The following is a 112,286-nucleotide window of genomic DNA, read 5'->3' as shown; positions in this document are numbered from 1 at the left end:
GCGGCCTGGACGAGCTGAAGCAGGACCCGGCGTACGCGAACCTGCATGCATTCGCGTCGGGCAAGGTGTTCGAGCTTCCGGCGACGAGCTACCGGCCGGACTACGACGGAGTGATCTCGACGCTGGACCAGGTCCAGACCATGTTCGCCAAGTAAGAAGACTGTTTCAGTCCCCGAAAGACAAGGACTCACCACTGTGCTCACCCGCGAGACCGTCATCGGCGACATCGCCACCGCACTCGACCGGTCACCCGAGAGGATCGACGACGAGCTGAACCTGCTCGACGAAGGGTTGGACTCGATCCGCATCATGGGCCTTGTGGAACGATGGCGGTCCGCGGGCGCTGCGGACGTCGATTTCCCGACGCTCGCAGCTGATCCGACCGTGTCCCACTGGGTCGCGGTTGCGCTCGGCGAGTACTGAGAACACACGAGAGGAAGTTCGATGGCGGGGACCGTACGCGAGGTCGAGATCTTTCCGATCTGCATGCGAGAGTTCGATGTTCTGACGGTGGAGGACGTCACGCCCGGGATGCGTCGCGTCGTTCTCGGAGGTCCGTCGTTGGATCGTCATGTGCGAGACGGTGTCGAGCTTCCTCCGGTGCGGAGCAACGGGTTCGACGACGACATCAAGCTCCTGCCGGTCGACCCTTCCACGGGTGCATTGCCTTTCGAGGTTCCGCGCAACCTCGACAACGGAACCGTCGACTGGCCTGCCGGGTCGTTCCAGTACAGCCGCACCTACACGGTTCGCCGGTTCGACGAGGCGGCAGGTGAACTGGTCGTCGACTTCGCCGCGCACAAGGGAGGTCTTGCATCGGACTGGGCGTACAGCGTCCAGCCGGGGGAGAAAATTCTCGTTGCGGGACCGAAGCATTCGTCGTCGTTGCCCATCGGTGCGGACTGGATGCTCGTGGCCGGGGACGAGACGGCATTGCCGGCCATCGCGCACTGTCTGGAAGAACTTCCTGCCGACATGCCGGCGACCGTCGTCGTCGAGGTTGCCGAGCCGTCGCACCGGCAGGAGCTGAAGTCTGCTGCGGACGTGGACATCACGTGGTTGTACCGGTCGGATGCCGACGGTCGGTCGCGCCTCGTCGAGACCGTGCAGGGCGCGCAGTGGCGGCCCGGTCAGCCGTATCTGTGGGTTGCCGGGGAGGCGTCGACGATCAAGCCGTTGCGACGCTGGGCCAAGCAGGATCGCGAGATCGACAAGCAGTTCGTCGAGATCGCCGGGTACTGGCGGTATCGCGAACCGCTCGCGGTGGAATCCGATCCGGCGGACGCCGTACACGAGATGTCGGAACTGCTTCCGCCGCTTGCGCTTCGCACTGCCGTGACCGTCGGTGTGTTCGCTGCGGTAGACGCAGGTGCGGACTCTGCGGAGGCGATCGCTGCCGAATGTTCCACCGACGAACGCGCGACGGCGAAGTTGCTCCGGCACCTCGCGGTGATGGGGTTGATGACCGTCGACAACGGTCGGTACGCGTTGACGGACACGGGTGCCGTTCTCGCGGATCAGGACACGTTCCTGAGCCAGGCATTGCACTTCGACAAGATCCACACCCGCCTCGACATGGCGTTTCTCGGATTGCTCGAGTCGGTGCGCACGGGATCGGCCGCCGTCGGGCACGGTTTCGCCGACAAGCAGCGCGAGCCGGGCTTTCTCGACGACTTCCACGAGGAGGCAGCATTCGGCGCCGTGTACCGTGCGCCGGCCTTGCCGGATGCCGTCGACTTCGACGGGGTCGAGGTCGTCGCGATCTACGGTGAAGGTGCAGGGGTCTACGCCGACACGCTCGCGCGGCTACGGCCCGACCTGCGCATCAGCCTGGTCGGACTGCCCGCGATGAATGCGCGAAACTACGCCGACGTGTCCGAGGCCCGTCGCGACGGCGTCGTCCGTATCGACGCCAGCGAGTTCACCGTCCTGGGTGACCGAGTGGATCTGGCCATCGTCGTCGACGTTCTCGACCTGCATCCCGACGCCGACGCGCAGGTGCTGCTACGCGCGATCGGCGCGTCGGCGATGCGGGTCGTCGTCATCACCGACCTGCTGGATCCGGCGACGACCGACGATCACGACACCGAAAGCGATCTGCTGCAGCTGTGTCTGCACGGCACAGGCCGACGTACCGAAAGCGAACTTCGGGCGCTGGTCTCCGAGAGTGGTTACGGAGAGCCGCGATTCGGCTCGCTCGGTTGGGGATCGACGGTGGTGGAATTCGCTACGCGTGGCTGATGGGTAGGTGTTCGACCGCACCCCGCAGCTCGAATTCCTTGCGCGAGGACAAGATCGACATCACCTCGTCGCGCGTCGCGTCGTTCGGAAGCCACACGGCGTCGGCGACCTCGGCCAGAACCGTCGAGTCGTCGGCGGCGTCACGGGCGCGGCGGCCGATCAGACCGAGAATTCGGGTTGCCGGATCGGTATGGGGCAGGTCGGCTCTGACGACGTCGAAGGTCCCGTCGTCGCCGAACTCGAGGAAGATCTCCTCGCCCTCGGTGAGATCCAGATCGTCGACGAAACGCTTGATCGTCCCCGATCGGGCCTGCACCGACACCCACATGACCGACTGACTACCGAGCCGAGAGTCGAAGGAACGGGGCGTGCCGGGCCCGACGTTCAGCAGTGCCGCGAGTGCCGACGGCAGATTGAACGCCGATCCTTTGCGATGGATTGCCGTGACGGTGGTACGCCATCGCACGACGCCGTGACCGCGGTACAGGTGTTTGGTTTTCGACGGCGATTTGCGCGGCTTGTAGGAATGTCGACGCCGGGTGACGATCTCGTTCTCGGTCACGAAATCGCCTGTGGACGCATAGGTTCGGATGCTCTGTTCCTTGACGTCGTACGAACCCGTGATCTCCGCGACGAGGCGGTCGATCTCGATGCTGCCGCGGTCGTCGACGATGCTCGCGATCTGGCGGTGGATGGGTACGTACGGCGGAATACCCCAGCGTGTCAGCGCCCACAGGGTGCGGTCGGTCTTGGCGAATCGTGCATCGGTCACGAGGGCGTTGCGGACACTGGAGGCCGACCGTGTCGGTTGCATACGGTCCATCAGGTCCGGCATGGACGTCGGCGTGCCCGTCGACGCCAGGATCGACGCCAGCTGACCGGCGACCGGCAGGTCGAGCGGGACGAGATGGCCGTCGAGCACGCGGTACCCGGCTGCGAAGTCCTCCAATTCCGCTGCGGGCATACCCAAGTGCTCGGCGACGGCGCGGAGAGGCGTGATGCCGTCGATCGTCGAGTTGCGGGCGACGACGGCGGAGAGTTCGTCGCGGGCGGCGTCGCGCGTGGGTGAGAAGACCCAGCCGGATTCGACGGACAGGCGATCGTCGATCCGAGAGATCAACGACCACATCGGAATACGCAATGAGGGAATCGTGCGATTCGTGTCGGGAATCTTGTGGGTGACGCGAGACAGGGAGGCGACGGGACGGGCGACCTCCAGGATGCGGTCACCGAGCGCTCGCAGGCTCGGGAGCCGTCGAAGCGCGTCGAATGCCCGGGTGCGTGAGCGGTGTTCGATCCGAACAGCGTGTTCCGGGGCGACACGAAGGCGCGCTGCCATGTCGTGGACGGGCACGGGATCGGTCGCAAAGATTCTGTCGCGCAACGTGATCGATTCGATCTCGGAACAGGTGGCGAGAAAGGACTCGACCTCGTCGACCGGCGGCAGGGGAGTGGACACTGGGGTGGATCCTCGAATGCGTCGTGACAGGTCGGTGCGAAATGCAACACCTCGACTATACGCTCCAAGCTTCAACCTCGATGGCGTTCGCGAGCGTCGCGATGACGCCGGAAGTTAAGGTTGCCTTTCCTATGTGTCACACTCGGATGCGTCGACAGCGGCTCATCGAGTGTGAGGACGAGGAGTGAACGATCCCGGCGGTGCACCGACGACGGCCGTTCGTCGCTCGCTGACACAGTGTCTCGACGACGCACCGGACGACGTCGTCGCTCTGATTGCCGACGGCAACGCCGTCGACTACGGCTCGTTGTCGGACTCGGCTCACTATCTCGCCGCCTGTCTGCACCGCTCGGGCGTCGACCACGGAACTCGAGTGGGTGTCCTGGTAGCCGGTGCCGTCGACTTCGCCGTCGCGTTCTGTGCGCTGGAACGGCTGGGCGCAAGCATCGTGCTCCTCGATCACTCGGGCATGCCGGATGTGCTGGTCGACCGGCTCCGTCGAGGCGACGTCGAACGCGTGCTGGGTCACGTCGGCACGGAACACGTCCTCGACGACGTACTGGTCGAAGCGGACGTGACGGAACTGCCGACGATCGTCGCGGGCGACTATTCCCTCACTGTGGTGGTCGACGTCGTCGAGAGTCGTCCGGTACGGGAGATCGTGTTCTTCGAGGACGACCAGGGTCGCGCGGCTGTCACGGCGTTGGTGGCGGGTCTGTATGCCGGCGCGACCGTGGCTCGTGTACCGAGCATCGATAGTGAGCGTAGGCTAACCATGCACACGCGCAGATCTAGCGAAGACGAGGTTCGATGACGGGCAAGGGTTACTACTTCGCCGAAGTGGTCGCGGTCGAGCAGTTGACCACGCACATGGTCCGGGTGACGTTCGGCGGCGACGACGTCGCGCAGTACGTCTCCAACGGCAAGCCCGACGAATGCGTCACCATCTTCTTCCCGCGAGACGGTGAGGACCGCCCACCTGCGATGACCGAGGTCGACGGTCAATGGTGGTACCACGACGTCGAACCCGTGCCCGACGGCCGCAACTACACGGTGCGTCGAATCGATTCGGCGACAGGCACTCTCGTGATCGACTTCGTTGCACACGAGGGAGGCGTCGCAGCCACGTGGGCGTTGAATGCCACCGTCGGTCAGGTCGTGCTGTGGACGCGCCCCCGCTGCTGGTACGACCTCCCCGAGACCGCGGAGTGGCAGTTGCTCGTGGCCGACATGACGGGACTGCCCGCGCTGGGTCGGATCGTCGAGGAACTGCCCAGTGGGGCGAAGGCGCACGCCATCGTCGAGGTGCTCGAACGCGGCGACATCCAGGAGTTCGAGACCAAGGGCGACGTCACGTACGACTGGCGGATCGGTTCCGGCAACGGCGATTGCGCGAGCGTGCTCGAGGGCGCCGTCCGTGACTACGCCCTACCCGACGGCGAAGGCTACGTCTGGTTCGCGGGCGAGGCGTCGTCGTCACGCGTCGTGCGCAAGTACTTCCGCAAGGAACTCGGTTATCCCGTGCGGCAATTCGAGATCATCGGCTACTGGCGCGTGAATTCCGAACAGTGGCTCGAGAAGTACAAGAAGTATCAGGAGGAGGCGTTGGCCGTGTACAACGGCGCCCTCGAAGCCGGCCGCAGTCAGGCCGAGGCAAGCGAGGAATTCGACGCGATGCTGGAGCGCGTCGGGCTGTAGGCGACTTCCACGCACGAGGGACAATTGCCCGCGTGAGTTCTTCGCTGGCCGAACCCGGTCTCCCCCTTGCCGTTCTGTGCGTCGTCATGGTGCTGCTCGCGGCATCGGTGTACTGGTGGTCGTCGATCGGGCGGATATCCACGGTTCCGACGGCTGCGCTGCGTGGATTCGTACAACTGGCAGCGATCTCGCTGATTCTTGCTGCAGCACTGGCACACCTGTGGTCGTCGCTGCTCGTACTGCTGGTGATGTTCGGGGCCGCAGCGTTCACGTCGATCCGGCGCTCGGAAGCAGGTCGCTCCGGCCTGTGGCTCACGATTCCACTCGCGGTGGGCATAGGCGTCGTCGTCCCGCTGTGCCTCCTGACCGGCGTGGTCCCGGCCGAGGGTATCGCGATCGTTCCCGTCGGCGGAATCATCCTCGGCGGCACGATGACTGCGACGTCGCTGTCTGCGCGACGCTCGCTCGACGCGTTGACCGATCGTCACGGTGAAGTCGAGGCCGCGCTCAGCCTCGGCCTGTCCGAACGAGAATCACGGCTCGAGGTCGTCCGGCCGACGGCTGGCGACGCGCTGCTGCCCGGCCTGGACCAGACGCGAACCGTCGGACTCGTGACACTGCCCGGCGCGTTCGTCGGTGTGCTGCTGGCCAGTGGTTCGGCGATTCAAGCAGGTGCGGTGCAGATCCTCGTACTGACGGGGTTGCTGCTGGCCCAGACGTTGGCCGTCGTGCTGACGGTCGAATTCGTGTCGCACGGGTACGTGCACCGGTCGTGAGTAGAAATGTATAGCGGGCGGGAGTGGAGCCTGCGGAATGACCCGAAGGCACTATACATTCGCGCGCACGTGCGGCGAAGCCGCCTTGGGCATCAGCGCTGCTGCGGCGAGCATGACGACCGCCGTCACGAAGACACCCACGAAGACCAGATGAACGGCGTCGGACAGCTGCGCCGGGTCCGGGTCGCCAGACACTCGCGAATTCACGACGGCACCGAAAATCGCGACTCCGACGGCACTTCCGATCGAACGCGCGAACATGTTCGTCGACGTCGCAACGCCGCGCTCTTCCCACTCGACGCTCGTCTGGGCGGCGATGAGCGTCGGGCTGGCGATGAGACCCATGCCGAGGCCGACGACGAAGCAGACCGCCGCGATCATCCAGATCGGGGAATCGGAGCCGACCAGCGTGGTCGCCCCTGCGCCGACGACCGCGATCGTTCCACCCGTCATGGCGGTCGCGCGAAACCCGAAGCGCAGATAGAACCTGCCCGACAGCGACGCTGCGATCGGCCATCCCAGCGTCAGCGTCGCCACTGCGAAACCCGCCACGATGGCACCGGTACCGAGGACGCCTTGGACGAACGTCGGAACGTACGAGGTCAGACCCAGCACGATGGCACCCACCAGCAGCGAGATGAGACTGCTGACGACGAGTACGCGACGCGTGAAGACCCAGAGCGGCAGGATCGGCTCGGCGGCGCGCGTCTGCTGCCACGTGAACAACGCCAGCGCGACGACGCCACCGACGAAGATGGAAATGCTGATCGGTGACGCCCACGCCCACGACTGGCCGCCTTCGAGAAGGCCGAGCAACACCGCGGCGGCGCCGATCGTCAGCAGGGCGGCACCCGCGTAGTCGATCTTCGGCTTCGTTCTGTCGAGTGCGCCCTCGTGGAAGCGCCGAATCAGCACCCACCCTGCCAGCAGGCACAGCGGAATGTTGACGAAGAAGATCCACCTCCAGGACAGGAACTCGGAGAAGATTCCGCCGAGTGCGGGCCCCAGGACCGCGCTCATCGCCCAGACGCTGGCCAGATAGCCCTGCGCTTTGGCGCGTTCCTGCAACGTGTAGATGTCACCCGCGATCGTCACGGACATCGGCTGCACCGCGCCTGCGCCGAGTCCCTGCACGGCGCGGAACGCGATGAGGGCGGGCATCGACCACGCGAGGCCGCACAGGATCGATCCGAGAAGGAACACCCCGATGCCCCACAGCATGACCTTCTTCCGCCCGAACAGGTCGGCCAGCTTGCCGTAGATCGGGACGGACACGGCCTGGGCCAGCAGATAGATCGAGAACAGCCACGGGAACTGACCGAACCCACCGAGATCGCCGACGATCGTCAGCACCGCCGTCGCGATGATCGTCGAGTCGAGCGCGACGAGTGACGTGCTGAGCATCAGGGCGATCAGAATCGGCCCTCGCTCGGACCGGAAACCGACATCGGGCACTTCTTGGTTCGTTGCCATCACCAACCATTGTTCCTCGACACGGGCAGACCGTGCGAGCACACCCAGATAGGGTTGGTCTCGTGCGTCCACAACTCAGCAGCTATGAACACCTCGCCGGGGGTAAGGTCCGCGATCTCCACGTCATCGACGACGACCATCTTCTCCTCGTCGCCAGCGATCGAATCTCTGCCTACGACCACGTTCTCGAGACACCCATCCCGGACAAGGGCCGCGTCCTGACGGCAATGAGCGTGTTCTTCTTCGAGGAGTTGGGTGGCGTCAACCATCTTGCCGGGGACCCTCGCGACGAACGCATCCCGGAGGAACTTCTCGGACGGGCTCTCGTCGTCAAGCGGCTCGAGATGGTGCCGATCGAGTGCGTCGCCCGCGGATATCTGACCGGATCGGGACTGTCGGACTACCAGCGCACCGGCGCGGTGTGTGGCGTCGAGCTTCCCGCAGGGCTCGTCGAGTCGAGCAAGCTCGACGAACCGATCTTCACTCCGGCGGCGAAGGCTGCCCTCGGTGAGCACGACGAGAACGTGGACTTCGCGGCCGTCGTCGACAAGGTCGGGGAAGAACTCGCGTTCAAGCTGCGTGAGGACACCCTCGAGATCTACACGCGTGCAGCGAATTTCGCATTGGACCGCGGCGTGATTCTCGCGGACACCAAGTTCGAGTTCGGTCTCGATGCGGACCGCAATCTCGTTCTGGCCGACGAGGTTCTGACTCCGGACTCCTCACGTTACTGGCCCGCCGACGGTTACGAGGAGGGCAAGGTGCAGCCGAGCTTCGACAAGCAGTTCGTCCGCGACTGGCTGACGGGTGAGTCCGGATGGGACCGCCACGGCGACACTCCGCCTCCGGCCCTGCCGGACGACGTCGTCACGGCGACCCGCGCACGATACATCGAGGCCTACGAACGCATCTCGGGCCTGAACTTCGACGATTGGGTACACCCGTGACACTCGTTCCTCCCGTCGCCAAGAAGGTTCCGCACGAGCGGACGCACCACGGTGACACTTTCGTCGACAACTACGAATGGTTGCGCGACAAGGACGATCCCGAAGTGATCGCCTACCTCGAAGCCGAGAACGCGTACACCGAGCAGCAGACCGCCGGTCTGGAACCGTTGCGCCAGGCGATCTTCGACGAGATCAAGTCACGCACCCAGGAGACCGACCTGTCCGTGCCGACGCGCATGGGGGACTGGTGGTACTACTCCCGCACGCAGGAGGGCAAGTCGTACGGCCTCCAATGCCGTTGTCCCGTCGACTCTCCCGACGACTGGACGCCGCCTTCACTGTCCGACAACGTGCCAGGCGAGCAGGTCCTGCTCGACGCCAACGTCGAAGCCGAAGGGCACTCGTTCTTCGCGCTCGGCGCGTTCTCCATCAGCCGCGACGGCAACCTGCTGGCCTTCTCGGTGGACGTCGAGGGCGACGAGCGCTACACGATGCGGTTCAAGGATCTTCGTACCGGCGAGATGCTGCCCGACGTCATCGAGAAGACAGCACCCGGCGCGACCTGGTCGTTCGACCACAGCTACGTCTTCTATCAGACCGTCGACGAGTCGTGGCGGCCCGACACGGTGTGGCGCCACAAGCTCGGGACGTCGACCGACGAGGACGTCACGGTCTTCCACGAGCCGGACGAGAGCTACTGGGTCGGCTTCGGATCGACGCGCAGCGAGAAGTACCTGATGATCTGGGTCGGCTCGAAGATCACGTCCGAATGCCTCGTCCTCGAATCCGACAACCCCGAGGGTGAATTCCGCGTCGTGCTCCCGCGCGTCGACGGCGTCGAGTACAGCATCGAGCACGCCGTCGTGAAGGGCGAGGATCGATTCCTCGTCCTGCACAACGGATCCGTGAACGGGTGGGGCACCGACGGAGCCAAAGCCGAGAACTTCATCCTCGCCGACGCACCCGTCGACGACCCGACGCAGCAGACGACGCTCGTTGCGCACCGCGCCGACGTCCGGCTCGAGGACGTCGACGCCTACGCCGATCATCTCGTACTCGGTTACCGCCGGGAAGCGCTGACGCGTCTGGCTGTCTGGCCGCTCGACTCCACCGGCTACGGCACGTACCACGAGCTCGAATTCGACGAGGAGCTCTACGCCGTCGGATCGGGATCGAACCCGGAATGGACGCAGCCTCTGCTGCGATTGGCGTACACGTCGTTCATCACGCCCGGACAGGTGTACGACTACGACTTGTCGACAAAGGAGCTGTTGCTCCGCAAGTCGCAGCCAGTACTCGGTGACTTCGACGCGTCGAACTATGTGCAGCAACGGGATTGGGCGGTCGCGTCGGACGGCACGCGGATACCGCTGTCGATCGTGCGCCGCAAGGACGTGCCCGACGGCCCCGCGCCGACGCTGCTGTACGGCTACGGCTCGTACGAGGCGTCGATGGATCCGGCGTTCTCGGTGGCGCGGCTGTCGCTACTGGACCGCGGCATCGTGTTCGTCGTCGCGCATGTCCGAGGCGGCGGCGAGATGGGCCGGCACTGGTACGACAACGGCAAGACGCTGACGAAGAAGAACACGTTCACCGATTTCGTCTCCGCGGCACAGCATTTGATCTCCACCGGACGTACGTCGCCGGAACATCTGGTCGCCGACGGCGGGAGCGCGGGAGGACTGCTGATGGGTGCCGTCGCCAACCTCGCTCCCGAGTTGTTCAACGGCATCCTGGCGAACGTGCCGTTCGTCGATCCGCTGACGTCGATCCTCGACCCGTCGCTGCCGCTGACGGTCATCGAATGGGACGAGTGGGGAAATCCGTTGGCGGACAAGGAGGTGTACGAGTACATGAAGTCGTACAGCCCCTACGAGAACGTCGAAGCCAAGGACTACCCGTCGATTCTCGCGATCACGTCGATCAACGACACCCGTGTGCTGTACGTCGAGCCGGCGAAATGGGTTGCGGCGCTGCGCGCGACGAAGACCGGTGACTCGGAGCTGCTACTGAAGACCGAGATGAGCGCGGGTCACGGCGGCGTCAGCGGGCGTTACGAGAAGTGGAAGGAAGCGGCGTTCGAGTACGCCTGGATCGTAAGCGCCTCCGGCGCACGTGCATAGAAACGCATAGCCCTCTATGTATTTTCGTGCACGTGCGGCGAAGCCGCCTACCGCCAGACGTACCGCACCTGCGGGCGTCCGGCGCGGCCGTATTCCGTGTTGCGCGTGACGAGGCCGTCGTCGGCGAGGCGTTCGAGATAGCGCCACGCCGTGACGCGTGAGACGCCGACGAGCTTGGCGGCCTCGGACGCGTTCAAGCCACCCGGCGCGTCACGGACGATGGCGGTGACGCCGTCCATTGTCTGTGGCGCAATGCCTTTCGGTGACGACGCCCGCTCGTCTGCCGTGCGGAGACGGGACATCGCGCGGTCGATGTCGCGCTGGCTCGCCGCGTTCTCACCCGCAGGCAACGCGTCGTGGAACTCGCGATAGCGTTCGAGCTTGTCGCGAAACGCCGCGAACGTGAACGGCTTCAGTAGATACAGCACGACGCCGTGCGCGACGGCCGACCGCACCACGGACAGATCTCGCTCCGACGTGATCGCGATGACGTCGGGGCTCGGCCGCAGACCACCCAGAGCGGCGGCGACGTCGATGCCGTTGGAATCGGGCAGGCCGATGTCCAGGAGCACGAGGTCGACGGGCTCCTCGGCCTCGGTGGCGGCTTTCAAGGCCGCCTGTCCGGTATGCGCCATGCCGACGACCGTGAACCCGGGCACGCGTTCGACGTAGTTCTTGTGTGCCTCGGCAATCAGAACCTCGTCCTCGACGATCAGCACCCGGATCATGCGGGCCGGTCCAGTGGAATACGCGCCGTCAGCACCGACCCGTACGTGATTTCGGACGTCAGCGCGCCGTGATAGCGACGCACGACCTGGGTGACGAGCGCGAGGCCGAGACCGCGCGACCCGGACTTGGTGGAATAGCCTCGCGTCAGCGCTCTTTCGAGAACGTCGGCGGGCATTCCCGGCCCGCTGTCGGAGACTCGCACGAGTAGTTCGGACGCCGAATCGCGCACGGTCACTTCGACCCACGGTTGTTCGGCTTCCTTCGACGCATCGATTGCATTGTCTATCAGATTGCCCACCAGCGTGACCAATTCGCGAGGCGTCACCGAACCCGCGTGATCGAGCGCCGTGTCCTCGGTGATCGACAGCTCCACGCCCTGCTCGGCGGCTTGGCTCACCTTGCCGAGGAGTAACGCCGCGAGGGCGGGTTCGCTCACTGCCGTCATCAGCCGGTCGATCAGATGCTGCGAGAGTTCGAGATCGGCCGTCGCGAATTCGACGGCTTCCTGCGGCCGCCCGAGTTCGACCATCGTGATGACGGTGTGCAGGCGGTTCGCCGACTCGTGCGCCTGCGAGCGCAACGACTCCGCGAAACTGCGCACCGAGTCGAGCTCACCCATGACGCCCTGCAGTTCGGTGCGATCTCGGACGGTCAGGACGTCTCCGAGACGATGACCCTCCCACATCACGGGGTCCTGGTTGACGACGAGTATCCGGTTCTCGGTGACGTGGAGCTCGCCGTGCACGGTTCCGGACTTCATCTGCTGCAACGATTCCGGGAGATCGGTTCGGTGGACCGGGCCGTCGGGAAGATCGAGGAGCCGTCGCGCCTCGTCGTTGACGATCTCTGCGCTGTTCTTGCGGCCGAACACGACGAGGCCCTCGCTGATCGAGTGCAGCACGGCGTCGTGATGCTCGTACATCGAGCGCAGTTCGTCGGGAGCGAGCCCGAGGGTCTGGCGTCGTAACCTTCTCGCGAGCAGAACGGACCCGACAGTCGCGACGACGAACGCAGCGACGACGACCCCGACGATCAGCGGTAGGCCCTGGAAGAACTGGTCGCTGATCTTGGCCCGTGTGACTCCGGCCGACACCAGTCCGACGATCGTGCCCGCGGAGTCGGTCACCGGCGTCACCGCCCGGATCGACGGGCCGAGCGAACCCACGTAGGTCTCGGTGAACGTCTCGCCCTGCAGCGCCCGGTCGATGTTCCCGCTGAACGGTTTGCCGATCAGGTCGACGGTGGTGTGCGTGAACCGCGTGCGGTCCGGCGCCATGACGACGATGAAGTCCACGCCGGTGACGCCGCGGATCTTCTCGGTCTCGGGCTGCAATCGGCCGGTCGGGTCGTTCGACAAGATGGCCTCCGCCGTCGACGGCTCGTTCGCGATGCTCGCGGCGATCGCGACGACCTCGCGCCGGGTCGCGTCGTCGCTGTTCGAGCGCTCGTGGACGACCGTCAGCACGCCGCCCGCGAGAACGACGACGGCCATGACGACCAATTGCAGGACCAGAACCTGCCCTGCGACGCTCGTCGGGCGCTTGGCCACGTGCGGTGCCTTCTTTCGTAACTCGAACCTGTGAACAGAATGAACGTATTCGTGACATCGGTCACGGCTTCGACCACCATCGTCCTCTAGCAAGGCGTGATCCAACTCACTCCATTAGTCACAAAGGACATACCCATGACTACCAGCATCGATGCTGACGGAAGCCGCAACCCGGTTCCCGAACCCAAGAAGAAGCGCGACAAGACGCATTGGCTCTACATCGCGGTCATCATCGCCGTCGTCGGCGGCGTCATCGTCGGCCTGACTGCGAAGGACTTCGCGGTCGAGCTCGCAGTACTCGGAACTCTGTTCGTCAGCTTGATCAAGATGATGATCAGCCCGGTCATCTTCTGCACCATCGTCCTCGGCATCGGATCGGTGCGTGCCGCGGCCAGCGTCGGCAAGGTCGGTGGCCTCGCCCTCGGTTACTTCATCGCGATGTCCACGATCGCCCTCGCGGTCGGCATGGTCGTCGGGAACCTGATTCAGCCGGGTACCGGCCTCGATATCCCCAGCAGCGGTTCCGGTGACCAGTACGCGAACGCTGCGCACGAGGCCGGCGGCACGATGGACTTCATCGCAGGCATCATTCCGGAGACGCTGCTGTCGTCGCTGACGTCGGGCAGTGTGCTGCAGACCCTGTTCGTCGCCATCCTCGTCGGCTTCGCGCTGCAGGCCATGGGCAAGTCGGGCGAAGGCATTCTCAAGGGCATCGGCGCGGTGCAGAAGCTGGTCTTCCGTGTCCTGACGATGATCCTGTGGGTCGCCCCGATCGGTGCTTTCGGAGCCATCGCCGGCGTCGTCGGCAAGACCGGATTCGACGCGGTCATCCAGCTCGGCACGCTCATGCTCGCCTTCTACATCACGTGCTTCATCTTCGTGTTCGGGTTCCTCGGCCTTATCCTGCGCTTCGTCTCCGGCTTCTCGATCTTCAAGCTGGTCAAGTACCTGGCTCGCGAATACCTGCTGATCGTTGCGACGTCGTCGTCCGAGTCGGCTCTGCCGCGTCTGATTGCCAAGATGGAGCACGTCGGCGTCGAGCGCACCACCGTGGGCATCGTGGTTCCGACCGGCTACTCGTTCAACCTCGACGGCACGGCGATCTACCTGACGATGGCGTCGATCTTCATCGCCGACGCCATGAACATGCCGCTGTCGATCCCGGAGCAGTTCTCGCTGCTGCTGTTCATGATCATCGCGTCGAAGGGTGCGGCCGGAGTCTCCGGTGCCGGTCTGGCCACGCTGGCAGGCGGCCTGCAGAGCCACCGCCCCGAGCTGCTCGACGGCGTCGGCCTCATCGTCGGCATCGACCGGTTCATGTCCGAGGCCCGCGCGGTCACGAACTTCTCCGGAAACGCCGTCGCGACCCTGCTCATCGGCACCTGGACCAAGACCGTCGACGCCTCCCGCGTCAAGACCGTCCTCGACGGCGGCCTGCCGTTCGACGAGGCAACGATGGTCGACGACCATCTGCCCGAGGACGACCGTCCGTCCCTCCAGAAGGAGCCTGCGAAGGCGTGAGAGCTGCCGGGTGCTGCCGAATCCCCCCGGCGCCCGGTTCGGTAGAACAGGAGAACGACCCCGCTTACAAGCGGGGTCGTTCTCCTTTTGCGGTAACGCACAGGTAGGTTCGGGGCATGACTGAAGTCCAGAACATCGGCATCAACACGTTGGGCGGAGCGCCCACCTCGCTCGATGAATATGCAGGAAGAGCAGTCCTCGTGGTCAACGTCGCGTCGAAGTGCGGCCTGACCCCCCAGTACTCCACCCTCGAAAAGCTGGCCTCCGAGTACTCGTCGAAGGGACTCACGGTCATCGGCGTGCCGTGCAACCAGTTCGGCGGCCAGGAGCCCGGCACCGCCGAGGAGATCGAAAGTTTCTGCTCCACCACCTACGGCGTCACCTTCCCGATGATGGAGAAGATCGAGGTCAACGGCGAGAACCGGCACCCGCTGTACGCCGAGCTCACCAAGACTGCCGACGCCGACGGTGAAGCGGGCGACATCCAGTGGAACTTCGAGAAGTTCCTGATCTCGCCCGACGGCGTCGTCACCAACCGTTTCCGTCCTCGCACCGAACCCGATGCGCCCGAGGTGCTGGCCGCGATCGACAAGATCCTGCCGAAGGAAACGATCGCCGTTTAGCCTGTCGCCACGCGACTGTCGAGCCTCGTTCACCCTGGTGTGCGAGGCTCGAGCCATGTCTGGACGACTGATCGTGTCGGTGAGCGGAATCAGGGACGACACCTGCGAGAACGTTGTCGAGTTCGCGCAGGAACTCGACAAACGCGGTGTCGCGATGTCGCTTCTCGTCGCACCACGACTGAAGGACAAATACCGTCTGACGCAGGACGAGCTGACGCAGGATTGGCTGCGCAGCCGTCGCGACCGGGGTGATGCCATCGTGCTGCACGGCTACGACCAGGCTGCGACGAAGCGTCGGCGAGCGGAGTTCGCGGCGCTGCCGCGTCACGAGGCGCGGTTGCGTCTGATGGCCGCCGATCGCGTCATGGAAGAGATCGGACTGCGCACGCGTGTCTTCGCTCCGCCGCGGTGGGTTGCCTCGCCCGGAGCTGTGGCCGCGTTGCCCGACGCCGGGTTCCGCATGATCGCCGGTGTGAGCGCAATCCACGACCTCGAGACCGGGGCCGTGCAGCGCGGGCGTGTTCTCGGCATCGGCGAGGGGTTCAAGACCGAACCGTGGTGGTGCCGCGCCCTCGTCATCGGGGCCGGCCGCACCGCGCGACGTGACGGCCTGATCCGCTTGTCGGTCAGCGCAAAGCAATTGGGCCGTAGTGGGCCGCATCAGGCGATGCTCGACGCGGTCGATCTCGCGTTGTACAGCGGCGCCGAGCCTGCCGTGTACGAGCACGTGCGCCGGATTCGCCGGGCGGCCTGACGGCCCCGTGCGCGCGAATGTACAGAGGGCTGTACATTCGCGCGCACGTGGGCTAGATCTCGACGCTGGTCTCGGCGTCGAACGTACGAAACTCGGTGGCGTCGTCGGCCATATCCGTGAACCGTCCGTAGTAGATGCCGCGTGCCTGCTCGGCGACGACCGCCTGATGGATCGGGAATGCCGCCCGCGGCGCGACCGCACGCAGGAACTCGACGTTCTCCGAGAGCTTCGACCATGGCGCTGCCGTCGGGAGCGCCAGCACGTCGACCTTCTGTTCCGGCACGAACAACGAGTCGCCCGGATGCAGAAGCTGACCGGGATTCTCGGGTGTGCCGAGGAGATAGCCCGTGTTGTCGATCACGGGAAGCTCGGGATGAATCACCGCGTGCGTGCCGCCGACGCCGGTGACCTGGATGCCGCCGATCGAGAAGACGTCGCCCGCGTGCGCGGCCGTCCAGCGCTCACCGAGCTGAGACGTCGTCATCGGATCGGCGTACAGCGCGGCACCCGGATTGTCTTGCAGCAGAGCAGGAAGCCGCTCGAGATCGACGTGGTCCGGATGCTGGTGGGTGACGAGGATGGCGTCGAGACCCGTGATGCCCTCGAACCCGTGGGAGAAGTTACCGGGGTCGAAGAGCACGGTCGTGCCGTTCAGTTCGACGAGTACACAGGAATGCCCGAAGTGTGTCAGTCGCATGTACTCAACATATGCGCAGTTTCGCGACTGTCGCAGTGCCTGCGTAAACTCTCTTCCGCCGGTAAACATCTTTTCCTAGGAGCTTCCTCGTGGCCCGAGTAGTTGTCGATGTCATGCCCAAGGCCGAAATTCTCGATCCGCAAGGTCAGGCCATCGCGGGTGCGCTGGGTCGGCTGGGCGTCGCCGGAGTGTCCGACGTGCGTCAGGGCAAGCGTTTCGAGCTCGAGGTCGACGACAGCGTCGACGACGCCGAGCTCGAGAAGATCGCCGAGTCGCTTCTCGCGAACACGGTGATCGAGGACTGGAAGGTCACCCGTCTCGCATGAGCGCTCGCATCGGTGTAATCACGTTCCCCGGAACCCTCGACGACGTCGACGCATCGCGCGCAGTCTCGCTCGCCGGCGGTGAGCCCGTCAGCCTGTGGCATGCCGACGCCGACCTGAAGGGTGTCGACGCCATCGTCGTGCCCGGCGGCTTCTCCTACGGTGACTACCTGCGCGCGGGTGCCATCGCTCGATTCGCGCCGGTCATGGAATCGGTCGTCACCGCAGCTCAGGGCGGTATGCCCGTGCTCGGCATCTGCAACGGTTTCCAGGTCCTGTGCGAGGTCGGTCTCCTTCCCGGCGCGCTCACCCGCAACGAAGCGCTGCATTTCGTGTGCCGCGACCAGTGGCTGAAGGTGGAGAACACCGACACCGCGTGGTCGTCGCGCTACGACGTCGGCGCCGAGATCCTGATCCCGGTCAAGAACGCCGAGGGCCGCTACCAGGCGCCGCAGAACGTGCTCGACGAGCTCGAGGGCGAAGGCCGAGTCGTGTTCCGCTACAGCGGATCCAACCCGAACGGTTCGCAGCGCGAGATCGCGGGCATCTGCTCGCCCAACGGCCGCGTCGTCGGACTGATGCCGCACCCCGAGCACGCCACCGAGCCCCTGACGGGCCCGAGCGACGACGGTCTCGGCATCTTCTACTCGGCTCTCGACGCGGTCGTCAACGCCTGACAAACATGGTGTCGGTGGCCGGAGATAGTCTCCGGCCATGACACTGACTCCGGCGATGATCACGCTCGACTCCTCGAACCCCGGCCCGCTCGCGCGCTGGTGGGCTGAGCAGACGGGAGGGAACATCGAGCAGGAGAACGACGGCTGGTTCTACATCGTCGCGCTCCCGGCCGTGCCGTATCGACTGGCTTTCCAGAAGGTCGACGACCCGACACCGGGCAAGAACCGGATGCACCTCGATCTGACGACGTCCGATCTCGACGGTGAGTTGGTCAGGCTCGTCGAGGCGGGTGCGTCCGAGGTGGAACAGCACACGATGGGCGACTTCCGGTGGGTCACCCTGGCAGATCCCGACGGCAACCTGTTCTGCGTGTCCGGAACGCACTAGCCGTCGGCAAGTTCACGCAGCGTGTCGTCGAAATGCCCGGTCGGCTCGAGGACGCCGTTGCGGGACACCTGGCAGTACTCGTCGTCGCGCCAGAAGAACACCTCGCTCGAAAGCTGGCTCGGGGTGTCGGTCGACAGCATGACCGCGAGCTCGAGCAGCAGGTCCGCGGCGCGTTGTGCTTCGTCGTGCGAGCGTAGGCGGTGGCAGTCGATCTCGTATGCGCTCGGTACGGCGAACAGAACGCCGAACGGGGCGTCACCCAGTTCGTCAGCGAGGAAGCGCGGCATGTTCGCCACCTTGGACGCCAGATAGATCGAATCGCCACGCCGAACCTCGACGGCGACGTCGTCTTTCAGCATGCTCTCGTACGTCTCGAACTTCACGGCCGCGGTGTTCTCGCGGCCGAACGCCCACGCGGCAGACAGATCTCGGTTGGCGAGATACCGGTCTGCCACGTTCAGGGCCAGGTTCGGAAACGACAGGTTGAGTACCCGCCGTGGCGAACCGGGCGCGTCGACCAACGGGCTGGAGTACGAGTACTCGTTCATGATCGACAAGATCTCGGGTGGAACCACTCGTTCACGAAGACGCATGTAGAACTCGTCGTCGGGCATGTTGAGAAGGTATTCGGGGTTCGAAAGACGTTGCGTCTCGAGCGTCGTCGTCACGTGGAACTCGATCATGTCGTCCCAATGTCGGCGATCGTTGACACTGCACCGCTGCACCAGGTTGTGCAGTCCCATCGTGAATCCCGATTCCATTCTCAACGTCATCCCGTCGATCGTCGTCACCTCGACCCCGCGGCTCTTGCACGCGGCGATCACCTTCATTCGGATGATCGCGACAGATGTAGCGGTAAAAGGTTGTTGCGCAAGGTAATTCATGTCATCCCCCGACTGTCGATGTGGTCTTGTCCTGTTCGACGCAGTGGCTGACACAATGGTTCCCATGTCCTCCAACGCCACTGCTGCCGGTCTGTGCAATTTCGTCGACGTCTCTCCGTCGCCTTTCCATGTGTGCCGGACGGTGTCGGTACAGCTCGAGGAGGTCGGATTCGTCCGTGTCGAGGAGACCGAGGCATGGCCGACGGAACCGGGGAAGTACTACCTGATCCGCGGTGGGTCCCTCGTGGCCTGGAGTACTCACGCTGACGGCCCGTTCAGGATCGTCGGCGGACACACCGACAGCCCCAACCTCCGTGTGAAGCAGAACCCGGACCTCGAGTCGGCGGGGTGGCAGATGGTCGGGCTCGAACCGTACGGCGGCGCCTGGCTGAACTCGTGGCTCGATCGGGATCTCGGAATCTCCGGCCGACTCAGCGTGCGCGACGGCAACAGTCTGCGTGAAGTGCTCGTCAAGGTCGACGAACCGATTCTGCGCGTGCCGCAGCTGGCCATTCACCTGTCCGAGGACCGCAAAGGTGTCACGCTCGACCCACAGCGACACGTCAACGCGATCTGGGGCGTCGGGAACTCACCTCGCTCGTTCGTGGACTACGTGGCCGCACTGGAAGGCGTCGAACCGACCGACGTCCTCGGGTGGGAGTTGATGACGCACGATCTGGCCCCGAGCGCGATCGTCGGCGTCGGATCCGAGCTGGTCAGCGCGCCCCGGCTCGACAATCAGGGCACCTGCTACGCCGGGACGCAGGCGCTGATCGCAGCGGTCGCCGCGCCGACGGACGTCACGCCGGTGCTTGCGCTGTTCGACCACGAGGAGGTCGGCAGCATGTCCGACCGCGGTGCATTCTCGGATCTGCTGAACACGGTGCTCGAACGAATCGTGCTCGGACGCGGCGGCGGGCGTGAGGAGTTCCTGCGCACGATGGCGGGCTCGATCTGCGCGTCGGGCGACATGGCACACGCGACGCATCCCAACTATCCGGATCGCCACGAGCCGGCGCACCGCATCGAACTCGGCGGTGGCCCGGTTCTGAAGGTCAACCAAAATCTCAGGTACGCAACGGATTCCGCGGGTGCAGGCGCGTTCGCGCTGGCGTGCGATCAGGCGGGCGTGCCACTGCAGCGGTACGTCCACCGCGCCGATCTGCCGTGCGGCTCGACGATCGGGCCGATCACCGCGTCGCGCACCGGGCTGTCGACCGTCGACGTCGGCGCTGCGCAACTCGCGATGCACAGCTCACGTGAGCTCATGGGCGCGTCGGACATCACGGCGTACGCTGATGCACTGGCGGCGTTCCTGGCGCCTGCGGCGTAGCAATCTCGGGGAGCTGACACCCTTTTTGCACTGCCAACACCCCACATGAGCCGCGAATTCGGGGGCTAGCTCGGCAAGAAGGGTGCTCGCTCGACAAGCCAGGTGCCAGCGGAATCAGAAGCGCACGCAGGCATCGGCCGCGAGCCAGAACAACTGCTCGCGGACGGTGCCCGCTTTGGTCCAGCCGCGGTGCTCCCAGTCGGCCGCCAGCGAGTCACCGGCGTACAGCAACTGCGCGAAGCGCACCCCGCGATACTTCGCGACGGCACAGAACGCCGACGCTTCCATGTCGACCGTCAGACACCCCTCGTCGACGCGCCTCGACACCCGGCTTCGGGTCTCGCGGTACAGCGCGTCGGTGGTCCACGACCGACCGGTGACGTGATCGATGCCCGCCTCGGTCAGCACCTGCTGCAGCAGCGCGACGCCGTCGGGATCCGCATCGACGACGCGACCCGGCGGGAGGTAGTGGAAGGACGTGCCCTCGTCGCGCACGGCGCTGTCGACGACCATGACGTGTCCCATCCCGAGCTGATCGGTCAGCGCGCCCGCCCCGCCGACGGCGACGAACTCCTCGCACCCGAGTGCGATCGCTTCTTCGAGAAACAGGGCGGCGAGCGGCGCACCGACGCCCGGATGGAACACCGCGAGACGCTCACCTGCGCGTTCGATCTCGTAGACCGGGTGTTCGCCGTGCTCGGACCGCAGGATCGACAGCACCCGAGCCTTGCCTTCGCCTGCTATGGACTCGATCACCTCGGCGAAGAAGCAGACGACGGCCTTCTTCGGGACGTCCACCCCCTTGACCACCATCTGCGGCGTGATGACGCCTGTTTCGTCCAGATCGTTCTCGGTCAAAGGGATGTCCACCAGGCCATGTTCGCACAAACGACGAACACTGATTAGAGCCTGTCGGCCTGCACGGATAGACTGACCTCGGCAATTCGCTCCAGGGAAGGACTCACTCCTCGTGTCCGTCGATACAGTGTCAACCGCAGTCGCCACACCGGACGTGGCGCAGCCGTACAAGGAACTCGGACTCAAGGACGACGAGTACGCCCGAATCAAAGAGATTCTCGGCCGTCGCCCCACCGACGCCGAGCTGGCGATGTACTCCGTCATGTGGAGCGAGCACTGCTCGTACAAGTCCTCCAAGGTGCACCTGAAGTACTTCGGCGAGACCACCACCGACGAGATGCGTGAGTCGATGCTCGCCGGTATCGGTGAGAACGCAGGCGTCGTCGACGTCGGTGACGGCTGGGCCGTCACGTTCAAGGTCGAGAGCCACAATCACCCGTCGTACGTCGAGCCCTACCAGGGTGCCGCGACGGGCGTCGGCGGCATCGTCCGCGACATCATGGCCATGGGCGCACGTCCCATCGCCGTCATGGATCAGCTGCGTTTCGGTGCTGCAGATGCGCCCGACACGCGCCGCGTGCTGTCCGGCATCGTCTCCGGCGTCGGCGGCTACGGCAACTCCCTCGGTCTTCCCAACGTGGGCGGCGAGACGGTGTTCGACGCGTCCTACGCCGGCAACCCGCTGCTCAACGCGCTGTGCGCAGGCGTCATGCGCGTCGAGGACATGCACCTCGCATTCGCGTCGGGTGTCGGCAACAAGATCATCCTGTTCGGTGCGCGCACCGGCCTCGACGGCATCGGCGGCGTGTCCGTCCTCGCGTCGGAGACGTTCGACGGCGACGAAACCGGAGGCGGCAGAAAGAAGCTTCCTGCCGTCCAGGTCGGCGACCCGTTCACCGAGAAGGTCCTCATCGAGGCCTGCCTGGAGCTGTACGCGAACAAGCTCGTCGTCGGTATCCAGGACCTCGGCGGTGCCGGATTGTCCTGTGCTACTTCAGAACTCGCGTCCGCAGGTAGCGGTGGCATGCACATCGCGCTCGAGCAGGTGCCGATGCGCGCCACCGGAATGACTCCGGCAGAGGTGCTGTCGAGCGAGTCGCAGGAGCGCATGTGCGCCGTCGTCACGCCCGAGAACGTCGAGAAGTTCATGGCCGTCTGCAAGAAGTGGGACGTGCTCGCGACGGTCATCGGTGAGGTCACCGACGGCGATCACCTCGAAATCACGTGGCACGGTGAGACCGTCGTCGACGTTCCGCCGAAGACCGTTGCGCACGAAGGCCCGGTCTACACCCGCCCGGTGCAGCGTCCCGACACCCAGGACGCACTCGTCGCGAATTCGACTGCATCGCTGACACGTCCGCAGACGCCGGACGAGTTGAAGGCCACGCTCCTGAAGATGATCGGTTCGCCGCAGCTGTGCAGCCGCAAGTTCATCACCGAGCAGTACGACCGCTACGTCCGCGGGAATACCGTCCTCGCCGAGAACGCTGACGCCGGTGTGATTCGCATCGACGAGAAGTCCGGCCGCGGCATCGCGCTGGCCACCGATGCGTCGGGCCGCTACACCGCGCTCGATCCCTACCAGGGTGCTCAGCTCGCACTGGCCGAAGCCTTCCGCAACGTCGCCGTCACCGGTGCGACCCCGAAGGCCGTCACCAACTGCCTCAACTTCGGATCCCCCGAGGACCCGGGTGTCATGTGGCAGTTCCAGCAGGCCGTCCGCGGTCTGGCCGACGGCTGTGCCACCCTCGGCATCCCGGTCACCGGCGGCAACGTCAGCTTCTACAACCAGACCGGCTCGGAAGCCATCCTCCCGACCCCGGTCGTCGGCGTTCTCGGTGTCATCGACGACGTCCACCGCCGGATCCCGACCGGCCTCGGCCTCGAGCCCGGCGAGACGCTGATCCTGCTCGGCGACACCCACGACGAGTTCGACGGTTCCATCTGGGCGCAGGTCGAGCACGATCACCTCGGTGGCGTGCCGCCGAAGGTCGACCTCGCACGCGAGCAGCTCCTCGCGGACATTCTGCTCGCCGGATCGCGCGACGGCCTGATCAGCGCCGCGCACGATCTGTCCGAGGGTGGACTCGCGCAGACCGTCGTCGAAGCCGCGTTGGCCGGTGAAACCGGTTGCCGCATCCTGCTTCCCGAGGGCGCGGATCCGTTCGTCACGCTGTTCTCCGAGTCCTCCGGCCGCGTGCTCGTCGCCGTGCCGCGCACCGAGGAGACCCGTTTCACCGGCATGTGCAGCGCCCGTGGTCTGCCGTGGACACGCATCGGCGTCGTCGACGAAGGCTCGGACGACATCGAAGTTCAGGGTCAGTTCTCGGTCTCCATGACCGAGCTCCGTGAAACCTTCGAGGGCACCCTTCCCAGACTCTTCGGGTAGGCCATGTCCGGGGGAGAGGCATCGGAGGGGACAGTCGACACGGTAGAGCGCGAACACTCGCACTACCGTCTCCCGATCGAACTGTCGGTGCCCTCCCCGGACAAGCACCCCTTCGTCATGTGGCTGTGGGGGCTGCTGAAACTCGACTTCACCGGAATCGCGTTCGGCGCGTTGTTCTTCTGCTGGTCGCTGACGCCATCGCTGCTGCCGCGCGACTGGCTGTTTCAGGGGCTGATCGGTGGTATCAACGCCGCCATCGGCTACGGCTTCGGCGTCGTCGTCGGGTGGGCGGTACGTCGGTGGTTCCTGGGCAGCAAGTCCTGGTGGCCGCTGCCGCGCAAGGTCGAGCTGTACGTCAAGTTCGCGATCGTTCCGATCGCGGTTCTCGCCTCGCTGTACATGCTGTATCTCTCGGCCGGCTGGCAGCGTGAGCTCGCCGCACTGATGGATGCCGAAGGCACGACGACAACCGGCTACTTCCGCACCGGCGCGTTGAGCATCGGCGTCGCCGCGCTGTTCATCTCCGGTATGCGCGTGCTCCGCGATTTGGTGCGCTTCGTGGCGCGTCAGGTCAACAAGATCGTCAAGATGCCGCGCGAGGTCGCCAACGTCATCGGCGTCGTCCTCGTCGTGGTTCTCGTCATCGCTCTCGTGCAGGGCGTACTGCTGCGGGCGGTGTCCGACGTCACCAATTCCGTGTTCAGCCTGCAGAACAACGAAACTCGCGACGGCGCTGTCCAGCCCCTGCGGCCGGAACGGTCGGGTAGCCCGGTGTCGTTGGCGCCGTGGGACACCCTCGGTTTCGAGGGCCGGAACTTCGTGTCCAGCGGACTGAGCGCGGACGAGATCTCCGACGGTCTCGGCCGGCCCGCGCTCGAGCCCATTCGTGCGTACGCGGGCCTCGAGACCGCGGACACCCAGGACGAACGTCTCGACATCGTCGTCCGCGAGCTCGAACGGACCGGCGCGTTCCAGCGGCAGGCGCTGGTCGTCGTGCCGACGACCGGGACGGGCTGGGTCAACCCGACGGCGATCGAAGCCGAGGAGCTCATGTTCGCCGGCGACGTCGCTACCGTCGCCGCGCAGTACTCGTATCTGCCGAGTTGGATCTCGTTCCTCGCCGAGCGCGACAAGGCCGCCGAGGCCGGCAAGGCCTTGATCGACAGGGTTCGCCAGCGCTGGCTGCAAGAGCCCGAAGCGACGCGTCCCCGGTTGTACGTCTACGGCGAGAGCCTCGGCACGCAGGCGGGCGAAGGTGCGTTCGACGGCCTCGCCGAGATCCGCGACAGCGTCGACGGCGTGTTGTGGGTCGGCCCGCCCAACGCGAACCGGTTGTGGTCGCAATTCGTGACGCGACGCGATCCCGGCACGCCCGAAGTGCGCCCGGTCTACGCCGACGGCCTCGTCGTGCGGTTCGCCGACAACTCCAGCGGCATCCCGCCGGAATCGGAACCGTGGCTCAGTCCGCGGGTCCTCTACGTGCAGCACGCGTCCGATCCGGTGGTGTGGTGGTCGCCCGACCTGCTGTTCGAACGCCCGGACTGGCTCGCCGAAGCGCCGGGGCCGGACCGTCTACCCGACATGCGGTGGTTCCCGATCGTCACGTTCTGGCAGGTCGCGGCCGACCTCACCAATGCGGCAGGCGTGCCGGACGGACACGGCCACAACTACGGAACCCTCGTCCTCGACGGCTGGGTATCGGTCGCCGCGCCCGAGGGCTGGACGGCCGAGGACACCGAGAAGGTCCGCGCGGTCATGGACAAGTTCGCCGGCCGCGACGGTCCGGAGAAGTGAGGGCCGGCCTCTTGGGGGCCGCGACGACGGCCTGGAGCACGGTCGTCGTGCCTGCGCTGGGTCTGTCGCCCCGCCGTCGGGCCGTGGTGAACGCAGCGTTCGGGGTGTCGCTGGCTGCCGTCACCCGATCACCCCTCGGGCCGTGGCGCGGGGGACTGCGATGGGGGCTCGCGGCTGCTGCCGTTCCTGTCGCCGGTGCTGCGGTCGTCGCGGCGGTACCCGCCCTCGCCGCGAACGTCAGGCCGTCGGACGACGACCTCGCCGAGTGGATCCTCTTTCGCATCCCCGTCGGAACCGTCGTCGCCGAGGAGTTGATCTTTCGCGGAGTGTTCGACGCGGTGGCGCCGCGATGGTCGCCGATCTTCTTCGGCCTCTGGCACATTCATCCGGCCCGTGCGGCGGGCGACTCCGTTCTCGGAACCATTGCCGCCACCTCTGCCGCGGGCGTGCTGTTCTCGTGGCTGCGCCGTCGTAGTGGCAGTGTGCTCGCGCCGGCGTTGCTGCACTACGCGATCAACGCGTCGGGAGCGGTGTCGGCCGTGCGCGCGCGTCGCTATGACACGGAATTAGGCTGAACGACGTGGCTCCGACGAAAACCGTGACTCCCGAACAGGTCCGCACCGCCGTGCTGGCCGTCGCCGACTGGGTGCGCGACGGGTCCCTGGACAAGCCCCCGCGGGCAGCGTTGGCCGACGCCGTCCGTACCACCGCGAGGACGCTGGCCCAGGTGGCGCCGGGATCGAGCGTCGAGGTGCGGGTGCCGCCCTTCGTCGCGGTGCAGTGCATCACCGGCCCGCGGCACACGCGGGGGACGCCGCCCAACGTCGTCGAGACCGACGCACGGACCTGGCTCGAGATCGCGCTGGGAGTCCGGTCGTTCGACGACGCACTCCGCGACGGGGCGATCAGCGCGTCGGGAAGTAGGGCGTCCGAGGTAGGGCACTGGTTGCCGATTCTGCGTGCCTGAACGCCCCCGAGGTGGACAGCGGGTGACGAGAAAGTGCTCGGTTCGGGAATGGCGCAGGGCCGTCGATGCGTTGACATGTCTCGCGTGCCCGTAGACTGGGCACGGCCCCCCGCCCCATCCCCCAAGGGAGCAGTGCTGTGACCTCTGCCGATTTGTCGGTCGACAGTCCAAATCTTCTGGTAGGCAAGCCCCTCGACGAACCCGAGAACGAGCCGCGAGAAGAGTGCGGCGTATTCGGAGTCTGGGCTCCGGGGGAGGATGTGGCCAAGCTCTCGTATTACGGGCTCTATGCGCTGCAGCACCGCGGCCAGGAAGCTGCGGGCATCGCGGTCTCCGACGGTTCCCAGGTCCTGGTGTTCAAGGATCTCGGTCTCGTCAGCCAGGTCTTCGACGAGCAGACCCTCGGCGCCATGCCGGGGCATGTCGCCGTCGGACACTGCCGCTACTCGACCAGTGGCTCGGTCACCTGGGAGAACGCGCAGCCGATCTTCCGCACCACGACCGCGGGCACGGGCATCGCGCTCGGCCACAACGGCAACCTCGTCAACTTCGCGGACCTCGCCTCGCGGGCTCGCGAGGAAGGCCTCATCAGCGATCGACTGCAGGGCAACGGTACGTCGGACTCCGACGTCGTGACCGCGCTGCTCGCGCACAAGGCAGCCGACCGTACGATCGAGCAGGCCGCGATGGAACTGCTGCCCACGCTGAAGGGCGCGTTCTGTCTCACGTTCATGGACGAGCACACGCTGTACGCGGCTCGTGACCCGCACGGAATCCGCCCGCTGTCGCTCGGACGTCTCGATCGCGGTTGGGTCGTGGCCAGCGAGACGGCCGCGCTCGACATCGTCGGTGCCGCGTTCGTGCGTGACATCGAGCCGGGCGAGCTGCTGGCGATCGACGCCGACGGTGTCCGCTCGTCGCGGTTCGCGGCCCCCGAGCCCAAGGGCTGCGTGTTCGAGTACGTCTACCTCGCGCGTCCCGACAGCGTCATCGGCGGGCGTTCGGTCCACTCGACGCGCGTCGAGATCGGGCGTCGCCTGGCACAGGAACATCCCGCGGAGGGCGACCTGGTGATCCCGGTACCCGAGTCGGGTACACCTGCCGCGGTCGGCTTCGCGCAGGGCTCGGGCATCCCGTACGGCCAGGGTCTGATGAAGAACGCGTATGTCGGGCGCACCTTCATTCAGCCGTCGCAGACCATCCGTCAGCTCGGTATTCGCCTCAAACTGAATCCTCTCAAAGAGGTCATTCGGGGCAAAAGGCTTGTCGTGGTGGACGATTCGATCGTTCGCGGCAACACCCAGCGTGCGCTCATCCGCATGCTGCGAGAAGCGGGGGCACTCGAGATCCACGTCCGCATCGCGTCGCCGCCGGTTCGCTGGCCATGCTTCTACGGCATCGACTTCGCGTCGCCCGCCGAGTTGATCGCGAACGGCGTCGACGCCGAGGACGGCATTCTCGAAGGCGTGCGCCAGGCCATCGGCGCCGACTCCCTCGGATACATCTCGACCGAGGGCATGATCGCGGCATCCGAGCAGCCGGAGTCGCGTCTGTGCACGGCATGCTTCACCGGCAAGTACCCGATCAAGCTGCCCGCCGACAACGCGCTGGGCAAGCATGTTCTGGAGGGTCTGCTGGCGACGGCAGCCGGTCAGCCCGTCGACGGCGACAACGCGAACGTGAGTGCACTGAGCAGGCCCTGACACCTGCCGTGCGTGGGAATACGTAGAGGGCTATACATTCCCACGCACGGGCGGCGGAGCCGCTTACAGGCTGATCGTATGGTCGGCCAACCAGGAATTGATGCCGACGACTCGCTCCGCCGCGTGACGGGCATGCACATCGTCCTGCGCCCCGAGGAGCTTCTCGACCTCCGTCCGGTCCAGAAGGGCGCTGACGGGTGCGTTCGAATCGTCCAGCACCGCACCGAGTTCCTGAAGAATCGTCTTCGCGTAGTGCGGATCCTGCGTGCTCGGATACGGGCTCTTGACGCGCTGCACCACCGACTGCGGCAACAGATCCGCCGTCGCTGCCCGCAACAGGCTCTTCTCTCGACCGTCGAACGTCTTGAAGGACCATGGCGTCCCGAACACGTACTGCACCAGTCGGTGATCGCAGAACGGCACGCGAACCTCGAGGCCGACGGCCATGCTCATCCGGTCCTTGCGTTCGAGGAGCAACGGCAGGAAACGCGTCAGGTACAGGTAGGAGATCTGCCGCATCCGCGCCTCCAACCCCACATCGCCCGTGCGCGTGGGCACCTCGGCGAGTGCGCGACGGTACTGCGCCTCGTAGTAGGAGTCCATGTCCAGTTGCGCGCGAACATCGGGCGCGAACGCGGCCATAGTGTCGCGTCCCTGGGCCATACCGCCTGCGAGCCACGGGAACGTATCGGCGGCAACGACTTTCGGATCGTGGAAGTCGGCGTAACCGCCGAAGACCTCGTCGGCGGACTCACCCGAGAGTGCGACCGTCGACTGCTCCCGCACCGCTCGGAACAGCAGGTACAGCGATGTGTCCATGTCGCCGAGACCGGGGTAGTCACGGGCGGCCAACACCGCGGCGCGGTGCGCGGGATCGAGCAGGTCGTCGTTGCCGAGAACGATGTCGCGGTGATCGGCGGCCACATGGTCGGCGACATCGCGGACGAACTGCGTGTCGGGCGCGTCGCGAAGTCCGTCGGCGACGAAATTGTCTGCGTAGCCGACGAAATCGACGGCGAACGACCGCACCGCTCCCTTGTCCGCCGCAGCCAACTGCTGTGCGGCGAGAGCCGTCAGCGCCGACGAGTCGAGTCCGCCCGACAGCAACGTGCACAGCGGTACGTCGGCGATCAACTGGCGAGAGGCTGTGTCGTCCAACAACTCTCGAACGGTGGCGATCGTCGTGTCGAGGTCGTCGGTGTGCTCGTGGTCGTCGAGGCCCCAGTACCGTACTTCCCGAAGCCCGTGCGCGGACACGCGGACGACGTGGCCCGGCGGTACCTCCTTCATGCCGTCGAACACCGCGTTCGACGGGTCGGCCACGAAGCCGAGCAGCCGGCGGAGGCCGTCGACACCGACGTTCTTCGATGCGAGGGGATTGGCGAGAATCGCCTTCGGTTCGGAGCCGAACAGGACGCCGTCCTCGGTTTCCAGGTAGTAGAGCGGTTTGACGCCGAGGCGGTCACGAACGAGGAGAAGTTCCTGCGTGCGCGAGTCCCACAGCGCGTACGCGAACATCCCGTTGAGATGTTCGACGGCGCCCTGGCCCCATTCCTCGTGTGCGTGCAGAACGACCTCGGTGTCGCTGTTCGTGGTGAAGGTGTCGGGGAGCGACCGACGCAGTTCCCGGAAGTTGTAGGTTTCGCCGCTGTAGACGATGACGGCCTCGGAGCCGTCCGGTCGCGTCAGCGTCATGGGTTGGTGACCGCCGGGGATGTCGATGATCGCGAGGCGTCGGTGGCCGAGCGCGGCATGTTCGGCCGTCCACAGGCCCTCGTCGTCGGGGCCCCTCCGGCTCATCGTGTCCGTCATCGCACGCAGTGTCCCGGTTTCGTTCCGTAGGTCGCGTCCGTAGGACACCCACCCCGTGATTCCGCACATGTTCTGCCTCCCAGTTCGTGGTCCGAAGACCGCTCGGACGATGCAGCATGAACGTTACGCCCGCTAACTAAGTTTTTCGAGGACCAGCGAGTGCGCCCACCGAAGACCGGCTCCGGTACCGTTAGTGCGCAACTGTGCGCGTCACCGCGCAACCGAATTACGAATACAAGGCTGGAGCCGCATGACCGAGGATTCCCGACCACCCCACGCAGCATCTTCGGGCGGTGCTTCCTACGCCGCGGCAGGCGTCGACATCGAAGCAGGTGACCGCGCGGTCGAACTCTTCGCACCACTTGCCAAGAAGGCTTCGCGACCCGAGGTCATGGGTGGCCTCGGTGGATTCGCGGGCCTCTTCTCGCTGAAGGGCGACTACCGCGAGCCGATCCTCGCCGCCTCGACCGACGGCGTCGGCACCAAGATCGCCGTCGCGCAGGCGCTCGGAAAGCACGACACCGTCGGCCTGGACCTCGTGGCGATGGTCGTCGACGACCTGGTCGTCTGTGGCGCGGAACCGCTGTTCCTGCAGGACTACATCGCGGTCGGCCGCGTCGTGCCCGAGATGGTCGCGGAACTCGTCAAGGGCATCGCAGAAGGCTGCGTCATCGCCGGCTGCGCCCTGCTCGGCGGCGAGACGGCCGAGCACCCGGGACTGATGGCCGACGGCGACTACGACCTGTCCGCGACAGGCGTCGGCGTCGTCGAGGCCGATGCGGTGCTCGGACCCGATCGTGTGCGTCCCGGTGACGTCGTCATCGCGATGGGATCGTCCGGTCTGCACTCCAACGGTTACTCGCTGGCCCGCAAGGTCCTGCTCGAGATCAACCACATGGACCTGGGTGGACACGTCGAGGAATTCGGTCGCACGCTCGGTGAGGAACTGCTCGAGCCGACGAAGATCTACGCCAAGGACTGCCTCGCGCTCGCCGCGGAGACCGACGTGCGCACGTTCTGCCACGTCACCGGTGGCGGACTGGCCAACAACCTCGCCCGCGTCATGCCTGCCGGTCTCGTCGCCGAACTGGACCGCGCGACGTGGAGCCCGGCGCCGGTGTTCTCGCTCATCGCGCAGCGCGGACGAGTCGAGCGTGCAGAGATGGAACAGACGTTCAACATGGGCGTCGGAATGGTCGCCATCGTCGCACCCGAGGACGTGGACCGTGCTCTTGCCGTGCTGACGGCACGCCACATCGACTGCTGGACTCTGGGAACCGTCAAGAAGTCGACGGACAAGTCGGAGACCGTCGAGCGTGCGCACCTGGTGGGCAACCACCCGCGTTTCTGAGAAACGACGAGAACAAGTGAGGGGGAGCCGCAGTGCGGCTCCCCCTCACTTGTCATGTATCGCTGTTCAGCGTCGCCAGTCCTCGTACTCGTCTTCCTCGACTCGGGAATATCCATCCGAGTCCGAGGTGATGCCGCCACGATGGGAGTTGGACGAATGACCGGAGAGCTCTCTTTGCAGACTCTCCAAGTCGGTTGTCGGCGAGCTGTACTTCAGCTCACGAGCGACCTTTGTCTGCTTTGCCTTAGCCCTGCCTCGGCCCATGGCGTTGCCCCCTCGCGGACTTGCGGGGCGGCCTGGGGAAATTTGGGCGCCCCGTTAGATTTGGTATTTCTTCCTGGCACACACTCTAGCGCGCGAATGGCTCAGATGCTCATACGGACTCCGTATGGCGCCTGTTCGCTTCATCTCAGAATGTGTCTGCACGGTAACTACCAGCATAAACGTCGTGAGGCCGGGTAAGGATCACGATTTGGATCCGACGCCCAATGCCGCTCTGACGTCGCGTTCGACCTTCGTCGCAAGGTTCGGCGACTCCAGAAGTCGCGTCAGGCCGTCGACATCGGTGCCCTCGAAGAGGTGTCTCACCGTGACGCCGTGTGCAGGCACGTCCTCGACGACGACCGCGTCACCTGCAGTCAACACGCCGGTCTCGATCACCCTCAGATACGCGCCGACGTCACCGCGTTCGGTGAACCGTCGGACCCAACGGGGCTCGTCGACCCACCGGGCGAAGGTGCCGCACGGGCGCCTGGGAATGGTCACTTCGAGCAGCGTCGTGCCGACCCGCCACCGCGATCCGATCACGGCGTCGGTGACGGCCACGCCCGACGTCCGCAGGTTCTCGCCGAACCAGCCGGCCGGGACGTCGCGATTCAGTTCCGACGCCCAGCGCGCGGCCTCGCTCTCGTCGTACGCGTAGAGGGCCTGATCGCCGCCACCGTGGAACTTCGTGTCACGGCTGTAGTCACCCGACAGACCGTGCTCCCCGACGTCGACGGGGCCGACTGCGGGCCGTTTGTCGATCGCCGAATCCACGACTGCGCGACGCCCGAAGGGAACGTCCGCGTGCACGACGCAGACGGCTTCGATCCGGCCGGTCATCGGCCGCGAAGGCGATCGACGGCCGCACGGCCTGCCTGTACGTCGTCGTAACTGGGCACCGAGTCGGGATCGATCGACGCGGCACACGGGCCCGCGACGAGTTCGGTGTCCACGGGAATGGTGCGCTTGAGAAGCGCGAGAGCGATCGGGCCCAATTCGAAGTGATCGACGACGGTACCCAGACGTCCGACGGCTCGCCCTCCGGCAGTGACGTCGTCGCCGGTGACGGGACGCCCGTCGGCGGACCCGTCGAGATGCAGCAACACGAGATGGCGAGGTGGCCGGCCGAGATTGTGGACGCGCGCGACGGTCTCCTGCCCGCGATAGCAGCCCTTGTCCAGATGCACCGCGCCGTGCTCGGTGACACCGCCGATCCAGCGCACCTCGTGCGGGATCGTCTTCTCGTCGGTGTCCATCCCGATCCTGGGGCGTAGCGATTCGACGCGCAGCGCGTCGAACGTCCACGTGCCGGCCGGGGTGGCACCCGCGTCGCGCAACGACGTGAACCAGGTCGTCGACGAGGCCCGGGGGACCAGCAGGTCGAACGCGTTCTCGCCCGGCCACGGCATGCGGCGCACGAACCCGCCGCCGTCGAGGGCGACCGCGTCGTAGATGCCGTCCGGGACAGGTGCACCGACGGCCTCGAGCACCGTGGCGGCAGTAGGACCCAGGAGGCTCAGGACGGCCAGTTCGCTGCCGTCGCGTGGTTCGGCCTTGGACCAGAACACCATCTTCTTCAAGAACGCGAGCAACGCCGGTCCCGAGGCGGCCTCGGTGTCGATCCAGGTGACGCCGTCCAGGTCGGTCTGCACGAAGTGATGCTCGACGCGGCCGTTGACGTCGAGAGACAGATTTTCGGCGGAGGTGCCGTCGGCCAGGGTCTTCACGAGCTGACTGGAGATGGTGTCGAGCCAGGTCAACCGTTCGTCGCCCGCGATGGCGATGACGAAGCGGTGTGATCGATCGACGACGGCCGCGCCTGTCGCCGCGTCGCGTTGCTCGCCGAACGGGTTGCCGTAGTGCCACGCCACAGCATGGTCGGGCGAATCTTCGGGAGAAGGCACTGCGTCGGGGAGAGTGAGCAGAGGGCTCGGTGGGATCGCGACGGTATCGGACACGTTCTCCATAGTAGGAGCACGACCCGCGTGGCTAAGCTGCCTCCATGTCGGAACGCGTAGTAGTCACCCTCGACGGGCAAGTTCACGACGCGGACGCTCCGCTTCTGTGTGCCGACGACCTCGCGGTCGTTCGAGGGGACGGAATATTCGAAACACTCCTCGTGCGCGGCGGGGCGCCCTGTGGCGTCGAAGCCCATCTGGCCAGGTTGACGGCGTCGGCAGCGGCACTCGACCTGCCCGCACCCGACCTCGACGAGTGGCGTCTGCTCGTCGCGCAGGCCGTAGACGAATGGTCGTCGCTGTCCACGGACGAAGGTGCGCTGCGGCTGGTGCTGAGCCGTGGCCGCGAGAGCGGCGGCGACCCGACAGGTTTCGCGACTGTCGGCCCCGTGCACGCGCGGGTGGCGAAAGCTCGCTCGGAGGGGGTGTCCGCGATCACCCTCGCGCGCGGCTATTCGGTGGATTTCGCGGCCGACGCCCCGTGGCAGTTGATGGGCGCCAAGACGCTGTCGTACGCGACGAACATGGCGGCTCTACGGCACGCGGCCCGCATGGGTGCCGACGACGTCGTCTACACGAGCAGCGAAGGACGCGTTCTCGAGGGCCCGCGGTCGACCGTCGTGCTCGCGCGCGGTAAGACTCTCGTCACACCGCCGGCCGAGCACGGCATCCTCGCGGGTACCACCGTCGACGCGTTGTTTCGGGTCGCGGAGGGCAAGGGGTTCACCTGCGAGCGGGCGGATGTCTACCCCGCGGATCTCGTTGCGGCCGATGGTGTTTGGCTCGTCTCGTCCATCACGCTCGCGGCTCGTGTCGTGACGCTGAACGGAGTGAAACTGGGTGTCCCGGAGATCGCCGAGGACGTCCGTTCCATGGTCGACACGGCCGTCGAAACGGCCGACGCCGAGGCCGCCGACTCTTGAGCTACTACTACGCGTAGTAGTACATTCGAACTCGCTGCGGCAAGCCTCTTGTGCAGCGGCAACAGCGTTGTTGCCCTCCCGCGAGTTCGGAGTTGCTCATGGACGCCTTGGACGTCTCGAGGTGGCAGTTCGGAATCACGACTGTCTACCACTTCATCCTTGTTCCGCTGACCATCGGTCTGGCGCCCATCGTTGCCGCGATGCAGACGATGTGGGTCGTCACCAAGAAGGATTCCTGGTATCGGCTCACCAAGTTCTTCGGCAAGCTGTTCCTGATCAACTTCGCGCTGGGCGTCGCTACCGGCATCGTCCAGGAGTTCCAGTTCGGAATGAACTGGAGTGAGTACTCTCGCTTCGTCGGCGACGTGTTCGGTGCGCCACTCGCGCTCGAAGGTCTGGTCGCGTTCTTCCTCGAATCCACGTTCCTCGGACTGTGGATCTTCGGCTGGGGCAGGTTGCCCAAAGTGGTTCACCTGGCGACGATCTGGCTCGTCGCGATCGGTGTCAACGCTTCGGCCTTCTTCATCATCGCCGCGAACTCGTGGATGCAGCATCCCGTCGGGGCGATCTACAACCCCGAGACCGGTCGCGCCGAACTGACGAGTATCTGGGAGCTGCTGACCAACAGCACGGCGCTCGCCGCATTCCCGCACGCGGTGGCAGGCGCATTCCTGACCGCGGCGACGTTCGTCGCAGGCATCTCGGGGTGGTGGATGGTCCGCGAGGCGCGTAGGAATCGAGACGTCGACTCGCGGAACATGTTCCGTCCTGCAGCGCGGATGTCGTTCGTCGTCATGATCATTGCGGGCGTTGCGCTCGCCGTCACCGGCGACGTCCAGGGCAAGCTCATGTTCGAGCAGCAGCCGATGAAGATGGCGTCGGCGGAATCGTTGTGCAACACCGAAACCGGTGCATCGTTCTCGTTGCTGACCGTCGGCACGCACAACAACTGCGAATCCGTCGAGCATCTTATCTCGATCCCCGGCCTGACCTCGTTCCTCGCCGAAAACGACTTCGGCGCAACAGTTCAGGGTGTCAACCAGTTGCAGGAGCAGTACGAGCAACAATTCGGACCGGGCAACTACCGTCCGAATCTGTTCGTCACGTACTGGGCGTTCCGCATGATGATCGGCCTGGCGGCCGGGTCTGCGCTCCTCGCGCTGGCGGGCCTGTGGGTCACCCGGGGTGGGCGGATACCTGATCAACGGTGGTTCTCGTGGCTGTCGTTGGCGGCGATCCCGACGCCGTTCCTCGCCAACAGCGCAGGGTGGATCTTCACCGAGATGGGACGCCAACCCTGGGTCGTCGCACCGAATCTGAACGGGATCGACCAGATCAGACTCACCGTCGACCAGGGTGTGTCGGATCATCCGGTCTCGCTGGTGATCGCGTCGCTCACCACCTTCACACTGCTGTACGCCGCGCTCGGCTGCGTGTGGTTCTTCCTGATCAGGCGTTACGTTCTCGAAGGCCCGCTCGAACACGACGCCCACCCACACGCCGTCGACGAGTCCGACGCCGACGACGACACCGCCCAGCTTTCGTTCGCGTACTAGGGAGACGATCATGGGACTTCAGGAATTCTGGTTCGTCGCAATCGCAGTACTGTTCGTCGGCTACTTCGTCCTCGAAGGCTTCGACTTCGGAGTGGGAATGCTCATGCCGATTTTCGGCCGACATGCCGATCCCGAGGTGGGGGAGAAGCGGCGACGCGCGGTCCTGAACACCATCGGACCGGTGTGGGACGGCAACGAGGTCTGGCTCATCACGGCAGGCGGAGCGTTGTTCGCGGCGTTCCCCGAGTGGTACGCAACGCTGTTCAGCGGCTTCTACCTTCCGCTGCTGCTCATCCTCGTCGCGTTGATTCTGCGAATCTGCGCGATCGAGTACCGCGGCAAGATCGACGACCCGGTGTGGCGACGTCGGTGCGACCTCGGCATCGGAATCGGTTCGTGGGTGCCGTCGATCCTGTGGGGCGTCGCGTTCGCGAACATCGTCGACGGGGTGGCCATCGACGAGAACAAGAAGGTCACGGCCGGGTTCTTCGACCTGCTGTCGCCGTACGCACTTCTCGGTGGGGCGACGATGGCCCTGGTGTTCGCGCTGCACGGTGCCGTCTTCATCGCTCTGAAGACGTCGGGTGACGTCCGCGAGGACGCAGTGAAGATGGCTGTGCGACTGTCGGTTCCGGCCGTCGTCGTCGGCGGCGGATTCGCTCTGTGGACACAGCTGGCTCACGGCAAGAGTTGGACGTGGATCATGGTCGCGATCGCCGCGGTCTCGCTGATCGCCGTCGTCGCACTCACCGCCCGCGTCCGAGAGGGCTGGGCCTTCGTCTTCACGACGGTGGCCGTCGTCGCCGTGGTGGTCCTGCTGTTCGGGTCGCTGTTCCCGAACGTGATGCCCTCGACGACGGACCCGAGCTTCAGCTTGACCATCGCCAACGCGTCGTCGAGCCCGTACACGTTGAAGGTGATGACCTGGGCGGCCGCATTCGTGGCTCCCGTCGTCATCGGCTACCAGGCGTGGACGTACTGGGTCTTCCGCAAGCGCATCTCCACCGCGCACATCCCGGAGTCGATCGGACTGACGGTCAGGCCGCGATGACCACCACCGAGAAGCCGTCGCGCGGCCCGATCGACCCGCGGTTGTGGCGATACTCGAAGTCTGCGCGACGGTATCTCGTTCTGACGGTTCTGTTCTCGATCGTCGACACCGCAGGCATCATCGTGTCGGCGGTGATGATCGGTGAGGTTCTCGCAGGCGTCATCACCACCGATGCGCGGTCCATTGCGGAGTGGTCGACCCGGTTGTGGATCCTGTTCGGCGCCATCGTCGTTCGCGTCGCGGCGACCTGGTTGCAGTCGCGCTACGGGCACCGGGCGGCGTCGCGCGTCGTCGAGGAGCTCGAGAACGACGTCGTCCGCACCGCGTCTCTCGGCGATCCCCGCGTGCTCGCATCGGAGCGCAACGATGTCGCGACGGTCGCGACGCGGGCGCTCGGCGGCCTCGCGCCGTACCTGACGGGCTACGTGCCGTCCTTGATCCTGGCGGGAACGTTGACACCGGCGACGTTGCTGGTCATCCTGTTTCAGGATCTGACATCGGCCCTGATCATCGTGTTCACGCTTCCTCTCATCCCGATCTTCATGATCCTGATCGGGCTGCTGACGAAGGGACGGGCGGAGAAGACGCTCGTGTCGATGACGCGTCTGTCCTCGCAATTGCTGGATCTGATCGCCGGACTTCCCACGCTGCGAGCGCTCGGCCGTGAGCGTGGACCGGCTGCACGCATCAGGGCACTCGGCGACGCACACCGTCGGGCGACGATGCGAGCGCTACGTATCGCGTTCCTGTCCTCGATGGTGCTGGAACTTCTTGCGACACTGTGTGTTGCGCTCGTCGCCGTCAGCATCGGACTGCGGCTGGTGTTCGGTGACATGGCGCTCGAAGCAGGCATCATCGCACTCGTGTTGGCCCCCGAGGTGTACGTGCCGCTGCGACGGGTCGGCGCGCAGTTCCACGCCGCGGAAGACGGTGTGGCGGCATCGGTGAAGGCGTTCGCCGTGCTCGATCGGGCACCTGCGCGGCAGGCAGGAACGCGTGCGATCGATGCGGCAGGCGCGACGATCACCCTGACCGGCATCTCGGCCGACGCGCGGGATCGGTCGGCGCCGCACGACCTGAACGCGTCGTTCCGTCCCGGGGCCGTGACGGTGCTCGCCGGCCCGAACGGATCCGGCAAATCGACTGCGTTGCACGTGATTCTGGGTCTCACGACGCCGTCGTCCGGTCACGTCACGATCGGCGACGTCGATCTCGCGGAGTTGGACAGCCCCTCGTGGTGGAGTCAGGTCGCGTGGCTGCCGCAGCATCCGGTGATCCTGCCGGGGACACTGGACGACAATCTCGCTCTCACCGGTGCGCGTCCGGATCCGGAAGTGCTCCGACTGGCATGCATCGCAACGGGATTCGACACGGTGCTGGGCGAACTGCCGTCGGGATGGGACACGGTCGTCGGGACCGGTGGCCTCGGTCTGTCGCTGGGGCAGCGCCAACGGCTGGCCCTGACACGGGTACTGACGTCGTCGGCGCCCGTCGTTCTGCTCGACGAGCCGACCGCGCACCTCGACGCCGACAGCGAACGAACAGTGCTCGCGTCGGTGCGCCGGCTCGCGGCACAGGGAAGAACCGTCGTGATGGTGGGACACCGGCGCGCAGTGCTGGACTCCGCCGACGTCGTGGTGGAGGTGACGTCCGATGAGCTTCCGTGACCTGCGTCGGGCAACGTCGTTGCTCGAACTCGAGCCGAAGCGCGTTGCACTGTCGGTGGCGGCAGGCGTCGCCACCCTCGGCAGCGCCCTGACGCTCGCGGCGGTCTCCGCGTGGCTCATCACCCGCGCCTGGCAGATGCCGCCGGTACTGGACCTGACCGTCGCCGTCGTCGCGGTGCGAGCCCTCGGCATCTCGCGAGGGGTGTTCCGCTACCTCGAACGGCTCGCGACGCACGACACGGCCCTGCGGGGCACGACGGCGGCGCGCACACGGCTCTACGAGCGTCTGGCGTCCGGGCAGCCCGCAGCTGCGGCAGGGCTTCGCCGTGGAGATCTGATGACGCGTACCGGCGCCGACGTGGACGTGCTCGGTGACGTCGTCGTCAAGGCCGTCGTTCCGATTCTGGTGTCGACGATCCTGATGGTGGCGGCCGTCGTACTGCTCGGGTTCGTGTCGATCGGCGCCGCAGCGATCCTGTTCGGGGCGTTGGTGATCGCCGGAGTGCTGGCGCCGATCCTGGCTGCGAGATCGGCCTCGATCCACGAATCCGAGGGCGTCCGTTCGCGTTCGGAATTCGCCGAAGCCGCCGTGCGTGCGCTCGACCACGGTGCCGAGCTCCGAGTCGCGGGACGCCTGACCGAGACGCTCGACGAGATGTCGGCCGCCAACCGGCGTGCGGTACGCGCGAAGGACCGCGCGGCGACGTCCGGAGCATTCGCCGACGCGGCGCTCCCGCTGTCGATCGGCGCGTCCGTGCTGGGGTCTCTGCTCGTCGGTATCGGACTGTACGGTCCCAGCGGCGGCGCCCCGGGCGGGATGACGCCGATGGCCCTCGCGATCATCGTGCTGGTCCCGCTGGCGGCGTTCGAGGCGACGTCGGCGCTGCCTGCCGCGGCGACGGCGCTGACCCGAGCACGGCTGTCGGCGTCGCGCATCGTGGCGCTGCTCGACGAGGCAGGCCGACCTGCCGGGCCAATCGGGTCGTTCCTGCAGGCTCCACTCCCGCCAATCGGGTCGTTTCTACATACTCCACTGCAGCAGCTCGATGGGCTTCAGAACCGCGTCGGTGCCGTCGGGCTGCACTGCGGCTGGCCAGGATCGACCGTCGTCACGCGACAGATCGATCTCGACCTTCCCGCGGGCAGCCGCGTCGCCGTCGTCGGTCCGAGCGGCTCGGGTAAGACGACGCTGCTGATGACGCTGGCGGGACTCCTCCCACCCGTCGCGGGAAGCGTCGACGCCGCGGGTGCCGTGTTCTTCGCCGAGGACGCGCACTTGTTCGAGACGACGATCCTGGAGAATCTGAGGGTCGTCAGAGGGGACGTCGACGCGGACACTGCACGTGCGGTGCTGGACAAGGTCGGACTGGGACAGTGGATCGACAGCGTGCCCAACGGCGTCGATACCGTGCTCGCCGGAGGTGCCGACGCAGTCTCCGGTGGCCAGCGTCGTCGCATCCTGCTGGCGAGGCCTCTATTGTCCGAGGCCCCGATCCTGCTGCTCGACGAGCCCACCGAACACCTCGACGACGAAGGCGGGGCACAGCTGCTGCGGGCATTGCTGGACGCGCGGTCCGGGCTCGTCGATCCGGGACGTACCGTGGTGCTGGTCACGCACCAGTTGCCCGAGAGAACCGGCGCTGACCTGGTCGTCGACCTGTCCGACGCTGCGCAGCATCCGGCGCTCGAATAATCCTTTGCCGAGCAACGAATCTCCGCGTACTTTGTTGAGTACACGAGAGAGGAGGTGGTCTGAAGTTGAAGAACTCTAGGACGCGTGAGGTGGCTGCCAGCTAGCCGCTGTCGCTGACGGATTCACCCCCGCGCACGCGGCGAGCGAATCCACGGCAGTTACCCGGCCCCCGAGCCCCCGGTCCGTCCGACCGGGACCTGCACCAGCAGGTACGGCTCGGGGGCTGTTCCGTTTCAAGGCCGACATACGACACTGCCGCGCGCTCACAACCGGCATTTTCGGTGTGAACGCGCGGCAGTGTTGTACGAAGTCAGCCGATGTAACGAGAGAGGCGAGCGGAGAGGCGCGGCGTGAGTTCGCCGTCGGCGCCGATGCGCTCTTCGACGTAGGCGAGATCTGCACCCTCGACGATGCCGTACAGACGCTTGGCGCCGCCGACGAGTGCGCCGGACGTCGAGCGAATGACCACATCGGTGGCCAGTTCCCACGACGACTGGTTGAGTGCGTGGCCGTAGTACAGCTCGACGACGCCGGTGCTGTGCGTCAGCAGCAGTTCGAGAACTTCCTCGTTCTCGCTGCCCTTGACGCCGTCGCCGCCGCTCACGCGCCAGAATCCGGCCTCACGAAGGTCGGGATGGGCGTAGTTGCCGTCGGAGTCGAGTCGCCAGGAGCGTGATTCCCAGCCCAGGTACGGACCACCGTCGTGCGAGACGACGATCTGCTGACCGAACGCGTACTCGACGCCGGATTCCGGATCACGACCCTCGCCTTCGCCGCGCCACACACCGACGAGCGGGAGCAGCGCGAGCAGCGCAGAGTTCAGATCCGGGCCCAACCGCAGATTTGCGGTGTCGTCCGGGTGCGGCAGATCGGGCAGCGTCGGGATGTTGCGCGTCGACGTCGACGCGAACTTCTCGGCTGCCTCGGCGATCGCCTCGTCGCCCGACCGAGTCTCGTCCGGCTGGTCGGCGGCGCGATCACTCACGATTCGTCGGTGACCAAGCGGTAGACGACGTACAGCGAGAACGCGATGATGGCGACTGCGGCGAGCGCCAGGAGGACCTCGAAGAAGATGACCACGACGCCAGTTTAGACCCAGGGTTCTTCTCGGTCGCAGAGCGGTCCCTGTGCGGTCACACGCAATAGTGTCTTTTCCCAACGATCGGCCACGCGATTTATTGGTTGGCCCTCGGTTGACTCGCTTTATCGTTCGGCACGGTACCTTTCCCTCGTGGCGTCGGGCCCGGGGTGTGAAATGCCCGGCGCTACTGGTGTGTTCGAGTGTTTCGAATTCTGGGGAAGGACCTGAATCCATGCGTCGCCGATTACGTGCCGGCTCGTTGCTGCCTGCGTCCGTGGCACTGGCCGCGGTTGTGCTTCTAGTGGCCCCACCCGCAGTTTCAGCTGCTCCGGACGCAGGTTCGTCCGGTAACGGTTCGTCCGGTAGCGGTTCGTCCGACGAACCGAACATCGATCCGAACAACTACGCGCAGGATTGCCCGGACGTGATGTTGCTCGCGGTCTCCGGCGCGACGGACTCCGACGCGGACCGCGATCCGCTCAACGAGGAGCCGCGGTCCATTGCCTCGAACTGGGTGGGAAACGTCACACTTCCGGTCGGCCAGGTGAATGCGGGCAGTCCGGGCACCGTCGGTTGGCTCTATGTTCCGTACCCGTCGACGTACGGAGTCGGAGTACTGAACGACGTGGAGACGTACCAGCAATCGGTCGCCGATGGGGTGGCGTCGACCAACCGCCTGCTCGACGAATACAAGACCAAGTGTGGTGACGCGACGAAGTTCGTGCTGCTCGGCTACAGCGTCGGCGGCGAGGTCGTCGAACGGGTGGCCGTCGAACTCGGACACCGTGACCCGAATGCCGTGGTGACCGGCGACGACATCGCGGGCGTCATGATGATCGGTGCTCCCTACCGTCCGGCCGGCGTTCCCAACTTCGACGAGCCAGGCCCGTCGGGTGGCGGCTTTCAGGGGCAGGCTCCGAGGGACTACGGCACGTTGCACGACAAGGTGACGTGGTCATGCCGCCCGTACGACCTCGCTTGCGATGCGCCCGACAACATCGTCGCGCTGCAGTTGGCGCTCGGTGTGCTGGGGCAGATGCGTCTGACGGTCCTGAACCCGCTGCAGACCGTGGCGGACTTCGGACGGACCGTCGCGTCCATCGCCACCCGAGCGATCATCGACATTGCGACGAACAAGAACTGGCTCGAATCCGACGAGACACTTCTCGAGGTTCTGCTCAAAGTCTCCGATCGGACTTACCGCGTCGACGACGCTGCCGCTGTCGACGCGCTCAGCCCGGATCAGCTTCTCGCGGACCTGAATTGGGCCATGGGGCCCGGAGCAGAGACGATCGAAAACAAGCTGCGGGCAGAAGGCGAAGGCCTCATCGAGAACAACAAGGGAATTGTCGACGTCGTCGTCGAGCCGTACATCTTCATCGGCTTCCTCCAGCACCTCTTCTACTGGAACAACAATCCGAACGACGGACGCGAGTGGGAGAGCGAAAAAATCGTCGCGTGGGTGACGGATCTGGCCAAGACCGAGCGGGATCGGAAGGCAGCAGAGAGCGCTGCACCGGCCGAGGCGGTCACCGAACCGCAGCCGAAGGTTGCTCCCGCGCCTGCGCCTGCGCTCGTTCCCGAGCCCGGCACGGTCACACGAGACAGCGACCTCGGAGCGTTCCTGGAATCGCTCGGCGTCGTGCCCGAGGGAACCTTTCCGCCCAAGTACAGCGAGGTCCCTGCCCCGACGGCCGTGACTCCGCAGCCGGTTCGGGGCTGAGTGTCGAGCTAGGCATACGCAAGAGCCCCACACCTTTCGAGAAGGTGTGGGGCTCTTGTAGTTTCGAGAATCAGACTCCGACGGTCACGTTCGCCGAGTGGATGCCTGCGCCCTCGGGGGCGATGTCTGCCTGTCCGTTGCCGGACGAGGACAGCGCACGCAGCGTCCAGTTGCCGGGAGCCGCGAAGAAGCGGAAGTCGCCGGTTCCGGAAGCTACGACCTCAGCCGTGAACTCTCCGGTGCCGTCGAGCAGACGCACGAACGCGCCGCCCACGGGCTCACCGTCGGACGCGAGAACGCGGCCGGTGATGACCGTCTCCTTCTCGACGTCGACGCCTGCAGGAATGGTCTGGCCCTGTACGGGTGCTCCACACATGATCAGTGAACCTCCAACTCGATGGGTGCTCCGACGAGCGAGCCGTATTCGACCCAGCTTCCGTCGTAGTTCTTGACGTCCGACTTTCCGAGCAGCTCCTTGAGCACGAACCAGGTGTGGCTCGAACGCTCGCCGATGCGGCAGTAGGCGATGGTCGCCTTGTCCTCGTCGTAGCCCTTTTCCTTGTAGAGGGCTTCGAGGGCGTCGTCGTCCTTGAAGGTGCCGTCCTCGTTCGCGGTGGTGCTCCACGGGATGTTGATGGCACCGGGGACGTGTCCACGCTGCTGCGCCTGCTCCTGCGGAAGGTGTGCGGGAGCGAGGATCTTGCCGGAGAACTCGTCGGGCGAACGCACGTCGACGAGGTTCTTGTTGCCGATGGCGTCGATGACCTCGTCGCGGAACGCGCGGATCGACAGGTCGGGAGCCTCGGCGCGGTACTGCGTGGTCTCGCGGGTGACGACGTCCTTCGACAGGGGACGGCCGTCGAGTTCCCACTTCTTGCGACCGCCGTCGATCAGCTTGACGTCCTTGTGGCCGTACAGCTTGAAGTACCAGTAGGCGTAGGCAGCGAACCAGTTGTTGTTGCCGCCGTACAGAACGACGGTGTCGTCGTTCGAGATGCCCTTGGCCGACAGCAGGTCGGAGAACTGGTCCTGATTCAGGAAGTCGCGGCGAACGGCATCCTGGAGGTCCTTGCGCCAGTCGAGCTTCACTGCGCCCTCGATGTGACCGCCGTCGTAGGCGCTTGCGTCTTCGTCGACCTCGACGAAAACGGTCTTCGGGGCGTTCAGGTTCTGCTCGGCCCAGTCGGCAGAGACCAGGACGTCGGAGCGAGCCATGGGTTTCCTTTCGATCTTTCTTTACTTCGGTCGGTGGGGGTCGAGCGGTCAGGCACTGGAGGATTGTGTCCGCAGTCGTGCCACGAAGGGATAGATCTGACAGCCGAGGCAGATCGCGAACGCCGCGTTCAACAAGGCGGCGACGAGAGCGAATCCGGTTGCGACGGTACCGAGTACGGGCAAGCCGGCAACGAACCCGACGACGCCGACGGCTGCGAAGACGAAGCCGACGAGCTGTGCGAACTTCAACGGCGCAACGGGCTCGCGCTCGGTGGTGGGTGAGAGGCGTGGCGCGATCGCAGCGGCGAACACGCGGCCGTACGGACTACGGCGCGGGCCGACGGTGGCCCCGATCGCGAAGACGACGGCTTGCGCTGCGAGCAGGATTGCAGCGACCGTCACGTCGACGGTGGACAGGACGAGGACAGCGGCGAGAACCACCGTGGTGATCCAGGCGGCGAACCGTGGACCACGAACGTCGACCTGGTCGACGGTGGAACGGGTATCGGAAGACATGGTGTGTGCGTGCTCCAGCGTTCGTTGACAAACGGACGATCTGCAGGACCCGCGAACGACGGTTCGCAGTGGTCATCTCGAACTTCGGGCCAGGGCGCGACAGCGCCCCAGGGTTCGGACGATCAGCGGCAGCGACAGCAACAACCGCCCAGTCGGCACAGATCTACCGTGCGTCGACTGGTGAGCAACAGCTCCTGGCGGTGGGACACAGGAGAGGATTCTAGCGGAGAACGCGACCGGTCGAAACTACAGGTCGAGCAGGGCGGATCGCAGCGATGCCGCCGTCGGGACGCCGGGAATGCGGGCGCGTTGCGCCAGTTCGCGATCCAGCACGAACGTCGTGGGCAGCGACAGCACCCCGAGCTCTCGCGCGAGCTCGGGGTGCTCGTCGATATCGACCTCGAGATCCACCGGCCCGTTCGTGTCCGCGAGAACCTGTCCGACGACGCGGCGCACCGCGGCGCACGGCCCGCACCACTCCGCGGAGAAGTGCAGGACCGTCGGTGCGCCCGGCCGAGCGCCCGCGCTCTCGAGGAGAGTGCGCAGCTCCCGAGGGGCCGTGGAGCCGGACGTGTCGATCACGCGACCGGATCGGTGACGGATTGCCAGTCCGAGCGACACCGCAGCGATCACCGCGATGACGAGGACTGTGATTCCCGTCATGGTGCGTCGATCTGGTCGAGGTCGATCGTCGTGTTCTCCGCGGTTCCTTCGATGACGATCTGCGAGCCTTCGGCGTACACGTCGGTCGGCAGCACCCCGAACGGCAGAGTCTGCCGATCGATGGTCTTGGTGAACAGCCCGAGCACGGCAGGCTTCACGACATCGGGGATGGAGAAGTCGGCGCTGCCTTCGGGCCCGAAGTAGAAGTCGCTGGCGACGATGTCGACGCTGTCGCCGTCGAGGATCAGGTCCGCCTGGACGCTGACCTCCGTCTCGATCGGCCCGACGGGCACGGTGCCGGTCAGAACGACACCGCCGTTGGTCGTCATACCGGAGCCGCCCGAACCGCCCGTTCCGTCCGACTTGTCGGCCGGGGGAGCGGATACCTGCAGGTCGACGATGCCGAGGAACCGGCCGAGGTCGGTCGCCTCGATGCGGACTCGCCCGTCCAGTTCGTCGACCGGGACGGTGCGGACCGAGCCGTCGACCAGGTCCGACAGCGGGATCGAGACGCCGCGCAGGTTCGCCTCGATGGTCGTCGCGCGGACGTAGTCGTTCGGTACGTCCTGTGCCCTGATCTCGACGTTTCGATAGTGGCCGTCGACGGCCTGCGTCAAGAACGGGAATCCGTGCACGGTCACCTGTGGATCCGACGGCAGGTCGCCGCCCTGGCGGATGGCACGCGAGACTCGATACTCCGAATAGGCGGCCACCCCGAAGTCGACGACGAGGGCGAGCGCCACGAGGCTCACGAGACCGATGATGAGTTTCCGCATTCGACCATTGTGACCGACGAATCGGTCGGTGCGTGGAACGGAGGTAGCCGCGGGCACGCTAGTCTGAACCCCTGAACAAGCAGCTCACTCCGTCTTGGGTGAGCTGGTGACCTGACACGTCGACTCGATGCGATCTCGGCACGACAGCGGCAAGAATGGAGGCGGTGTGGAGCTTCTGCTTCTGACCTCCGATCCCAATCCGGAGGCTGTTCTACCGTCGCTCGCGCTTCTGGCGCATCACGTGCGGCCCGCCCCCACCGAGGTGTCGTCGCTTCTCGAGGCAGGCTCGGCAGACATCGCGGTCGTCGATGCGCGGACCGATCTCGCGGCGGCGCGCGGGCTGTGCAGGCTGCTCGGCAGCACCGGCTCCGCGATCCCCGTCGTCGCGGTGCTGACCGAAGGCGGCCTCGTCGCGGTCAATTCGGAATGGGGTCTGGACGACATCCTGCTCCCCGGTACGGGACCGGCGGAACTCGACGCCCGGCTCCGGCTGCTGGCCGGTCGATCCGGTGGCGTCGCGAGTCCGGAGGCGTCGGGCAAGATCACACTCGGTGAGCTCGTCATCGACGAGGGCACCTACACCGCCCGCCTGCGCGGGCGTCCGCTCGATCTCACGTACAAGGAGTTCGAGTTGCTCAAGTACCTCGCGCAACATGCGGGCCGCGTCTTCACGCGCGCGCAGCTGCTGCAGGAGGTCTGGGGCTACGACTTCTTCGGCGGCACCCGAACCGTCGACGTGCATGTGCGACGCCTCCGCGCCAAACTCGGCAGCGAGTACGAGTCGCTTATCGGGACCGTCCGGAACGTGGGATACAAGGCCGTCCGGCCGAGCAGGAAAGGCGGGCCGGTCGCGCCGGACGCCGACACCACCGGCGACGATTTCGCCGACGGTGACGACATCGAATTCAGCTCCACCAACGGAAGTACTGCGTAGAGAACATGACTGTGTCGTTCGACATCGCCAAGGCCGAGTTCGCGTCGATCACCGAGGCCATGGCCGAGGACATCCTTGCGATCGTCTCCCGCGCAACGGTGGCCGACGGCACCGCTCCGATCTCGGAGCAGGCGGTCAAAGCCGTCACGGCCGACGGCGATTCCGTCCACCTCGTCGCGACGGACGGAGCGACGGTCGTCGGTTACGCGGGTGTCGTCCCGTCGAACGAGAATGCGCCTGCGATGGCGGAGGTCGTCGTCGACCCGGCGTTCCGAGGTCGGGGGATCGGTCGCGTGCTCGTCGAACGTGCCCTCACCGAAGGTGGCGGCGATGCACGGGTCTGGGCGCACGGCAATCTGGCGCCCGCGCGCGCCGTCGCGTCGCACCTCGGGCTGGAGGTGGCGAGAGAGCTGCTGCAGATGCGTCGCCCGCTCGACGCGCCGGAATTGCCCGATGTCGTTGTGCCCGAAGGGGTTTCGCTGCGAACCTATCGTGGCCATCAGGACGACGCGGAGCTCCTTCGCGTCAACAATGCGGCGTTCTCGTGGCACCCCGAACAAGGTGGCTGGACCGACAAGGACATCGCCGAGCGCCGTGACGAGGCGTGGTTCGATCCGGCCGGCGTGTTTCTTGCGTTCGAGGAAGGTACCGACACCCTCCTCGGATTCCACTGGACCAAGGTTCATCCCGCCGAGGGTGACGAGGCCGAGATCGGCGAGGTCTACGTCGTCGGCATCGACCCCGCCGCGCAGGGTCGTGGTCTCGGACGCGTCCTGACGCTCGCCGGACTGCACTATCTGAAGAATCGGAAGCTCGACGACGTGTTGCTGTACGTCGAAGCGGACAACGCGGCGGCCGTGCACACCTACGAGCGCCTCGGTTTCGACCGATTTCACGTCGACGCGGCTTACGCACGCGGGTAGAACCGGACATTCAGCCCAGCTGTTCATCTTCCATTCACCGAGCTGGGGGTAACCGTCCACCGTCTCCCCCTACCTTCTCATCTGGGCGGCCCCAGAGCGGCCCGGTGCGAGGTTCCACGTGGCCGGCACCTTCCCCATCACGTAGAGGTCGGCCCGACCTCTGGCGTGGAACGGCTCGAGATCCTCGGAGGAAACAGGTGAAGCTCAAGCGCAGCGCGTCTCTCGTAGGCGCAGTCGCAGTCGGCGCCATGCTGCTGACTGCATGCGGCAGCGACGCGAACGTCGAATCGGCCGCAGGCACGGATTCGGCAGCAACGTGCGAGGGCAAGTCCCCGCTGACGGGCGAAGGCTCGTCCGCTCAGCAGAACGCAATGTCCAACTTCACGTCGATCTACTCCGGCGTCTGCTCCGGACAGGCCGTCGAGTACACGACCAGCGGCTCCGGTAACGGCCGCACCCAGTTCGTCGCTGGCCTCGTCGACTTCGCCGGCTCCGACTCGACCATCAAGGACGAGCAGGCCGCTCAGGCTGCCGAGCGTTGCGAAGGCAACCCGGCGTGGAACCTCCCGCTGGTCTTCGGCCCCATCGCCGTCGCCTACAACCTCGACGGCGTCGACAACCTGGTCGTCACCCCGGAGATCGCGGCTCGCATCTTCAACGGCCAGATCACCACGTGGAACGACCCGGCCATCGCCGCGGCGAACGAGGGCGCGACCCTGCCGTCCACCCCGATCACGCCGATCTACCGCTCCGACTCGTCGGGCACCAGCGACAACTTCCAGCGATTCCTGTCCGCTGCTGCTCCCGAGGCATGGACCCTCGACCACAGCTCCGACTGGGCCGGTGGCGTCGGTGAGGGCGCGAACGGTTCGTCGGGCGTCGCACAGGCCGTCGCGGCAACCCCCGGCTCGATCACCTACGTCGAGAAGGGCTTCGCCGAGCAGGAGAGCCTGGGAATGGCGTCGGTCGACTTCGGCAACGGACCGGTCGAGCTGAGCAGTGAGACCGCAGGCGCGGCCATCGACACCGCCACCTTCTCCGGTGAGGGCAACGACCTCGCCATCGACATCGACGCTCTGTACGCGAGTGATGCTGCCGACAGCTACCCGCTGGTTCTGGCCACCTACGAGATCGTCTGCTCGGCGGGCTACGACGCCGACACCTCGGCAGCCGTCAAGTCCTTCCTGCTCAGCGCGGCCAACGAAGGACAGGAAGGCCTCGAAGCCGCCGGATACGTTCCGCTGCCCGAGTCCTTCAAGGAGCGTCTGGTCACTGCGATCAACGCCATCGCCTGATTCAATGAGACGAGAGCCTGCTTCGACGCCACGGCACATCACGTGCCGTGGCGTCGGGTAGGACCCCGTCGTCCGGCCACTACACGAGAGACGTGAGCGGTATGAGCGACACCCAATCGATCACCGGCGGTCCGTCTGCGGCGAGCATTTCTGCAGGCGGTGCGCCGCGGAATACGGAAGAACCCAAGCAATTGTCGGACAAGAAAGCCAAGGGCGCCGTCGTTCGCCCGGGTGACAGAATCTTCTCCACCCTCGCCACGGGCTCGGGTGTCTTCATCATCGCGCTCATCGCCGCTATCGGCGTGTTCCTGCTGTGGCGTGCCATACCGGCGTTGTCGAACAACACCGTCAACTTCCTCACCTACAACGGTCAATGGAACACCTCCGACACGTCGGCGATGGTCTTCGGTATTCGCGACCTGTTCCTGGTGACAGCGACGGTGTCGATCTTCGCGCTGATCCTCGCCATGCCCGTCGCACTGGGCATCGCGATCTACCTGACTCACTACGCACCGAAGAAGGTCGCGGGCCCGCTGGGCTACGTCATCGACCTCCTCGCGGCGGTGCCGTCGATCGTGTTCGGTCTCTGGGGCCTCTACGTTCTGGCGCCTGCCATCAGCCCGTTCGCCGAATGGCTCAACGAGAACCTGAGCTGGTTCCCTCTCTTCGCGACCGGCTCGGTCTCGATCGCAGGCGGCGGCACCATCTTCACGGGCGGCATCGTGCTCGCCGTCATGATTCTTCCGATCATCGCCGCGGTCACCCGCGAGGTGTTCGTGCAGACCCCCCGTGGCCAGATCGAAGCGGCGCTCGCCCTCGGCGCCACGCGCTGGGAGGTCGTGCGCACGACCGTCATTCCGTTCGGTAAGTCCGGCTTCGTCAGCGGCTCGATGCTGGGTCTCGGTCGCGCACTCGGTGAGACCATCGCGCTGTACATCATCATTCGCAGCACGCAGTCCACGTTCGGGTGGACCCTCTTCGACGGTGGCAGCACGTTCGCGACCAAGATCGCGCTCGCGGCAGGCGAGTTCAACAACCAGCTGCAGGCAGGTGCCTACATCGCTGCCGGCCTGGTGCTGTTCGTGCTCACCTTCGTGGTCAACGCAGGCGCCCGCGCCGCGATCGCAGGAAAGAAGGACTAGGCCATGACCGCAACCATGGATCGCCCGGTCAAGGAACCGACCTTCAAGGGTGTCAGTGCGCGTCGAAAGTTCTCGAACGTTTCGGCGACCGTCTTGGTCAGCCTGGCCGTTCTGATCGCCCTCGTGCCCCTGGTGTGGGTGCTGTACACGGTGGTTTCCCGCGGTCTGTCGGCCGTCGTGAACCCGAACTGGTGGCAGAGGTCGCAGGCCGGTATCACCCAGTTCATCGAGGGTGGCGGTGCGTATCACGCCATCGTCGGCACGCTCACGCAAGGACTGTTCTGCGCGCTGATCTCGATCCCGATCGGCATCTTCGTCGCGATCTACCTGGTCGAGTACGGCGCAGGAACCCGCCTGGCCCGCGCCACGACGTTCATGGTCGACATTCTGACCGGTGTCCCGTCCATCGTCGCCGCGCTGTTCATCTACGCGCTCTGGATCGCCACGTTCGGCTTCGAACGCTCTGGCCTGGCGGTGGCCTTCGCTCTCGTGCTGCTGATGATTCCCGTCATCGTTCGATCCGCGGAAGAGATGCTGCGCATCGTTCCGCAGGATCTGCGTGAGGCGTCCTACGCGCTCGGTGTGCCGAAGTGGAAGACGATTGCCAAGATCGTCGTTCCGACGGCCCTGTCCGGCATCGTCACCGGCATCATGCTCGCCCTCGCCCGCGTCATGGGTGAGACGGCGCCGGTCCTGATCCTCGTCGGGTCCGCGACGGCGATCAACTTCAACTTGTTCTCGGGACCGCAGACGTCGCTGCCGCTCATGATGGTCGACCTGCAGAAGGCAGGAACCGGCGCGCTCACTTCCGAGCGCATGTGGGGAGCAGCGCTGACGCTGATCCTGATCATTGCACTGCTCAACATCGGCGCGAAGCTGGTCTCCAAGTTCTTCTCGCCCAAGAACGTCTGACCGCGAGCCTCACAGAAACTTCAGGAGCCGACCATGGCAAAACGTCTCGACCTCAAAGACGTCAACATCTACTACGGCAAGTTCCACGCCGTCCAGAACGTCACGCTCGCAGTTCCGCCTCGCGGCGTCACCGCGTTCATCGGACCGTCCGGCTGCGGCAAGTCGACCGTGCTCCGCTCGCTCAACCGCATGCACGAGGTCACCCCGGGTGCACGCGTCGAAGGTTCGGTTCTGCTCGACGGTGAGGACATCTACGGTGCGGGCGTCGACCCCGTCGGTGTGCGACGGACCATCGGCATGGTCTTCCAGCGTCCGAACCCGTTCCCGACGATGTCCATCCGCGACAACGTCGTCGCAGGCCTCAAGCTGCAGGGCGGCAAGAGCAAGAAGGAGCTCGACGAGGTCGCCGAGCGGTCCCTCAAGGGCGCCAACCTCTGGAACGAGGTCAAGGATCGTCTCGACAAGCCGGGCGGTGGATTGTCCGGTGGTCAGCAGCAGCGTCTCTGCATCGCACGCGCCATCGCCGTGCAGCCCGACGTTCTGCTCATGGACGAGCCCTGCTCGGCACTCGACCCGATCTCGACCCTCGCGATCGAGGACCTGATCAGCGAGCTGAAGAAGGACTTCACGATCGTCATCGTGACGCACAACATGCAGCAGGCCGCTCGCGTCAGCGATCAGACCGGGTTCTTCAACCTCGAGGCCACCGGCAAGCCGGGCAAGCTCATCGAGCTCGACGACACCGAGAAGATCTTCTCCAACCCGTCGCAGAAGGCAACCGAGGACTACATCTCGGGCCGCTTCGGATAGAACCGCCCGGTCGTTCCTGCAGGCTCCACTTCCGCCGAGCGACCGCACTCGAACACGAGAAAACCCCCGAGCCCATTGGGTTCGGGGGTTTCTCGTGCGCGGGCGGCGGCGGCGACCGGAGCGAATGTCGCATTCGGTCACTTCAAGTGACCGGATGGCCCCATTCGGTCACCGAGGGCTGTCGAGCCCCTTCGGTGACCGAATGGGACATTCGGTCCATGGAAGGTCAGGCGCTGGGCAGGTGGGTGGCGCTCAGCTCGGTGGGCAGTTCCCCGGTGGCAAGGAAGATGACCCGGCGTCCGACCTCGACGGCGTGATCGGCGAAACGCTCGTAGTAGCGGCCGAGCAGCGTGATGTCGACGGCAGCAGCCACACCGTGCTTCCATTCACGGTCCATGAGGACGGTGAACAGGTGGCGGTGCAGGTCGTCCATCGCCTCGTCTTCTTCGCGCAGCTTGGCGGCCCGCTCGGGGTCACGAGTCTCGAGCACCTCGCGCGCCGACGCACCGAGCTGGACGGCGATGCGGCCCATCTCGGCGAAGTAACCGTTGACCTCTTCGGGCAGCGTGTGGTTGGGGTGACGACGGCGGGTGATCTTCGCGACGTGCAGAGCCAGTGCGCCCATGCGATCGATGTCGGCGACGATCTGAATGCCGGAGACGACCGAACGCAGATCGCCGGCGACCGGAGCCTGCAGGGCGAGCAGGGAGAAAGCCTTCTCCTCGCACTGGGCGCTGAGGTCGGTGATCTTGTCGTGGTCGGAAATGACCTGCTCGGCGAGAACCAGGTCGGCTTGGAGGAGGGACTGGGTGGCCGTGTCCATGGCGGATCCGGCCAGAGTGGCCATCTCACCGAGGAGATCGGCCAACTCGTTCATCTGTTCGTTGTAGGCGACGCGCATAACCACGGAGTTTAGTAGCTCACATGCACCGAGTCATGGACGCCGGAGTGAACGGGGTGTGAATGGATAGGTGGCTATGCGCAGGTGTCGTCTGCAGCGTTGGTGAACGCAAGATCCGTCGGCAGCGGTGCAGATCCGGTGCTGCCCTGAACCCGCGTGACGTCGATCGGCTGGCCGAACGTCGTGGGGGCGGTGGTGTAGCCGGGGTAGTCGGCTCCGAGCACCACTTCCACGAGGCTGTCGAGACCCTGGCCCTCCTCGACGACGGCACCCGGAATGGCCGACGCCACGGTCGCTGCCTCGGATTCCTGGCCGGGTGAGTAGCGGACGACGGTCTGCGCAGCGGTCCCGACGAAGTTGCCCACGCCCACGATCTGGAAGCCGTAGGTCGAGAGCTCCTCGGACGCCGTTGCCGCCATGCCCGGCATCTCCGACGCGTTGGAGACCTGGATCGACACCGTCATCGGATCCACCGCGAGGACGGGTGCCGCCTGCTCCGGGGGAGCGGCCGACGTCTCGGTCGGAGTCTGACGCTCTTCACCGGGCAGCGGGTCGTCGTTGATGATGGCGCTGAAGATCGCGGAGATGGCGTCGTCCATGGGGATCTCGTTGCCCCAGTCGTTCGTGCCCGATGTGGGGAGCGTGAGGAACGTGACGGCGCCCGCATCGACGTTCTGCAGCGACCGGCCCAGCGTGACGAGATCTTGAGTCTTGACGTTCTCGACGAACGTGTCACTGGTGAAGGCGTTCACGAAGCCGTTCAGCTTGCCCGGATCGAGCAATACCTTGTTGGAGAGCGCCGAACGAAGCAGCGACGACAGGAAACGTTGCTGCCGCTTGATGCGTCCGTAGTCGCCGTTGCCTTCCGAATCGACGTGGCGTGCGCGGACGTAGTTCAGGGCGGTACGCCCGTCGACGCGTTGTTCGCCGGGATTCGCGAGGACGGTTCCGAGTTCGCCGTCGACGAGGGGCTGCGGGGTGCAGACCTCGACGCCACCGATCTCGTCGACCATCGATTCGAAGCCGGCGAAGTCCATGCCCACGAAGTGACCGATCTTCAGACCCGAGATCTTCTGGATGGTCTTGACGAGGCACTTGGGACCACCGAGTGCATAGGTGGCGTTGAGTTTGTCGCCGTCGGCTGCGGGATACATCTCGCCGGTGTACGTGTTCGAGTCGTTGTCGAAGCCCTCGCACGCAGGGCGGGTGACGTCGAGGTCACGCGGGAACGACACGGCGACGACGCGGCTGCGGTCGGCAGGAATGTTGACGAGCATGACCGTGTCGGACCGTGCGCCTTCGGCGTCGTCGACGGTTCCGGCGCCGATCTCGCCGCTCGCGCCGGCACGGGTGTCGGTGCCGACGATCAGATACGTCTCGTCGCCGTACTGACCTGCGGCGTCGACGACGTCGGTGGAATCGGGATCGAGGGCCGCGACCTGGGCGAAGCCGCGGTCGGTGCTGCGCAGATATCCCCAGACGACGCCCGTCAGGGCCACGGACAGAATCGCGAGGATCGAGACGAATCCGCGCGCGACGTTCCTCGCGCGCTTGCGGCGACGCACCTTGCTCATCGCGAGGCGCGTGAGTGCGGGCCGTTCGTCGGCGGGAGCTCCGACGGCTTCCGGCTGGGCTGTCCTCGGGCGGGGCGTCGCGTCGGTGACGGGATCGATCTTCTCCGTCGGGGCCTCGACGTCGGGACGGTCGGCTTTTGCCGTCGGTTCCCGGGGGGAGTCACCGTCGGCCACCTTGGCGGTCAACTCGGCGACGGATACTCCCTCGGCCGATCGAGGGGTTCGTTTGACGAGACGGCTCAGTCGGCCGCCGCCCTGCGACGAGTCGTCGCTCGTGGGCTGTTCGGCGCGGGGTGTAGCGGGTGCCGTCGGCGCGATCGGTGGCTTCGGCGGGAACGTATCCTGACGCGGCGGAGTGGCCTCGGGCGCGCCCGAAGACTGCGGCCGAACACGAGAGATCGGGCGCTCCCACGGAGCCCTGCCCTCGGGCACGGGCGCGTTCGGGTCCCGATCGTCACCCACGTGTTCTCCTGGCCTTCCTGGCGAAATATCGTGCTCGCCGAGTCAGGCGATCCCAGCCATGATACCGAGGAGACGGGCTCGGTCCACTTCGATCATGACGCCGAACCGTCGACGCAGGTCAGCCTCCGGAATGCATCAGGTCGGCGCCGACGGGAACACGGTCGTCCTCGGGATCGTCGAGCCAGCCCTCCGGAAGTGACACTGCGCCGGGCGATCCCTGGCGTCCACGCGGTCCTTCCGCGTCCTTCGGAAACGGCACGGTCGGGTCGAGGAGGGCCAACAGGTCGTCGAGCTCGGCGAGAGACTTGACCAGCGACATCTGCACTCGTACGTCGGCACCCGCGGGGAAGCCCCGCAGGTACCACGCGACGTGCTTGCGGAGCTCGCGCAGGCCCTTGTCCTCGCCGTGGTGATCGGCCAACAGCTCGGCATGGCGGCGGATGATCGTGGTGACCTCGCCGAGGGTGGGAGGCGTCGGCTCCGGACGGCCGGCGAAGCGTGCACTCAGCTCCGCGAACAGCCATGGGCGACCGAGACATCCGCGCCCGACGACGACGCCGTCGCAACCGGTCTCGTTCATCATGCGTACCGCGTCGGACGCGGAGAAGATGTCACCGTTGCCGAGGACCGGGACGTCGGTCACGTGTTCCTTCAGTCGGGCGATCTCGTTCCAGTCCGCGGTGCCGGAGTAACGCTGTGACGCGGTGCGAGCATGCAGCGCGACGGCCGCCGCACCTTCCTCGGCCGCGATGCGGCCCGCGTCGAGATGCGTGTGGTGTTCGGCGTCGATGCCGACACGAAACTTCACGGTGACGGGTACCGACGTGCCCTCGGTGGCCTTGACCGCGGCAGCGACGATGCGTCGGAACAGGGCGCGCTTGTACGGCAGCGCGGCGCCTCCGCCCTTCTTGGTGACCTTCGGCACGGGGCAACCGAAGTTCATGTCGATGTGATCGGCCATGTTCTCGTCGACGATCATCTTCGCGGCCGCGTAGGTGGTGTCCGGATCCACGGTGTAGAGCTGCAGCGACCTGGGTGTCTCGGTGGGCCCGAAGGTGGTCATGTGCATCGTCGCGGGCTGACGCTCGACGAGCGCGCGGGCGGTGACCATCTCGCAGACGTAGAGCCCGGAGGTGCTGCCTGCGCGTGCGATCTCCTGCTCACGGCACAGCGTGCGGAACGCCACGTTGGTGACCCCTGCCATCGGGGCCAGCACAACAGGGCTGTGCAGTTCGAGTGAACCGATCTGCAATGTCATCGAAAAAGCCTCGTTATTTCTTGGGTGTGTGGAGCAAACGAGCGGTGCCCGGCACCGACCACGGTACCGGGCACGATCGAGGTGGAGCGGGTTCTTCGCAGGTCAGGACGCCTGCTTTGCGGCCTTCGCGGCGTCGCGGGCGAGCGAGCGGTCGCGCATTTCCTCGAACTTGGTGGCCTGCTTGTCCAGGTCGTCGAGGAACGCGGCGAGTTCTTCCCGGCGGGTCTCGCCGCGGCCGGTGAAATCTTCGCGCTCGAAGATCTTCCACTTGCGCAGGACGGGCCAGACGACTTCTTCGAGGTGCTGACGCAGGTCGTAGATGCCGTGCTTTGCCATCAGGACACCGTTGCGGCGGAAGTTCGGCATTCCGGCGCCGGGCATCTGGAAGTTCATGACGATGTCGCACACCGCGTCGAGTGTCTGGTCGGGTGCGATGTCGAGGGCTGCGGCGCTGATGTTGCGGTAGAACATCATGTGCAGGTTCTCGTCGGCGGCGATGCGCTGGAGCATGCGGTCGGCGATCGGGTCGTCGCACACCTTGCCGGTGTTGCGATGCGAGACGCGCGTCGCGAGTTCCTGGAACGTCACGTACGAGACGGAGTGCAGCAGTCCGGTCTGCGATCCGGCGGGGGATGCGAAACCGTTGGTCATGTGGATCATGCGGGCTTGCTCGAGCGCGACGGGGTCGACGCCGCGGGTGACGACGAGGTAGTCGCGCATGACGATGCCGTGCCGGTTCTCCTCGGCGGTCCACCGTCCGACCCAGGTGCCCCAGGCGCCGTCCTGGGAGAAGTTCTCGGCGATCTCGCGGTGGTAGGACGGCAGGTTGTCTTCGGTGAGCAGGTTGGTGATCATCGCAGCCTTGGCGACCTCGGAGAGCTTGCTCTGCTCCGGGTCGTAATCGACGCCGCCGAGTGCCGCGAAGTTACGACCCTCGTCCCACGGCACGTAGTCGTGCGGATGCCACTCCCTGGCCATGGACAAGTGGCGGTTCACGTTGTCTTCCGCAACAGGAACCAGCTCTTGAAGCAGTTCCAGCTGTGTCAGATCCCTCGCCATTACATTGCCTCCAGACATTGCGGATAACCGGACCCAGCCTACGGCACCGTAACTTCGCTGTGTGCACGCGTCGAACTGCGTCGCGCATCACGATTACCGGCTGGTACTTCGGAGATTTCCCCCATTGCAGGTTCGTTCCCCGTTCTCGAACCGTTACCGAGTGTACGACTGCATAACGGGAAAGGGCTGCATGTTTGCTGTCGATGTGCTGTGCGTCGCCGCAGACAGTCTGCCCGACGGGTGACTGCCCTTTCGCGGCCTGCAACGCATTCGTCGCGGTATCGAGGTGCAATCGTCATCCGCTGTTCGCCTCGCGGTCACGGGTCGATCGCAGGCCGACGACGAAAAAGGCTCGAACTTCGGGCGAAGAGTCGCGGTGAAGTTCGAGCCGTGCGCATTCGGTGCCCCCAGTAGGACTCGAACCTACGACCTGCGGATTAAAAGTCCGTAGCTCTACCAACTGAGCTATAGGGGCGCGGATCGAAAGTGTAGTGGTGCACACTCCAGGACTCACGAGGCACCCCCTCGGCCTGTCATCGTCCGAAGCTGCTGCACCCTTCCGGCGCAGGCTTGCCCGCGAGGCGGTCGTCGATCCAGGCGTGAGAGCCGGGCAACCCGGAGATCGCGACGACGAGGTGTTCGCCGACGTACTCCTCGAGTCTGACGTTCGCGCCGTTCGCGCACCATTCGTCGTAGAGCGTCTCGGCTCCTTGTCGAGGGATCCAGAATTCCTGCTGTCCCTGGTAGATGAAGACGGGCGCCGACGGAGCGAGGTCTCCGCCCATCCGGTTGTCCGCGATGATCCGCTCCGCGATGGGTGTGCGGTCCACGTTCGGGACGTCCGAGAGCGCTTGCACCGGAATGGGTGCCACCAGACCGGGGGGTGCCAACAGATAGATGCACATGTCCTTGGCGATCTGCGCCAACCTGAGGCCGTTGGCGTTCATGAGTTGGAACATCTCCGGGTACTCCCGTGCCACGCCCATCGTGGCCGAGAGGAACAGCGTCGATGCGCCGTTGTTTCCGTTCATGGAGCCGAGGAGTATCCGGTAGTCGACAGGAGCACCGCCGAACGCAGTGCCGACCAGGTTGACGTCGGGCGCGTAATCGGGAGCGAGCTGCGCGGCCCAACCCGACGCGATGGCGCCGCCCGAGTAGCCGGTGATCGCGATCGGAGATTCGTGTGGCAGTCCCAGTCCGGGCAGATTCACCATGGCGCGCAACGCGTCCAGGACGGCGTGTCCTGCCATGCGGCCCGCGGCGTACGCCTGCCGCGGTCCCTGATGATCGGTGACGACGACTGCATAGTTCTTGGCCAGAAACAGTTGCACCGCAGCAATTTCCGGCGCAATTCCGCGCGGCATGGTCCACGACGGGGCGCACGTGTTTCCGAGTGAATCGATGGCCATGTTGTACGCGACCACCGGACGCGTACCGGATCCGGTCCAGGGAGCAGTGGGAACGACGACGGTGGTGGCCGCAGCGACCGGCCGGTCGTGGGAGTCGCTGGTGCGGAACAGGATCTGAGTCGATCGCGTCGGTGTGACCAGCGGTCCGACGGTGACGTCGCGAGTGTCGAGAACCGTTCCTGGAGCGGAGCTTTCGTATCCGGGCGGCGGGTCGAACCACGGCTCGCCCAGCGGGGTGGCTGCAGCCAGGCTCGGGTCCTGCGCCGGAGACACGAAGTCCGCTATCGGGTCTGCGTCGACCGCCCACGGCGTCGCTGCGACGAGTACGCACGCGAGAATGGTTACTGCTGAGCGAGTTGCGAGTCTTCCCATGATCATGCCGTCACCTGAATTCGTAGTCGTCGTCGACCCGATGTGCTCTACGCCACATTAATTACCGACCGATGCCCGGCGTGTTGGAACTGCCTGCGTCGATTTCGAACCGTTACAGAACCGGTTGCTTTCGAATGTATTCGGACGCAGTGTATTAACTGGAAAATCGGGTTAAAAGATTCCAAAGTGGTTGTGTCGCAACAGGTTACGCAAACACGTAAATGTCGAAAAGTAACTGCGAAACACGTTCTCGGATAATGTGATTCGTAGTTCAACTATCGATTTCTCGATACCGTACGACCGTGAAATGTTCGGGTTTTCGATCCCGTCGATTCGGCGTGAGGCACTATCGGGCCGGATGCCTGTTTTCGGCATCGGCTAATTCGATCGCGTGGGACCCGAAAGTCGATTCTCGTCGATGTGCGATCGCGTGTGCCGAGGCCGTCGTCGGCGCGATCGGGCAGACGAAACGATCCGACGGTTATGTATGAAAACCGGGTAAGGTGGGTGGTGTCGTGGACCGCCGGAAGAAGCCCGGCGGCTCGGGAGGATGACACACTCCCGAGAGGTGTCGTAACGGGGTGTGCTGAAAAAGTCGGCGACTCGAGTGCGCACCCCCTGCAGCGCACTCGAGCCGAAGAGACCATACCACTCGGATTGTTTGTAATGGTCCGCGGATTTGTCCGTTTTTCGGTTTCTCGAGGAGTTCCAAGGTGGAGGACGGTCTTTTCGCGCTGCAGTGAAGTAGTCTCGAAATTGCGGTAAGCCGCTGATAGAGCGGGTCGCGTGGGTTTGGAAGGCACGGAAAACCAATGGCACAACAAGAGCGCGCACGGAGAACCCGGGCGGCGATCGTCGAGGCTGCGGCATCGGAGTTCGCGCGTCGTGGGTATGCGGCAGCGTCGGTCAACACCATCCTGGAGGGCTCCAACGCCACCAAGGGTGCGATGTACTTCCACTTCCAGTCGAAAGAGGACCTGGCAAGGGCTGTACTGAGCGCCGCTCTCGACAAGTATGTCGCGATCACCGAACGCTGGAGAGGGTCGACGCTGCACCCGTTCGACGTGCTTCACGGAATCATCGACGACCTGGCCCGCAGCTTCCAGTCGGACGTGATCGTTCGCGCCGAATTCCGGCTCATCGTCGAGCCCGAGTTCTACAGCGAGGTGCAGTCCGGAGGCGGGAAGGTGTGGGGTCTCGCCGGCCTCGAGCAGGCCCGTCGCGCCCAGGAGTTGGGTGACCTCTCGGACGAGTTCACGCCGGAGAAGTTCGTACGCGTGTTGTCCGCATCGTTGGCCGGTCAGCGCTACATGGCCGATCTCGTGTCCGACAGCCGGGACCTACGCGCGATGTTCGAGGAATCGCTCGAGGTGATCCTGTTCGCGATGGCAACCCCTCAGTGGTTGGACGCCTGGCGCACCCGCGGCTGGTCCGAAAACACCGTCTCGAGCGCTGAAAACGCCTCTGACCTGCCGGTTTGAGTTTTCCGCGAAAAGTGTCCTAAGCTATCCCAGCTCCCAACGGAACGCCGTTGAGGGTAGCGCCGGAGCAATCCGGCGGGCCCCCTTCGTCTAGCGGCCTAGGACGCCGCCCTTTCAAGGCGGTAGCGCGGGTTCGAATCCCGTAGGGGGTACGGTAGGACACGGTCGGAATTGACAAACCGGCCAGCAGTACAGCAGTCTCTTGCAGGCCGCCGCGGTTCGAAGCAGAAAAAACTTCTGCTAAGGTTTGCGGCAGTGAATTTCGACAGAAATTCGAGCAAGGCCCTGTGGCGCAGTTGGTTAGCGCGCCGCCCTGTCACGGCGGAGGTCGCGGGTTCGAGTCCCGTCAGGGTCGCAAAATCAGTGCGAAAGCACTGAGTTGCGATGCAAGTCAGCGTCACCAGTAGTGCAGAGTTACGAGTGGGCATTCTTACCGGTGCCGCCCGGCCAGGTAGCTCAGTTGGTACGAGCGTCCGCCTGAAAAGCGGAAGGTCGCCGGTTCGATCCCGGCCCTGGCCACCACAATCTTCGCGCGCACGCGCACATCACGGCTGTCGATTCCGATTCGGAACCCGGCCTTCTCTTGCCCCCGAACATCGCTACGCTGATTCGGTGGATGTCATCGATCAAGCACAGGCCGACCTCGCCCGAGGCGACTACACGTCGGCCCGCGATCGGCTCTATTCGGCGCTGAGAACTGCCCCGGCGTCGCAACCCGTTCTGGAGCTTCTCGCCTACACTCACCTCCTCATGGGAGATCGCGTCGGCGCAGGAGCCGCGTGGTTCCTGACGTCCAAGGAAGACGACGACCCCACCGCGTCGGCTGCATTCGCTGCGTTGGAGGCTCGGCATCGTTCGCCGATCTCGCTGGCGCAGGTTCTGCCGATCAACGCGCCGTCCGACTACTACCCGGCTCAGGCAAAGATGCGTCTCGATCGTCTGTCGGCCGCCGTCGCGAGCAACGGGCAGGTCTGGGTGCCGCCGCGCGACACGATCTATTTCGACGAGTACGGCGTCGACGCCGACGACTTCGTCGACGACGCATTCCCTATGTCCGCCGGTGGGGCGTCGGGGCGGCCTCTCAGGCAGCGAATCCTGGCGACGCTCGTCATCGTCGCTATCGCGGCGACATCGGCGTCGGTCGTGCTGGCTCTCGTGTTCTCGTAGGTCGTGCGGGCACGCATTGTGTTGCCGCGTATCGTGTTCCGCGGAGTCATCCACGATTGAACCGAAATCCCGATAGACACGAATCCGTGTGCCACCGAAGGACAATCTCATCGACCCCCATCGACGCGACGACAATTACGACGTCAATCTCGCACAAGCGCGTGTATTCGCTGCCGGATTGGCCGAGCACATCGAGAAGTGCACGACCTCGATAGAGGTCGCTCAGGCGCGGGCGTTCCGCGCGCGTGCCGACAAGGCCGAGGCACGCGCGCGGGAACTCGAGGCGCAGGCGAGTGTGCTCCGGAAGGAGCTGTACGAGATGTACCGTCAGATCGACAACATGACGGCACGTTTTCCGGAACTACGCGGAGACACTGTCTTCCGACGCTGAGCGCGGGGCAAGATGGGCGCCCCAGCGTGCGAGGGCCACTCGGCGGGTCTCGGTGTCGCCGCGGTCCCCACCCTCTGCCAACGTGATCACCGCGCGCGCCAGCTCGAACAGGCTCACCCGATTGTCACGGGCGGTGGAGAACAAATCGTCGACCGCGGCAGAGACGCTACCTCCCTGCAAACCGACGAGCACACCCGTCGCGATATCGACATCGGTGCGTGAAGCGGGTCCCCGAGACGTCGTTGTGTCGGGACTTCTGTCTGTCATGAACATTCCTCGAGATGCGTAGTGATCGTGATGCGTGGGGATCGAGCTGAGAGCTATTTCACTGTTCGTGAGAGCGCTCACTCTGCCACACGCCACCGACGAGAAAGTAGCCGATGCGCTAAGACTCGGATGGTTTCGCGCGAACGTGCATCCGTTCCCCCTGCGGTCCGAACAGACTGAGGATTTCGACGGGTCTTCCGTCTGCTGCGCCGAACCAATGCGGAACGCGGGTGTCGAACTCGGCGGCCTCGCCGGGCTTCATGACGATGTCGTGTTCACCGAGCACGAGACGGAGCGAACCGTTGAGAACGTACAACCATTCGTACCCCTCGTGGACGCGCGGGGACGGTTCGTGTCGGTCCGGGTCCACGACGATCTTGTAGGCCTGCATGCCGCCGGGCCGACGCGTCAGCGGTTGGATCGTCACGTTCTCGCGGCGAACCGGGGTGCCTGTGACCCGCGGGTCTTCGACAGGTGGTTCGCTGATCAACTCGTCGAGCGGAATCTGATGCGCACGAGCGATCGGCAACAGCAGTTCGAGGCTGGGCTTGCGGTCGCCGGATTCGAGTCTGGACAACGTGCTCAGCGAAATTCCCGTTGTCTCCGCGAGAGCGGCGAGCGTCGTACCGCGTTCGCTGCGGAGCCGACGTAAGCGCGGGCCGACGCCTGCGATGACGTCGTCGATCTCTCGTTCCGGCGTGCTCATACGACTATTGCAGTTTCAGCAAAGAAATTTGTCAAGCCGTTCGCTCAGCTGCAGGCCAGCTTCGCCTGATCGTAGATGCGCTGCGCCTGCTCGGTCGAGGGGCGGACGTCACCGGACGCCGCCTCGACTTCGAGTTCGGAGACGACGGTCGACTCGTCGGTTCCGCTCGCGATCTCGGCGCACGTGCTGTTCAGCAGGGCCTTGATCGCGTTGTCGTCACGGCTGTCGGCAAGAGCGCCGAACTGTGTGCGGAAGGCCACGACGAACGCCTCGACCTTCGCGTCGTCGAACAGATTTCCCGCCTGCTCGCCGAGGCTGGCGGCCACGCTGCTGGCCGAGCCTGCCGCGTTGTCGAGGGTCTGATTCGCGTCGGACTGATCCTCGGAACTGCAACCCGCCACGACGAGCGCGAGCGACAGGCCGGACGTGAGGGCGAGTGTTCGGAACTTCATGGGTGTGATCGTAGCTTTCGCCACAGTCGACGAGTCGGTCGAAACGCGTCGTCCGGTGGACCGGGCCGCTCATACTGGTTCGATGGCAACCGGGGTTGCGTCGTCGACCGCGCGGGTCGGCCGGTCACCGATACTGCGCAACGCGTACGGGAGTGCGACCACCGAGGCGTTCATGATCATCGCGATCGCGACGATTCTGGTGACGCGCCTGTACCTGGAACTGACCGGCTACCCGCAGGTCGGTGGTGGCACCCTGCACATCGCGCACGCGCTGTGGGGCGGCGCCGCGATGATGTTGGCTCTGCTGATCGGCTGGCTCTTCATCGGGTTCGGGGTGCGCGCGTTCGCCGTGGTGCTGGGTGGAATCGGGTTCGGACTGTTCCTCGACGAGGTCGGCAAGTTCGTCACGAAGAACAACGACTACTTCTACGGCCCGTCGGCCGAGATCATGTACGTGCTCGTGGTCGTCGTCCTCGTCGGCAACCGCATCGTGCGGGACGCGCGCAGGCCGTCGCGCGAGGAGACGCTCGCCAACGCGGCTCTCATCGCGGCGGAGGGGGTGGCGCACGGCTTGCCGGAACATCGTCGCGAGTGGGCTCTGCGCATGGTTGCGCGTGCCGAAGCGGAAGGAGCCGACGCCGAGACCGTCAGCGGTCTGCGGCTGTTGCTCGGGAACTGCAGTCCGGGAAGTGCCCGGCTCTACACGATGCGACGCTTCGCGCCGCGCCTGATTCCCGCCTTCTTCAAGAGCCCGCGCTGGGTGCCCGTCGTCGCGTGGGGGTTGACGCTGGCGTCGTTCGCAGGCGTCGTCTTCGGCATCGTGCAGTTGGTGGTCGGGGACTTCCACTTCGACTCCGAGGACACGACGCTCGACATCGACAGGATGGGAATCTCGAGCGGAATTCTGTTCCTGTCGTCCTGCACGACGTTTGCTCTGTCGTTGCCGTCGGCCGTGGCGTTGCGAAACAAGAAGTTGTGGCCGCTGCGAATGTTGCGGATCGCCGCGCTGATCTTCACGATGCTCAATGCGCTCGTCGATTTCGCCCAGGAAGGGTTCGCGGCCCTCGGCAACGTTGCGATCGGATTGTTCACGATGGCGGTGTTGTCGCACCGAATCGCCGTCAGGACCGCGGAAATAGCCGAGAACAACTTCTCGCACGGCGACGTGTTGTCTATGCCCGAGTAGGGAGCTGCAACGAGCGGGTACTTGTGAACGCCCGACGTTCACGGGTGAACGGGTCGACGAACTCGATGGACCGTGCGAGCAGTTGCAGAGGCGCGGAGTAGTCGTCGTCGGCCACGTCGTAGAACTCCGGGTAGAAGTTGTCGCCGAGGATCGGGATGCCGAGCGAGCTCATGTGAAGTCGAAGTTGGTGTGTACGACCGGTTCTCGGCCGTAACGAGTACAGTGCGTGCACGCCGTCGTGCCGGACGATGTCTGCGTGGGTTTCCGCATTGGGCTCGCCCGGGACCTCCTCGGCGCGAAGAACGCCGCGCTCCTTGATCATTCGGCTTCGCACAGTCCGCGGGAACGTCAGACCGGGATCGAACCGTGCGACGGCGTGATACTCCTTCTCGACGGCGCGGTGCGCGAACAGTTCCTGATAGGCGCGTCGAACCTCCGGCCGTGCGGTGGATACGAGTACACCCGACGTCAGTCGATCCAGCCGATGCGCCGGACTGAGGTCGGGCAGGTCGAGCTGACGTCGGAGCACGACGAGCGCGGACCGCGTGACGTACGCGCCCCGTGGCGTCGTCGCGAGGAAATGAGGTTTGTCGACGACGACGAGATTCTCGTCCCGATGAAGAATGTCGATCGGAAACGGGACGACGGGTTCGTCCGGCTCGTCCCGGTAGAGGTAGATGTCGGCGCGGGGAACGAGCGGCGTGTCGACTCCGATCGGTACACCTGCCGCATCCACCACCTCGCGAGCAGCCACCTTCTCCCGCAACCGATCGGCATCCTGTGGGAACCTGCCGACGAGATAGTCGAGAACGGTGGAGGCCGAGGCGTCGTCGGGCATCCTGATACGGGTAGGTCCGAGGCCGTTGCGGATGGGAAGGGGAGCGCGGGCCATGGCGCTCACCCTATCCGCCTCAGCAGTTGGTGGGTGCGGGCTCACCCCGGAAGCGTGCGTCGAGCCACAGGTAGGCCTCGGGGAGACCGACGACCGTCGCCGAGAAATGTTCGGCAGCAGGGTATCCGCGGAACTGAACGGTCGCACCTGCCGCACAGTATCGACCGACCATGTCGCGGACGGGCTGGAACGGCGCGATGAAATCGTTCACACCCTGCCAGACGAACAACGGCGCAGTCGGGACGCCCTCGTGGAACGTCACGCTGTTCTCACGCAGTACTTCCTGTGCACTCGGCGTGTCCGCGAGAGACGCGGCCGTCGTCAGATCTCGCGCGCTGTGGAACGCGCCGTCGATCAGGATGGATCGTCTGCATTCGTTGAACATCTTGTTGCGCAATGCCATTCCCCGGTCGTTCAGGTTCTCGGTGATCGGGAACCGCTCGGGGTATTCGCGTTCGAGACCGAGCGCGACGGCCATCGCCATACCGAAGCCGGGGTGTGGCTGCGGACTGTAGGCGAGGTTCTGCGCGATCTGTGCGAGATCCGACGGGATTCCGCCCTCGGCGATGCCCGCGATCTTCAATTCCGGTGCGTAACCAGGGGCGATCGCGGCGGCGAACGACGTCGCCAAGCCGCCGCCCGAGTACCCGAGCAGGCCGACTGGCGAATCGGCGAGCGGAAGCTGCTGGAATCGCTGCACCGCGCGCACTCCGTCGAGGGTGATCTGACCGGCCATCCTCGCCGCGCCGTACGCCGCGTTCGGCCCGAGGTAGTCGGGTACCGCAACGGCCCATCCGCGGGCGACCATGCCCAGGTAGACGGCGGGTGCCTCGATCAGTTCGTCGGAGAATAGGCCGTGCGACGGTGCACACTTCGTCCCCAGTGCGTTGACGATCGCCTGATACGAGACGAGGGGCGTTCCTTCCCCTCGGCCGCGCGGCATGAGGACCGTCGTCACGGCGGCGATCGGGTCGCCGGCGGAGTTCGTCGACCGGTACTTGATCTGCCAGATGTCGGTGTTCGGGTATCGCGGACTGTCGGCGCGTCGGGAATCCAGAACGTCGCCCGGGGCCGCGTCGCCGATCGTGGGTGGCGCGGCGTAGAACGCGTCGGGATCGGGGGCCAGTGCAACGGGGTCGGCTGCCGCGGAGGATGCCCCGGCGAGGAGGCCGCACACGGCGGCGACGGCGACGAAGACTGCGGTGAGACGAGTACGCACGGTGGTCCTTCTTCTCGGTGGTGACATGGATCAGGCGGAGACGGGAACTGCGGGAGGGCTTTCGACCTTCTTCGGCAGAGCGAGGGCGAGAAGGGCCGAGGCCGCGACGACTGCCGTCAACACGAAGAAGACGTGGCGCTGCGCGACGACGTACGGCTGGGCGGACGCCCAGCCGACACTGTCGGGCGGCACCGACGGCGTCAGATCGGACAACTGGTGGAAGAAGAGCAGACCGACCAACGCCAGTCCGACGGCCTGTCCGACCTGCTGCACGGTCGGGATGATCCCCGACGCGGAACCGACCGTGGAGCTGTCGGTGCCGGAGACGATCGTCGTCTGCAGCGGCGCGACGAAGACGCCGATGCCCGCGCCGCCGACGAACAACGGAAGAGCAAGAGCGGCGACACTTTTCGCCGTCGACTCGTGGTAGGACAGTGCGGCGAAGCACAGCAGCGACACACCGAACAGCACGAAACCGAGCGGCAGCATGCGAGTCCCGATGCGTGCGAACAGTTTCGGCGAAAGAACGGAGAACACGGCCGCGCCGAGCGCGAACGGGACCGTCACGACGCCGGTACGCACGGGGGACAGTTCGAGGCCGAATTGCAGACTCAGCGACACGGTGAAGAAGAAGCCGGTGAACGATCCGAACATCAGGATCGACAGCGCACACCCGATCGCGAACGTTCGACGACGGAACAGCTCGAGTCGAAGCATCGGCTCGTGATCCATTCGGGACCAGCGTTTCTCGTGTACGACGAACAGTGCGCAGAAGGCCATGGATGCGACGACCGAGAGCACTGTCGGCAGCGACCAGCCGTGCCGGTAGCTGTGCGTCAACGGATAGACGAGCAGCACCAGGCCCAGCGTGGAGAGGACGACTCCGCGCAGATCCAACCGCGGCAACGTGGCCGGCCTCGCGTCGGACAGGCTCAACGCGGCGAGCGCCAGGGCCGTCAGACCGATCGGCGCGTTGACGAAGAACACCGTGCGCCAACCCCATTGAAGAAGGTCGAGCGACACCAGAACTCCGCCGATCGACGGCCCGAGAACGGCTGCACCGCCCGCCGTCGCGCCGTACATCGCGAACACGACGCTGTGACGCTCGCGTGGAAACGACGACGCGATCACCGCGACGGTCTGGCCGGACACCAGACCGCCCGCGATGCCCTGGATCACGCGCGCCGCGACGAGTAGCTCCGGTGACCCGGCCAACCCGCACAGGATCGACGCCGCGACGAAACCTGCCATCCCGCAGACGAACACGGTTCGGCGACCGACCAGTCCACCGAGCCACGCGCCGGTCAGCAACGTGCACGCGAACGCGAGCGTGTACGACGACACGATCAATGCCTGCGCGCTGGCATCGGCCCCGATGTCGTCGGCGATGGACGGTAGGGCGACATTGACGATCGTGACGTCGATCATCAGCATGAACACCGCCATCAGGCATGCGCACAGCCTGCGGTACGCGATGTGACGAGTCGACGTCACGACGATTACGCGGTCCTTCCCGACACCGCGTCGGCGAACGAATAGTCACCGGTGCGAGCCACGGACAGGAAGACGTCGCCGATGGCCGCGAAGTAGCGATCGATGGACCGACGCGCGACGTCGGTGCCGGGAAACATGAACGTCGCGCCGGTGTGGTTCTCGAATCGATTGATCCACATGTAGACCTCGTCGGAGCTGCCCTGGTTGCCGAACAGGCCGCCGTTGACGCTGGACACGATGTCGGCGCCGGGAAGTTTGCGCACGTCGACGTAGGAGATCATCGGTGCGGACCAGCCCGGTTGCGTCGTGATGCCGCTGTCGGGCGTGACCAGCTCGAGTACGCGGTGGTAGGAGACGTCGGACAGCAGCTTGCCGGACTCGAAGGCGCGCTGCGCAACTCCCGCGAGATGGGAGAAGGTCAACGTTCCGGACACGGTGAAATGCACGGGGATGAGGCTGGAGAACCAGCCGATGGCGCCGAACTCGCCGGGCGTCGTGCGGGTGCTCTTCGGGGTCAGGCCCAGGTAGTTCTTCTTGCCGACCAACTCGTACTCGGCGATCGCTGCGGCGGCGAAGATCCCGCCGGTGATCTTGGCGCCTGCACGCTCGCAGGCCTCGTCGAAGGCATCCGCGAGTTCCTTGTCGAACAGCGGGAAGTCCCTCACTTCCGAGCGTGTGTACTTCTCGGCGTGCGCGTCGAGCGGTAGCGCGAAGGTCGGGAGGTCGCCGCCGTTCTCGCGGACCAGGTCGATCCACGTGCGAACCTCGTGCGACCGGGACGTCAGCTGGGCACTCGCCTCGCGTTCGCGGGTGCAGTACTCGAGGTAACTGCCCAGGCACGGCTGCACGTTCAGGGTGCCTGCGGCGGCCTCGGTGTAGAGCGTGCGGAGTTCGAAGAACGTCAACGCCTGCGAGATCCCGTCGGTGTTCAGATGATCGACCGCGGCATAGACGGTGAACGTGTCCCCGTGATCGATGACGCCGAACGAGAAGCAATCCCAGCTCGTCGGGCCAGGAGTGGTGTCCTGGACGTGCTGCCGCAGGGCTTCCTGGTCGTCGAACTCACCGACGTCGGTCGGCGCGAGCTCGATGAACTCGGGATCGGTGACGTGGCGCACCACACCGTGTTCGTCGGTGTGGAACCAGCTCGCGAACGTGTCGTGCTTACGCAGGAAGCCGTTGACGGCCTGCGTCATCGCATCCGCGTTCAGCGGTTCGAAGATGTCGAACGTGACCAGGCACAAACGGGAGAAACGAAAGCCCGAGTCACGGTTTCGGTACGCGGACTTCAGATACTCCTCCTGGATGTGCGACGGCGGCACCGGGTGCGGCGGCGCGGCGTGCACGCAAGCGATGCATTCGGGGGTCGGCTTCCACGTCGTCACGTGTCCGGGTACGGGGTTCCAATCACCGATGAGTCCGAAGCTGACCACGCGACATCCTTCTTTCCGTATGCGATGTGCAGACACCGTGCGCGGCAGAACGCCCGCACGCCGTCCATGATGGCGCCGAGACTTCGTCGCGGGCACGTGTTCGGCCTTGTGAATGGCCCCAAACATGAGCGCGCCTTGTGAAGGGGCCCAAAGGATCGCGTCGCCCCGCACCGACATCTGACAGACTTGTCGTCCGGCGACGGTCCTGTTGCCGAGTCCGACATAGCATTTCGCAAATGCCGTATCGCACTGTCGCGTCGTCGTTCGTTGCCGTGGCCGCGGCATGTATCTGTGCGTTCGCGCACGGAATGCCCTCCACCGCAGCACCTTCCGACGTCGCGTACGTGGTCGACGCCGCATCCGTCTCCGACCGCACCACGTCGCTGCAGGTCTACTCGCCGTCGATGGACCGCCCCGTCGACCTCACCGTGTTCCGTGCCGCGAACCCCGACATCCCCGCTCCCACGCTGTATCTCCTCAACGGCGCGGCAGGTGGATACGGCGGCAGCAGCTGGTTCGACCGCACCGACATACCGGCGTTCTTCGGTGACAAGCAGGTCAACGTCGTCGTGCCCACCGGTGGGGCCGCGAGCTACTACACCGACTGGCAACACGACGACCCTGTCCTCGGACGCAACAAGTGGTCGACGTTCCTCGCCGAGGAACTGCCACCCGTCGTCGACGCCGAATTCTCCGGTAACGGGATCAACGCCATCGCCGGCATCTCGATGGCGGGAACGTCGGTGTTGCAGCTGGCGATCGAACATCCAGGGCTTTATCGGGGGGCCGCGTCGTACAGCGGGTGTGCGATGACGTCGGACCCGCTCGGCCGGGCGTACGTGAAGTCGGTCGTCGAGATGCGCGGCCGCGGAAACACTCTCAACATGTGGGGGCCGGATTCGGATCCTTCGTGGGTGGAACACGACGCGTTCGTGCACGCCGAGAAGCTTCGTGGCACGGCCCTGTACGTCTCGAGCGGGTCGGGACTGCCGGGACCGCTCGACACGATCGACGGCCCGGACATCGCAGGCAATCCGGCCAAGCTCGCCGAGCAACTCGCCGTCGGCGCGCTCATCGAGAGGGCGACCGACGTGTGCTCGCGGCAGTTGCAGACGAGGCTCGAGTCGCTCGCTATCCCGGCGACCTACAACCTGCGCGATTCCGGAACGCACTCGTGGGGCTATTGGCAACAGGACATGCACGACTCGTGGCCGTTGCTCGCGTCGGCGATGGGGGTGTCGCAGTGAGCCCGGGGGTGCTCCGGCATTCGTGGCGGACGCCGGACTGGTCCGTGGCCGAGCTCGTCGACGCCAAGTTCGACCGGACCGTGTCGGTCGTACTGCCCGCTCTGAACGAGGAGGCGACGGTGGGCGGCGTCGTCGAATCGATCGTGCCGTTGGTCGGAACCCTCGTCGACGAGCTGGTCGTCGTCGATTCGGGATCGGTCGACGCCACCGCGGCGGAGGCGCGACGCGCGGGCGCGCGGGTCGTCACGCGAGAGGAAGCGTTCCCCGGGCTCGCTCCGCGCCCAGGCAAGGGCGAGGTGCTGTGGCGATCGCTCGCGGCGACGACGGGTGACGTCGTCGTGTTCGTCGACTCCGACCTCGTCGATCCCAGCCCCCGATTCGTGCCGTCGCTCCTCGGGCCGTTGCTCCTCGGAAGTCGTGTGCAGCTCGTCAAGGGGTTCTATCGACGGCCGCTGCATGTCGACGGCGTCGCGACCGAGCAGGGCGGCGGCCGCGTCACCGAACTGGTGGCTCGGCCCCTTCTGACCGCGTTGCGCCCCGAACTCGCCGGCGTGTTGCAGCCCTTGGGCGGTGAATACGCGGCGACGCGTGAGCTGCTCGCAGCAATACCGTTCGCGCCGGGCTACGGCGTCGAGATCGGCATTCTGCTCGACACGTACGACAGACTCGGCGTCGACGCGATAGGCCAGGTCGACCTCGGTGTGCGAGAGCACCGCAATCGTCCGTCGTCCGAACTCGCGATGATGAGCCGTCAGATCATGGCCACGATGTTCGGCCGGCTCGGAATCCCCGACTCGACGCAGGAACACAGGGTGTTCGGCCTCGGCGACGACCCGTTCCACGCGGTCACCTCGCCGCTGATGACGGACGACCGGCCGCCGATGAATCACGCGTCCGCAATCGCATCACGCTGATGCTTGGTGGGCCTTAGGCTCGGGCGATGACCTCCGACCCCGCCTGGACTGCGTCCGACATTCCCGATCTGACCGGGCGGCGCTTCATCGTCACCGGGGCGAACAGCGGATTGGGTGAAGTGACCGCGCGGGCGCTCGGAAAGGCGGGCGCCGACGTCGTACTCGCCTGTCGAGACACGAACAAAGGCGACGCCGTCGCGCGGAGCATCGGACCGCGGGCGCACGTGCGTCGACTGGATCTGGCAGACCTGGGGTCCGTGCGGGAGTTCGCGCACACGGTCGACACCGTCGACGTTCTGATCAACAATGCGGGCGTGATGGCAGTGCCGAACCGACGAACCGTCGACGGCTTCGAGATGCAGTTCGGCACCAACCATCTCGGCCATTTCGCGTTGACGGGTCTGCTGCTGCCCCGCATCACCGATCGCGTCGTGACGATGTCGAGCGGTCTGCACCAGATCGGCCGAATTCACCTGGACGATCCGAACTACGACCGACGGCCCTACCGGCGGTGGGGAGCGTACGGACAATCCAAACTGGCGAATCTGATGTTCGCATTGGAACTCGACCGGCGCCTGGCTGCAAGCGGATCATCGGTGAAATCGCTTGCGGCTCACCCGGGTTACGCGCGGACGAATTTGCAGTCGCACACCGAAACGGTCTACGACAAGGTCATGGGCATCGGAAACCTGTTCGCACAGAGTGCGGAGAGGGGTGCGCTCCCGGAGCTCTACGCCGCGACGTCGGCCGAGGTGACGAGCGGGTTGTACATCGGCCCGGACGGGCCGTTCGAACTGCGTGGGTATCCGACGATCGTGGGATACGCTGCGCGAGTACGTGATCGAGCCGTCGCGGCCGGGCTGTGGGAGAAATCGGAGGCGCTGACCGGCGTCACCTATCGGTGGCGCGACGAGTGACCGCCGCGCCACCGGTTTCACATCAGATGGTGACGACCATCTTTCCGGTGTTCTCACCGCGGAGAAGTCCGATGAACGCCTTCGGCGCATTCTCGAGACCGTCGACGACGGTCTCGTCCCACTGGACGGAGCCGTCGGCGAGCCACGTCGCCATCTTCTCGGCGAACTCACCCGACAGCTGGCGGTAGGAACCGACGATGAATCCCTTCAGCGTCAATTCCTTGCCGATCGCGAGCGCGAGGTTGCGCGGAGCGGGTGTCGGCTCCGTCGCGTTGTACTGAGAGATCGCTCCGCACAACGCGAATCGCGCGTACGTGTTGGCCGACGCGATGGCCGCTTCCAGATGATCGCCGCCGACGTTGTCGAAGTAGACGTCGATGCCGTCCGGAGCTGACTGCGCGAGTTGCTCTTTCACGGACCCGTCGTGATAGTCGAACGCGGCGTCGAAGCCGAGTTCCTGGAGGCGTCGCACCTTCTCGGGTGAACCGGCGCTGCCGATGACGCGGCCCGCGCCCAATGCTTTCGCGATCTGTCCGACGAGCGAACCGACCGCTCCGGCTGCGCCGGACACGAATACGGTATCGCCTTCCTTGAACTGTGCGACGGCGGTGAGTCCCGCGTACGCGGTCAGACCGGTCAGGCCGAGTGCGCCGAGGTAGGCCGACGCCTTCGCCTTGTCCAGATCGATTTTCTTCGCCGAGGACGCGTCGACGATCGCGACGTCGCGCCAGCCCTTGCCGTGCGAGACGGCGTCGCCGACAGCAAAAGCGTCGGAACGGGTTTCGACGACCTCACCGACCGCGCCGCCGTCGAGAGGCGCATCCAACTGGAACGGCGGGACGTAGGACTTGACGTCGTTCATGCGGCCGCGCATGTACGGATCGACCGACATGACGGTGTTGCGCACGAGGATCTGACCGTCCTCGAGCGCCGGTAGTTCGGTGGTGACAGTGCGGAAGTTGTCCGGCACCGGCTCGCCCTTGGGGCGGGACGCGAGATGAATCTCGGTGGCCTGCATGGAAATACCTCCTAGTCCTCGGTCACCGTGACGGTGACGTCGATGTTGCCGCGGGTGGCGTTGGAGTACGGGCACACCTGATGTGCCTTGTCGGCCAGCGCCTGTGCCTCGTCGCGGCTGAGATTCGGCAGCGTCACCTCGAGAGTGACCTCGAGCTGGAAGCCGCCTGCGTCGTTCGGGCCGATGCCGACGCGCGCGCCGACGGCCGAATCCGTGACGTCGGCCTTGTCCTGACGCGCGACCAACTGCAGCGCCGAGTGGAAGCACGCCGCGTATCCGGCCGCGAACAGCTGCTCCGGGTTGGTGCCCTGGCCGCTGCCACCCATGGCCTCCGGGATCGCGAGGTCGAGGTCGAGCCGCCCGTCGGAGGTGCGTGCGTGACCGTTGCGGCCTTCACCGGTGGCCAGAGCTTCTGCGGTGTAGATGGTCTTCATCTTCGGTGGTTACCCTTCCGTGTCGTGAAGCGCGTCGGTCAGCTTGACCAGCGCGTCTCGGAGATGTTCGAGGTCGGCGACGGTCATACCCGTCTTGCCTGCGAGCTGTTTGGGGATGTCGACGGCGTGGGCACGCAAGGCGCGGCCGGACTCCGTCAGATGGATCTCGACGCGACGCTCGTCCGTGGTGAGGCGTCGCCGTTCGACGAATCCGAGAGCTTCGAGCCGCTTGAGCAGCGGTGAGAGTGTGCCGGTGTCGAGATCGAGTTCGGTGCAGATCTCGCGGACGCCTCGGCCGTCCTTCTCCCACAGCACCAACAGCACGAGGTACTGCGGATACGTGACGCCCATGCGCTCGAGCATCGGGCGATACACCGCGGTGGTAGCCCGCGATGCGGAGTACAACGCGAAGCACACCTGGCGATCGAGTGCGAGTTCGTTGGTCACGTCCTGAACGGTAGTGCACGTTTATGTTGTGCGCAACCTATATGCGGCTGCGCCGCCCGTGCGCGAATAGTTGGAGCGGAGACCAACTATCCGCGCACGGGTGCGTCAGCGCAGCGATTCCTCGAGACCGTCGAGCACGAGCGTCGCCGCGGTGGGTCCCGCGTTGAGGTACCACGGATCGTCCTCGACCGAAACGATGTGGCCTTCGGTCGACGCGCTCATTCCGGTCCACAGTGGGTTGGTCGTGTACTGGTCCGCCCGTGAGCCGGCGTCGGACGTCTGACTCCCGACGAAAACCCGATCTGCGTCGGCCGATTGGATCTCTTCCTCGCTGAAGTCCTGAGACGTCTTGTCGAACTGCTGGCTCTCCGGACGCGCGAGATTCGCGTCCCATGCGATGTAGCCGACGAACGACGCCACGCCGAACACACGAGCGCGGTCGGCGGTGAACCGCACGAACGACACCGTGGGCGACCCTTGAACGGAGTTGCCGAAGTCGTGTGCGCGCGTGGTGAATTCGTCGAGGAACGACTGTGCCTGCTGGGTTCGGCCGAGTGCGTCGGCGAGAAGGAGGAAGTCCTGCTTCCAGTTAACGCCGGTGCCCTCGGTGAGCACAGTCGGCGCAATGGCCGACAGGGTCTCGTAATTCTCCTCGGACCCAGCTTCGTTCGCGAGGATCAGGTCGGGCTGCAGGGCCGCGATGGCTTCGAGGTCAGGAGACTGGCGATGTCCGACGTCGACGAAATCGGCCATCTGCGAGGCGTATTGGGGAAATTCGCGCGCGAGGTAGTCCGGAACCAGCGCGGCGCCGTCGCCGTATGCGACACCGGTCGGTACGACACCCAACGTGAGGACGGAGTCGAGTTGGCCTGTCGCTATGACGACGATGCGCTTCGGCTCCGAGGGGATCTCGGTGCTTCCACCGAAGTGGCCGACCGTGCGCGGGAAGACGCCGTCGTCGACGCCGGGGGAGCCCATACCGTCCGGGACGCCGGTGGGACCGGGTGCGATGGTGGTGGTAGGTGCCGAGCTGCTGGTGGCGGCTGGTTCTGTGCTGCCGCAGGCGGCCACGAGGGTGACGGTGGCGGCGAGGGCCAGGAGTAGTGGTGCGCGTTTCACGGTGCCTCTTCGTGCGGAGATCGGGTGCAAGGTGAGGTAACGCTACCCTTCGGCTTCGTACGTGCGCGCGAATGTATAGCCGGCTGTACATTCGCGCGCACGACATCGGATGCCCTGAAAGCCCCCATGACGCGGTTGTCGACGGAAGCCGTCGGGGGTCGTGCTACGGTCTGTTCCATGCAGCGCGCATATTTTTGGTTTAGCAGGCCGGCCCCGGGTGGGTCAGCCAGCGACGCCATGCGCTGAGATTCCCACCCCACGAGCCGGATGCAGACCGGCTCGACGTGTGCGTGGAGCTCCCCGAGAGTCGGTCTGAGAAACAGAAAGATTTCTCATGACTATCGACATCACCCCCGCTGGTACCGACCTCGACGAACAGCGGACCATCAGCATCAGCCCATTGGTCGCGCCGTCGTTGTTGCGCCGCGAACATGCAGCGGACGACGCGGTGTCGGCGACGGTTCGCCGTGGTCGCGACGGCGTCGTCGACATCCTCGACGGCCGCGACGACCGGCTGATCGTCGTCGTCGGACCGTGCTCGGTGCACGACACCACGGCCGCGATGGACTACGCCCGCAGGCTGGCGGAGAAGGCCACCGAGCTCGGCGACCGCCTGCACATCGTCATGCGGGTTTACTTCGAGAAGCCGCGTACGACGCTGGGCTGGAAGGGCCTCATCAACGACCCGCACCTCGACGGTTCGTTCGACATCAACGAGGGTCTGCGCGTCGGCCGTCAGCTTCTGGTGGACATCTCGGCGCTCGGACTGCCCGTGGGCTGCGAATTCCTCGACCCGATCACGCCGCAGTACATCGCGGACCTGGTCAGCTACGGCGCCATCGGTGCCCGCACCGCCGCGAGTCAGGTGCACCGCCAGCTCTGCAGCGCGCTGTCGATGCCGGTCGGCATCAAGAACTCCACCGAGGGCGACATCCAGGTCGCGGTCGACGGAACCCGCGCGGCCGCGTCGAGCCACGTCTTCCCGGGAACCGACCTCGACGGCCAGGCCGCTCTGATCCGCACGACGGGTAACCCGGACTGCCACGTCATCCTGCGCGGCGGCACCGACGGACCGAACTACGACGCGGAATCGGTCGCCGAGACCGTCACTCGCCTGCGGAAGTCGAACCTGCCGGAGCGTGTCGTCATCGACGCCAGCCACGGCAACAGCCGCAAGGATCACAACAAGCAGGTCGACGTGGTCACCGACGTCGCGCGACGCCTCGGCGAGGGAGAGCACGGCATCGTCGGCGTCATGCTCGAAAGCTTCCTCGTTGCGGGCCGTCAGGATCTGACGCTCGGGCACAAGGAGGAACTGACGTACGGACAGTCCATCACCGACGCGTGCCTCGACTGGGACACCACGGCAACACAATTGGACGCTCTCGCCGACGCAGTGACGCGCAGGCGCGGCTAGTTCAGCGCACCCCGCGCGGCCGGAACTGCACGCTGACGCGTGGGCCGGTCGCGCGGGTGCTCTTGGGTACCGCGTGCTCCCACGTGCGTTGGCACGAGCCGCCCATGACGATCAGATCGCCGTGTCCGAGAGTGAATTTCAGCGACGTGCCGCCGCCGCGCGGCCGCAGCATCAACTGCCGCGTCGCGCCGAGGGAGAGGATGGCGACCATCGTGTCCTCGGTGGCGCTACGGCCGATGTCGTCCCCGTGCCAGGCGACGCTGTCGGATCCGTCTCGGTAGTAACACAATCCGGCGGTCGCGAACGGTTCGCCGAGTTCGCTGCGGTACTGCGCGTCCAGCGCACTCTTCGCCTCCATCAACGCAGGATCCGGCCAACGTTCGTGCTCGCCGTAGAACCGCACGAGCCTGGGAACGTCGACCACCCGTTCGTACATCTGGCGTCGTTCGGCCCGCCAGTCGACCCCGGCGATTAGCCTGTCGAACAGGTCGATCGAACCGGCCCACCCGGGACGGACGTCGACCCAGGCGCCGCGGGTCAGTGTTCGCCGGGTCACCGACGACCCGAGTGGGCCGAAATCGGTGTCGGTGTCGGTGAACAGTGAGCCCTGCAGTTCCACGCTCATGTCGGCCACCCTAGCGCGATTCGAACGTATGTTCCAGTGAAAACTCGGCGCATGTGTCCGATCGGTTGTCTATGGTGTCCGCATGGCATACGACGTACAGGTCACGATCGATTGCGCACAGCCTCATGAGCAGGCGAAATGGTGGGCGGAAACGCTGGGGTGGCAGGTCGAGCCCACCGACGGGAACTTCATTCGAGGGCTGGTCGAGAAGGGGCACGCCCGAGAGGAGGACACCGTCGTCTTCGAAGGAAACCTGGTGTGGAAGATCGGGGCCGCGATCGCGAACCCCGACAACCCCGACGGTCCGCGGATACTGTTCCAATCCGTTCCGGAGCCGAAGACGGTCAAGAATCGCCAGCACCTCGACGTGCGCGTCGGTGACGACCGCGAAGCCGTCGCGGAGAAGCTCGGCGCACGGGGCGCGCGGATTCTCCATCGTGGTTCGCAGGGACCGTTCGACTGGATCACGATGGCCGACCCCGAGGGCAACGAGTTCTGCTTGACCTAGCGATACGAACCCGGTGTCTGGCCCGTCCATCGTTTGAACGCGCGACGGAACGCCGACGGCTCGGAGAAGCCGAGCCTGCTCGAGATGTCGTCGACGGAGTCACCACGGCTCAGGCCCGACACCGCCGCGTCGCGCAGAACTTCCTCGCGAATCTGGTTGACCGACGTGCCTTCCTGCCGCAGGAGGCGTCGGAGATGCGCGGTGCTGACGGACAGCATCTCCGCGATGTCGTCCGTCCCCGGGGCCTGCCCGTGCAATCCGAGCTCGAGGGCCCTGCGGACCTGCGACGACGCGGTGCTGTCGTAGTCACGAGCAGTGAACAGCAGGGTCGGTGATTCGCGAAGGTACTCCGCCAGCGTCTCCTCGGTCTGGACGATCGGTGCCCGCATCGCAGAGTTGTCGAATTCGAGCGCCGCCGCGGGCGCGCCGAACGTCACGCGGGTGCCGAACATACGGTCGTACAACTTGCCGGTCGCCGGATCGCTCATCTCGTACGGCAATTCGACGGCATGGAGCTTCACACGTCCACCGATGAGCCAGGCTGCGAAGCGATGGACGAGCACCATGCGGAAGTCGGTGAGCAGTTGGCCTGCAGCGGCCCTGGCCGCTACCGGGAGGTGGCTGTTGTCCGCCGGGGGAATCGTGAGCCGCGTCGACGTCTCGCCCCGGGTGATTCCCATGGGCGGCATGCCCGAGAGCACACGCGTCGTCTCGGCCATGCGTACGAGAGCCGTCGACAGGTCGGGACAGTGGATGAGCGTCAGGCAGATGACGCGAAAACTGCCGCGGCGCATCGGAGTACTGGCCAGTCCGAACAATTCGTCGTCCGTGATCTGCCATGCCGCCTGCGTGAACAAGGTGACCTGTTCGGCGGTCAGTCTGCCGTTCGGGTCGTCGAGCGTGTCGTGCCCGATGCCTGCGATCGACATCGGATAGGCGAGGTCGACGCCCCCGCTCTCGGCCAGCGACACGGCTTTGGCGACGAAGCCGGCCGGGATTGTGCGGGCGCTCATCGGGTCACAGGTTCAGCAGTCTGTCGGCTGCCTCGGCGAGAACCTCGTCCTTCTTGCAGAAGGCGAAGCGCACCAACGTCTTCCACGGTTCCGGATGATCGACGAACGCCGACACGGGTACGGCGGCGACGCCGATCCGATCGGGGAGCGTGCGGCAGAACGCGATGGCGTCGGTCTCTCCGATTCCGGCGACGTCGGCGCAGACGAAATACGTTCCGCTACTGGACTTCACGTCGAAGCCGGCTTTGGTCAACGCCGACGACAACACGTCACGCTTCGACTGTAGGTCGACGCGCAGGTTCTCCACCCACGCGGATTCGTGGTTCAGTGCGTGCGCCACCGCAGGTTGGAACGGTGTGCCGCCGACGAAGGTCAAGAACTGCTTGGCGGCGCGCACCGCGTCGATCAGCACCCGCGGGCCGAGTGCCCAACCCGTCTTCCACCCCGTGGCGTTGAAAGTCTTCGCCGCACTCGACACGGTGACGGTGCGCTCGAACATTCCGGGCAGCGACGCAAGGGGCAGGTGGCTGTGTCCGTCGAACGTCAACCGTTCGTACACCTCGTCGGTCAGCACGAGAAGATCGTGCTCACAAGCGATTTCGGCAATCCGCGTCAGTTCCTCGTGGCTCAGCACGGTCCCGGTCGGGTTGTGCGGAGTGTTGACGATCAGCAGTTTCGTGTTCGGTCCGATCGCACGCTCGAGCGCATCCAGATCCAGTGCGAAGCCGCTCCCGTCGGCAACGAGCGGCACGGTCGTCCGGCGAGCCCCGGCGAGAGCCACGGCTGCAGCGTACGAGTCGTAGTACGGCTCGATCAGCACCACCTCCTCGCCCGGCTCCACCAGACCCAGAACGGTCGCGGCGATGCCCTCCGTCGCGCCGACCGTCACGAGCACCTCGCTCGCCGGGTCGTAGTCGACGTCCAAGCGCCGCTTCCGGTCCGCAGCGATGGCCTCACGCAGAACCGGCAGCCCAGGACCGGGCGAGTACTGATTCAAGCCGTCGGCGATCGCCCGTTCCGCCGTCGCCAGCATCGACGCGGGCCCGTCGGTATCGGGAAAACCCTGGCCGAGATTGACGGCGTTCTTCTCGAGAGCCAGCGCCGTCATCTCGGCGAAAATCGTGGATCCGAACGGGCGTAGGCGTTCGACGGTCCGGCTCGAATGCTCCGCGCTCATCACAGCAGCTTATCCGGGTCATTCCTGCAGGCTCCACTCCCGGCCCATCCGGGTCGTTCCTGCAGGCTCCACTCCCGGCCCATCCGGGTCGTTCCTGCAGGCTCCACTCCCGGCCCATCCGGGTCGTTCCTGCAGGCTCCACTCCCGGCCCCTCCGGCGTCACATTTTCGTCGCCCGACTCGTCCGAGGCTATGTATGCAGCAACCACCCACAGGAGAAGTCATGACCAGAATTCCACCCGTCATCCCACAGGACGCGTCGCTGCCGGTGCGGCTGACGTACAAGGCTGCGGCACGAATGTTCGGCGAGGTTCCCGAGCCGTTCGCGGTGTTCGCGCACCATCCGAAACTGTTCTTCGCATCTGCGGTCAGCGAACTGGCCGCCGACAAGGCGTCGAATACGCTTCCGGTGAGCGTGCGCGAGCTGGCCGTCTATCGCACCGCGTGGACGCTCGGATGTTCGTGGTGCGTCGACTTCGGCGTCATGATCCAGCGTCTCGACGGTCTCGACGTCGACCGTCTACGCGAGATCGGCGAGTACGAGACGTCGTCGAAGTACACCGACGACGAGCGCGCTGCGATCGCCTATGCCGACGCGATGACGTCGACGCCGATCGACGTCACGGACGAGATGGTGGCCGATCTGGAACGACGCTTCGGCCGGGCAGGAGTCGTCGAACTGACCTATCAGATCGGCCTCGAGAACATGAGGGCGCGGATCAACAGCTCGCTCGGCATCACCGAGCAGGGTTTCGGCTCGGGGGACGCGTGTCGGGTTCCGTGGAAGGAAGCGACCGAGTCACACCTTTGAGCTTGGCCGGATTCGCGAAGTCGTACGACGCCCACACCAGACCGTCCCGGACCGTGAATCCGCCTGCTCTGGCCGGGAATCCGCGCTCGCCGGACACGCCGTGCGAGTAGTACCCGAGCTGACCGTTGACCGACGCCGGAACCATCGACAGCAGTGTGTCGGGGCCGTACTTCGCGATCAAGCCGAGGAAGAAGCGCGCGCACTTGTCGGGGCCGTGCACGATCTGCACCGCGGTCCGCGTCGTGCCACCGCTGTCGCCGATCGTGCGACAGTCCGGATGCAGCGCAGCGACGACGCGATCGAGGTCGCCCGTCGCCAAGGCCGTCATGAATCGGGTGACAGCGATGTCGTGCTCGGCGTCGGGGACGGGGACCGGCGCGTGGTCGACCTGCTTGCGGGCGCGCGACGCCAACTGCCGGGCAGCGGCCGGTGTCACGTCCAGAACCGACGCGATGGCGTCGAACGGGACGGAGAAGCCGTCGTGCAGAACGAACGCGACCCGCTGCGCGGGCGAGAGCGTGTCGAGCACGACGAGGGCCGCGAGCCGCGTGTCCTCCGTTCTGACGACGACGTCGAGCGGGTCGTCGCCTGGTGCGCTTGCAGTAGACACGATCGGTTCGGGAAGCCATTGTCCGACATAGCTTTCGCGTCGAGATGCGGCCGACTTCAGTCGATCGAGACAGATACGGCCGACGACGGTGGTGAGCCAGGCACGAAGATCGTCGATGGAGTCCGATTCGGCCGAGGACAACCTGATCCAGCTCTCCTGCACCGCGTCCTCGGCGTCGACGACGCTTCCGGTCACGCGGTAGCCGACCGCCAACAGGTGGTTTCGATGCGTCTGAAAGCGTTCGACGAGCGAGCTGGTGCTCATGGACGAGCAGTCTATTACCGAGCTGCTCGGTACGATTCGAAGCATGCGATTCGGACTGTTCATTCCTCAAGGCTGGCGACTCGATCTCGTCGACATCGATCCTTCGAACCAGTGGGAGGTGATGCGCACCCTGGCGACGGCTGCCGACTCCGGCCCGTGGGAGTCGCTGTGGGTCTACGACCACTTCCACACGGTCCCCGAGCCCACCGAGGAGGCGACGCACGAGGCGTGGACACTGATGTCCGCGTTCGCGGCGTCGACGTCGCGTATCCGGCTCGGTCAGATGTGCACCGCCATGGCCTACCGCAACCCTGCTTACCTTGCGAAAGTCGCCGCTACCGTGGATCTCGTGTCCGGTGGACGCGTCGAGATGGGAATCGGCGCAGGGTGGTACGAGCACGAGTGGCGTGCGTACGGGTACGGCTTTCCGAAGGCGGGTGATCGCCTCGGGGCGCTCGACGAGGGTGTGCAGATCTTCAAGCAGGCTTGGGAGACGGGCTCGGCGACGCTCGACGGTACGTACTACCAGGTCGACGGCGCGCGTGTATGGCCGAAGCCGTTGCAGGACGGCGGAATTCCGCTGTGGATTGCAGGCGGCGGTGAGAAGGTGACGCTGAAGATCGCGGCGAAGTACGCGAACTACACCAACTTCGACGGCACCCTCGAAGGATTCACGCGCAAGTCCGAGCTGCTCGAAGGCCACTGCCGCACGCTCGGCCGCGACTTCGACGCCATCGTTCGCTCGGCCAACTACAACGTCGCGATCGGTTCCAGCGAGGCCGAGGTGCAGGATCGGCTGAAGCAGCTCGAGGAGCGTCTTGCCAAGCACGTGGGTGCGGAGAAGGCGGACGCTGCCCTCGGCGCGTTCCGCGGATTGCCCGGCGTAGGAACGCCCGAGCAGATCGTCGAGAACCTCACCGCGTTGAAGGAGAAGGGCCTCGGCTACGGCATCTTCTACTTCCCCGAAGCGGCCTACGACCGCTCCAGCATCGAACTCTTCGAGCGCGAGGTCATTCCAGCACTGAGCTGATCAGAGGTCGTCGGGAAGGTCGTGCGGGTCGACGAGCAACTGCTGGTTGTCGGCCTCACGCACCTTCGCCGACAGACCGATGTTCGCGACGAGCAAGGCCCATTCTTCGTCGGAGATCTCGGCCGTCGCGCGCGCGATGATCGTCTTGTCGGTGGTTCCCCATGCGATCGGCATGGGAGACACCATCTGCCAGGTGTCGCCGATCGTGTTCTTGTTGCGGTCGGCGAGCACCGAAATCGACGGAACCAGTTCGCCTTCCACCAATTCGTGGCCGGGAAGTGTTCGAATGCTGCGGGTGACCAGTGCGAAGTGACGCGTGTCCGCGTCGGGTTTCGCGATGTCGACGAGCGCCAGCAACGTCACACCGCGCGCCCGCTTCTCCGCGATGACCGCCGGCACGAGGCCGCCCTTCGCGTAGAGGTCTTCGACGGTGCCGACCTTGCGCGGGGCCCAGACCGTGACCCACAGCGACGTCGCCGCAGTGATCAAGAACACCGCGCCGAGGATGTACGACCACGGGTGTGCCATCCAGAAGAACCAGATCCCGGCGCCGATCAGCACCACCGCGGTCACGATGGCCGACACGCGAAGCCTGCGTACGTCGGCCATCGTCTCGTTCACCGACTTGGCGTGGGCTACGTCGACAGGAAACTGGAATTGGCGCACACGCCCATTATTAGCACGTCTGTCAGATCGCGGGACCGAGCATGTCGTCGGCGTCCGTGATGCGGTAGGCGTACCCCTGCTCGGCCAGGAAACGCTGGCGGTGTGCGGCGTACTCCGCGTCGAGCGTGTCCCGGGAGACGACGGAGTAGAAGTGCGCCTGTCCGCCGTCGTGTTTCGGCCGCAGCAGTCGTCCGAGGCGCTGCGCCTCTTCTTGCCGCGATCCGAACGTGCCCGAAACCTGCACTGCCACAGACGCTTCCGGTAGATCGATCGAGAAGTTGGCCACCTTGCTGACCACCAACGTCTGGATCTCGCCGCGGCGGAACGCGTCGAACAGCTGCTCTCGTTCCTTGTTTCTCGTCGACCCCTGGATCACCGGCGCGTTCAGCGCCTCACCGAGCTCCTCGAGCTGGTCGAGATAAGCGCCGATCACCAACGTGGGTGCGTCCTCGTGCTTGGCGAGAATCGACTTCACGACGGCGATCTTGGTGTGGGCCGTCGAGCACAGCTTGTAGCGCTCTTCCGGCTCGGCGACGGCGTAGGCCATACGCTCGGCGTCCGTCAGCGTGACCCGGACCTCGATGCACTCCGCGGGCGCGATCCAGCCCTGCGCCTCGATGTCCTTCCACGGCGCGTCGTACCGCTTGGGGCCGATGAGCGAGAAGACGTCGCCCTCGCGGCCGTCCTCACGCACGAGCGTCGCGGTGAGTCCGAGGCGTCGACGCGACTGCAGGTCGGCCGTCATACGGAAGACCGGCGCGGGCAGCAGATGGACCTCGTCGTAGATGACCAGGCCCCAGTCGCGGGAGTCGAACAACTCCAGGTGCTTGTATTCACCCTTGGTACGACGCGTGATGACCTGGTACGTCGCGATCGTGACCGGGCGGATCTCCTTGCGCTCGCCCGAGTATTCGCCGATCTCGTCCTCGGTCAGCGACGTGCGCGCGATCAGCTCGCGCTTCCACTGCCTGCCGGCGACGGTATTGGTGACGAGGATGAGCGTCGTCGCCTTCGCCTTGGCCATCGCGGCAGCTCCGACCATCGTCTTGCCCGCGCCGCAGGGGAGCACGACGACGCCACTGCCGCCCGCCCAGAACGAGTCGGCCGCCATCTCCTGGTAGTCGCGCAGCGACCAGTGGCCGCCTTCCTGGTCGAGATCGATCGGGTGCGCTTCGCCGTCGACGTACCCGGCGAGGTCCTCGGCGGGCCAGCCGATCTTCAGCAGCATCTGCTTGAGGTGACCGCGCTCGCTCGGGTGGACGATGACGGTGTCGTCGTCGACCTTGGCGCCGAGCATGGGCGCGATCTTCTTGTGACGCATGACCTCGGTCAGCACGGCACGGTCGAGGCTGACGAGCGACAGCCCGTGGGCCGGATTCTTGACCAGCTGCAGACGGCCGTAGCGGGCCATCGTGTCGACGATGTCGACGAGCAGCGGCTGCGGGACCGCGTAGCGCGAGTAGTTGACCAGTGCGTCGACGACCTGTTCGGCGTCGTGACCGGCGGCGCGCGCGTTCCACAGCGCGAGGGGCGTGATGCGATACGTGTGGACGTGCTCGGGCGCGCGTTCGAGCTCCGCGAACGGCGCGATGGCGCCGCGGGCTTCGCCTGCCTGCGGGTGGTCGATCTCGAGCAACAGCGTCTTGTCGGACTGGACGATGAGGGGTCCGTCGGTCACCGATTCCTCCTACGGAAAGTGCGCAATTCTTCCATTGTCCACACGAGGCGGCTTCGGCGCACGTGAGCGCGAATGTATAGCCGGCTGTACATTCGCGCGCACGTGCGGCGCAGCCGCCTACTCTACGAGCGCCACCGACGTGATGCGGTGCAGAGTGAATCGCCGGACAACCCCGGTTGCCGGGTCGAACGCGTCGAGCTGCCCGCCGCCGACGCTCACCGGGTCCACGACGCGTTGCGACGCGACACCTTGGGCGTCGACGTACCCGATGGACACGCTGCGACGCACCTTGACGGCCGTTTGCAGCAGGGCCATCGTCGCCGACCCGGTCGCGCGGGTGCCGTCGGAGCGAACGGTCTTGCCGCCCGCCGATGCTGCCCGCTCCCCGGCGCGCAGCTCGGTGACGAGCCGGCCGAGTTGTTCCTCGGTCGGGACCGCCTGGTTCCGGTACGTCGGGCGATTTCGACGCGCGGGCACGCGGGCGCCGTGGGTACGCAGGTCGACGATGGCACCGCTCGCGTCCTCACCGGCAGGCGCGAACCCGGCCGCGGACAGCACGGCCAGGACCTCGGCCAGCGGCGCCTGCGAGATCGCCACCGTCGGGGCAAGTCCGCGCAGCGCCAACTGCTCGGATGCCGGCGACTTCAGCACCTCGGCCAGCAGCGCCGGGTCCTCGCACCGCACGAACGACGACGCCACACCCGCGCGCAACCGCCCGTGCCTGCGGGCGACGTCGTCGATCAGATAGGTCAGGCCCTGCGGCACCGGCGTGCGCGAGTGCACCTCGAAGAGCGAGTGCAGTTCGGATGCGGACATTCCGACGTCGAGTGCGCGGCGCAGGCTGTCGTCGGTGATGCGGTACATCGTCGCGGCACCTGCGGATTCGACGTCGGCGACGAGGTCGATGCGGTCCGACAACTCCGGTTCGAGCGGTCCGGGCGCGACGAGGGTGAGGTCGGCCTGCACCAGCACGTAGTCGATCGGGGTGGGGAGCGCGTCGCGCATCTCCGCTTCCGCGTCGCCGCCGTGCAGCAGCGCCTTGCCGGGTGTCGACAGTGCCCCGCGCGCGACGATGCTCAGTGCCGTCGCCTCGGCGAGCATGCGGGAGACCGGCCGCGGTGAGAACCGGGCCGCCGACCGGGGACGACGCCACGCCAGGCCGCGCGAGATGTCGATCTCACCCGCTGCCACACCCGTTCCCAGGTCGGCCAGGTACTCGAGGATGGTCCGCCGGTCACGCGGCGCGGCGGGGGACCGCACTTCGTCGGACAGTGCGGCGACAGGCTTGTCGCTCGGATCACGCATCCCGATCAGCCACGGCGCGCGCTGCAGATCGAGCCACGCCGACGCGAGCGTGTGCCACTTGGCGGCGGTGGTGCCGTTCGTCCATGCGTCGACGGCCGACGTCGGTGCCCAGTAGTCCTCACCGGAATCGTTCGGTGGCAGCGGGTCCGGGGTGCCGCTCGAGATGAGCGACGCGGCCGCGAGCAATTCGACGAGCAGTCCGACGCGGGTGTCGTCGAGCCCGGTGACTTTAGCGATGCGTTTGATCTCGCGGACACCGAGGCCACCGGCCTTCAGTGCCGGAGCCGGGGTGTCGGACAACGCCTGCACGACGGCCCCGCAGTGCCGAATCAGTTCGAGTGCCTCGCCTGCTGCAGCGGCGTTGACGTCGGCCGCGGTCAATTTGCTGGTCGCGGGCTTCGGAGGTGTCAGCGACGTCGGATCGGAGACGGGTTCGCCGCGCAACGTCTGTCCGACCTGGTGCGGCAGTTCGACGGTCTGCTCGTCGAGCCAGATCAGCAGACCCGCGCGCAGGAGTTTCTGCACCGGCCGATCGGGGGGAGTGTCGGGTGCTGCGTCCCTCGTCCTGCCGGTGGGCGACGACCTTGCCAGCGTCTCGAGCAGGCTACGTTCGCTGTCGTCCAGTTCGGCGAGCGCTGCGGTGATCTGCTCGGCGGTGAGCTGCTCGGTGGCGTCGAGAATGCGGCCGACACGCCAGGGCACGGCGTCACGAGCGGCAGGAACCATGCGCAGCGACGTCGTGCCCCAGACGAGTGCACGTTCGCGCAACGACGTGAGTGCGCGGTCGACGGCCTTGCCCGTGGCTCGTTTGGCGATGATCGCGTCGAGCTGGGCCCGCGTGACCGGCATTTCGTGAGCGCCCTCGATGGCGAGCATCTCGAGAATCGTCAGCGTGAGAGTGTCCAGCGTGTCCGCGGCGCGCAGGATCGAGGCTCGCTGTTCGGCACGCCCGGCGAGCACCCCGATGGTCGACGGCGGCGGCACGGTCAGGTCCGGCCGCAGCGTCAGGGTGGTGACGAGCTCGGTGTCGGTACGGGATCTCAGCCACGCCGCGAGGTCCGAAGCCACTGCTGTATCGGTCATTGCTTTACAGATTAGAGACCTGGGCTGGTGTACGGCGCGTCGCAGGTGTCAAAATGGGCGCATGGTGAACAAGTCGAAGAAGCCCTATGTCGATCCAGGCTGGCCCGAAACCGCTCGTGGCGATCACGCGGTGACCGAGCTCTCGTCCTCCCGATCGGGAGGCCTGTCCCCGTTCGGCGAGGAGACGGAGTTCCCGTTGCCGGTGGAGCAGCTGCCGTACGCGCACCCGGTGACCGTCGTCAACCGTTAGAAGAACAGATACGCGAAAGGCCCCCGAGAATCTCGGGGGCCTTTCGCGTACGTGCGGCGCTTACTGAGGCAGGAATGCCTTGTTGGCCTGGTAGAACTCGACGATCTGCGGGTCGAGCTGGATGCCCTTGGTCGCGTCCTGGATGAAGGACGTGATCTGCGGATCGTTGGTGATGGTCTGCACGGCGGTCGTGATGCCGTCGATGACCTCGGCGGTGCCGTCGACCGTCGGGATGCTGGTGAGGTCCGGAAGCTTCGGGGCTTCGGGAGCGGACTGCGGCGAGGCAGGAACGCTGCGCTCGGTGGGCGCGCTGCTCAGTCCGAGGCTCGACGAGCAGGAGGGCCATGCGCCCCAACCCTGCGATGCGAGGACCTTCTCGGCGACGGCGATCTGCTCTTCACGGGTGGCCTGGTTGGCCGACGCTGCATACTGTCCGCCGCCGTGCGACGTCCAGGTGCTCGGAGAGAACTGCAGGCCGCCCTGGAAACCGTTGCCGGTGTTGATGGCCCAGTTACCGCCTGCTTCGCACTGTGCGAGGCGATCCCAGTCCGAGTCGGGGGCCGCGTTCGCGGTGCCCGAGAAGGCGATACCCGCGGTGCCCATGATGGCGCCGGTGACGGCGACCTTGGCAACCGTGCGGCCGGTGGTGGTCGGCTTGCGATGACGTCCGCTCATACGAATTGAAATCCTCTCCACTGGCGCCTGCGAGGTCAGCTGTCGGGTTCGGGCTGAGAGGTAGCCCGGCCCGACCGTTCCGGAGGATCTGTCGGGCTTCACCCCAAGGAAATCGTTGCCCAGCAACGCTTTCCGGTTATCCGAGAGGACGTGTGGGTCCCCCGTCCTCGTCCCCTGGGTAGTTCGTCGAGGGTTCCGTTCCCGCGGGACGAGGTTGGGCGCTGCGGGTACGGATTCGGCCGAAGTTTCTCAGCCGCTGATGACCGTACTGAAGTTCCGCCGGAGTGTCACCATTTGGTAACTGTCGATTTCGGGGGACGCGGCCACAGTCGTTCGGGTAACGGAATGCGGGGCCGGCGAACTCCCAGCTAGCGGCGGTGATGCGTCGGCGTCGCCCGCTCGTTGCCCTTCCGTTATGCCGCTGTTATGTGACAGAAGTCACATCTAGCCGGAATGGGGCGGGAGGGGCTGAAGTGATCAGGCGTCGACGATGTCCTTGCCGAGTGGCATCAGGGAGATCGGGATCATCTTCAAGTTCGCGATCGCGAGCGGGATGCCGATGATCGTGATCGCCATCGCGACCGCCGTGACGATGTGACCGATCGAGAGCCAGATGCCGGCGACGATCACCCAGATCACGTTGCCGATCAACGACGCGACTCCGGCGGTCGGTTTCTCGACGACGGTCTTGCCGAACGGCCACAGCGCGTAGACGCCCACGCGGAACGACGCGATGCCGAACGGGATGGTGATGATGAGAATGCAGCAGACGATGCCCGCAGCGAAATAGCCGAGTGCCAGCCAGAGTCCGCCGAAGATCAGCCAGATGACGTTCAGGATCACTCGCACTTGTCGGCCCCTCTACCTCGCACGTCTACCGGACATCAGCGCAAACACTAGCGCCAGAACGAAGCCGAGGGGCGACGCGAGCATTGCAGTCAGATAAAGCCACAGTGGCGGTTCCTCGTTCGTGATCGCGGGAACGAGAAAGATGGCCACGATCGCCAGCAGGCCGACGGCGAAGATCGTCAGTGCGACGCGGAGCAGTGTGTTGCGGTGGGGGCGCGAATCGGGCACGTCACCAACTTAGCGGCTGGGCTGCGAACGAAAACGCAGATGCCTCGCAGATGCCCTCCGCTGTAGACTGCAGTATTCGCGTCCTACGTTCGTATGTGGGGCGCGACTGTTGTGTGGAAGTACTTCGAGCGAATGGACGGGTGAGCGCAGTGCCGACCGGCAAGGTGAAGTGGTACGACGTCGACAAGGGTTTCGGCTTTCTCTCGCAGGAAGAGGGAGAGGACGTCTACGTTCGTTCGTCTGCGCTTCCTCCCGGCGTCGAGGGCCTCAAGGCAGGCCAGAAGGTCGAGTTCGGCATGGCTGCCGGTCGACGCGGTCCTCAGGCGCTCAGTCTGAAGGTGCTCGAACCTGCCCCGTCGGTGCGGCAGAACAGCGCGAACCGGCGTGAGCCAGTGGAGCGCAAACACACTCCGGACCAGTTGCACGGCATGGTCGAGGACATGATCACGTTGCTCGAGGCAACCATTCAGCCGGAGCTGCGCAAGGGTAAGTACCCGGACCGCAAGACCGCGCAGAAGATCTCCGAGGTCGTGCGCGCGGTGGCCCGGGAACTGGACAGCTGAGCAAGAAACGATCTCCGCTCAGGCCGTGGCGATCGACCAGATCGCGTGACTGACGATCTCTTCCTGCTGGGTGTCGGTGTCGATGACGCCGGACGGCAGTCGGACCTCGACGCCCAGCAGCGCACGACCCTGGTCGTCGACCGGCGGGACCGTCACCGCCGAGGTCGAGTCGGGGAGGTACAGGGTGTCGGTTTCGACGGCGTCGCTTCCCGACTCGTCGGAGTACACGGCGGCGAGAATCCACGGCGCCGACGCGATCTCGCTCGGTAGCGACAGCTGGAGCGGACGTCCCTCGCGTACCGGCAGAGTGACGCTCTCGCCGTCACTGCCGCACAAAGGCTGGTCTACGGGGCAGTACAGGTAGGGCTGGACGTCGATGGTCCGGCCGTCGGCGAAAGCTGTGATGCTCGGTCGCCCGGAGGGTGCGTCCCGGACGAGGAGCGCCAACACCCCGACGAAGGCGACGAGCACGACGACGGCAACGGCCGCCCCGATTGCCAGGATCTTCTTGGTTTTCGGTGCGAGGTTCACTTAGCTCACGTTCTGTCGGGTGGCGGCGTCGGGAAAGGTCTGCTCGGCGTGCTCGGGACGGTTTCCGCCGAGCCCGGGCAGCAGCGACTTTCCTCGGTAGGTGAGGAAGGTCTGCGCGAGTCCGATCGTAAGTAATACCGAGACGACGGTGAAACCCAGCCAGTATTCGGTCGGCAGCAGCACGCCCAACGTTCCGCCGAGAACCCAGCAGAGCTGCAGAACGGTCTCCGAACGCCCGAATCCGGATGCGATGGATTCGGGCGGCAGATCGGATTGCAGCGACGCGTCGAGGGAGACCTTCGCGAGGGCGCTGGCGCAGGAGGCGACGAGAGCCGCCAGCGCAGCGGTCAGCAGACTGTCGGTGATGGCTGCGATGATCGCGAACGCCGTCACGGCGGCGGCGCAGCGCAGGACGACGATCGCGGGCCTGCCGAGCTTGATGCGCGCGCCCGCGGCGTTGCCGGCGAAGTTTCCGATCGCTGCGCCCGCGCCGACGAGTCCGAGCATCGCGGCCTGCTTGATCGGTTCGTGTTCGGTCTGCGATTTGGCGACGAACGCGACGTACAGCGTGAGGAACCCGGTCAGGATTCGAATCGTGCCGTTGCCCCACAATCCGACGATGACGGCTTTGCCCAACGGCTGACGACGGTTCTTCGGGGCAGCGGCCGTCTGCTTCTCGCGTCGGATGACCTCGGTGACGGCGTCGTCGCCGTGGTAGCTGAGTGTCGCGGGGACCTCGCCCTCGGTGACCTCGACCCACGACGGGATCCGCATGCTCAGGTACGCGCCGAAGATCGTGATGGCGGCGACGAACCACAGCGCGCCCGACGACCCGGCGAGCCACGCGACCACGGCCGCGACACCGCCTGCGACGATCGTGCCGCCGATCAGACCGAACACGGTGAGCCGCGAGTTGACGCGGACGAGGTCGATCTCCGGTGGTAGCACCCTCGGGGTCACGGCACTCTTGAGCACCGCGAACGATTTGCTGAGTACGAGCATGCCGAGCGCCGCCGGGTACAGCACCCAACTGTCGAAGTTGAACACCAGGACCACCGCCAGCGTCGCGCGCAGCACGAACGACGTGGCCAGCGCGATGCGTCGGCCGTGTTGAAGTCGGTCGAGCATCGGGCCGATGAGCGGGGCGATGACGGCGAACGGCGCGATCGTGATGAGCAGATACAGCGCGACCTTCGTCTTGTCCTCGCCCGTCGCGGCCGAGAAGAACAACGTGTTCGCGAGCGCGACGGCCAGTGCCGCGTCGGACGCGAAGTTCGCCATCGTCGCGTACGTCAGAGCCGTCAGACCGGACTTGTCGGCGCCGTCGGCCTTGGCGGCTCGCTGGAACGCGCCGATGCCCTTGCCCGTCAGCTCGCGACTACGCATCGCGGCGACGCGGGTGACCGTCAGCTTGCGCGGCATCGGCGGCGGTTTCGGGCCCGACCCCTTACCGGGAGGAGGCGCCGGGGGATGCAGTGGAGGCAGCGGAGTGCGCCTGCTGGCCTGACGCGGCGCAGGTCGGTAGTTGTCGAATCCCGGGTGATCCTCACCCGGAGGGGTATCGGAGTGGCGGGGATCGGTCACGGGATCAATTCTGTCCTAAAAATCGACGCGGCGAAGACACCGACTCACGGCTGGGGTGTGAACTGCACCTCGAACATCGTCGGCCAGAGCTTCCCCGTGACGAGAAACCTGTCGGTGCCGGGAATCTGCGCGATTCCGTTGAGCACGTCGGCACCCGCACGCTCGTCGGAGGTCATCGAATTCCAGAGCGGCGACGCGTCGATCATCTCGGTGACGCGCCCGGAGTCGGGGTCGATCCGGGCGATGTCGTCGCTCTGCCAGAGATTGGCATAGACGGAACCGTCGTCGGAGCATTCGAGTTCGTTCAGGTTGCTCAGCTGCTCGCCGTTCACTGTCACCTGGACCGACCCCGTCTCGTCGAACGACGCGGGATCGCGGAACGTGAGTGTCGACGAGCCGTCGCTCATGATCAGTCGGTCACCGTCGTCGCACAGGCCCCAGCCCTCGCCGTCGTAGACCACCTGCCGACGCTCCTGCAGCGTGACGGGATCGCGCTCGAACGCGACGCCGTCGCGCCACGTGATCTGCCAGAGGGAGTCTCCGGCGACGGTGAGCCCCTCGCCGAAATAGTTCGACGACAGGTCGACGCGTCGCAGTTCCTCGCCCGTCTCGAGGGACGAAACCCGTACGTACGACGACCCGTTGCGGCCGGTGCCCTCGTACAGTTCGTCGCCGGACACCTCGAGACCCTGGGTGAACGCCGTTCGATCGTGCTCCCGCGTCTGGACGACCGTCACGGTCGACGTCGCGGCGGTGGCGTCCGGCTCGTCCGTGGCTCCGGAGCACCCGATCAGCAGAACCGCCGCGGCGAGCAGACCCGGCACGGCCCGGAAGGGGACGGTCATCCGCCCATCATGGCAGGCCCGAACTGGGCGCATTCGACGTGATGCGGCAAAATGAACGACGTGAGTTTCGTATCGTCTCCAGAACTCGACCATTCGGACCGCGACGAAGCCGTGCGCGATCGGACAACCCAGCGTGAACCGGTTCGCCCCGTGTTGGCCGACGCCGTGGATCTGGCGCGGCAGGCGGTCGTCGACCTGGGCGAAGGCGGTATCGGTGAGTATCTCGGCGTGACGGCCGAGGACGAGAGTTCTGCCACCCATCGCTTCGTGAGCGACCTGCCCGGCTACCGCGGTTGGCAGTGGGCCGTCGTCGTCGCGGCACCCGAGGGCGCGGACACCGCGACCATCAGCGAGCTCGTTCTGCTGCCGGGCCCCGATGCTCTCGTCGCGCCCGAGTGGCTGCCGTGGGACGAGCGCATTCGCCCCGGCGATCTCGGTCCCGGCGATCTCCTTCCCCCTCGCGTGCAGGATCCGCGGCTCGTTCCCGGGTACGTCGCGACGGGTGACCCGCAGGTCGACGACGTCGCATACGAGCTCGGCCTCGGACGGACGCAGGTGCCGAGCCGTGAAGGACGTCTCGACGCGGCGGAGCGGTGGCACGACGGCGAATTCGGTCCGGGCAGCGAGATGGCGAAGGCCGCACCGTCGACGTGCGGTCTGTGCGGCTTCTACCTTCCGATCGCCGGGTCGCTCTCCGCCGCGTTCGGTGTGTGCGGCAACGAGTTCGCCGCCGACGGACGCGTCGTCCACGCCGAGTACGGATGCGGCGCGCACTCGGACACCGAGTTGCGCACCGGCGCAGGCTCGCCGCAGTTCGAGCCGTACGACGACGCCGTGCTCGACGTGACACCTCAGGAACCGCAACCGGTGCAGGAACCGGAACCGGCGCAGGAGACGGAAGCGCCGCAGGAGACGGAAGCGGCGGAGGCGTCGCAGGACGAGCAGCCGATCCAGGATCCGCAATCGACCACCTGAACGATCCTTTCGACACCGAAGCTCTGCGGGCCGGGGTCGTCTCGGCGTGGACGTCGTCGCCGACCCGGCTGCGAGAGGATGCGGCGACCGAGGCGGATCTGGTTCGCGCGGGATATCGCGATCGTCTGCTGACCGAGCTGGCGCAGAACGCTGCCGACGCGGCGGACCGAGCGGGGGTTCCCGGGCATGTGAAGGTGTGGTGCGTCGGCGACGCGTTGCACGTGGCCAATACGGGTGCCCCTCTCGACATCGAGGGTGTGCATGCGTTGACGGCGCTGCGTGCGTCGGCGAAGACGTCGGGGGTCGGACGGTTCGGAGTCGGCTTCACTGCCGTGCGTACCGTGGCGTCCGAGATCGAATTCCGTTCCGCGGCAGGCGGAATCGTGTTCAGTGCCGAACGGACCGGGCAGGTTCTGATCGACGCGGGTCTGACGGCCCCGGACGCGGGTATCCCGGTGCTCCGATTGGCGTGGCCGACGAACGAAGCGCCGGCGGAAGGGTTTGCGTCCGAGATCGTTCTGAAGCTACGTCACGATGCCGCACCGATGTTCGACGCGTTCCGGGCCGAGGCCGTCGACCTGCTCCTCGAACTCGACTCGTTGACGACGATCGACATCGACGACACGCACTTCGACTGCCGCACAACGGATATCGGAAACGGTGCGGCGCACCTGACCATCGGCGACCGAACCTGGTGGCAGTTTCGCACCGACCACGCGCGCTGGGTGGTGCCCATGAGCGACGGCGTCCCGGTGCCTGTCGACGCCGACGTTCTGCGCGCTCCGACGCGGTCCGACGAGGAATTGTCGTTGCCCGCCATCGTGATTGCCGACGTCGCGATGCAACCGGACCGCAGACGCACGCTGCCCGGCACTCCCGTCGAAGGGATCGCAGACGGCTACGGCCGCATGCTCGCCGCGCTTCCTGCTGCTTCACGGCCGTCGTTCGTGCCGAGGCCGGGTTTCGCGCGCAGTGAGGTCGACGGAGTGCTGCGCGAGCGGATCGTGCGTGAATGTGCCTCGACCCCTTGGCTTCCCGGCGTCGACGGCAAGGATCTGATTCCGTCGCGGGCCGTCGTGTTGCCGGGACTGACCGACGAACTGGCCGAGGTGCTCGGGCCGGTGATGCCGGATCTCGCGGCCCCGTCGGTGTCCGGCCCGCGGCACGGCCCCGCCCTCGCGGCCGTCGACGTCCATCGAATCGGGTTGGCCAGGCTCGCCGACATGCTGTCCGGGACGTCGCACGAACCCCTCTGGTGGCACCGCCTGTACGACGCGTTGGCCCCGCTCGTCACCGACGGTGTCGCTCCGGAAGAGCTTGCGGCGCTGCCGGTTCCGCTGTCCGACGGCCGCACCGTCACGGGCCCGCGTACTACGGTTCTCGCGGTGGGAGCACGAGGGGTCGGGGGAGTGCACTGGGCTCGGCTCGTCCACCCGGACGCCGCCGCACCGCTGTTGACCCGGCTCGGCGCGACCGAGGCGTCGCCCGCGGAGTTGTTGTCCGATCCGGCGCTGCAGGTCGTGCTCGACGATCTGGACTGGGACGACGACGATGCCGTCGACGAACTCATCGCCACCGTGCTGTCGCTGGCCGACGGGCAGCGGGATTTGCCGTCGTGGCTCGGTTCGCTTCCGATCGAGGACACGGACGGTGAACTGCGCGCCGCCGACGAACTACTGCTCCCGGACGCGCCGCTGGTGCGATTGCTGTCGAGCGACTCGCCGTTCGGTGTCGTCGCCACGTCCGTGGTCGACAGGTTCGGCGCCGACGCGTTGCGGGCGGTCGGCGTCGGATGGGGTTTCGGCGTCGTCACCGAGGACCTGCCGACCGGACCGGATCACGATCTCGCCGACGAGGGCGCCTGGTGGGCGTCGTTGCGGGAAGACCCCGATGTGCTGATCGCCGTCCGCGACCTCGACCTCGTCGACGACGAACGCTGGCCCGACGCTCTGTCGCAGCTGGTCGAGGAGCGGACCACACGCGACCTGCTCGCCGATCGTGGCGGGTACACCGCGTGGTGGCTGCGTCGGCACGCTGTGATCGACGGCCATCGGCTCGGCCACTACCGTGCCCCGTCGGATCTGACATTCGCCGGCCTGCTGGATCCGCTCGACCATCCGCACGCCGACGACGTGGCGTCGGCGCTGGCGCCCGCGGTCTGCGACAGCGCGGAGTTCGCGTCCCTGATTCTGGACCGGCTCGCCGATCCGGCGCGTACTCCGACGCCGGCCGTCGTCGCGCGTGCGCACCGACTCGTCGCCAAGGCGGTGTCGTCGGGAGTCGTCGATCTCGACGATCTCGATCTTCCTCCCCGTGTGCGTGCGATGTCCGGGGCCGTGATCGACCCCGCCGACGCGGTGGTCGTCGACCGGCCGTGGTTCGTCGGCGTCGTGACGTCGGACGTCGCGGTGCTGTCCTCGATGGAATCGGCGGCGACGTTGGCGTCGATCCTGGACGTGCGCACTGCGTCGGAATCGATTCGCGCGGACGTCGTCGGCGTCGGACGCGTCAGTTCGTGGGATCGCGAGCCGGACGCGGTACTTGCCTGCGCGGCGCTGGGATCGGAGCTGCCGTCGGGACAGGTCGTCGTGCACCGAGAGTTGACCGTGCGCGTGACCGGCGCAGTCGAAGGGATGCGCCGGGTCGCGTCGTGGGTGACCGACGACGGCATCGTGCACTGTGACGAGAGCTGGGGGAGACCACGTGGACAGTGACGTGCTGCAGTGGATGGTGGCGCACCGGGTGCCGTGGCTGACGGACGTTTTCTGGGCGATCACGACGCTGGGCAACACGGTGTCGATGTTCGTGCTGTCGGTTGTCGTCTGTGTCGCGCTGCTGGCGTCCAAGCGAGTGCCCGACGCGATCATGGTCGGTGGCGCGATGCTGACCGGCTGGGGCGCGATGAGCCTCGGCAAGCTGCTGTGGGGACGTGACCGGCCCCCGATACCCGAACGTCTGGTGGAGATCTCCACCTATTCGTTCCCGTCGGGGCACGCGATGATGTCGGCGATCCTGGCCACGACGGTCACCGCACTGATGTGGCGGTCGACCGTGTCGTGGCGTCGGAATCCGGTGGTGCTGGTGTTACCCGCCGTCGCATCCCTGGCGATCGGCTTCTCGCGGATCTACCTCGGCGCCCATTGGACGACGGATGTACTGGCGGGCTGGGTGTTCGGTGTGCTGTGGGGTCTTGCGGCGGTGGCGATTACCGCGCGAAGTCGCTCCGCTGTGCGATGACGAGCAGCTCGTCGCGCATGGACGGGCTGGAGACGGCGTGTGCGCGGGCGTACAGAGCGCGAAGCGAACGGACGTGATTGCGACGGGTACGGAACTGGGAAACGAGCTTCATGGCCTTGCTTTCGGGAATCGGTACTGTTTCGAATCTGACATCACCGATGATCCGCGTTAAATCTGTGTTACACAACCGCGTTCGGCGGTGAATTTCCGCACGTCAAAGGCTGTTTTATGACGGCGATTACGTGACGGCGCTCTCAGGTCAATCCGCGTTGAGCGGTCTTGCTCCCGCGTCGTGCCGCGGCACGCTGGACCACGAAGAGTGTGAATCCGACAGCGCCCAGGACGATTCCGGTCAGACAGGTCGTCAGCGCGTCCGCCCATCGGTCGCCGCTGACCGCGACTACGACCGCGGCGACGATCCATGCCATTATTCCGACAGCGAGTACCGGCGCCGGATCCGTCAGGCGCGGGCTGAGCACACTTTCCCTGTCCGCACTCTGCCTGTCCATGAAGGTAGGTTACTCCCATGGCTTTCTCGTCCCGGCTGCTGGACAACTACTTCAAGATCACCGAACGAGGGTCCACGGTCGGCGCCGAAGTACGTGGCGGTCTCGTCACGTTCGTCGCGATGGCCTACATCGTCGTCCTGAACCCGCTCATCCTCGGTAGCTTCTCGCCCGACGACGCCGCGGCCAAGACCGACGTTCTCGGCAACATCCTCCCGGTGTCACAGGTCGCCGCGGTGACCGCGCTCGTGGCCGGCTTCATGAGCATTCTGTTCGGCATCGTCGCCAATTATCCGTTCGGCATCGCCGCGGGCCTCGGCATCAACACGCTGCTCGCCGTCACGATCGCGCCGCAGGTGACGTGGCCCGAGGCAATGGGCCTCGTGGTCATCGACGGCATCATCATCGTGCTGCTCGCCGTGACCGGATTCCGTACCGCGGTGTTCAACGCGATCCCGTCGGAGCTGAAAGCTGCCATCGCCGCCGGTATCGGCGCGTTCATCGCGTTCATCGGTCTCGTCGACTCCGGCTTCGTTCGCCGCATTCCCGACGCCGCGGGCACGACGGTTCCGGTCGGTCTCGGTATCGACGGTTCCATCGCGTCGTGGCCGACGGCCGTGTTCGTCTTCGGTGTCCTGCTGATGGGCATCCTCGTCGTCCGAAAGGTGCGCGGCGGATTGCTGATCGGCATCGTCGTCACGACCGGCGTCGCGGCCGTCATCGAGGCTCTCACCGATGTCGGACCGTCCCAGGGCGTCGACCCCAAGGGGTGGAACCTGAGCGTGCCGATCCTGCCGGACACCCTCTTCCAGATTCCGGACCTGTCGTTGGTCGGTGACGTCGACCTGTTCGGCGCCTTCACCCGCATCGGCGTTCTGGCCGCCAGCCTTCTGGTGTTCACCCTCGTGCTGGCCAACTTCTTCGACGCGATGGGCACGATGACGGGTCTCGGCAAGGAGGGCAACCTCGTCGACGACAAGGGCAACCTGCCGGGTATCGGAAAGGCACTCGTCGTCGAGGGAACCGGCGCGATCGCCGGCGGTGCGGCATCGGCGTCGTCGAACACGGTGTTCGTCGAATCGGCGTCGGGCATCGCCGAAGGTGCGAGGACGGGCCTTGCCAACGTCGTCACCGGCGTGCTGTTCCTCGCCGCGATGTTCCTGACGCCGCTCACCGCGATCGTGCCGATCGAGGCTGCCGCACCTGCCCTCGTGGTCGTCGGCGCGCTGATGATCGGGCAGGTCCGCGACATCGATTTCACCAAGTTCGAGGTGGCCCTTCCGGCGTTCCTGACCATCGTCGTCATGCCGTTCACGTTTTCCATCGCAAATGGAATCGGCGTCGGTTTCATCACCTGGGTCATACTCGCCGTAGCCGCTCGGAAGGCGAAGTCGGTTCATCCCTTGCTCTGGGTCGTGGCAGCGCTCTTCGTTGCATATTTCGTCGTCGGACCCATCACTGACGCGGTTACGTGAGCCCGAACGCGGCTCTAGGCGTAATCTCTCCGCTGTGACGTCGGGATACAGCGTGAAGGACAACCGTGAACTGGCAAGTGATCTGTCGCTTGCCGTCGTGCGATTGACTCGCCATCTCAGGGGGCGCCGAGTCGATTCGCAGGTGTCGTTGACTCAGCTGTCGGCTCTTGCAACCTTGAGCCGCGAAGGGGACATGACGCCAGGTGCACTCGCCACGCGCGAGAAGGTCCAGCCGCCCTCGATGACGCGGGTCATCGCGTCGCTGGCCGAACTCGGACTGGTCGTGCGCACTCCGCACCCCACCGACGGCCGTCAGGTGATCGTCTCGCTCTCCGCGGCGGGCAAGGAACTGATCGCCGACGAGGCCAGCGCACGCGAAGCATGGATGACGGCTCAGTTGGAGGGACTGGACGAGCCGCAGCTGGCGGTGCTGCGCGACGCCGTCACCATCATCGGCGCCTTGGTGAGCGACTCGGAGTAGATCGTTACCTAGGGTTAGTATGTAAAGAGTGCCTACTGCCCCGTCGATGTTCGCAGCGCTGCGAACACGCAACTACCGCTTGTGGGCGTCCGGGCAGATCGTCTCCCTCGTCGGTACCTGGATGCAGCGAGTGGCGCAGGATTGGCTCGTACTGACCCTCTCCGGAGGAAACGGCTTCGCCGTCGGAATCGTCATGGCCCTGCAGTTCGGGCCGACTCTGCTGCTGTCGGTGTGGGGCGGAGTTCTCGCAGACCGGTACGACAAGCGCACGCTGCTGATGATCACGCAGGCCTTCGCCGCGATCTGCGGCTTGGTGCTGGGTGTGCTCGACGTCGGGGGCGTCGTCGCGCTCTGGCACGTCTACCTCATCGCGTTCGTGCTGGGATGCTCGTCGGCGATCGATGCGCCTGTGCGACAGTCCTTCACGATCGAGATGGTGGGCAAGGAGACGCTCTCCAACGCGATCGCGTTGAACTCGATGACGTTCAACTCGGCGCGCATCGTCGGCCCTGCGATCTCCGGGGTCCTGATCACCCTGATCGGCACGGGATGGGTCTTTCTGATCAACGCGGTGTCGTTCGTGGGCGTGTTCGGCGCCCTACTGGCGATGCGTGCGGGGGATCTGTTCCGCGTCGAGCCGGCTCCGCGCGCGAAAGGTCAGGTCCGCGAAGGCTTCGCGTACGTGTGGGGACGACCCGATCTGCGTGTGTTGCTCGCGACGGTGTTCATGGTGTCGACCTTCGGGCTGAACTTTCCGCTGAGTCTGGCCGTGCTGGCGCGTAATTCGTTCGGCAGCGGCGCCGACGCGTACGGGCTTCTGTCGACGACGCTGGCCATCGGAACCCTCGCGGGAGCGACGTTGGCGGCCCGACGCACCAGCGCACCGAGACTCCGGCTGTTCCTCGGCGCGGTCATCGGTTTCGGGGTGTTCGAGACACTCGTCGGGCTGATGCCGAACTACGTCCTCGTCGCGATACTGCTCGTTCCGACGGGTGCGCTGACGCTGACGTTCACGACGTCGGCCATGAACATTCTGCAGATGTCGGTGCCGTCGGAGATGCGAGGACGCGTCATGGGCATCTACATGCTCTGCTTTCTCGGTGGGACGCCGCTCGGCAGTCCGGTCCTCGGGTGGTTGGCCGACGTGCTCGACCCGCGCGCACCGCTGTTGTTCGGAGGCGTCGTCTCGCTCGCGACGGGCGTCGTGGCCGGGATGTACCTGATGCGTCTGGGCAATCTGCGTGTCCGGTTCGTGCGCGGGACCGACCGACTGCGTCTACCCGTCATGCAGGTCTGTCGCCGTCCCGTCCGAGCAGGAGCGCTGCCTCAGATCCAGCCGTAGCGTCGGGCGATCGCGCACGCTTCGTGACGGTTCGCTGCACCGAGTTTCGCAGCCGCGGCCGACAGATAGTTTCGCGTCGTACCCTGCGTGAGGTGTGCACGTTCGGCGATCTCGGCGATCGACGCACCGTCGGCCGCGTATTCGAGCACGTCGGCTTCCCTCGGCGTCAACGGCGAGTCGCCGGCGCCGATCGCCTCGGCCGCCAGTGTCGGATCGACGTACCGACCGCCGCCGTGCACGGTACGCACGACCTCGGCCAACGTGGAGGCCGACGTCGTTTTCGGCAGGAAGCCACGCACACCTGCGGCCAGCGCCTTCTTCAGATATCCGGGACGGCCGTGACTGGTGACGATGATTGCCGCGCACGACGGCAGTGCCGCAGCGATCTGTCCGGCCGCTTCGATACCGTCGATGCCGCCCATCTGCAGATCGAGGACCGCGACGTCGGGCGAATGCTTCGTCGCGGCCTCGACGGCTTCTTCGCCGGACTCGGTCTGAGCGACGATCTCGATGTCGTCCTCGAGCGCCATCATCGTCGCCAACGCGCTGCGGATGAGGTTCTCGTCGTCGGCGAGCAGTACGCGGATCATGAGGCCACCGTAGCCGGGAATGCCGCGAACAGTGTGAATTCGTCTGCGGTGCAGGCGACGTCGAGAGTGCCGTCGACGGCGGCCAGGCGTTCGCGCAGACCGGCGAGCCCGGTCCCGTCCGACGACCGTACGGCGTGTGGTCGATCGTTGGTCATCGTGACTCCGTTCTGGCTCAAACCGATTCGACAGCGGGTGGCGTCGGAGTGCCGGAGAACGTTGGTCGCGCCCTCCCGTACGACCCACGCGGCCGCCTCGGTGTAGGCCGGGTCGAGGGTGTCGGCGTTGCCGACGGTGTCGGTCTCGATGCCTGCAGCGTTCAGCAGCGAACGCGCGCCGTCGATCTCGGCGACGAGGTCGATCTGGCGATAGCCCCGAGCGAGTTGCCTTGCCTCGGTCATGGATTGGTGTGCGAGATCGCGCACCTCGTCCATCTGCGAGGCGGCCCGGTCGTCTCCCCGACGCGACAGTGTTGCCGCGAGTTCGCTCTTGACCGCGATGGCCGACAGAGCCCGGCCGACGACGTCGTGCAGATCGCGCGAGAACCGCAGGCGTTCCTCGGCGACGGACAGGGCCGATGCCGCGTGACGCGACGCGTCGAGCTCGCTGACGATGCGCAGCAACCAGATCGACAGGTGCGTGCTGGCCGCCATCGCGAGTACGACGAAACACGCGATCACACCGCCGAGCACCCCGAAGCGCGTGGCGATGGTTCCTGCTCCGACGACGACCGCCGTCAGCGCGGCGACGCGCAACGTCATCATCGCGCTGATCGGAATCGAGGTGATCAGCAGCGCCCAGATCCACAGGGCCGGAGCGCTGCTCGTGATACCGGCGGTGACACTCCCGGCGACGCACAGTGCGACCGGCCATCGGATGTCACCTCGAGCAGTTCCGCCCAGCCTGGGCATCCGTCGTATCGCGATGACGGCCGTGGTCGCGCTGACGGCCATCGCGACGGCGGTGGCCCATTCGCCGCGGGACACGGTATCGGTCACCGCGGCGACGAGCAGCGCGACGATGATGCTGATGAAGGACTGACGTGTGTAGAGCCGGACCTTGTCGACCTCGGTCGTGTCCTTCCACGTCGTGCGCGGATCGAGGTAACGGCGCAGTTCCATGTGTTTCACCTTGCCAGAATCAGGCCCGCGGTTCCCAGCGGAAGTGCGTCTTGGCGACGACGACCGAACCGACGATCCACGCGGCGACGACGACCAGCGGCATCACCGCGGGCGAAAACGTCTGGGCGGCCGTCAGAGGCGCGGATTCGGGATCCGTCGTGCCGAGCCAGCCGAGGTTCACCAGATCCAGCACGGCAGCCATCGGTGTCAGATCGATGATTCTGTCGAGGGATTCGGGGACGATGTTTCGCAGGAACGACGTGCCTGCCATCGCGACCAGGATGACGGGAAGGCTGGTGATCTGCGCGGCTTCGGCATTACGCGTGAACGACGACGTGATCAGGGCCAGGGCCGCGAACATCGCTGCGCCACCGCCGAGTCCGGCGACGAACAGGACCGGATTGACGGGAAGCCCACCGCCGAGCCAGGCGATGATCGCCGTCAGTGCGATCGTCAGAATCACCGTCAGCGCGAACGAGGGAACGGCCGGGCCGAGAAGAATTTGGTTGTCCGTCGCTTCGCCGGTGCGAAGTCGCTTGAGCACCAACTCGTCTCGACGCGTCGCGTACGCGGACAGGAGGTTGTAGTACACCAGGAACACGAGCAGGAACAGTGCGAACACTTCCAGTGCTCCGGACACGACGGTGCCGGGCAGTCCGTCGTCGCGGCCGATGACCAGAACGACGATGGGGAACAGCAACGGCATGACCATCGCGTTGAACAGCAGCACGCGGTTGCGGAGCAGCAGGGTGAATTCGCTGCGGGACAGTGTTGTCAAGGTGTTCATGCCGCGATCTCCTGCGGTCGGTCGAATTCGTCTGCAATGGACAGGAACACGGTCTCGAGCGATGCGGCCCTGGCGTCGAGGCCGTGGATGCGTACGCCCGATCGCTGTGCCCACAGCATCAATTCGGTGAGGGTGTCCTGTAGTTCGTTCGTCCTGATGACGACCTTGCCGTCCTCCACGTCGACGGTCGACGACACCAGTTCGGGCAGAGGCGCATCGGGCAGTTCGAGCCGAATGCTGGCGGGATGGTCCGCCACGACCTCGGCGACGGTCCCGGCGCGCACGACGCGTCCCTTGTGCATGATCGCGAGCCGATCGCACAGGCCCTCGGCCTCGTCGAGGTAGTGGGTCGTCAACATGATCGTGACGCCGGATCGCTTGAGGTCTTCGATCAATGCCCATGTGTTGCGCCGACTTTCGGGATCGAGGCCCGTCGTCGGCTCGTCGAGGAAGAGCACGCGAGGTTGTCCGATGATGGCGCAGGCGAGGTCGAGGCGTCGTTGCTCACCGCCGGACAGGAACTTCACGCGTGTGTCGGCGCGATCGGCGAGGTCGACGCGTTCCAGTACCTCGCGGGGCGGCAGCGGGTCGCTGCAGGTTCCGGCCCACATCGTCAGGCTCTCGAGCGCCGTGAGGTCCGACGGCAACCCGCCCTTCTGCAGCATGATGCCGAGATTCGGGCGCACATCGCGGCGATCGCGGATGGGGTCGAGGCCCATGATCGAGACGGTTCCCTCGCTCGGTCGCGAAAGTCCCTGTATCACTTCGAGAGTCGATGTCTTGCCGGCGCCGTTGGTGCCGAGCAGGCCGAACAGCTCACCTTCGGTCACCGACAGGTCGAGACCGCTGACCGCTTCGAACGCGCTCTTGCCGCTGCCGTAGCGGCGCGTCATGTTCGCCACCTCGATCATGCTCATGACCTGCTCCAGCCGCGAAGTCCGATCGCGAAGCGGACGCCGAGGAACACTGCGGCGACCGCGGCGGCGACGAACAGGAGCACGGTCGGCCCGACGAGTGCGAACACCACACCGAAGAGCGCGATCGAGATCACGACGACGACGACCTCGCGGGCCATCGTCGGAGCCGGACCGAATTCCATCAGGTCCGTGAACAGGTTTCCTTCATCCGGTTGCTTCATGCCTAGAAGCATCTCCGGATCCGAGATGCCGCGACAGTGCACGGCATCACCGGTCGGACTGACACCGTCACGGGTCGGTCATGACAAATGTCAGGGAGTCGAGCGCGGCCGGGCTAGAACGCCCACCCCATGACTGGAGCACGGTCGGTGGAGAACGCGAGATCGACCGTGTGCAGCGCGTCGGCGTCGCGACTCGTCAACCGCTCGGCCGCCGCGAACCGCGTCGCCCGGTGCTGCCCGAAGTACATCGAGCTGAGCACGTCGATCTTCATCGTGACGTCGGGTGCGGCTTCGGTGCGGGTGACGGACGCCTGCCCTGCCGTGATCGTGACGTCGAACGTTCCGCCCGCGTCGAGGAACGGGTCGTCGACCTCGATGACGAACTGCGCGTCGACGCCGTACGTTCGGGCCTCGAGCGCAGCCTTGACGTCCATGATGCGGCACCACAACGCGTCGTGATGGTCGGTGACCTTCGGGAGACGATTGCTCGTCAGCAGGAAGGGCAGTGCCTCGTCGGGGGCCTGGTTGACCTCGATGGAGTCGACGAGATCGACGCCTGCGAGCACCTGCCACAGTTCGGCGTACGCGGCGTCGGTGACGGCGATGAACTCCTGGACGACGATCTTGCTCTCGCTCTCGCTGCGCCGGTACGCGGCGTAGCCGTCCGGGTGAACGATGAAGAACAGTTCCGTCAGACCCTGCCTGCGGTTCTCGCGGTCGGCGAAGAAGCGCTCCCACCGGATCGGCGGCTTCGGCTGTGCGCCCGCGGTACGACGCTGCCAACGGTGGTAGATCTCGGGAAGAAGGTTCGACGCCTCCGCGGACTCGACGAGCCGCACCCCGGTCACCGGACGCACGCCCGAGTGGAACTGTGCGAACCGTCGGTCGATCACGACGCGATGTTCCTCGGTGACGGGTCCGTAGCCGAAGCGGCCGTAGATCGTGGCTTCGCTGGCGGTCAGCAGCGACAGTGGCGCACCCGCGTCCTGCAGCTTGCGGTGCTGCTTCGTGAACATGCGACGCAGAATCCCGCGCCTGCGATGCGTCGGCGCGACCGACACCCACGACACACCGGATGCCTCGACCTGAGCGCCGCCCGGCACCGTCACCGACATCGGGAAGTGCATCGCGACGCCGACGGGAGTTTCACCGTGCCAGGCCATCACGACGTGTTCGGAACTCGTCAGGATCTGGGTTTCGGCGAGGTCCTCGGAGTTCTGGTGCTCACCGAACGCGTGCGCGTCGAGGAGAGCTACGGCACCCCAGTCGTCGTCGGTAGCGGTTCTGATCGTTATCGCGTCATCGGTACTCATCACAGTCGAGCTTTTCACACGATGCCAAGATGGACACGTGGTACACGTAATCGACATCGATGACTCAGCCGATCCCCGTCTCGACGACTTCCGCGATCTCAACTCCTCCGACCGTCGCCCGGATCTGCCCGACGGAAAGGGACTGGTCATCGCCGAGGGTGTGCTCGTGGCCGAGCGGCTGCTGTCGTCGAGGTTCGCGCCGATCAGTCTGCTCGGTGTCGATCGTCGCCTGACCGAACTCGGGTCGCGTCTCGACGATGTCGACGTGCCGTTCTATCGCACGACCGCCGACGTGATGGCAGACGCGGTCGGGTTCCATCTCAATCGCGGAGTGCTCGCCGCGGCTCATCGGCCGCCCGAGCTCGACCTCGCCGACGTACTGAAGGGTGCGCGCACGGTCGTCGTCCTCGAAGGCGTCAACGACCACGAGAATCTCGGTTCGATGTTTCGCAACGCGGCGGGACTCGGTGCCGACGCCGTGTTGTTCGGTGCCGCGTGTGCCGATCCGCTGTACCGACGCGCGGTGCGGGTGTCGATGGGTCACGTTCTGCGCGTTCCGTTCGCGCGTGTGCCCGACTGGCCGCGTGGCCTGAAGATATTGCGGGAGGCCGGTTTTCAGACCATCTCGCTGACGCCGAACCCGTCGGCGATCTCGCTCGCGGAAGCGATGACGGGGGAGAAGGTGGCGCTGATGCTCGGAGCCGAAGGCCCCGGTCTCACCGAACATGCCATGCGCGCCAGCGATGTTCGCGCACGCATTCCGATGGCACCGGGCACCGATTCGCTCAACGTGGCCACCGCGGCGGCCATGGCGTTGTACGAGCGAGTACGCCTGCAATGAGGCCGGTGAGGAACAACAGCATCCTCTACACCGGCATACCCGTGGCGGCATTCGCCGCGGTACTCGTCGGAACCGCGCTCACGGCGTTCGGGCTCGAACTCGCCGCCATCAACAGTGCGCTCGCGCTCGGAATCAACGTCGTCGTGGTCGGCGGCGCCGCTCCGACGATCCTGCGGTGGAGGCACAAGCCGACCGTGCGGTGGCTCGTCCACGGTGCAGTCGTGGGCGCCGTGGTCAGCTTCGTGGCGCTGGGGATTTCCGTCGCCACCAGCGCTTGAACGACCGTTCCGACGCGGGCGCCGGGGGAGGTGCAGCGGTCGGCTCTTCACCGGGGGTGTACAGCGAGAATCCGCTCACCGGTAGGGAGTTCGGGTCGAACTCCTCCCCGCGGGGTGCGCCGGTGTAGCGGAAGCCGAGCCAGTGCGCATTGGCGGCCTCGGCGAATTCCTGCGGATGGAACGGCAGCGACTGCGGATCCGGCATGACGCCCGGCGGATAGACGAGCGGGTGCTCGCCTGCCCAGAACGGGCGTTCCCACACCAGCGGCAGACCGATGTCCTCGTAGATGTAGATCGGTGTCGCGCTGAACGAGCGTCGCAGCGATCCGCGCTCCCAGTAGGCGAACGCGCCCCACGCCGTCTCCGGGTCGGTCGCGATCAGATAGGTCTTCTCCGACGCGAGCGGACGCGACCAGTGCTCGGACAGCGATGCAGGAGACGCGTCGGCGATGCGGGTGCTGCACACGACCGTCACGCCGGGATAGCTGCCGACGGCGACCTCGTCGACCCCCACCGACGCCGACTTGGAGATGGGCGCCTGCTGTGTCGGCACGGCGACCTTGTCGGCGAACAGGCTGCCGACGAGCGCCGTCGCCGCGTCGTGATGGGACGAAGTGGTCTGGCGCAGAACCGAAATCGGATCCGGCGTGTCGACGTACCAGATGGTCGATGCCTTGGCCCCCACTGCCTGCACCCTCCCCGATGTCAGCTGTGCTCGTGTATCAGCTGTGGCCGCTGGAGCGGACACCTAGCAGGACATCCTCCCACGACGGCATCGCGGGCTTGCCCTTCTTGTCCTTCTTCGGTGCGGATGCTTCGTGCTTCGGTTCCGGAGTGCTCGACTCCGGCTGGTGCTCGGCTGCTTCGAGTTCGCTGTCCGACGTCGTTCCGTAGTACTCGTCGAACGACTGCTGGGCGTCCTCGGCGGGTGCGGGCTCCAAGGCGCGGACCGGAGCGAGACCACGCAGCTGACGTCCGAAGTCGGGATCGATCAGTTCCGACGCCGCATCGTCGAGCGCGGTGATGGTGCCGCCGTGGCCGTCGGGCATGAAGTGCCAGTGGGCCTTGTTGGTGGTGCGGCCTGCCTGCCACTTCAGTTGGGCGACCCACTTGTTGTCGTCGTCGCGCCATGCGTCCCATGTGGCGTCGTCGAGGCTGTGGCCACGTGCGCGAAAGGCTTGCGTGACAACCTCGGACAGCGTCTGGACGGCGGGACCGTCGGGGCGCATCGGGTGCCCCTCCTGCGCCATCGCGGCGGCCTGGGAACGCTCGAGCAAGACGGGATGGGCGAAGATCTCGACCCGGCTCAGTGCCATCCCGGAATCACTTGCAACCTGTTCGACGCTGGCACCCGCGCGAATTCGAGCCTGGATCTCCTTGGGCCTGAGCAAACTGTCCATTTCGATCTCAATCTGTCCTAGTCGAGCGATGTCACCGCGTGAGGCAGCGCGGAGCTTGTCGTCGGCCGGAAGCCGGAATTTGTCGCCGGTTTTGGGATCCGAACAGATCACGTACTGCCCATCGGGTTCGAGACCGACCACGCGTAGATCTCGCACCTTGACCTCCTCATCGCGCCGACTCGCGATATCGTCCGCTCTCGACTGTAATCCACTCGTGATCTCGGTCGGATGTCCGACACGCGTAGGTTCTCCGGTGACACAGACTAGTCATCGATGCCGACGGCTGCACGGGTTCGGCCATGACGGTGCGAGACCGATTGTCGATCAACGGTTTTCCATCGCGTCGCAGGTAGAAGGCGCCCAGAGCCAGTCCGATCGACAGTGCCGCAGCGTGTCCGAACGCGGTGAACGACGGGTCCGTCACCACCGACGCGGCGACGAGCGACACCCACCCGCACGCCCATGTCGTCCGCCACGGTCCGCCCAGGTAGCGAATCATCGAGCCGGCGACTGCGGCCGCGGCGTAGCTGACGCCGACGTCGACGGCCACCGCCAGAGAATCGGCGAGCCAGTCCGCGCGGATTCCGACGAACAGGCCGAGCGCGACGAGTGCCGTCGCACCGACGTGTCCGGCGACGAACGTCGACAGGAACCGGGTCGAACCCGACAGCCACTCGGCGACGGCGAACAGGACGGCGACCGATCCGAGCCACAGCCAGTCGGTCTCACCGTCGGTGAGAAAGGCGCTCGCGACGAGGGTGCCGACATGGCCGTCGCCGAGATTGTGGAGGTTGGTGCTGGCCTCGAACAGGACATGCCACTGGGTGTGTGGGCGGAGATGGGAGAGGAGCGCGGTGGCGGTCAGGGCCAGCGCGAAGTACCCGAGGGTGACCTTCAGTCGAAGAAGGGATGCCAGAACACGCACGGGCGCTCCCTCCGAGATAGTTGCGACTGCCAACTATTTTAGCTCTCGAAGAAAGCGCCCGCCTGTGAGCGTGCTGCTAGCTCAGTGTGGATACGACGTAGTCGATGCTCTTGGTGAGTGCCGTGACGTCGTCCGGTTCGATGGCCGGGAACATGCCGACGCGCAACTGGTTCCGTCCGAGCTTGCGGTACGGCTCGGTGTCGACGACGCCGTTCGCACGCAGGATCTTCGCGACCTGAGCCGCGTCGATCTTCTCGTCGAAGTCGATGGTGCCGACGACCTGGCTGCGATGTGCGGGGTTCTCGACGAACGGCGTCGCGAACTCGCTCTGCTCGGCCCACGTGTAGAGGCGCGACGACGAGTCGGCCGTGCGACCCGTGGCCCAGTCGAGGCCGCCGTTGCCGTTCAACCACTCGATCTGGTCTGCGAACAGCAGCAGCGTCGCGAGCGCGGGGGTGTTGTACGTCTGGTCCTTGCTGCTGTTGTCGATCGCGATCGGCAGCGACAGGAAGTCCGGAGTCCAGCGGCCCGACGACTGGATCTCGCTGACGCGCTCGAGCGCAGCCGGGCTCATCAGTGCGATCCACAGGCCACCGTCGGCGGCGAAGCACTTCTGCGGGGCGAAGTAGTAGACGTCGGAGTCGGCGACGTTCACCGGCAGACCGCCCGCACCGGACGTCGCGTCGATCGCGATGAGTGCGTTCTCCGAACCGGAAGGACGGCTGACGGGGATGGCAACACCGGTCGACGTCTCGTTGTGTGCCCAGCCGATGAGGTCGACGGACGGGTCCGACGTCGGCTCGGGGGCGCTGCCCGGATCGGCCTTGACGACGATCGGATCGCCGATGAACGGGTTGTTCTTGGCGACCGACGCGAACTTCGAGCTGAACTCGCCGTTGGTCAGGTGCAGCGACTTCTCACGGATCAAGCCGAACGCGGCCGCGTCCCAGAACGCCGTCGTACCGCCGTTGCCGAGGACGACCTCGTAGCCGTCGGGCAGCGAGAACAGATCGCGCAGACCTGCGCGCACCCGTGCGACGACGTCCTTGACGGGCTTCTGGCGGTGGCTGGTACCGAACACGGAGGCGCCGACGTCGACCAGGGACTGCAGCTGCTCGGGCCGAACCTTGGACGGGCCGCAGCCGAAACGTCCGTCGGCGGGCAGAAGGTCAGCGGGAATGATCGGCAAGTCGGCCATGTGAGCAGCGCATCCTAAGTTTCGGGGAAAATGGGCGTTGTTGGAATATGGCGTGTACAGGTTAGTCGATGGGTCGGGTCGACTGTTCGCCGCTTCCTCGTCCGCGCAGGTTGCAGCAGCTGCGCGGGTTGCAACGTGCGCGCTTGCTGGAAGGTGCGCGGTCGAGGTTCGCGATGTGCGATCGGTGTGTGCTCGCTTCTGCCTGCGCAGGTTGCAGCGGCTGCGCGGTTGCAACGTGCGCGCTTGCTGGAAGGTGCGCGGTGATGGTGGCACGCTTCTGCCCGCGCAGGTTGCAGCAGTTGCGCGGGTTGCAACGTGCGCGCTTGCTGGAAGGTGCGCGGTCATGCCGGCTCGCTTCTGCCCGCGCAGGTTGCAGCAGTTGCGCGGGTTGCAACGTGCGCGCTTGCTGGAAGGTGCGCGGGCGGCGTTCGGGGCGTCCGATCGCTGTGCGCTCGCTTCTTGCCGCGCAGGTTGCAGCAGCTGCGCGGGTTGCAACGTGCGCGCTTGCTGGAAAGTGCGCGGTCATGCCGGCTCGCTTCTTGCCGCGCAGGTTGCCGCAGTTGCGCGGGTTGCAACGTGCGCGCTGGCTGGAAGGTGCGCGGTCGAGGTTCGCGATTTGCGATGGGTGTGTGCTCGCTTCTGCCCGCGCAGGTTGCAGCAGTTGCGCGGGTTGCAACGTGCGCGGTGGCTGGAAGGTGCGCGGTCGAGGTTCGCGATGTGCGATCGGTGTGCGCTCGCTTCTGCCCGCGCAGGTTGCGGTAGTCGCGCGGGTTGCAACGTGCGCGCTTGCTGGAACCTGCGCGGTCATGCCGGCTCGTCGAACGACGCGGGGCCAGGCAGCGTCGCCGCCAGGTTGAACTGCCCTGGATCTGATGGAGACCTGGTTCAAGCCACTTCGCGGTCGGAGGTGGCGATCGAGCATTGCTGACGGTACTCGTTTTCATAGTCGACGGGCGAAACGTAGCCGATTGAGGAGTGCAA

The 112,286-nt window shown here is 65.8% G+C and carries 112 protein-coding genes, 4 tRNA genes and 1 riboswitch (1 of these 117 running past the window's edge); of the genes, 57 read left to right on the top strand and 59 right to left on the bottom strand.

Features of this window, described 5'->3' with window-relative positions; genetic code table 11:
- The 3 genes in view from HQ354_RS14445 to HQ354_RS14435 are tightly spaced (at most 40 nt apart) and all read left to right on the top strand, a layout consistent with a single transcriptional unit that may run on beyond the window.
- Positions 1–155 carry the final stretch of an ABC transporter substrate-binding protein gene (locus HQ354_RS14445; RefSeq protein WP_222634992.1) on the top strand. Its footprint begins 859 nt before the window's first position, so 155 of the gene's 1,014 nt are visible here — the last part of the coding sequence; its start codon lies off the left edge, out of view; it ends in the stop codon at positions 153–155.
- A gap of 40 nt (positions 156–195) precedes the next feature.
- The gene (locus HQ354_RS14440; protein ID WP_222634991.1) at positions 196–423 is read left to right on the top strand and encodes a phosphopantetheine-binding protein; all 228 of its coding nucleotides are present in this window, start codon (positions 196–198) and stop codon (positions 421–423) included.
- A gap of 21 nt (positions 424–444) precedes the next feature.
- Positions 445–2,241: a siderophore-interacting protein gene (locus HQ354_RS14435; RefSeq protein ID WP_167675606.1), complete on the top strand. Its 1,797-nt coding sequence runs from the start codon at positions 445–447 to the stop codon at positions 2,239–2,241.
- On the opposite strand, the gene HQ354_RS14430 is transcribed toward HQ354_RS14435, so the two are convergent.
- Entirely contained in the window at positions 2,228–3,700 is a 1,473-nt protein-coding gene (locus HQ354_RS14430; protein ID WP_222634990.1) for a hypothetical protein, read from the bottom strand. The two genes, HQ354_RS14435 and HQ354_RS14430, sit on opposite strands and share 14 nt — an antisense overlap.
- A 184-nt stretch (positions 3,701–3,884) precedes the next feature.
- Between HQ354_RS14430 and HQ354_RS14425 the strand changes: the two genes are divergently transcribed.
- The 3 genes from HQ354_RS14425 to HQ354_RS14415 are packed head-to-tail and all read left to right on the top strand — an operon-like array spanning position 3,885 to position 6,174.
- The gene (locus HQ354_RS14425; RefSeq protein ID WP_068424978.1) at positions 3,885–4,514 is read left to right on the top strand and encodes an AMP-binding protein; all 630 of its coding nucleotides are present in this window, start codon (positions 3,885–3,887) and stop codon (positions 4,512–4,514) included.
- Complete coding sequence (locus tag HQ354_RS14420; protein WP_222634989.1) at positions 4,511–5,398, top strand: siderophore-interacting protein; 888 nt, start codon at positions 4,511–4,513, stop codon at positions 5,396–5,398. The genes HQ354_RS14425 and HQ354_RS14420 overlap by 4 nt, the downstream gene beginning before the upstream one ends.
- Positions 5,399–5,430: 32 nt before the next feature.
- Positions 5,431–6,174, top strand: a complete 744-nt coding sequence (locus tag HQ354_RS14415; protein WP_222634988.1) for an ABC transporter permease — start codon at positions 5,431–5,433, stop codon at positions 6,172–6,174.
- A 51-nt stretch (positions 6,175–6,225) separates the two neighbouring features.
- On the opposite strand, the gene HQ354_RS14410 is transcribed toward HQ354_RS14415, so the two are convergent.
- On the bottom strand, positions 6,226–7,647 hold the full coding sequence (locus HQ354_RS14410; protein WP_222634987.1) for an MDR family MFS transporter: 1,422 nt from the start codon (positions 7,645–7,647) through the stop codon (positions 6,226–6,228).
- Positions 7,648–7,709: 62 nt separating this feature from the next.
- On the opposite strand from HQ354_RS14410, the gene HQ354_RS14405 reads away from it, so the two are divergent.
- Together HQ354_RS14405 and HQ354_RS14400 are read left to right on the top strand one after the other, a co-directional pair.
- On the top strand, positions 7,710–8,594 hold the full coding sequence (locus HQ354_RS14405) for a phosphoribosylaminoimidazolesuccinocarboxamide synthase (protein ID WP_222634986.1): 885 nt from the start codon (positions 7,710–7,712) through the stop codon (positions 8,592–8,594).
- A complete protein-coding gene (locus HQ354_RS14400) occupies positions 8,591–10,717 on the top strand; it encodes a S9 family peptidase (RefSeq protein WP_222634985.1) in 2,127 nt (708 codons plus the stop codon). Before HQ354_RS14405 ends, HQ354_RS14400 begins: the two co-directional genes overlap by 4 nt.
- A gap of 47 nt (positions 10,718–10,764) precedes the next feature.
- Here the strand turns inward: HQ354_RS14400 and HQ354_RS14395 are convergent, their stop codons facing one another.
- Both HQ354_RS14395 and HQ354_RS14390 read right to left on the bottom strand, forming a co-directional pair.
- On the bottom strand, positions 10,765–11,445 hold the full coding sequence (locus tag HQ354_RS14395; protein WP_068424965.1) for a response regulator: 681 nt from the start codon (positions 11,443–11,445) through the stop codon (positions 10,765–10,767).
- On the bottom strand, positions 11,442–12,938 hold the full coding sequence (locus HQ354_RS14390; RefSeq protein ID WP_084423747.1) for a sensor histidine kinase: 1,497 nt from the start codon (positions 12,936–12,938) through the stop codon (positions 11,442–11,444). Before HQ354_RS14390 ends, HQ354_RS14395 begins: the two co-directional genes overlap by 4 nt.
- Before the next feature lie 192 nt (positions 12,939–13,130).
- Here HQ354_RS14390 and HQ354_RS14385 point away from each other — a divergent pair, with 192 nt between their 5' ends.
- The 3 genes from HQ354_RS14385 (at position 13,131) to HQ354_RS14375 (ending at position 15,893) form a co-directional block, all read left to right on the top strand.
- Complete coding sequence (locus tag HQ354_RS14385; RefSeq protein WP_068424959.1) at positions 13,131–14,516, top strand: cation:dicarboxylate symporter family transporter; 1,386 nt, start codon at positions 13,131–13,133, stop codon at positions 14,514–14,516.
- Positions 14,517–14,632: 116 nt separating this feature from the next.
- Positions 14,633–15,139 (top strand): glutathione peroxidase, encoded by a 507-nt coding sequence (locus tag HQ354_RS14380; protein WP_068424957.1) that lies wholly within the window; start codon positions 14,633–14,635, stop codon positions 15,137–15,139.
- 55 nt (positions 15,140–15,194) lie between these two features.
- A complete protein-coding gene (locus tag HQ354_RS14375; protein WP_068424955.1) occupies positions 15,195–15,893 on the top strand; it encodes a DUF2334 domain-containing protein in 699 nt (232 codons plus the stop codon).
- 52 nt (positions 15,894–15,945) lie between these two features.
- Here HQ354_RS14375 and HQ354_RS14370 read toward each other — a convergent pair whose 3' ends face one another.
- Entirely contained in the window at positions 15,946–16,590 is a 645-nt protein-coding gene (locus HQ354_RS14370; protein ID WP_068424945.1) for an MBL fold metallo-hydrolase, read from the bottom strand.
- Between the two features lie 89 nt (positions 16,591–16,679).
- Here HQ354_RS14370 and purS point away from each other — a divergent pair, with 89 nt between their 5' ends.
- From purS to HQ354_RS14355, 3 genes are read left to right on the top strand one after another with little or no spacing between them, the layout of a single operon-like run.
- Positions 16,680–16,916 carry a phosphoribosylformylglycinamidine synthase subunit PurS gene (gene purS, locus HQ354_RS14365; RefSeq protein WP_068424943.1) on the top strand — a complete coding sequence of 79 codons (237 nt, stop codon included), beginning with the start codon at positions 16,680–16,682 and terminating at the stop codon, positions 16,914–16,916.
- A complete protein-coding gene (gene purQ / locus HQ354_RS14360) occupies positions 16,913–17,590 on the top strand; it encodes a phosphoribosylformylglycinamidine synthase subunit PurQ (protein WP_068424940.1) in 678 nt (225 codons plus the stop codon). Before purS ends, purQ begins: the two co-directional genes overlap by 4 nt.
- A 37-nt stretch (positions 17,591–17,627) precedes the next feature.
- Positions 17,628–17,978, top strand: a complete 351-nt coding sequence (locus HQ354_RS14355) for a VOC family protein (protein WP_068424935.1) — start codon at positions 17,628–17,630, stop codon at positions 17,976–17,978.
- Here HQ354_RS14355 and HQ354_RS14350 read toward each other — a convergent pair.
- Positions 17,975–18,808: a hypothetical protein gene (locus tag HQ354_RS14350; RefSeq protein ID WP_174551402.1), complete on the bottom strand. Its 834-nt coding sequence runs from the start codon at positions 18,806–18,808 to the stop codon at positions 17,975–17,977. The genes HQ354_RS14355 and HQ354_RS14350 overlap by 4 nt on opposite strands.
- A 109-nt stretch (positions 18,809–18,917) precedes the next feature.
- Here HQ354_RS14350 and HQ354_RS14345 point away from each other — a divergent pair, with 109 nt between their 5' ends.
- Complete coding sequence (locus HQ354_RS14345) at positions 18,918–20,195, top strand: M18 family aminopeptidase (protein WP_068424930.1); 1,278 nt, start codon at positions 18,918–18,920, stop codon at positions 20,193–20,195.
- Between the two features lie 114 nt (positions 20,196–20,309).
- Here the strand turns inward: HQ354_RS14345 and HQ354_RS14340 are convergent, their stop codons facing one another.
- Positions 20,310–21,065 (bottom strand): nucleoside phosphorylase, encoded by a 756-nt coding sequence (locus HQ354_RS14340; protein WP_254303487.1) that lies wholly within the window; start codon positions 21,063–21,065, stop codon positions 20,310–20,312.
- A 100-nt stretch (positions 21,066–21,165) separates the two neighbouring features.
- On the opposite strand from HQ354_RS14340, the gene purL reads away from it, so the two are divergent.
- The 5 genes from purL to purF all read left to right on the top strand — a co-directional run bounded on the left by purL (position 21,166) and on the right by purF (position 27,906).
- Positions 21,166–23,442: a phosphoribosylformylglycinamidine synthase subunit PurL gene (gene purL / locus HQ354_RS14335; protein ID WP_222634984.1), complete on the top strand. Its 2,277-nt coding sequence runs from the start codon at positions 21,166–21,168 to the stop codon at positions 23,440–23,442.
- Between the two features lie 3 nt (positions 23,443–23,445).
- On the top strand, positions 23,446–25,236 hold the full coding sequence (locus HQ354_RS14330; protein ID WP_222634983.1) for an alpha/beta-hydrolase family protein: 1,791 nt from the start codon (positions 23,446–23,448) through the stop codon (positions 25,234–25,236).
- The gene (locus tag HQ354_RS14325; protein ID WP_222634982.1) at positions 25,233–25,811 is read left to right on the top strand and encodes a CPBP family intramembrane glutamic endopeptidase; all 579 of its coding nucleotides are present in this window, start codon (positions 25,233–25,235) and stop codon (positions 25,809–25,811) included. The genes HQ354_RS14330 and HQ354_RS14325 overlap by 4 nt, the downstream gene beginning before the upstream one ends.
- Positions 25,812–25,816: 5 nt before the next feature.
- Complete coding sequence (locus HQ354_RS14320) at positions 25,817–26,203, top strand: sterol carrier family protein (protein ID WP_068424920.1); 387 nt, start codon at positions 25,817–25,819, stop codon at positions 26,201–26,203.
- Between the two features lie 137 nt (positions 26,204–26,340).
- Entirely contained in the window at positions 26,341–27,906 is a 1,566-nt protein-coding gene (purF, locus tag HQ354_RS14315; protein ID WP_068424917.1) for an amidophosphoribosyltransferase, read from the top strand.
- A gap of 63 nt (positions 27,907–27,969) precedes the next feature.
- On the opposite strand, the gene asnB is transcribed toward purF, so the two are convergent.
- Positions 27,970–29,787 carry an asparagine synthase (glutamine-hydrolyzing) gene (gene asnB / locus HQ354_RS14310; protein WP_222634981.1) on the bottom strand — a complete coding sequence of 606 codons (1,818 nt, stop codon included), beginning with the start codon at positions 29,785–29,787 and terminating at the stop codon, positions 27,970–27,972.
- A gap of 181 nt (positions 29,788–29,968) precedes the next feature.
- Here asnB and purM point away from each other — a divergent pair, with 181 nt between their 5' ends.
- Positions 29,969–31,069: a phosphoribosylformylglycinamidine cyclo-ligase gene (purM, locus tag HQ354_RS14305; protein WP_068424914.1), complete on the top strand. Its 1,101-nt coding sequence runs from the start codon at positions 29,969–29,971 to the stop codon at positions 31,067–31,069.
- Between the two features lie 66 nt (positions 31,070–31,135).
- On the opposite strand, the gene HQ354_RS14300 is transcribed toward purM, so the two are convergent.
- The 3 genes from HQ354_RS14300 to HQ354_RS14290 all read right to left on the bottom strand — a co-directional run bounded on the left by HQ354_RS14300 (position 31,136) and on the right by HQ354_RS14290 (position 33,300).
- Positions 31,136–31,333 (bottom strand): DUF3073 domain-containing protein, encoded by a 198-nt coding sequence (locus HQ354_RS14300; protein WP_084423698.1) that lies wholly within the window; start codon positions 31,331–31,333, stop codon positions 31,136–31,138.
- Between the two features lie 201 nt (positions 31,334–31,534).
- Complete coding sequence (locus tag HQ354_RS14295; RefSeq protein ID WP_068424910.1) at positions 31,535–32,173, bottom strand: MOSC domain-containing protein; 639 nt, start codon at positions 32,171–32,173, stop codon at positions 31,535–31,537.
- Positions 32,170–33,300, bottom strand: coding sequence for a folate-binding protein YgfZ (locus tag HQ354_RS14290; RefSeq protein ID WP_068424907.1), 1,131 nt, complete (start codon positions 33,298–33,300; stop codon positions 32,170–32,172). Before HQ354_RS14290 ends, HQ354_RS14295 begins: the two co-directional genes overlap by 4 nt.
- 35 nt (positions 33,301–33,335) lie before the next feature.
- Between HQ354_RS14290 and HQ354_RS14285 the strand changes: the two genes are divergently transcribed.
- The 5 genes from HQ354_RS14285 to cydC all read left to right on the top strand — a co-directional run bounded on the left by HQ354_RS14285 (position 33,336) and on the right by cydC (position 40,181).
- Positions 33,336–34,214 (top strand): aminodeoxychorismate lyase, encoded by an 879-nt coding sequence (locus HQ354_RS14285; protein ID WP_068424904.1) that lies wholly within the window; start codon positions 33,336–33,338, stop codon positions 34,212–34,214.
- A 98-nt stretch (positions 34,215–34,312) separates the two neighbouring features.
- Positions 34,313–35,770, top strand: coding sequence for a cytochrome ubiquinol oxidase subunit I (locus tag HQ354_RS14280; protein ID WP_068424900.1), 1,458 nt, complete (start codon positions 34,313–34,315; stop codon positions 35,768–35,770).
- Positions 35,771–35,780: 10 nt separating this feature from the next.
- The gene (cydB, locus tag HQ354_RS14275; RefSeq protein ID WP_068424898.1) at positions 35,781–36,821 is read left to right on the top strand and encodes a cytochrome d ubiquinol oxidase subunit II; all 1,041 of its coding nucleotides are present in this window, start codon (positions 35,781–35,783) and stop codon (positions 36,819–36,821) included.
- The gene (cydD, locus tag HQ354_RS14270) at positions 36,818–38,488 is read left to right on the top strand and encodes a thiol reductant ABC exporter subunit CydD (RefSeq protein WP_068424895.1); all 1,671 of its coding nucleotides are present in this window, start codon (positions 36,818–36,820) and stop codon (positions 38,486–38,488) included. The genes cydB and cydD overlap by 4 nt, the downstream gene beginning before the upstream one ends.
- On the top strand, positions 38,475–40,181 hold the full coding sequence (cydC, locus tag HQ354_RS14265) for a thiol reductant ABC exporter subunit CydC (protein ID WP_222634980.1): 1,707 nt from the start codon (positions 38,475–38,477) through the stop codon (positions 40,179–40,181). Before cydD ends, cydC begins: the two co-directional genes overlap by 14 nt.
- Positions 40,182–40,491: 310 nt before the next feature.
- Here the strand turns inward: cydC and HQ354_RS14260 are convergent, their stop codons facing one another.
- Complete coding sequence (locus HQ354_RS14260) at positions 40,492–41,166, bottom strand: FABP family protein (RefSeq protein ID WP_222634979.1); 675 nt, start codon at positions 41,164–41,166, stop codon at positions 40,492–40,494.
- A gap of 328 nt (positions 41,167–41,494) precedes the next feature.
- Between HQ354_RS14260 and HQ354_RS14255 the strand changes: the two genes are divergently transcribed.
- A complete protein-coding gene (locus HQ354_RS14255) occupies positions 41,495–42,985 on the top strand; it encodes a cutinase family protein (protein ID WP_222634978.1) in 1,491 nt (496 codons plus the stop codon).
- Positions 42,986–43,055: 70 nt separating this feature from the next.
- Here HQ354_RS14255 and HQ354_RS14250 read toward each other — a convergent pair whose 3' ends face one another.
- From HQ354_RS14250 to HQ354_RS14230, 5 genes are all read right to left on the bottom strand, one after another.
- Positions 43,056–43,361, bottom strand: coding sequence for a DUF1416 domain-containing protein (locus HQ354_RS14250; protein WP_222634977.1), 306 nt, complete (start codon positions 43,359–43,361; stop codon positions 43,056–43,058).
- 2 nt (positions 43,362–43,363) lie between these two features.
- Positions 43,364–44,200, bottom strand: a complete 837-nt coding sequence (locus HQ354_RS14245) for a sulfurtransferase (RefSeq protein ID WP_068424880.1) — start codon at positions 44,198–44,200, stop codon at positions 43,364–43,366.
- A gap of 48 nt (positions 44,201–44,248) precedes the next feature.
- On the bottom strand, positions 44,249–44,716 hold the full coding sequence (locus HQ354_RS14240; RefSeq protein WP_222634976.1) for a DUF4395 domain-containing protein: 468 nt from the start codon (positions 44,714–44,716) through the stop codon (positions 44,249–44,251).
- 246 nt (positions 44,717–44,962) lie between these two features.
- Positions 44,963–45,379 carry a thioredoxin family protein gene (locus HQ354_RS14235; RefSeq protein WP_222634975.1) on the bottom strand — a complete coding sequence of 139 codons (417 nt, stop codon included), beginning with the start codon at positions 45,377–45,379 and terminating at the stop codon, positions 44,963–44,965.
- Positions 45,376–46,155: an LmeA family phospholipid-binding protein gene (locus tag HQ354_RS14230; RefSeq protein WP_167675627.1), complete on the bottom strand. Its 780-nt coding sequence runs from the start codon at positions 46,153–46,155 to the stop codon at positions 45,376–45,378. The genes HQ354_RS14235 and HQ354_RS14230 overlap by 4 nt, the downstream gene beginning before the upstream one ends.
- A gap of 166 nt (positions 46,156–46,321) precedes the next feature.
- Between HQ354_RS14230 and HQ354_RS14225 the strand changes: the two genes are divergently transcribed.
- From HQ354_RS14225 to pstB, 6 genes are all read left to right on the top strand, one after another.
- Complete coding sequence (locus tag HQ354_RS14225) at positions 46,322–47,089, top strand: response regulator transcription factor (protein ID WP_068426095.1); 768 nt, start codon at positions 46,322–46,324, stop codon at positions 47,087–47,089.
- A gap of 5 nt (positions 47,090–47,094) precedes the next feature.
- Positions 47,095–48,012, top strand: coding sequence for a mycothiol synthase (gene mshD, locus HQ354_RS14220; protein ID WP_222634974.1), 918 nt, complete (start codon positions 47,095–47,097; stop codon positions 48,010–48,012).
- 197 nt (positions 48,013–48,209) lie between these two features.
- Positions 48,210–49,307, top strand: a complete 1,098-nt coding sequence (pstS, locus tag HQ354_RS14215; RefSeq protein WP_068424865.1) for a phosphate ABC transporter substrate-binding protein PstS — start codon at positions 48,210–48,212, stop codon at positions 49,305–49,307.
- A gap of 101 nt (positions 49,308–49,408) precedes the next feature.
- On the top strand, positions 49,409–50,449 hold the full coding sequence (gene pstC / locus HQ354_RS14210) for a phosphate ABC transporter permease subunit PstC (protein WP_222634973.1): 1,041 nt from the start codon (positions 49,409–49,411) through the stop codon (positions 50,447–50,449).
- Between the two features lie 3 nt (positions 50,450–50,452).
- The gene (pstA, locus tag HQ354_RS14205; RefSeq protein WP_222634972.1) at positions 50,453–51,361 is read left to right on the top strand and encodes a phosphate ABC transporter permease PstA; all 909 of its coding nucleotides are present in this window, start codon (positions 50,453–50,455) and stop codon (positions 51,359–51,361) included.
- A gap of 33 nt (positions 51,362–51,394) precedes the next feature.
- On the top strand, positions 51,395–52,171 hold the full coding sequence (pstB, locus tag HQ354_RS14200) for a phosphate ABC transporter ATP-binding protein PstB (protein ID WP_068424855.1): 777 nt from the start codon (positions 51,395–51,397) through the stop codon (positions 52,169–52,171).
- A gap of 226 nt (positions 52,172–52,397) precedes the next feature.
- Here the strand turns inward: pstB and phoU are convergent, their stop codons facing one another.
- The 6 genes from phoU to HQ354_RS14170 form a co-directional block, all read right to left on the bottom strand.
- Positions 52,398–53,072, bottom strand: coding sequence for a phosphate signaling complex protein PhoU (phoU, locus tag HQ354_RS14195; RefSeq protein WP_068424852.1), 675 nt, complete (start codon positions 53,070–53,072; stop codon positions 52,398–52,400).
- Between the two features lie 74 nt (positions 53,073–53,146).
- Positions 53,147–55,108, bottom strand: a complete 1,962-nt coding sequence (locus tag HQ354_RS14190) for an LCP family protein (RefSeq protein WP_222634971.1) — start codon at positions 55,106–55,108, stop codon at positions 53,147–53,149.
- Between the two features lie 118 nt (positions 55,109–55,226).
- A complete protein-coding gene (gene dusB / locus HQ354_RS14185; protein WP_222634970.1) occupies positions 55,227–56,366 on the bottom strand; it encodes a tRNA dihydrouridine synthase DusB in 1,140 nt (379 codons plus the stop codon).
- Between the two features lie 102 nt (positions 56,367–56,468).
- Positions 56,469–57,425: an acyl-ACP desaturase gene (locus HQ354_RS14180; RefSeq protein WP_222634969.1), complete on the bottom strand. Its 957-nt coding sequence runs from the start codon at positions 57,423–57,425 to the stop codon at positions 56,469–56,471.
- A 402-nt stretch (positions 57,426–57,827) separates the two neighbouring features.
- A tRNA-Lys gene (locus HQ354_RS14175) sits at positions 57,828–57,900 on the bottom strand.
- 58 nt (positions 57,901–57,958) lie between these two features.
- Positions 57,959–59,212: a lipase family protein gene (locus tag HQ354_RS14170; protein WP_206030934.1), complete on the bottom strand. Its 1,254-nt coding sequence runs from the start codon at positions 59,210–59,212 to the stop codon at positions 57,959–57,961.
- Between the two features lie 806 nt (positions 59,213–60,018).
- Here HQ354_RS14170 and HQ354_RS14165 point away from each other — a divergent pair.
- The 6 genes from HQ354_RS14165 (at position 60,019) to HQ354_RS14140 (ending at position 62,245) form a co-directional block, all read left to right on the top strand.
- The gene (locus HQ354_RS14165) at positions 60,019–60,687 is read left to right on the top strand and encodes a TetR/AcrR family transcriptional regulator (RefSeq protein WP_068424835.1); all 669 of its coding nucleotides are present in this window, start codon (positions 60,019–60,021) and stop codon (positions 60,685–60,687) included.
- Between the two features lie 79 nt (positions 60,688–60,766).
- Positions 60,767–60,839, top strand: a tRNA-Glu gene (locus HQ354_RS14160).
- 129 nt (positions 60,840–60,968) lie between these two features.
- Positions 60,969–61,042, top strand: a tRNA-Asp gene (locus HQ354_RS14155).
- Positions 61,043–61,132: 90 nt separating this feature from the next.
- A tRNA-Phe gene (locus HQ354_RS14150) sits at positions 61,133–61,209 on the top strand.
- Between the two features lie 90 nt (positions 61,210–61,299).
- A complete protein-coding gene (locus tag HQ354_RS14145) occupies positions 61,300–61,854 on the top strand; it encodes a DUF6584 family protein (protein ID WP_068424832.1) in 555 nt (184 codons plus the stop codon).
- A gap of 88 nt (positions 61,855–61,942) precedes the next feature.
- The gene (locus HQ354_RS14140) at positions 61,943–62,245 is read left to right on the top strand and encodes a hypothetical protein (RefSeq protein ID WP_222634968.1); all 303 of its coding nucleotides are present in this window, start codon (positions 61,943–61,945) and stop codon (positions 62,243–62,245) included.
- On the opposite strand, the gene HQ354_RS14135 is transcribed toward HQ354_RS14140, so the two are convergent.
- The 3 genes from HQ354_RS14135 to HQ354_RS14125 form a co-directional block, all read right to left on the bottom strand.
- A complete protein-coding gene (locus tag HQ354_RS14135) occupies positions 62,216–62,512 on the bottom strand; it encodes an ANTAR domain-containing protein (protein ID WP_068426093.1) in 297 nt (98 codons plus the stop codon). The genes HQ354_RS14140 and HQ354_RS14135 overlap by 30 nt on opposite strands.
- A gap of 118 nt (positions 62,513–62,630) precedes the next feature.
- Positions 62,631–63,218: a helix-turn-helix domain-containing protein gene (locus tag HQ354_RS14130; RefSeq protein ID WP_114330297.1), complete on the bottom strand. Its 588-nt coding sequence runs from the start codon at positions 63,216–63,218 to the stop codon at positions 62,631–62,633.
- Positions 63,219–63,262: 44 nt separating this feature from the next.
- Complete coding sequence (locus HQ354_RS14125; protein ID WP_167676913.1) at positions 63,263–63,670, bottom strand: hypothetical protein; 408 nt, start codon at positions 63,668–63,670, stop codon at positions 63,263–63,265.
- A gap of 82 nt (positions 63,671–63,752) precedes the next feature.
- Between HQ354_RS14125 and HQ354_RS14120 the strand changes: the two genes are divergently transcribed.
- Positions 63,753–64,856 (top strand): hypothetical protein, encoded by a 1,104-nt coding sequence (locus tag HQ354_RS14120; protein WP_167676911.1) that lies wholly within the window; start codon positions 63,753–63,755, stop codon positions 64,854–64,856.
- Here the strand turns inward: HQ354_RS14120 and HQ354_RS14115 are convergent.
- Genes HQ354_RS14115 through HQ354_RS14100 form a run of 4 tightly spaced genes read right to left on the bottom strand, consistent with a single transcriptional unit; the run spans position 64,843 to position 69,894 of the window.
- Positions 64,843–65,748, bottom strand: a complete 906-nt coding sequence (locus tag HQ354_RS14115) for a pseudouridine synthase (RefSeq protein WP_222634967.1) — start codon at positions 65,746–65,748, stop codon at positions 64,843–64,845. The two genes, HQ354_RS14120 and HQ354_RS14115, sit on opposite strands and share 14 nt — an antisense overlap.
- 19 nt (positions 65,749–65,767) lie before the next feature.
- Positions 65,768–66,967: a lipase family protein gene (locus HQ354_RS14110; protein ID WP_068424821.1), complete on the bottom strand. Its 1,200-nt coding sequence runs from the start codon at positions 66,965–66,967 to the stop codon at positions 65,768–65,770.
- A gap of 30 nt (positions 66,968–66,997) precedes the next feature.
- Positions 66,998–68,461: a DHA2 family efflux MFS transporter permease subunit gene (locus tag HQ354_RS14105; protein ID WP_308115196.1), complete on the bottom strand. Its 1,464-nt coding sequence runs from the start codon at positions 68,459–68,461 to the stop codon at positions 66,998–67,000.
- Between the two features lie 5 nt (positions 68,462–68,466).
- Entirely contained in the window at positions 68,467–69,894 is a 1,428-nt protein-coding gene (locus tag HQ354_RS14100) for a condensation domain-containing protein (RefSeq protein WP_222634966.1), read from the bottom strand.
- Between the two features lie 236 nt (positions 69,895–70,130).
- Between HQ354_RS14100 and HQ354_RS14095 the strand changes: the two genes are divergently transcribed.
- Genes HQ354_RS14095 through HQ354_RS14085 form a run of 3 tightly spaced genes read left to right on the top strand, consistent with a single transcriptional unit; the run spans position 70,131 to position 72,972 of the window.
- Positions 70,131–71,141, top strand: coding sequence for an alpha/beta hydrolase family protein (locus HQ354_RS14095; protein ID WP_167676905.1), 1,011 nt, complete (start codon positions 70,131–70,133; stop codon positions 71,139–71,141).
- Entirely contained in the window at positions 71,138–72,055 is a 918-nt protein-coding gene (locus HQ354_RS14090) for a glucosyl-3-phosphoglycerate synthase (RefSeq protein WP_308115195.1), read from the top strand. The genes HQ354_RS14095 and HQ354_RS14090 overlap by 4 nt, the downstream gene beginning before the upstream one ends.
- 26 nt (positions 72,056–72,081) lie before the next feature.
- Positions 72,082–72,972: an oxidoreductase gene (locus HQ354_RS14085; protein WP_222634964.1), complete on the top strand. Its 891-nt coding sequence runs from the start codon at positions 72,082–72,084 to the stop codon at positions 72,970–72,972.
- A gap of 22 nt (positions 72,973–72,994) precedes the next feature.
- Here HQ354_RS14085 and HQ354_RS14080 read toward each other — a convergent pair whose 3' ends face one another.
- The 4 genes from HQ354_RS14080 to HQ354_RS14065 all read right to left on the bottom strand — a co-directional run bounded on the left by HQ354_RS14080 (position 72,995) and on the right by HQ354_RS14065 (position 75,990).
- Entirely contained in the window at positions 72,995–73,990 is a 996-nt protein-coding gene (locus tag HQ354_RS14080; RefSeq protein ID WP_068424809.1) for an NADP-dependent oxidoreductase, read from the bottom strand.
- 11 nt (positions 73,991–74,001) lie between these two features.
- Entirely contained in the window at positions 74,002–74,424 is a 423-nt protein-coding gene (locus HQ354_RS14075; protein WP_068424806.1) for an organic hydroperoxide resistance protein, read from the bottom strand.
- Positions 74,425–74,433: 9 nt separating this feature from the next.
- A complete protein-coding gene (locus HQ354_RS14070; protein WP_068424803.1) occupies positions 74,434–74,871 on the bottom strand; it encodes a MarR family winged helix-turn-helix transcriptional regulator in 438 nt (145 codons plus the stop codon).
- 105 nt (positions 74,872–74,976) lie between these two features.
- Positions 74,977–75,990, bottom strand: coding sequence for an iron-siderophore ABC transporter substrate-binding protein (locus HQ354_RS14065; RefSeq protein ID WP_068424798.1), 1,014 nt, complete (start codon positions 75,988–75,990; stop codon positions 74,977–74,979).
- A 334-nt stretch (positions 75,991–76,324) separates the two neighbouring features.
- On the opposite strand from HQ354_RS14065, the gene HQ354_RS14060 reads away from it, so the two are divergent.
- Positions 76,325–77,407, top strand: a complete 1,083-nt coding sequence (locus tag HQ354_RS14060) for a 3-deoxy-7-phosphoheptulonate synthase (protein ID WP_068424795.1) — start codon at positions 76,325–76,327, stop codon at positions 77,405–77,407.
- Between the two features lies 1 nt (position 77,408).
- Here the strand turns inward: HQ354_RS14060 and HQ354_RS14055 are convergent, their stop codons facing one another.
- The gene (locus HQ354_RS14055; protein ID WP_167676900.1) at positions 77,409–78,032 is read right to left on the bottom strand and encodes an alpha-ketoglutarate-dependent dioxygenase AlkB; all 624 of its coding nucleotides are present in this window, start codon (positions 78,030–78,032) and stop codon (positions 77,409–77,411) included.
- Between the two features lie 82 nt (positions 78,033–78,114).
- Between HQ354_RS14055 and HQ354_RS14050 the strand changes: the two genes are divergently transcribed.
- Entirely contained in the window at positions 78,115–78,540 is a 426-nt protein-coding gene (locus tag HQ354_RS14050; RefSeq protein ID WP_068424792.1) for a VOC family protein, read from the top strand.
- On the opposite strand, the gene HQ354_RS14045 is transcribed toward HQ354_RS14050, so the two are convergent.
- Together HQ354_RS14045 and HQ354_RS14040 are read right to left on the bottom strand one after the other, a co-directional pair.
- The gene (locus HQ354_RS14045; protein WP_068424789.1) at positions 78,537–79,553 is read right to left on the bottom strand and encodes an AraC family transcriptional regulator; all 1,017 of its coding nucleotides are present in this window, start codon (positions 79,551–79,553) and stop codon (positions 78,537–78,539) included. The genes HQ354_RS14050 and HQ354_RS14045 overlap by 4 nt on opposite strands.
- Before the next feature lie 4 nt (positions 79,554–79,557).
- Positions 79,558–80,730 (bottom strand): pyridoxal phosphate-dependent aminotransferase, encoded by a 1,173-nt coding sequence (locus HQ354_RS14040; protein WP_068424786.1) that lies wholly within the window; start codon positions 80,728–80,730, stop codon positions 79,558–79,560.
- 222 nt (positions 80,731–80,952) lie between these two features.
- Between HQ354_RS14040 and HQ354_RS14035 the strand changes: the two genes are divergently transcribed.
- Positions 80,953–81,540, top strand: coding sequence for a carboxymuconolactone decarboxylase family protein (locus tag HQ354_RS14035; RefSeq protein WP_068424783.1), 588 nt, complete (start codon positions 80,953–80,955; stop codon positions 81,538–81,540).
- Here HQ354_RS14035 and HQ354_RS14030 read toward each other — a convergent pair.
- Positions 81,467–82,414: a sigma-70 family RNA polymerase sigma factor gene (locus HQ354_RS14030; protein WP_068424780.1), complete on the bottom strand. Its 948-nt coding sequence runs from the start codon at positions 82,412–82,414 to the stop codon at positions 81,467–81,469. The genes HQ354_RS14035 and HQ354_RS14030 overlap by 74 nt on opposite strands.
- Positions 82,415–82,457: 43 nt before the next feature.
- On the opposite strand from HQ354_RS14030, the gene HQ354_RS14025 reads away from it, so the two are divergent.
- Positions 82,458–83,444, top strand: coding sequence for an LLM class F420-dependent oxidoreductase (locus HQ354_RS14025; protein ID WP_167676898.1), 987 nt, complete (start codon positions 82,458–82,460; stop codon positions 83,442–83,444).
- Here the strand turns inward: HQ354_RS14025 and HQ354_RS14020 are convergent, their stop codons facing one another.
- From HQ354_RS14020 to HQ354_RS14010, 3 genes are all read right to left on the bottom strand, one after another.
- On the bottom strand, positions 83,445–84,110 hold the full coding sequence (locus HQ354_RS14020) for a DUF3239 domain-containing protein (protein ID WP_174551400.1): 666 nt from the start codon (positions 84,108–84,110) through the stop codon (positions 83,445–83,447).
- A gap of 22 nt (positions 84,111–84,132) precedes the next feature.
- On the bottom strand, positions 84,133–85,788 hold the full coding sequence (locus tag HQ354_RS14015) for a DNA repair helicase XPB (RefSeq protein WP_068424777.1): 1,656 nt from the start codon (positions 85,786–85,788) through the stop codon (positions 84,133–84,135).
- 117 nt (positions 85,789–85,905) lie between these two features.
- Positions 85,906–88,176, bottom strand: a complete 2,271-nt coding sequence (locus HQ354_RS14010) for a helicase-associated domain-containing protein (protein WP_222634963.1) — start codon at positions 88,174–88,176, stop codon at positions 85,906–85,908.
- 61 nt (positions 88,177–88,237) lie between these two features.
- On the opposite strand from HQ354_RS14010, the gene HQ354_RS14005 reads away from it, so the two are divergent.
- Complete coding sequence (locus HQ354_RS14005) at positions 88,238–88,426, top strand: hypothetical protein (RefSeq protein WP_068424772.1); 189 nt, start codon at positions 88,238–88,240, stop codon at positions 88,424–88,426.
- 60 nt (positions 88,427–88,486) lie between these two features.
- Here the strand turns inward: HQ354_RS14005 and HQ354_RS14000 are convergent, their stop codons facing one another.
- The 3 genes from HQ354_RS14000 to HQ354_RS13990 all read right to left on the bottom strand — a co-directional run bounded on the left by HQ354_RS14000 (position 88,487) and on the right by HQ354_RS13990 (position 90,178).
- Positions 88,487–89,101: a transglycosylase family protein gene (locus tag HQ354_RS14000; RefSeq protein ID WP_068424769.1), complete on the bottom strand. Its 615-nt coding sequence runs from the start codon at positions 89,099–89,101 to the stop codon at positions 88,487–88,489.
- An 8-nt stretch (positions 89,102–89,109) separates the two neighbouring features.
- A riboswitch (cyclic di-AMP (ydaO/yuaA leader) is annotated at positions 89,110–89,300 on the bottom strand.
- A gap of 278 nt (positions 89,301–89,578) precedes the next feature.
- Complete coding sequence (locus tag HQ354_RS13995; protein ID WP_068424766.1) at positions 89,579–89,950, bottom strand: YccF domain-containing protein; 372 nt, start codon at positions 89,948–89,950, stop codon at positions 89,579–89,581.
- A gap of 12 nt (positions 89,951–89,962) precedes the next feature.
- Complete coding sequence (locus tag HQ354_RS13990) at positions 89,963–90,178, bottom strand: hypothetical protein (protein WP_068424763.1); 216 nt, start codon at positions 90,176–90,178, stop codon at positions 89,963–89,965.
- A gap of 149 nt (positions 90,179–90,327) precedes the next feature.
- Between HQ354_RS13990 and HQ354_RS13985 the strand changes: the two genes are divergently transcribed.
- Positions 90,328–90,741: a cold-shock protein gene (locus HQ354_RS13985; RefSeq protein ID WP_068424760.1), complete on the top strand. Its 414-nt coding sequence runs from the start codon at positions 90,328–90,330 to the stop codon at positions 90,739–90,741.
- An 18-nt stretch (positions 90,742–90,759) separates the two neighbouring features.
- Here HQ354_RS13985 and HQ354_RS13980 read toward each other — a convergent pair whose 3' ends face one another.
- The 3 genes from HQ354_RS13980 to HQ354_RS13970 are packed head-to-tail and all read right to left on the bottom strand — an operon-like array spanning position 90,760 to position 93,701.
- On the bottom strand, positions 90,760–91,272 hold the full coding sequence (locus tag HQ354_RS13980) for a DUF2771 domain-containing protein (RefSeq protein ID WP_068424758.1): 513 nt from the start codon (positions 91,270–91,272) through the stop codon (positions 90,760–90,762).
- Positions 91,273–92,856: an MFS transporter gene (locus tag HQ354_RS13975; protein ID WP_222634962.1), complete on the bottom strand. Its 1,584-nt coding sequence runs from the start codon at positions 92,854–92,856 to the stop codon at positions 91,273–91,275.
- A gap of 44 nt (positions 92,857–92,900) precedes the next feature.
- A complete protein-coding gene (locus HQ354_RS13970) occupies positions 92,901–93,701 on the bottom strand; it encodes a glutaminyl-peptide cyclotransferase (RefSeq protein ID WP_068424755.1) in 801 nt (266 codons plus the stop codon).
- 60 nt (positions 93,702–93,761) lie between these two features.
- Here HQ354_RS13970 and HQ354_RS13965 point away from each other — a divergent pair, with 60 nt between their 5' ends.
- From HQ354_RS13965 to HQ354_RS13955, 3 genes are read left to right on the top strand one after another with little or no spacing between them, the layout of a single operon-like run.
- On the top strand, positions 93,762–94,676 hold the full coding sequence (locus HQ354_RS13965; protein WP_371828794.1) for a DUF3027 domain-containing protein: 915 nt from the start codon (positions 93,762–93,764) through the stop codon (positions 94,674–94,676).
- Entirely contained in the window at positions 94,673–97,390 is a 2,718-nt protein-coding gene (locus HQ354_RS13960) for an ATP-binding protein (RefSeq protein WP_222635005.1), read from the top strand. The genes HQ354_RS13965 and HQ354_RS13960 overlap by 4 nt, the downstream gene beginning before the upstream one ends.
- Positions 97,380–97,913, top strand: a complete 534-nt coding sequence (locus HQ354_RS13955; protein WP_222634961.1) for a phosphatase PAP2 family protein — start codon at positions 97,380–97,382, stop codon at positions 97,911–97,913. The genes HQ354_RS13960 and HQ354_RS13955 overlap by 11 nt, the downstream gene beginning before the upstream one ends.
- Before the next feature lie 254 nt (positions 97,914–98,167).
- On the opposite strand, the gene HQ354_RS13950 is transcribed toward HQ354_RS13955, so the two are convergent.
- A complete protein-coding gene (locus HQ354_RS13950) occupies positions 98,168–98,422 on the bottom strand; it encodes a DUF2530 domain-containing protein (RefSeq protein WP_222634960.1) in 255 nt (84 codons plus the stop codon).
- A 17-nt stretch (positions 98,423–98,439) separates the two neighbouring features.
- On the opposite strand from HQ354_RS13950, the gene HQ354_RS13945 reads away from it, so the two are divergent.
- Genes HQ354_RS13945 through HQ354_RS13935 form a run of 3 tightly spaced genes read left to right on the top strand, consistent with a single transcriptional unit; the run spans position 98,440 to position 101,717 of the window.
- The gene (locus HQ354_RS13945; protein WP_222634959.1) at positions 98,440–99,894 is read left to right on the top strand and encodes an NCS2 family permease; all 1,455 of its coding nucleotides are present in this window, start codon (positions 98,440–98,442) and stop codon (positions 99,892–99,894) included.
- A 52-nt stretch (positions 99,895–99,946) separates the two neighbouring features.
- A complete protein-coding gene (locus tag HQ354_RS13940) occupies positions 99,947–100,375 on the top strand; it encodes a MarR family winged helix-turn-helix transcriptional regulator (protein ID WP_068426059.1) in 429 nt (142 codons plus the stop codon).
- 46 nt (positions 100,376–100,421) lie between these two features.
- The gene (locus tag HQ354_RS13935) at positions 100,422–101,717 is read left to right on the top strand and encodes an MFS transporter (protein ID WP_222635004.1); all 1,296 of its coding nucleotides are present in this window, start codon (positions 100,422–100,424) and stop codon (positions 101,715–101,717) included.
- Here the strand turns inward: HQ354_RS13935 and HQ354_RS13930 are convergent.
- The 6 genes from HQ354_RS13930 to HQ354_RS13905 form a co-directional block, all read right to left on the bottom strand.
- Complete coding sequence (locus tag HQ354_RS13930) at positions 101,702–102,307, bottom strand: response regulator transcription factor (RefSeq protein WP_068424745.1); 606 nt, start codon at positions 102,305–102,307, stop codon at positions 101,702–101,704. The two genes, HQ354_RS13935 and HQ354_RS13930, sit on opposite strands and share 16 nt — an antisense overlap.
- Positions 102,304–103,425 carry a sensor histidine kinase gene (locus HQ354_RS13925; RefSeq protein ID WP_222634958.1) on the bottom strand — a complete coding sequence of 374 codons (1,122 nt, stop codon included), beginning with the start codon at positions 103,423–103,425 and terminating at the stop codon, positions 102,304–102,306. The genes HQ354_RS13930 and HQ354_RS13925 overlap by 4 nt, the downstream gene beginning before the upstream one ends.
- 19 nt (positions 103,426–103,444) lie before the next feature.
- A complete protein-coding gene (locus HQ354_RS13920; RefSeq protein ID WP_222634957.1) occupies positions 103,445–104,212 on the bottom strand; it encodes an ABC transporter permease in 768 nt (255 codons plus the stop codon).
- Positions 104,209–105,129, bottom strand: a complete 921-nt coding sequence (locus HQ354_RS13915) for an ABC transporter ATP-binding protein (protein WP_167676889.1) — start codon at positions 105,127–105,129, stop codon at positions 104,209–104,211. The genes HQ354_RS13920 and HQ354_RS13915 overlap by 4 nt, the downstream gene beginning before the upstream one ends.
- Entirely contained in the window at positions 105,126–105,350 is a 225-nt protein-coding gene (locus HQ354_RS13910) for a hypothetical protein (protein WP_084423746.1), read from the bottom strand. The genes HQ354_RS13915 and HQ354_RS13910 overlap by 4 nt, the downstream gene beginning before the upstream one ends.
- Before the next feature lie 113 nt (positions 105,351–105,463).
- Positions 105,464–106,663 (bottom strand): GNAT family N-acetyltransferase, encoded by a 1,200-nt coding sequence (locus tag HQ354_RS13905; RefSeq protein WP_068424734.1) that lies wholly within the window; start codon positions 106,661–106,663, stop codon positions 105,464–105,466.
- A gap of 37 nt (positions 106,664–106,700) precedes the next feature.
- Between HQ354_RS13905 and HQ354_RS13900 the strand changes: the two genes are divergently transcribed.
- On the top strand, positions 106,701–107,504 hold the full coding sequence (locus HQ354_RS13900) for an RNA methyltransferase (protein ID WP_222634956.1): 804 nt from the start codon (positions 106,701–106,703) through the stop codon (positions 107,502–107,504).
- Positions 107,505–107,509: 5 nt separating this feature from the next.
- Entirely contained in the window at positions 107,510–107,782 is a 273-nt protein-coding gene (locus tag HQ354_RS13895; RefSeq protein ID WP_308115194.1) for a DUF2537 domain-containing protein, read from the top strand.
- Here HQ354_RS13895 and HQ354_RS13890 read toward each other — a convergent pair.
- The 5 genes from HQ354_RS13890 to HQ354_RS13870 form a co-directional block, all read right to left on the bottom strand.
- Positions 107,739–108,467 (bottom strand): hypothetical protein, encoded by a 729-nt coding sequence (locus HQ354_RS13890; protein WP_222634955.1) that lies wholly within the window; start codon positions 108,465–108,467, stop codon positions 107,739–107,741. The genes HQ354_RS13895 and HQ354_RS13890 overlap by 44 nt on opposite strands.
- Positions 108,468–108,504: 37 nt before the next feature.
- Entirely contained in the window at positions 108,505–109,338 is an 834-nt protein-coding gene (gene sepH / locus HQ354_RS13885; protein ID WP_167676881.1) for a septation protein SepH, read from the bottom strand.
- Positions 109,339–109,348: 10 nt separating this feature from the next.
- Positions 109,349–110,107 (bottom strand): rhomboid-like protein, encoded by a 759-nt coding sequence (locus tag HQ354_RS13880; RefSeq protein ID WP_308115193.1) that lies wholly within the window; start codon positions 110,105–110,107, stop codon positions 109,349–109,351.
- A gap of 76 nt (positions 110,108–110,183) precedes the next feature.
- Positions 110,184–111,305, bottom strand: a complete 1,122-nt coding sequence (serC, locus tag HQ354_RS13875) for a phosphoserine transaminase (RefSeq protein ID WP_222634954.1) — start codon at positions 111,303–111,305, stop codon at positions 110,184–110,186.
- Positions 111,306–111,366: 61 nt separating this feature from the next.
- Entirely contained in the window at positions 111,367–112,113 is a 747-nt protein-coding gene (locus HQ354_RS13870) for a hypothetical protein (protein WP_222634953.1), read from the bottom strand.
- Positions 112,114–112,286: the final 173 nt, after the last annotated feature.

The organism is Rhodococcus sp. BP-261 (genome assembly GCF_019835205.1).
In the GTDB taxonomy this organism is placed as follows: Bacteria; Actinomycetota; Actinomycetes; order Mycobacteriales; family Mycobacteriaceae; genus Rhodococcoides; species Rhodococcoides kyotonensis_B.
The sequence above is the reverse complement of the archived record's forward strand: the minus strand, read 5'-3'. Positions and strand labels throughout refer to the sequence as shown.

What these genes read in the sequence shown, in the direction of transcription:
- HQ354_RS14435 (WP_167675606.1), top strand. Translation starts at nt 445, where the DNA reads ATGGCGGGGACCGTACGCGAGGTCGAGATCTTTCCGATCTGCATGCGA.
- HQ354_RS14420 (WP_222634989.1), top strand. Translation starts at nt 4,511, where the DNA reads ATGACGGGCAAGGGTTACTACTTCGCCGAAGTGGTCGCGGTCGAGCAG.
- HQ354_RS14410 (WP_222634987.1), bottom strand. Translation starts at nt 7,647, where the DNA reads ATGGCAACGAACCAAGAAGTGCCCGATGTCGGTTTCCGGTCCGAGCGA.
- HQ354_RS14395 (WP_068424965.1), bottom strand. Translation starts at nt 11,445, where the DNA reads ATGATCCGGGTGCTGATCGTCGAGGACGAGGTTCTGATTGCCGAGGCA.
- HQ354_RS14390 (WP_084423747.1), bottom strand. Translation starts at nt 12,938, where the DNA reads ATGGCCGTCGTCGTTCTCGCGGGCGGCGTGCTGACGGTCGTCCACGAG.
- HQ354_RS14385 (WP_068424959.1), top strand. Translation starts at nt 13,131, where the DNA reads ATGACTACCAGCATCGATGCTGACGGAAGCCGCAACCCGGTTCCCGAA.
- HQ354_RS14380 (WP_068424957.1), top strand. Translation starts at nt 14,633, where the DNA reads ATGACTGAAGTCCAGAACATCGGCATCAACACGTTGGGCGGAGCGCCC.
- HQ354_RS14375 (WP_068424955.1), top strand. Translation starts at nt 15,195, where the DNA reads ATGTCTGGACGACTGATCGTGTCGGTGAGCGGAATCAGGGACGACACC.
- HQ354_RS14370 (WP_068424945.1), bottom strand. Translation starts at nt 16,590, where the DNA reads ATGCGACTGACACACTTCGGGCATTCCTGTGTACTCGTCGAACTGAAC.
- purQ (WP_068424940.1), top strand. Translation starts at nt 16,913, where the DNA reads ATGAGCGCTCGCATCGGTGTAATCACGTTCCCCGGAACCCTCGACGAC.
- HQ354_RS14355 (WP_068424935.1), top strand. Translation starts at nt 17,628, where the DNA reads ATGACACTGACTCCGGCGATGATCACGCTCGACTCCTCGAACCCCGGC.
- HQ354_RS14350 (WP_174551402.1), bottom strand. Translation starts at nt 18,808, where the DNA reads ATGAAGGTGATCGCCGCGTGCAAGAGCCGCGGGGTCGAGGTGACGACG.
- HQ354_RS14345 (WP_068424930.1), top strand. Translation starts at nt 18,918, where the DNA reads ATGGTTCCCATGTCCTCCAACGCCACTGCTGCCGGTCTGTGCAATTTC.
- HQ354_RS14330 (WP_222634983.1), top strand. Translation starts at nt 23,446, where the DNA reads ATGTCCGGGGGAGAGGCATCGGAGGGGACAGTCGACACGGTAGAGCGC.
- asnB (WP_222634981.1), bottom strand. Translation starts at nt 29,787, where the DNA reads ATGTGCGGAATCACGGGGTGGGTGTCCTACGGACGCGACCTACGGAAC.
- purM (WP_068424914.1), top strand. Translation starts at nt 29,969, where the DNA reads ATGACCGAGGATTCCCGACCACCCCACGCAGCATCTTCGGGCGGTGCT.
- HQ354_RS14300 (WP_084423698.1), bottom strand. Translation starts at nt 31,333, where the DNA reads ATGGGCCGAGGCAGGGCTAAGGCAAAGCAGACAAAGGTCGCTCGTGAG.
- HQ354_RS14295 (WP_068424910.1), bottom strand. Translation starts at nt 32,173, where the DNA reads ATGACCGGCCGGATCGAAGCCGTCTGCGTCGTGCACGCGGACGTTCCC.
- HQ354_RS14290 (WP_068424907.1), bottom strand. Translation starts at nt 33,300, where the DNA reads ATGGAGAACGTGTCCGATACCGTCGCGATCCCACCGAGCCCTCTGCTC.
- HQ354_RS14285 (WP_068424904.1), top strand. Translation starts at nt 33,336, where the DNA reads ATGTCGGAACGCGTAGTAGTCACCCTCGACGGGCAAGTTCACGACGCG.
- HQ354_RS14280 (WP_068424900.1), top strand. Translation starts at nt 34,313, where the DNA reads ATGGACGCCTTGGACGTCTCGAGGTGGCAGTTCGGAATCACGACTGTC.
- cydB (WP_068424898.1), top strand. Translation starts at nt 35,781, where the DNA reads ATGGGACTTCAGGAATTCTGGTTCGTCGCAATCGCAGTACTGTTCGTC.
- cydD (WP_068424895.1), top strand. Translation starts at nt 36,818, where the DNA reads ATGACCACCACCGAGAAGCCGTCGCGCGGCCCGATCGACCCGCGGTTG.
- cydC (WP_222634980.1), top strand. Translation starts at nt 38,475, where the DNA reads ATGAGCTTCCGTGACCTGCGTCGGGCAACGTCGTTGCTCGAACTCGAG.
- HQ354_RS14255 (WP_222634978.1), top strand. Translation starts at nt 41,495, where the DNA reads ATGCGTCGCCGATTACGTGCCGGCTCGTTGCTGCCTGCGTCCGTGGCA.
- HQ354_RS14250 (WP_222634977.1), bottom strand. Translation starts at nt 43,361, where the DNA reads ATGTGTGGAGCACCCGTACAGGGCCAGACCATTCCTGCAGGCGTCGAC.
- HQ354_RS14245 (WP_068424880.1), bottom strand. Translation starts at nt 44,200, where the DNA reads ATGGCTCGCTCCGACGTCCTGGTCTCTGCCGACTGGGCCGAGCAGAAC.
- HQ354_RS14240 (WP_222634976.1), bottom strand. Translation starts at nt 44,716, where the DNA reads ATGTCTTCCGATACCCGTTCCACCGTCGACCAGGTCGACGTTCGTGGT.
- HQ354_RS14235 (WP_222634975.1), bottom strand. Translation starts at nt 45,379, where the DNA reads ATGACGGGAATCACAGTCCTCGTCATCGCGGTGATCGCTGCGGTGTCG.
- HQ354_RS14230 (WP_167675627.1), bottom strand. Translation starts at nt 46,155, where the DNA reads ATGCGGAAACTCATCATCGGTCTCGTGAGCCTCGTGGCGCTCGCCCTC.
- mshD (WP_222634974.1), top strand. Translation starts at nt 47,095, where the DNA reads ATGACTGTGTCGTTCGACATCGCCAAGGCCGAGTTCGCGTCGATCACC.
- pstC (WP_222634973.1), top strand. Translation starts at nt 49,409, where the DNA reads ATGAGCGACACCCAATCGATCACCGGCGGTCCGTCTGCGGCGAGCATT.
- pstA (WP_222634972.1), top strand. Translation starts at nt 50,453, where the DNA reads ATGACCGCAACCATGGATCGCCCGGTCAAGGAACCGACCTTCAAGGGT.
- pstB (WP_068424855.1), top strand. Translation starts at nt 51,395, where the DNA reads ATGGCAAAACGTCTCGACCTCAAAGACGTCAACATCTACTACGGCAAG.
- phoU (WP_068424852.1), bottom strand. Translation starts at nt 53,072, where the DNA reads ATGCGCGTCGCCTACAACGAACAGATGAACGAGTTGGCCGATCTCCTC.
- dusB (WP_222634970.1), bottom strand. Translation starts at nt 56,366, where the DNA reads ATGACATTGCAGATCGGTTCACTCGAACTGCACAGCCCTGTTGTGCTG.
- HQ354_RS14180 (WP_222634969.1), bottom strand. Translation starts at nt 57,425, where the DNA reads ATGGCGAGGGATCTGACACAGCTGGAACTGCTTCAAGAGCTGGTTCCT.
- HQ354_RS14170 (WP_206030934.1), bottom strand. Translation starts at nt 59,212, where the DNA reads ATGATCATGGGAAGACTCGCAACTCGCTCAGCAGTAACCATTCTCGCG.
- HQ354_RS14165 (WP_068424835.1), top strand. Translation starts at nt 60,019, where the DNA reads ATGGCACAACAAGAGCGCGCACGGAGAACCCGGGCGGCGATCGTCGAG.
- HQ354_RS14135 (WP_068426093.1), bottom strand. Translation starts at nt 62,512, where the DNA reads ATGACAGACAGAAGTCCCGACACAACGACGTCTCGGGGACCCGCTTCA.
- HQ354_RS14130 (WP_114330297.1), bottom strand. Translation starts at nt 63,218, where the DNA reads ATGAGCACGCCGGAACGAGAGATCGACGACGTCATCGCAGGCGTCGGC.
- HQ354_RS14125 (WP_167676913.1), bottom strand. Translation starts at nt 63,670, where the DNA reads ATGAAGTTCCGAACACTCGCCCTCACGTCCGGCCTGTCGCTCGCGCTC.
- HQ354_RS14120 (WP_167676911.1), top strand. Translation starts at nt 63,753, where the DNA reads ATGGCAACCGGGGTTGCGTCGTCGACCGCGCGGGTCGGCCGGTCACCG.
- HQ354_RS14115 (WP_222634967.1), bottom strand. Translation starts at nt 65,748, where the DNA reads ATGGCCCGCGCTCCCCTTCCCATCCGCAACGGCCTCGGACCTACCCGT.
- HQ354_RS14095 (WP_167676905.1), top strand. Translation starts at nt 70,131, where the DNA reads ATGCCGTATCGCACTGTCGCGTCGTCGTTCGTTGCCGTGGCCGCGGCA.
- HQ354_RS14085 (WP_222634964.1), top strand. Translation starts at nt 72,082, where the DNA reads ATGACCTCCGACCCCGCCTGGACTGCGTCCGACATTCCCGATCTGACC.
- HQ354_RS14080 (WP_068424809.1), bottom strand. Translation starts at nt 73,990, where the DNA reads ATGCAGGCCACCGAGATTCATCTCGCGTCCCGCCCCAAGGGCGAGCCG.
- HQ354_RS14075 (WP_068424806.1), bottom strand. Translation starts at nt 74,424, where the DNA reads ATGAAGACCATCTACACCGCAGAAGCTCTGGCCACCGGTGAAGGCCGC.
- HQ354_RS14060 (WP_068424795.1), top strand. Translation starts at nt 76,325, where the DNA reads ATGACTATCGACATCACCCCCGCTGGTACCGACCTCGACGAACAGCGG.
- HQ354_RS14055 (WP_167676900.1), bottom strand. Translation starts at nt 78,032, where the DNA reads ATGAGCGTGGAACTGCAGGGCTCACTGTTCACCGACACCGACACCGAT.
- HQ354_RS14050 (WP_068424792.1), top strand. Translation starts at nt 78,115, where the DNA reads ATGGCATACGACGTACAGGTCACGATCGATTGCGCACAGCCTCATGAG.
- HQ354_RS14045 (WP_068424789.1), bottom strand. Translation starts at nt 79,553, where the DNA reads ATGAGCGCCCGCACAATCCCGGCCGGCTTCGTCGCCAAAGCCGTGTCG.
- HQ354_RS14040 (WP_068424786.1), bottom strand. Translation starts at nt 80,730, where the DNA reads ATGAGCGCGGAGCATTCGAGCCGGACCGTCGAACGCCTACGCCCGTTC.
- HQ354_RS14035 (WP_068424783.1), top strand. Translation starts at nt 80,953, where the DNA reads ATGACCAGAATTCCACCCGTCATCCCACAGGACGCGTCGCTGCCGGTG.
- HQ354_RS14030 (WP_068424780.1), bottom strand. Translation starts at nt 82,414, where the DNA reads ATGAGCACCAGCTCGCTCGTCGAACGCTTTCAGACGCATCGAAACCAC.
- HQ354_RS14025 (WP_167676898.1), top strand. Translation starts at nt 82,458, where the DNA reads ATGCGATTCGGACTGTTCATTCCTCAAGGCTGGCGACTCGATCTCGTC.
- HQ354_RS14010 (WP_222634963.1), bottom strand. Translation starts at nt 88,176, where the DNA reads ATGACCGATACAGCAGTGGCTTCGGACCTCGCGGCGTGGCTGAGATCC.
- HQ354_RS14005 (WP_068424772.1), top strand. Translation starts at nt 88,238, where the DNA reads ATGGTGAACAAGTCGAAGAAGCCCTATGTCGATCCAGGCTGGCCCGAA.
- HQ354_RS14000 (WP_068424769.1), bottom strand. Translation starts at nt 89,101, where the DNA reads ATGAGCGGACGTCATCGCAAGCCGACCACCACCGGCCGCACGGTTGCC.
- HQ354_RS13970 (WP_068424755.1), bottom strand. Translation starts at nt 93,701, where the DNA reads ATGACCGTCCCCTTCCGGGCCGTGCCGGGTCTGCTCGCCGCGGCGGTT.
- HQ354_RS13950 (WP_222634960.1), bottom strand. Translation starts at nt 98,422, where the DNA reads ATGGACAGGCAGAGTGCGGACAGGGAAAGTGTGCTCAGCCCGCGCCTG.
- HQ354_RS13945 (WP_222634959.1), top strand. Translation starts at nt 98,440, where the DNA reads ATGGCTTTCTCGTCCCGGCTGCTGGACAACTACTTCAAGATCACCGAA.
- HQ354_RS13935 (WP_222635004.1), top strand. Translation starts at nt 100,422, where the DNA reads ATGTTCGCAGCGCTGCGAACACGCAACTACCGCTTGTGGGCGTCCGGG.
- HQ354_RS13930 (WP_068424745.1), bottom strand. Translation starts at nt 102,307, where the DNA reads ATGATCCGCGTACTGCTCGCCGACGACGAGAACCTCATCCGCAGCGCG.
- HQ354_RS13925 (WP_222634958.1), bottom strand. Translation starts at nt 103,425, where the DNA reads ATGGAACTGCGCCGTTACCTCGATCCGCGCACGACGTGGAAGGACACG.
- HQ354_RS13920 (WP_222634957.1), bottom strand. Translation starts at nt 104,212, where the DNA reads ATGAACACCTTGACAACACTGTCCCGCAGCGAATTCACCCTGCTGCTC.
- HQ354_RS13915 (WP_167676889.1), bottom strand. Translation starts at nt 105,129, where the DNA reads ATGAGCATGATCGAGGTGGCGAACATGACGCGCCGCTACGGCAGCGGC.
- HQ354_RS13910 (WP_084423746.1), bottom strand. Translation starts at nt 105,350, where the DNA reads ATGAAGCAACCGGATGAAGGAAACCTGTTCACGGACCTGATGGAATTC.
- HQ354_RS13905 (WP_068424734.1), bottom strand. Translation starts at nt 106,663, where the DNA reads ATGAGTACCGATGACGCGATAACGATCAGAACCGCTACCGACGACGAC.
- serC (WP_222634954.1), bottom strand. Translation starts at nt 111,305, where the DNA reads ATGGCCGACTTGCCGATCATTCCCGCTGACCTTCTGCCCGCCGACGGA.
- HQ354_RS13870 (WP_222634953.1), bottom strand. Translation starts at nt 112,113, where the DNA reads ATGACCGCGCAGGTTCCAGCAAGCGCGCACGTTGCAACCCGCGCGACT.